Below are 115,343 nucleotides of genomic sequence, written 5' to 3'. Positions count from 1 at the left end.
ACCGCCGACGCCTTCGACTGGCTGCGGCAGCAGGGCGCCCGCGGCCCCGGCCGCCGGGCGGCGCCGTACGACGTCATCGTCTCCGATCTTCCCGACCCCGGGATCACCGCGTGCACCAAGCTCTACTCGCAGGAGTTCTACGGCCTGGCGGCGCAGCTGCTGGCCCGCGACGGGCGGCTGGTGGTGCACGCCGGGCCGCCGATCGAGCGCGCGCGGCTGTACTGGACGGTGGAGTCGACGGTCCGGTCGGTGGGCCTGGCGACGGTGCCGTACCGGCTGTCCGGCCGGCCCGCGGCCTTCTCCGGCGGCCCGGACCGCTCGGCGGGCGCCGTCCCGCCCGAGGGCGCGGAGGCCCCGGCCGCCGCGGCGCCGTCCGGGACCCGGTACTGGGGCTTCGTGCTGGCCGCACGGCACCGGCCGGCATTCGGGCTGGCCCCCGACGCTCCGCCGCTGGCCGGTCTCAGCGCCGAGGAACTGCGGGCCGGGCGGCGGGCGGAGAGCCGCGAGCGGAGGGCCGGGCTGCCGGCGTCGACGCTGATGCATCCGCGGTATCTCGACTGAGCGGGTCCGACGCGGGGCGGCGCGCGCCCGCTGCGGACCGCGGGCGGTGCGGGCGCCGGGCAGCGCCGGGGCGGGTTCCGGCCCGGTGGCAGAAAGTTCCGCGTGGGCGGGCACGGGTTCGCGGGCGCTGGGTAGGCTCCCATGTCATGGAGCATGAGGTGTACGTTCCGTTTCCCGTCGGGACCGTGCGGCAGGCGCTCACCGAGCCGGAGCGGGTGGCGCGCTGTGTCCCAGGAGTCCAGCTCGACGCCGATGCGGCCCCTGGCTGTCCGGAGGGCCGGCTGCGACTGCGTATCGGAAGCTCCACCATCACCTACCGCGGCACGCTGACGGTCAGCGCCGCCGCCGACGACGGAGCCGGTGAAGACGGTGCGGCCGCCGTGACCGTCGAGGCGAAGGGCACCGAGGCGCGGGGCGACGGGGCGGTCGCGCTGACCCTGGGCGTACGCCTCTCCCCGGCCACCGAGCCCGGTCCCGGTACGACGTTGCGCTGCACCGGCACGGTCCACCGCGACGGCCGGCTCGCCGAGGCCACCGACCGGTCCGCCGCCTCCGTGGGCCGCCGGCTGCTGGACCGTTTCGCGGAGAACCTGGCGGCGGACCTGCGGCGGCGGCCGGTGACCGATGACGCCGGAGCGGCCGATGCCGCTGGACCGGGCGACGACGCCGCACCGGACGACGACGCCCAGGACGCGGCCGGATCCCGGGTGTTCGACACCGAGGTGCCGCCGCCTTCCCTGGATCCGGGCAGCGACGAGGGCGACGGCGAGACGGCGGATCTGGAGGCCGCGGACGAGGCCGGTGAGGACCTCGACGCGGGCGAGGCGGCGGACGCGTTCTCCGCGGCGCACCCCGAGCACGCCTACGGGGACGAGGCGGACCGGCTCGCCCCCGCTGAGGCCGCGCACGCCCGCCGCACGATGATCGGCCGCAGCGCGGAAGAGGTCGATCACGCCCCGCCGCGCGGCCGGTACGCGCCGGTGCCCGCGCCCGAGTCGAACGGCACCTCGCTGACCCTGCGCTGGGCGGCGCCCGCCGCCGCGGTGGTACTGGCGTCCGCGGTGGTCGTCGGCCGGGTGCTGCGCCGGCGCCGCTGACCCGGCGCGGCGGCGCACGGTGGCCGTGGCCCGTACGGCGTCCCACGATGCGCGCGGTGCGTCGCTAGGGGGTGTCTTCTCCCTGATCCGGCCTGATCGGAAAGACACCCCCTAGGCTCGGCCCCGTGAGCACCGACAACACCACGCAGGGCGCAGCCCGGACGCAGGCGCCGGAGGGCGTGCGACTGGCCGCCGGAGATACCGAACTGACTGTCCGGCCGGACCTCGGCTGCCGGATCGCGAGCCTGCGCATCGGCGGTACGGAACTGCTGCGGCAGGGCCCGAAATACGGCTGTTTCCCGATGGTGCCGTGGTGCGGCCGGCTCGCCCACGGGGAGTTCCGCAACGGCGGCGAGCTGCACCACATGCCGCTCAACGCCGCGCCGCACGCCATCCACGGCACCGGCCGCGATCTGCGCTGGCGCACCGTGCGGACGAGCGCCACGGAGGGCGTCTTCACCTGCGACCTCAAGGACCCGGCGGCGCCCTGGCCGTACCCGGGGCAGGTCACCCAGCTCGTCGAGCTCGCCGAGGACGGCGGTTCGCTCACCCTCACCATGGGCGTCGAGGCGACCGCCGACTCCTTCCCCGCGCAGGCCGGCTGGCACCCCTGGTTCCTGCGGAACCTCGGGGAGGGCGGCAAGGACGTACACCTCGACTTCGGGCCCGAGTGGCAGGAGGAGCGGGGCGCGGACCATCTCCCGACCGGCCGCCGGATCCCGCCGAAGCCGGGCCCCTGGGACGACTGCTTCGGGATGCCGCAGGGCGTGGCGGCCACGCTCACCTGGCCGGGCCGCCTGGAGCTGAAGATCGCCAGCCGCGCCGAATGGGCCGTGGTCTACGACGAGCAGGAGGCCGCGGTCTGTGTCGAGCCGCAGACCGGCCCGCCGAACGGCCTCAACACCCTGCCGCGCCTGGTCACGCCGATCGACCCGCTGGAGATCTCCATGACCTGGAGCTGGCGGAACCTGTCCCGGGGCACCGCCTAAGCTCGTGCGCATGAGTGACGACGTGCGCGGCGAGCTGCTGCGCCAGATCAAGGACAAGGCCGTGGTGCACGGCAAGGTGACGCTTTCTTCCGGCAAGGAGGCCGACTACTACATCGACCTGCGCCGGATCACCCTGGACGGCGAGGCCGCGCCGCTGGTCGGGCAGCTGATGCTGGAGATCACCGCCGACCTGGACTACGAGGCGGTCGGCGGGCTGACGCTCGGCGCCGACCCGGTCGCGACCTCGATGCTGCACGCCTCCGCGGCGCGCGGCGGCCGGCTGGACTCCTTCGTCGTCCGCAAGGCGCAGAAGGCGCACGGCATGCAGCGCCGTATCGAGGGTCCGGACATCAAGGGCCGCCGGGTCCTGATCGTCGAGGACACCTCCACCACCGGTGGCTCGCCGCTGACCGCCGTCGAGGCCGCGCGTGAAGCCGGCGCCGAGGTCGTCGCGGTGGCCACGATCGTCGACCGCGGTGCCGCCCCGGCCATCGCCGAGGCCGGTCTGCCCTATATCACGGGCTACCAGCTGGGCGACCTCGACCTGGGCTGAGACCGGCGCGACAGCCGCACCGAATGCGGGTCCTCCGCGCTGACCTGCGGATTTGCCCCTGGGCAGTCGGTTTCACGTGAAACCGACTGCCCAGGGAGTGGGACGGCCGGACAGGCAATGTGGAGCGAAGGGCCTTGTCTGGGAAGATGTGCTCGGCGAAGTCCTCGCCCCCTGGTCAGGGCCAAGAACGCACACCCGCATACACAAGGAGCGGACAGATGCCCATCGCAACCCCCGACGTCTACAACGAGATGCTCGACCGGGCGAAGGCAGGCAAGTTCGCCTACCCGGCCATCAACGTCACGTCGACGCAGACGCTGCACGCCGCGCTGCGGGGCTTCGCCGAGGCCGAGAGCGACGGCATCATCCAGATCTCCACCGGTGGTGCGGAGTTCCTGGGCGGCCAGTACAACAAGGACATGGTCACCGGTGCGGTGGCGCTCGCCGAGTTCGCGCACGTCGTCGCCGCCAAGTACGACATCACCGTCGCGCTGCACACCGACCACTGCCCCAAGGACAAGCTGGACGGCTACGTACGCCCGCTGCTGGACATCTCCGCGGAGCGCGTCGCCAAGGGCCAGAACCCGCTGTTCCAGTCCCACATGTGGGACGGTTCGGCCGAGAACCTGGCCGACAACCTGGCCATCGGCCAGGAGCTGCTGGCCAAGGCCGCCGCCGCCAAGATCATCCTTGAGGTCGAGATCACCCCGACCGGTGGCGAGGAGGACGGCGTCACCCACGAGATCAACGACGAGCTCTACACCACGGTCGACGACGCGCTGCGCACCGCCGAGGCGCTGGGCCTGGGCGAGAAGGGCCGCTACCTGCTCGCCGCCTCCTTCGGCAACGTCCACGGCGTCTACAAGCCGGGCAATGTCGTGCTCCGTCCCGAGCTGCTGAAGGACCTCCAGGAGGGCGTGGGCGCCAAGTACGGCAAGACCGCCCCGTTCGACTTCGTCTTCCACGGCGGCTCCGGCTCCACCGAGCAGGAGATCGCCACCGCGCTGGAGAACGGCGTGGTCAAGATGAACCTGGACACCGACACCCAGTACGCCTTCACCCGCCCGGTCGCGGACCACATGTTCCGTAACTACGACGGTGTGCTGAAGGTCGACGGCGAGGTCGGCAACAAGAAGACCTACGACCCCCGCAGCTGGGGCAAGCTGGCCGAGGCCGGGATGGCCAAGCGGGTCACCGAGGCCTGCGCCAACCTGCGCTCCACCGGCACCAAGATCAAGTAACCGGCGGGCCGCACCGCCGGCCGCCGCGCACCAGGGCTCCGCATCCGTCCGGGATGCGGAGCCTTTGTGCGCCCGGCCGGCCGCAGGGCGGGCGAGCGGGCGCGGCGACGGGCATGCTCGCGGTATGAGCGAACCGAGTGCGCCCGGCGCGGTCCGGCTGGCCTCGGCACAGGGCCGGTGGGTGCTGCTGACGGCCGTGCTGGGGTCCGGCATGGCGCTGCTCGACGGCACGGTCGTCAATGTCGCCCTGCCCCGGATCGGCGAGGACCTCAACGCGGATCTGGCGGTCCTCCAGTGGACCGTCACCGCCTATCTGCTCACCCTCTCCTCGCTGATCCTGCTGGGCGGCGCGCTCGGCGACCGCTTCGGCCGGCGCCGGGTGTTCGTGATCGGCGTGGTCTGGTTCGCCACCGCCTCGCTGCTGTGCGGACTCGCCCCGCACGCCGGGGTGCTGATCGCGGCCCGTGCGCTCCAGGGCGTCGGCGGGGCGCTGCTCACGCCCGGTTCACTGGCCCTGATCCAGGCCGTCCTCCGTCCCGAGGACCGGGCCCGCGGGGTCGGCGCCTGGTCGGGGCTCGGCGGGGTGGCCGCGGCGGTGGGCCCGTTCATCGGCGGCTGGCTGGTGGACGGCGCCGGCTGGCGCTGGGTGTTCTTCCTGAATGTGCCGCTGGCCGCGGTGTGCGTCCCGGTGGCGCTGCGGCACGTACCCGAGACCCGGGAGCGCGGTGCCCGCGGGCGCCGCGGCTTCGATGTGCTGGGCGCGGCGCTGGGTGCGCTGGCGCTGGCCGGGGTGACCTACGCACTGATCGCCGCACCGAACGGGGGCGCCGGGCCCGGCGTGCTCGTTCCCGCGGTGGCCGGGGTGCTGCTCGGCGTGCTCTTCGTCCAGGTCGAACGGCGCCGGGCCGATCCGATGCTGCCGCCCGCCATCTTCCGTATCCGCCAGTTCTCCGCCATCAACGCGGTGACGGTCTGCGTCTACGCCGCCTTCAGCGGCTTCTTCTTCCTCTCCGTGCTCCAGCTCCAGGTCGTGGTGGGGTACTCGGCCCTTCAGGCCGGGACCGCGCTGCTGCCCACCACCGTGCTGATGCTGCTGCTCTCCGCCCGCTCCGGAGAACTGGGCCAGCGCACCGGCCCACGGCTCCCGCTCACCGTCGGACCGCTGCTGTGCGCCGCGGGCCTGCTGCTGATGATGCGGGTGGGCCGCGGCGCGTCCTACTTCACCGATGTGCTGCCCGCACTGGTGGTGCTGGGCGCGGGAATGGTGACCCTGGTCGCTCCGCTCACCGCGACCGTCCTGGCCTCGGTGGACGTCGACCGGGCGGGCCTGGCCAGCGGCATCAACAACGCGGCCGCACGGGCCGCGGGCCTGATGGCGGTAGCGGCACTCCCGCTGCTCGCAGGCTTCGGCCCCGAGGCCTACCGCTCCCCCGACGCCTTCGCCGCCGCCTTCCTCCGCGCCATGCCGCTGTGCGCCGGCGTCCTGGTGGCCGGCTCCCTGATCGCCTGGCTCACCGTACGCACCGACGCCCTGCGCCCCGAACCAGGCGCCAAAGAACCCTGCCACGCCCAAACGACCTACCACTGCGGCGTAACAGCACCCCCACTGGACCCAGGCGAGGAACCACGAACACCCGAGAGATAACACCAGCCCCCACCCACCCTCCACCCACAACGGGAGGGGACGGGCCGGAGGGGCAGGGTGTCCGGACGTAAAGCGAAGCAGTCCGGACACCCTGCCCCGGAGGCCCGTCACCGCACCCCAACAGCCCCGCGCAGCGGACAAAGGCCCGCCGCAGGCGCAACGGCGGGACAGCCGAAAACGTCGGCCCAAGCAAAGCGCAGCGACACGGCGAGAAACCCCCACGGCGGGACAGCCAAAACCGTGGGGCGGGCCGCGCGGCGGAGCGCGCTGGCAAACTGGACCCATGCCCATTCACGAAAACCTCCTCGGGGGCCCGCCCCCGACCCATCTGCCCGACGATCCCGAGCCGCGCGAACTGCTCGCCGCCGGCACGGCACCGTCCGATGTCGCCGCGAAGTACCCGACCTCGTCCCTGGCCTGGGCGCAGCTCGCGGACGACGCGTTCGAGGGGGGCCGGGTCGTCGAGTCGTACGCCTACGCCCGCACCGGCTACCACCGCGGCCTGGACTCGCTGCGCCGGGCCGGCTGGAAGGGCCACGGTCCGGTGCCCTTCGAGCACGAGCCCAACCGGGGCTTCCTCCGGGCGCTGCACGCCCTCGCCCGCGCCGCCCAGTCGATCGGCGAGCAGGACGAGTACGAGCGCTGCATGACCTTCCTGCGGGACTCCTCGCCGACGGCGGCCGACACCCTCTCCTGACGGGCCGCCGACGGGCCCCGAGCCGGGTCCGTCCGCGCTCCCGCCGGGGAGCGCCCAGGTCAACGGGCCGGCCGCGATCGCGGCCGGCCCTTGCGCGGTCGCTGCCCAGCACCGATGATTTCCATGGGCCGGGCCATCCCGCGCCCGAGGGGACCGGGGCTCCCGAGCCGACAAGGAAGGGGCGGACCGCTACCCGGTAGTTCGCACCTGAGGAGTCCCTCATGTCGCAGCCGTCTCCCATTGAACCTCCGGACCGCGGAGCGACCGCGCCCGCCGGCTGTCCCCTTTCGGCCGGCACAGCCGATTCGGACCCGCCGTTCGCCCCGGATCTGAGCATCGGCAGCAGCCGCACGACCCCGTACGAGGACTATGTCCAGGCGGGCGTCCTCACCCATCTACAGCACCCGCTCTCCGACGACCCCGGCGAGATGGTCTTCCTGGTGACCACCCAGGTCATGGAGCTGTGGTTCACGGTCATCGTCCATGAGTGGCGCACCGCCGCCGAGGCGCTGCGCCGGGACGATCTGCCGGTGGCGATGGCGGCGCTGCGCCGCTCCGCATACGAGCTGGAGGCGCTGAACGCCGCCTGGAAGCCGCTGGCCCGGCTGACCCCGGCGCAGTTCAACGCCTACCGCAGCGCGCTCGGCGAAGGCTCCGGTTTCCAGTCGGCGATGTACCGGCGGATGGAGTTCCTGCTGGGCGAGAAGTCCGCTTCCATGCTGGTGCCGCACCGGGGCGCGCCGAGGGAGCACGCCGAGCTGGCGAAGGCCCTCCAGGAGCCGAGCCTGTGGGACGAGGTGCTGCGGATGCTGGCCCGGCGCGGCTGGGCGGTCCCCGAGGCCGTGCTGGAGCGGGATCCGGCGCTGCGTTACGCACCGGATCCGGCCGTCGAGGCGGTCTGGGCCGAGATCTACGCCGGTTCGCAGGAGTCCGAGCTGGTGCGGCTCGGCGAGGTGTTGACCGATGTCGGCGAGCTGGTCCTGCGCTGGCGCAACGACCATCTGATCGCGACGTGGCGGGCGATGGGAGCGAAAATGGGTACCGGTGGTTCCGCGGGGGTGGCCTGGCTGGAGAAGCGGGCCCGCAAGAACGTCTTCCCCGAGCTGTGGACGGCGCGAAGCCATGTCTGAGATCCCCGAATTCCCCGAGACGACCGGCCGCACCGAGCTCTCCGGTGACCGTGAACAGGCCGCGCGGGCCGCGGAGTTGGACGCCGCCGATCCGCTCGCCGCGGTCCGTGAGCGCTTCGTCCTGGACCCCGCGCCCGATCATGCGTCCGGCGACACGGACGTCTACCTGGACGGCAACTCCCTCGGCGTGCTGCCCCGCGGGGTCTCCGACCGCATAGCCGATGTCATCACCCGTGAATGGGGTCAGCTGCGCATCCGCTCCTGGAACGAGTCCGGCTGGTGGACCGCGCCCGAACGGATCGGCGACAAGATCGCCCCGCTGATCGGGGCGGGCCCGGGCCGGGTGGTGGTCGGCGATTCGACCAGCGTCAACATCTTCAAGGCCGTGATCGGCGGCGTCCGTATGGCCGGCAAGGGCTGCACGGAGATCCTCGTCGATGCCACCACGTTCCCGACCGACGGCTATATCGCCCGCTCCGCGGCCCGGATGACGGGTCTCGCGGTGCGCCCGGTCGAGCCCGCGCGGATCGCCGACGAGGTCACCGAGCGGACCGCGCTGGCGCTGGTCAACCACGTCGACTACCGCACCGGCCGGCTCAACGACCTGCCGGGCATCACCCGCGCGCTGCACTCCGCGGGCGCGCTCGCCGTCTGGGACCTGTGCCACAGTGCCGGTGCGCTGCCGGTCGGCCTCGACGCGCACCATGTCGATCTCGCCGTCGGCTGTACGTACAAGTACCTCAACGGCGGCCCGGGCGCGCCCGCGTACCTCTACATCCGCGAGAGCCTCCAGGAGCGGTTCGAATCGCCGCTGCCGGGCTGGAACTCGCATGCCGAGCCGTTCGCCATGGATCCCTCCTACGACCCGGCCGCCGGCATTCTGCGCGGCCGGGTCGGCACCCCCGACATCCTGTCGCTGCTCGCCCTGGAGGCGGCGCTGGAGGCCTGGGACGGGGTGGCCATCGAGGAGGTGCGTACCAAGAGCCTCGCGCTGACCGACTTCTTCCTGGAGTGTGTGGCGGCCTATGTGCCGCCGGGCCGGGTGCGCTCCCTCACCCCGTCCGACCATCAGTGGCGCGGCAGCCAGGTGTCGCTGGCGTGCTCTCCCCAGCTCGCCGTGGACAGGCAGGGCGGCACCCCGCTCGCGGGCGAGGTGATGGACGAGCTGATCCGGCGCGGGGTGGTCGGCGACTTCCGCCACCCCGATGTGCTGCGCTTCGGCTTCACCCCGCTCTACACCTCCTTCGCGGACGCGGAGCGGGCGGCCCGGGTGCTCGGTGAGGTGCTGGGCGCGCTGCCGGATGTGGAGTCCGGGGCCGCCGGGTGAGCGTGGCGGACGAGGAACCGGCGCTGCTGGGGCTCGCCCCGGTGGCGCCGGACCGGACGGTGGCCTACGGGCCGCATCCGGACCAGATCGTCGATGTCTACGAGCCGCGGGCGGGCGACGGCGGGCGGGTGGCGGCCCGCGGCCCGCTGGTCGTCCTGCTGCACGGCGGGTTCTGGCGCGCGGCTTACGACCGCCGGCATCTCTCGCCGCTCGCCGCCGAGCTGGCCGGGCAGGGGCTGCCGGTCGCGCTGGCCGAGTACCGCAGGGTCGGTGCGGGCGGCGGGGCGCCGCAGACGTTCGAGGACGTCACGGCGGCCATCGGGGCCGCCCACGCGGCCCTGGCGAAGGACGCGGCGGACCCCGGCGTGGTCGTGGCCGGGCACTCCGCGGGCGGCCATCTCGCGCTGCTCGCCGCCGCCCGGCCCGGCACCCCGGTGACCCGCGTCCTCGTGGTCGCACCGGTCGCCGATCTGGCGCGCGCCCATGAGCTGGGGCTGAGCGACGGCGCGGTCGCCGAGCTGCTGGGCGACGCCCCCGGCCGTGCGGAACGCCTCGCCGCGGCCGACCCGGTGCGCCATCCGCCGCCGGGCATCCCGGTGACGATCCTGCACGGCACCGAGGACCCGGAGGTGCCGGTGGAGCTCTCCCGCCGCTACGCCGCGCGGCATCCCGGCGGCACGGACCTGCGCGAGCTGCCCGGCGTCGGCCACTACGCCCCCGTGACCCCCGGCAGCCCCAGCTGTCACACGCTCGTCGGCTGCCTGAGGCCACCCGCACCGACCACGTAGTACTTGAGGCGGACGCCCGCAGATCCCCACTGGTGAGGACGCCGCGGGGGCCCGGCGTTGCTTACCGTTGTCAGCGTGAACGAGACGACCCAGTCGCAGGACGCCCTGCGCTCGGAGGCACGGATAGCCCATGGCGCGCTGCACCGGCTGCGCCAGGACCTGTTCGTCGACGCCTTTGCCTTCCGCCCGCTGCCGCCGCTGGAGGACGCCAAGATCTCCCGCTGGGTGCCCTGGCTGCCGGAGCGGCTGCGGCGCTGGGCGCGCTGGCTGCCGCACCTGACCGTCGGTTTCTTCTCGCTGCTCGTCTTCCTGGCAGGGATGGCCGACTCCGGAACCGGATCGCTGCAAGGCCTCCTGGCCGCCGGCGTCGCCGTGCTGGTCGCCGCGGCGCCGCTGCTCACCCTCTTCCGCCCGGTGGGCGCCTACTGGCTGTCGCTGTTCGCGGCCGTCGTAGGGGGGTTCACCGCCCTGGTCTTCTCCCCGTTTGCCAGTGTCACGGGCTTCCCCACCCTCCTCGCGGTGATGGTCCTCGTGGTGCTGCGCACCCGGCCGCGGCTGGCCGTGGAGATGTGGCTGGTCACCTTTGGCGTGGTGGGGATCATCACCGCGGTCGTCGGCGCCGACATGGGCGATGTGCCGCCGGTGGCGGTCTTCTGCGGAGCGGTGCTGATAGCCGCCGCCGCGGTCCGGGCCTGGCGCGAGGAGCGCCGGCAGGTCGTCGAGACGCAGTCGGCCACCCAGGAGGAGCGCACCCGGCGCACGCTGCTGGAGGAGCGGGCCCTCATCGCCCGCGAACTGCACGACGTCGTCGCCCACCACATGTCCGTCATCGCCATCCAGGCCGAGGCGGCGCCCTACCGCGTCAAGGACACCCCGCCCGAGCTCGCCACGTCCTTCGCCACCATCCGGGAGAACGCCGTCGCCGCGCTCGCCGAGCTGCGCCGCATCCTCGGCGTGGTGCGCTCCGCCGACCCGGACGCCTTCGCCGAGAGCGACCCGGAGGCCCCGCAGCCGACGCTCAACAGCCTCGACTCGCTGCTGGACAGCGTCCGCAGCGCCGGGCTGGTCGTCGAGGCCGTGGTCACCGGTTCGCCCAGGCCGCTGCCGCAGGGCGTCGAGCTGTCCGCGTACCGGATCGTGCAGGAGGGGCTGAGCAACGCGCTGCGGCACTCGCCGGGCGCCGAGGCCCGGGTGGAGATCTCGTATGTGCTGGGCGGGCTGGGCGTGCGGATCGTCAACGGTGCGCCGAGCCGGCTGGCCAAGCCGTCCCCGGGGGCGGGGCACGGTGTGCTGGGAATGCGCGAGCGGGTACAAATGCTGGGCGGCGAGATGACGGCCGAGCCCACCGAGGACGGCGGCTTCGAGGTCGCGGCGTTCATCCCGGTGGCGAACACGGCGGGGCAGACCAAGACGGGGGGAAACCGGTCATGATCCGGGTATTGATCGTCGACGACCAGGTGATGGTCCGGGAGGGCTTCTCGGTCCTGCTCAACGCCATGCCGGACATGGAGGTCGTCGGGGAAGCGGTCGACGGCCGGGAGGCGGTGCGCAAGGTCGCGGTCCTCAAGCCCGATGTCGTCCTGATGGACATCCGGATGCCGGAGATGAACGGCCTGGAGGCGACCCGCGAGATCGTGGCCGCCGACGAGAGCGCCAAGGTCCTTGTGCTGACCACCTTCGACCTGGACGAATACGTCTACCAGGCGCTGCGTTCCGGGGCCAGCGGCTTCCTGCTCAAGGACGCCTCGGCCGGCCAGCTCGCCGAGGGCGTCCGGATCGTCGCCTCCGGCGAGGCGCTGCTCGCCCCGACCGTCACCAAGCGCCTGATCTCCGAGTTCTCCCGCCTCGGCACCCCCCGCGCCCCGGCCCAGGAGCGGATCGCCGACCTCACGGAGCGCGAGACCGAGGTCCTGGTGCTGGTCGCCCAGGGCCTGTCGAACGGGGAGATCGCCGAGCATCTGGTGGTCGCCGAGTCCACGGTGAAGACGCATGTCAGCCGCATCCTGGTGAAGCTGGGGCTGCGCGACCGCACCCAGGCCGCGGTGTTCGCGTACGAGGCGCGGCTGGTGACGCCGGGCGGCTGAACCGCCCCCGGGCGGGACGCGTGCGGGCCGCCCGGCGGGGGAGACCCCGGCCGGCGGCCCGGCACACCGCCTTACGGCTGGGGGATCTCCCGCACCAGCTTCGAGCTCCAGGGGCACCAGACCAGCCCGGGCAGGAACGGGCCGCCGGCCTCGTCCAGATGGTCCTCGACATAGGGCGTGGTGGCGTCACAGACCTCGATGGCGAAGTCGAAGAAGTCGATGGTCTCCGGGCGGAGATGGAAGCTCCAGCGCCAGTTGTACGGGGCGGTGCGCTTGTCGATCCGGCCGATGACATGGGGCTCGGAGCTGGTCGCGCCGCTCAGCAGATCCCGGGCGTGCTGGATCTTGCGCGGGTCGGTGATCTTGATGACGAATTCCGCGCGGGTGGCATCGGTCATCACGAAGTAGGCCGCCCCGTCGGCGCCGGTGCGCCCGGCGTCGCCGGTCTGCTTCCCCTGGGCCGGTCCGGCCGCCGTGACGGCGAGCAGTGCCGCCGCCGCGAGAATGCCGAGCTTGGTGGTGATGCGTCGCATGAACCCCTCCGGTGCCGCGGGTCGTGGTCACGACCGTGCGCACGGAAAGTAACGGCTGGATCACCAACAGCTCCAGAGTTACTGCGAGTTAACACACCGCCAGGTGAAATGGCGAACAGTGACTGGCGGTTGGTCACGGCATGTGCTGTATCCACAAGCTGTGGACAGCGAGAAGCCGGCGCGCCACCGCACCCGGCAGTGCGCCGCCGGAGTCCGCTACGGCTCCGACGGCGCACGTCTTCCGGGGCGGCCGGGCGACCGGCCGCCGGGGAGCGAGGGGCCGAGCCGGCCGAGGGCCGGACAGCCGCCGACGAGCGCCCAGATGGAGACCGTCGACCCGGATCGCGGGGGCGGATGTCATCGCCGTGGTCATAATTTGGAAGCTACGCTGGATTCACAAATTTGTGAAGTTAAGAAAGCGTATAAACTTGCGGGTGGGTGGCTCTGAGCAGGGGAGATGATGCGGATATGAGTGAGCAGCCAGCGCAGAGTGCGCACCGGACCGACGACGCCCGCCAGGACAGCGGCGAGAGCACCCGCGACGACGGAGCGGTCTCGCAGTTCGTCGAGCGGTTCGCCTCCCAGCTCGTCGACGCCGGGATGCAGCGGATGTCCGCGCGGGTCTTCGCCTGTCTGCTGGCCTCCGACTCCGGGGTGCTGACCTCGGCCGAACTCGGCGAGCGCCTCCAGGTCAGCCCGGCCGCCGTCTCCGGCGCGATCCGCTACCTCTCCCAGGTCGACATGGTCAGCCGGGAACGCGAGCCCGGCTCCCGCCGCGACCGCTACCGCGTGCACAGCGACCAGTGGTACGAGGCGCTGGCCCGCCGGGACAACGTCCTCACCCGCTGGGAGGGCACCCTGCGCGAGGGCGTCGACAGCCTCGGTGAGGACTCCCCGGCCGGCCGCCGGATCGCCGAGACGCTGATCTTCTTCGAGTTCCTCCAGACGGAGCTGACCGGGCTGCTCCAGCGCTGGCGCGAGCACCGCGACCAGCTGCGGGCCGACCTCGAAAGCGCGGGCCGCTGAGCCGCCGGCCGGGTCTCAGGCCCGCGGCAGCTGTAGCCGCCAGGCGGCCGGCTGCACGGTCCACGTACGGGTCCTGACCGGCCCGCCGACCAGGGCGTCCGCCCGGTAGTGGAAGTCCGCGCCGGACACCGTCACCGCCCGCGCACGGGCCCGCACCGGCCGCCCGCCGCCCGGCCAGTGCACCACGACCTCGGCCAGCTCCCGGCCGTCCGCGGTCCCCGGCCGCGGCCCCTCCGCCCCGGTCCGTCCGCCGGGCACCACCGACACCCCGCGCACCGGCCGGTCCAGATCCGCCAGCAGCACCCCGTCCGCCTCGATCCGCAGCCGCTGCCCCGGCACCCGGCCCCGCCGGGCGCCCAGTCCCGCCGCCGGTGCGGCCAGCATCGCCAGCGCCGTACGGGCCGTCTTGGCGGCGGGCTTCCACCACGGCCGCGGTCCGTCCAGGCCGTCCGCCAGACCGCCCCGGCCGCCCAGGGCCTCGGCCGGGTCCACGGGAGCCGGCGGCGGCGCCGGGGCCGGCACATACGCCCCGTGCCCCAGCCGGGTCGCCGCGCTCCCGCAGGGGATGCGCAGGCCGCCCAGCACGATGCCGTCGCTGTCGTCCGTGAGCAGATCCATCGGCCGCTCCCCGCCGTCCAGGACGGCCCGCGCGGCGGCCACCGTGTCCGTGGGGACGCCCAGCGCGCGGCTCAGCGCGACCGCGGCCGGCGCACCCACCGGGACCATCGACAGCGGTACCGCGGCCAGCTCGCGTTCCTTGTGCAGCAGGCCCACCACCCGCAGCAGCGTCCGGTCGTCACCGATCACCACCGGCCGCCGGTGGCCCCGCCGGGCGAGCATCCGCCCGAATTCCTCCGGCCCCTCCGGCAGGCAGATTTTCGCGCCCGCGCCCGCACACAGGACATCCTTCGCGATCCGCACGGACTCGCCGTCCGTACTGCGGGCGACCGGGTCGATGACCACGAGCAGGGGGTACCCCCGAACGGAGTCCACAGGAGAGTGCCCAGAAGGCTGCGCCGACACCTCGGTCCTTCCTCAGGTAGCATCTCGGTGCAAGAGCCCCTTGCGCTATTGCGCCAGGGGCTTCGTCTATTCCGGGGCACCGGTCCGACGGCTCTAGTGATGACGTACGCGTGAACAGGCACGCCGACGCCATCCACGCACGTTGGACATGCCCCGCCCGGAAGGGGTGTACGCCTGTGCCCGCACTTGTGCTGCTCGGTGCTCAGTGGGGTGATGAGGGCAAGGGAAAGGCCACCGACCTGCTCGGTGGATCCGTGGACTATGTGGTGCGCTACCAGGGCGGCAACAACGCCGGCCACACGGTCGTCGTCGGCGACCAGAAGTACGCACTGCACCTTCTCCCTTCCGGAATCCTCTCGCCGGGGTGCACCCCGGTCATCGGCAACGGCGTCGTCGTGGACCCGGCGGTCCTGCTCTCCGAGCTGAGCGGACTCAACGAGCGCGGCGTCGACACGTCCAAGCTGCTGCTCAGCGGTAACGCGCATCTGATCACGCCGTACAACATCACCGTCGACAAGGTGACGGAACGGTTCCTCGGCAAGCGGAAGATCGGCACCACCGGCCGCGGCATCGGCCCGACCTACGCCGACAAGATCAACCGCGTCGGCATCCGCGTCCAGGACCTCTACGACGAGTCGATCCTCATCCAGAAGGTCGAGGCGGCCCTCGAGGTCAAGAACCAGCTGCTGACCAAGCTCTACAACCGTCGCGCCATCGAGGCCGGCCAGGTCGTCGAGGAGCTGCTGGGCTACGCCGACCAGATCAAGGGCTATGTCGCCGACACCACCCTGATCCTCAACAAGGCGCTCGACGACGACAAGGTCGTGCTCTTCGAGGGCGGCCAGGGCACGCTGCTGGACATCGACCACGGCACGTACCCCTTCGTCACGTCCTCGAACCCGACCGCGGGCGGCGCCTGCACGGGTGCGGGCGTCGGTCCCACGAAGATCAGCCGCGTCATCGGCATCCTCAAGGCCTACACGACGCGCGTCGGCGCCGGTCCGTTCCCGACCGAGCTCTTCGACGAGGACGGCGAGGCACTGCGCCGCATCGGCGGCGAGCGCGGCGTCACCACCGGCCGGGACCGCCGCTGCGGCTGGTTCGACGCGGTCATCGCCCGCTACGCCACCCGCGTCAACGGTCTGACGGACTTCTTCCTCACCAAGCTCGACGTGCTCACCGGCTGGGAGCAGATCCCGGTCTGTGTCGCGTACGAGATCGACGGCAAGCGCGTCGAGGAGCTGCCGTACTCGCAGAGCGACTTCCACCACGCCAAGCCGGTCTACGAGATGCTGCCGGGCTGGTCCGAGGACATCACCAAGGCCAAGACCTTCGCGGACCTCCCCAAGAACGCCCAGGCGTACGTCAAGGCGCTGGAGGAGATGTCCGGCGCCCCGATCTCCGCGATCGGCGTCGGCCCCGGCCGCGACGAGACGATCGAGATCAACTCGTTCCTGTCGTAGGGACACCTCCGGGGGACCTCCGCGGTCCCCCGGAACACCGCAGCAGCCGCGCGGTTACTTCACCCTGGAGTAGCCGCGCGGCTGTCTGTCGTCGCCCAGGAACTCGCGGTGCAGCGTGCCGTCGGGGCCCAGGCTGAGCACGGACGTGCTGCTCGGTGCGCAGCCGGGCGCGGCCCGGTCGACGACCGACGGGCCGACGGTCAGCTTGCCGCCCTCGGCCGCGTAGAGGGCGGCGTGCGCCGTGCAGCGGCCGCCACGGCCCATGACGACGGCGGTGAGGACCGTGCTGCCCGCCGGGGCCTGTTTGACGGTCAGCTGCTGGGTGCCGTAGCCGTCGTCGTTCGGCCGCCGCCAGGTGCCGAGGAAGCCCTCCGGGACGGTGCCGGCGGCCGGCGCGACGCGGTGCAGGGTCGCGGTGCGCCCGGCCGCGGCCCAGGTCAGGGTGCCGGCGGCGCCCTCCTCCAGGGTGTGTTCGCCCAGCGCGGCGCAGCGGCCGGCCGGCACGGACCGGACGACCGTGGTGTCCAGCCGCAGCGCGGGGTGCCCGTCCTGCCGGGTGACGGACACCAGCTTGGCGTCGCTGCGGCATTCGTAGGTCGCGCCGAGGCTGGTGCTGTTCGCGACCACCTCGCCGACCTTGCCGTGGGTGATCACGAACCGCCGCTGCTGCCCGGTGGGTTCCCCGTCCCGCAGCACCGGCCCCGACCAGGTGCCGATGTAGCCGGCCGGGATGTCGGACGCGCTGTCCTCGGCGCCCGCGCCCTCGCTCAGCAGCGGCACCGCGGCGGCGGCCGTGGCGGCCGCGAACACGGCGGTGGCGATGACCGGAAGCCATCGACGGCGGCGGCGCCGCTCGGTCGCGGTGGGCGGCGGGGGCACCGCCGGGGTGGGCGTGACCTTGGTGGTCACCATCGTCGGCGGGTGGCCTCCGGGCGGGGTGTCGGTGTCCAGGAGGAGGACGGCGTGCTGCCCCAGGCGCGCGATCAGCTCGGCCGGCAGCCAGGGAGCCGCCGACCGGCCGCCGGGCGCCGGCCCGAGGCGCTCGGCGAGCTGCTCCGGGGTGGGCCGCGCCGCCGGGTCCTTGGCCAGGCAGTCCAGGATCAGCCCGCGGATCCCGTCGGGTGCCGCGGCCAGGTCGGGCTCCTCCCGCGCGATCTTGAACATCACCGCATGCACGCCCGAAGCGGGATTGCCGAACGGCTGCCGCCCGGTGGCCGCGTACGCCAGCACCGACCCCACACAGAACACATCGCTGGCCGGGCCGACGCGGTGCCCCTGGACCTGCTCGGGCGACATGAAGCTGGGCGAGCCGACCACCGTGCCGGCCCGCGTCTGGGTCTGCTCCCCGACCGCGTCCAGGGCCCGCGCGATCCCGAAGTCGATGACCCGCGGCCCGTCGATGGTGAGCAGCACGTTGGACGGCTTGAGGTCGCGGTGCACCAGCCCGACGCCATGGATGTCGCGCAGTGCGCAGGCCAGCCCATAGGCCAGCCGCCGCAGCGAATCCTCCGGCAGCGGGCCGTAGTCGCCCTGGCGGACGTACGACCCGACGACCTGGCTCAGGGTGGGGCCCGCGATGTAACCGGTGGCGACCCAGGGGACATCGGCCTCGGTGTCGGCGTCCAGCACCGGCGCGGTCCAGCGCCCGCCGACCCGCCGCGCGGCCGCGACCTCGGCGCGGAAGCGGTCCCGGAACTCCTCCTCCGCGGCGAGTTCGGCCTTCACCAGCTTCACGGCGACGGTCCTGCCGCCCTCGGAACGGGCGAGGTAGACCCGCCCCATCCCGCCACTGCCGAGACGGCTGAGCAGCCGGTAGTCCCCGATCCACGGCGGATCGTCGGCGGTCAGCCCGCGCAGGCCGTCCATCCGGGCACCCTCCCCTTTTCGTTCCGTGCCGGAGACGCGCTCCGGCAGCGGCTTTCCTCTGAGCCTAGGCGGACCGGGATCGCGCCACGGCCCACAGCGCGTTACGACGGGAGAACGATCGAGGGGTGACGGGGGAACGACGGGCGGGTGACCAGGGAGGACGGCTGAACTGCCGGTTTCGGCGGGCGGCCGGACGCCGCGTCAGCTCGTCCCCGGCGGTCGTCGCTCTGCCCAACACCCCCTGACGTCACGGCCGTTGTCCGCCCGGACGGCCGTCGCCTCGCCAGGGCGCCCCACCCCGTTTCGCCGGTCGGCCTCACCCCGTCTTCGTGGGCGTCATTCCGGTCCTGTGGTACGTCAGCGCCTTCCCGTCGTCGGAGACGCGGCGCAGCTTTCCACCCACCATCTCCAGGGTGCTCGGCTCGCCGGGGCTGCAGCCGTCCGCTCCGGAGACCACCGTGGACGGGCCGAGGCGGACCGGGGGACCGGCGCTGGTCAGGGTGGCCGCGAAGGTGCAGCGGAAGGAGGGCCCGGTCGCCGTCATGGTCAGCACGGTGTCGCCGGTCGTGCCCTGGGTGAGCGTGAGGCGCCTGCCATTGAGGGCGGAGCCGCCGACCGTCGTCTCCCAGGTGCCCAGGTAGTCCGCGGGGAGGCCCCCGTGCACGGCGGACTGCGACGCGGCCCCGCGGTCCCCGTCCTCCGTCCGTACGCCGTCACCGCCGTTGTTGAGCACGGCGTACGCGGTGACCGCGCCGGCCCCGGCCAGCGCCAGCGCGACCGCGGTGACCAGGGCGGCCCGGGCACCCCGGCGGCGGCGCGGCGCCGCGGCGGGGGCGGCCGCCGGGGCCGCCACCGCGTGGCCGTGCTGCTCGTGGGAGCCCTGCGGCGCGTACGAAGCCGGCCCCGGCGTGACGGGACCGGGCGGCGGCGGGGTGCGGTCCGCCGCGCCGGTACGCGAGACGGCGGTGGGCAGCGCATGCACCCCGAGGGCCTCGGAGGCGGGCGACGGCGCCGCGGCCGTGGCGCCGGCCCGGTCACCGCCCGCCGCCGGGAAGTCCTGCGGGTCCTCCGCCTCCAGCAGCTCGACGGCATGCCGTCCCAGCCGGGCGATCAGCGCCCCCGGCAGCCATGGTTCGCCGTCCGCGCCCGGCCCGTCCCCGGCGCCGCTCTCCGCCCTCTCCACCAACTGCGCGGGCGTGGGCCGCTGTTCCGGATCCTTGGCCAGGCATGCGGAGATCAGCGCGCGCAGCCCCTCGGGGACCGCGGAGAGGTCCGGCTCCTCCTGGGCGATGCGGTACATCATGGCGGCCGCGATGCTGTCGGCCGTGCCGAACGGCTGCCGCCCGGTGGCCGCGTAGGCCAGCACGGACCCGAGGCAGAAGACATCGCAGGCCGGGGTCAGCGGCGCACCGCGCACCTGCTCCGGCGACATGAAGCCCGGCGAGCCGACCGACGCGCCGGTACGCGTCACCCCGCTGCCGGTGACCGCCTCCAGGGCCCGCGCGATCCCGAAGTCGATGACCCGCGGCCCGTCGATGGTGAGCAGCACATTGGACGGTTTGAGGTCGCGGTGGATGATCCCGGCCTCATGGATCGCGCCCAGCGCACGGGCCAGCCCGGCGGCCAGGATCCGCACACTCCGCTCGGGCAGCGGAATGCCGCGGGCGCCGATGACCTGCTGGAGCGAGGGGCCCGCGATGTACCCCGTGGCGACCCAGGGGGTCTCGGCCTCGGTGTCCGCGTCCAGGACGGGCGCCGTCCACTCCCCGCCGACCTGCTGCGCGGCCCGTACCTCCTGCCGGAAGCGGGTCCGGAACTCCTCCTGGCCGGCCAGTTCCGCACGCACCAGCTTGACCGCGACCGTACGGCCACGGTCCGAACGGGCCAGGAACACCCGGCCCATACCGCCCTCACCGAGCCGCCCCAGCAGCCGGTAGTCCCCGATCCGCCCCGGATCCTGCGCCCTCAGCGGCCGCAGCCCTCCGGGCCGCCCGGCCCCTCCCTGCTTCCCCGTCCGTATCAGCCGTTCCATCGTCCCGTCGCCCTTTCCCCCGCAGCCGCCCCACGGGCGCGTGGACGCCGGCGCCTTGGCACCCGGTGCTGTCCACAGCCCGCTCCCCCGCGGTGGAGGATACCGAGCAGCCGCCGCGCCCCCATAGGCCGTCGGCCCTTACGCCCCGGCGTCCGGCGGGGAATCGGGCGGACCGGGCAACGCGTCCAGCGCCCCCGACAGCTCCTCCAGCGCCGCCGTGACCCGCCGGAACCCGTCCGTCCCGCCGAGCTGTTCACGCAGCCGGGCGGCGAACTCCCCGTGGCCGGGGGCGATCCGGGCGACCGCGGCCCGGCCCTCCTCGGTCGGGGCGAGGAGCTTCGCGCGGCGGTGCGCCGGATTCGGCCGGTAGACGGCCAGCCCGCGGTCCACCAGGAGGTCGGCGATGCGCTGCACGCTCTGACGGGTGATGCCCATGACGCGGGCGATCCCGGCGACGGACAGCGGTTCGGGCAGTACGGCGCCCAGGACCTGCCACCAGGCCGCGGTCAGCCCGGCCGGGCGGGCCAGGCCGTCCGCGACGGAAAGGAACTGGCCGTTGAGCCGGAAGACGGCAAGGGCGGTACGGCTGAGGAGTTCCGGAGCCTCGGGGCCCTCGGGCGCCGGGGACGCGTCGGTCCGGGGCCCGCTCATACGGCCCCGTCCTCGGAGCCGTCCGTTCCCGCCGTCATCAAAACGGGGAAGGCCTCGGCGTCGGAGTGGGCGAACAGGCGGTACCAGGCGTCGAGGATCCGCGGCTCCATGACGCCGAGTTCGGCGAAGATCTCCCGGGCGAAGGCCACCGGCTCGGTCGGCCCCGCGGTGATCAGACCGCCGGCGCGCACCGCATCGGCCTCGCGGTAGTGGTCGCCGCCCCGGTAGCCCGGCTGCGCGGCGAGGTACGGGGCGGCGCCGCTGGTGTGCGGACGGTCGTCCAGCATGCCTTCCCGGGCCAGCCCCGCGGTCGCCCCGCAGATCGCCGCGACCGGCACCCCGGCGGCCAGGAACTCCCTGGCCTTGGCGGCGAACGGCAGCAACTCCTCGCCGGAGTCCCACAGGTGGGCGCCCGGCAGGATCAGCAGCGCACTGTCCTCGGGGCGCAGCGCGTCGAGCGCGAGACCGGGCACGATCCGCTGCCCGCCCATGGTCGTCACCGGCCGGCCGGTGGTGGCCGCGACGGTGACCACGTCGTACGGGCCCTGCGCCGCACGGAAGTAACTGCCGCTGCGGAGGTGGCCGATGGCGTGGCCGTACTCCCAGTCCGCGAGCGTGTCGTAGGCGGCGAGATGCACGGTGCGCGGATTCATGAGAGCTCCCTCGGCCGACGGCGGACTCCCGGCCCACCGTTCCCTGTTGCCTCTACGACAGCATCCTGTCCTTACGACAGCATGCTGTCAACAATGCCCACGCACACCAGGCCGACTTTGGCCGGGATACGTCGCCGACGGATGTCTCTTTCCACGTCCCGGAACTTCCCAGGGGGTGCAGCACGTAGAACGCCTACCGAGCCAACCGGCACACACCACCAGCTCCCACCACCCCGCACGCAGACGACAGCACAGCGCCACCCCGGCCCCCCCGCACGCTCCCCCTCCTTCCCTCCGCCGTCCCCAAGGAGCCCGTGTGATCCCCGCCGTACGCGCCCTCGCCCGTGCCGCCATGGCCGCGCGCCCCGTGCCGCTCGCCGAGGTCCAGGCCCGCGCCGAACTCCCCACTCGCTTCGACCGCAGCTATCTCGTCCCGGTCGAGGTCTTCGCCGCCTTCGCGGCCGAACTCACCGGCCGCCGCCGGCCGGGCGGCCCGTTCGCGGCGCTGTGCATCAACGGGCGCCGCTGGTTCCGCTACCACTCCGTCCACTACGACACCCCCGATCTCCGGTCCTTCCACGACGCCCGGCAGGGCCGCGGCCGGCGCTACCGGATCCGCGAGCGGCGCTACGCGGACACCGGGGAGCGGCAGTTCGAGATCAAGCTGACGGGGCGGCGCGGCGAGACGGTCACCCACCGCCGGCCGCTGCTGCCGGACGCCGCGGCCCTCGACGCGGCCCCGCGCGGTTTCCTCGCCGCCGTACTGGACCGCTCCTACGGCCTCGCGGCCCCCGCCCACCTGCTCCGCACCGTCGAGACCGAATACCTCCGGGCCACCTTCGTCGCGGACGGCCAGCGCATCACCTGCGATGCGGCGCTGCTGTGCCGGGACCCGGCGACCGGCCGGACGTTACGGGCCGACGGCGGGCTGCTCCTCGTCGGGACCCGGACCGCCGGCCGGCCGACGGAGGCGGACCGGCTGCTGGCGGGCTTCGGCATACCGGCCGCCGGATTCACCAAGTACTGCGGGGGGTTGTCGGCGCTGCGCCCGGATCTGGTCGGCGGGCACTGGCCGGGCGCGGTACGGACGGCGTTCCCCGCCGCGGCCCGGCGGCTGCCGCCCGGACCACCCCCTGGAGTTTCCTCCAGCCCGTAGACACTCTGTCCGCGCGCGTGGTGAGCGCCATACACACTGTCGGTACCGGGCGCCGGGCCGCGCTCCCTAGGCTGAGCGCGTTCGCCGCGACCGTTCCCACGGCGGACCCGAGCGACCCGATCCGAGGTACTGACCGTGACCACGACGCCCTCCGCTTCCGCCGCCGACCCCGCTGCCGGGGCCGCCGTGAAGGCCGCCGACCGCGCGCACGTCTTCCACTCCTGGTCCGCGCAGGGCCTGATCGACCCGCTGCCGATCGCCGGCGCCGAGGGGTCGTACTTCTGGGACTACGACGGCAACCGCTACCTGGACTTCTCCTCGCAGCTGGTCAACACCAACATCGGCCACCAGCACCCCAAGGTCGTCGCGGCGATCCAGGAGCAGGCCGCGAAGCTGTGCACCATCGCGCCCGGATTCGCGGTGGACGTCCGGTCCGAGGCCGCCCGGCTGGTCGCCGAGCGCACCCCCGGCGACCTCGACAAGATCTTCTTCACCAACGGCGGCGCGGAGGCCGTGGAGAACGCGGTCCGGATGGCCCGGCTGCACACCGGCCGCGCCAAGGTGCTGTCCGCCTACCGCTCGTACCACGGCGCCACCGCCACCGCGATCAACCTGACCGGCGACCCCCGCCGCTGGCCCTCCGACACCGCCTCGGCGGGCGTGATCCACTTCTGGGGCCCGTTCCTCTACCGCTCCGCCTTCCACGCCGAGAACGAACAGCAGGAGTGCGAGCGCGCCCTCGCGCACCTGGAGCAGACCATCGCCTTCGAGGGCTCGCAGTCGATCGCGGCGATCATCCTGGAGACCGTCCCCGGCACCGCCGGGATCATGGTCCCGCCGGCCGGCTACCTCGCCGGGGTCCGCGAGATCTGCGACCGCCACGGCATCGTCTTCATCCTCGACGAGGTCATGGCGGGCTTCGGCCGCACCGGCCACTGGTTCGCCGCCGACCACTTCGGCGTCACCCCCGACCTGCTGACCTTCGCCAAGGGCGTCAACTCCGGCTATGTCCCGCTGGGCGGCGTCGCGATCAGCGCCGAGATCGCCGCCACCTTCGACCAGCGCCCCTACCCGGGTGGCCTGACCTACTCCGGCCACCCGCTGGCCTGCGCCTCCGCCGTCGCCACCATGAACGCGATGGCCGAGGAGCGGATCGTGGAGAACGCCGCCGACATCGGCGAGCGGGTCATCGGCCCCGCGCTCCGCGAGATCGCCGAACGCCACCCGTCCGTCGGCGAGATCCGCGGCCTGGGCGTCTTCTGGGCCCTGGACCTGGTCAAGAACAAGGAGACCCGCGAACCGCTGGTCCCCTACAACGCCGCCGGCGCCGCCAACGCTCCGATGGCCGAATTCGCGGCGGCCTGCAAGCGCGGCGGTCTGTGGCCGTTCGTGAACATGAACCGGACGCATGTCGTCCCGGCCTGCACGGTCACCGAGGCCGAGGCCAAGGAGGGCCTGGCCGCCCTCGACGAGGCCCTGACGGCGGCCGACGCCCACACCGTCTGAGGCCGGCGCCGCTCCCGCCCGGCGACCGGAACCGCAGGTCACGGGCGTGCCGCACGGCATGCTCACGGCAACCTCGGGCAGCGAACCGGAGCGGCCCTCGCCTATCGTGGGCGGGGGCCGCACCCATCTGCGCGGTCAGGCACGTCGAAGGAGACGCACACGATGGCCGCCGGCGGAGACAGCTCAGTCATACGACGCAGCACCCTGCGCCAGCAGATCGCCGACGCCCTGCGCGACGAGGTCCTGGCCGGCCGGCTGCCGTCCGGCCACCCCTTCACCGTCAAGGAGATCGCCGAGCAGTACGGCGTCTCCGCCACACCGGTGCGCGAGGCGCTGCTCGACCTGTGCGCCCAGGGCCTGCTCGACGTCGAACAGCACCGCGGCTTCAGGGTGCACGCCTTCACCGCCGATGACTTCCGCGCCATGGTCGAGGCCCGCACCCTGGTCATCGAGGGCATCTTCCGCAGCGGAGCCGACCAGGCCCTGCGCGCCACCGCCGCCGGGGTGCTGATCTCCATCCGGCGCCGCGCCGACGAGGCCGAACGGGCCGCGCGGGCCGGCGACCTGGACGTGCTGATCGGCTACGACCTGCGCTTCTGGCGCGAGCTGAGCGGCATCGTGAACAACGCCTACATCAGCGACTTCCTCGACCGGATCCGCGTACAGACCTGGATGTTCGCGGTCCCGCTGCTGCGCCGCGAAGCCGACCTCAAGGGGCTGCTGTGGCACGGCCACAGCGCGCTGGCCGACGCCCTGATCCAGCACGACCTGGGCACCGCCCAGCGGCTGATCGCCGAGTACAACGAGCACTCCCTCGCTCTCGTCGGAACGCGCGGCTAGCACTACGCTGTCCCGACCATCGGCCGTAATGGGCCGTACCCGTAGCTGTACGTGCGCCGGTGTCCCCGTCCCCGACCGGAAGCGAGCCCACACTCGTGGCATGTGACCTGTGGCTGGTACCCCTCGTCGATGTGCTGTGCCACAGCCCCGACAACCCGTTCTCCGAAGAGATCGCCGCCTACGACAAGGCCCTGACGGAAGCGGGCCTGCCACCGGTCCCGGTCTTCAGCTATATGCCCGGCCTCTCCGGTGACGTCGCCCCGGTCGCCGGCTTCGACTACGACGCCCTGCACTTCCTGCGCCGCGCCTACCTGCTGCGGCTGTGCGGCCTGGAGGTGACCCCGGTCGACGAACTGGGCGGCGACTACGAGCAGTTGCTGGAGATGTTCGAGGCCACCGCCCAGCAGTCCCACCTGGTGTGGCACTACGACCACGCGGGCGCGTACGTCCCGGTCGACTTCCCGCACCCCCTGGCCAACGACGAGCTCCTGGAGGGCGGCGGCCCGCTCGGCTCCTCCCACGGTCTGCTGCGCGACCTCGAACTGGTCGCGCCATCCCTGGGCATCGATCCGGCCAATCCCCCCGCCGCCCCCGCCCCACCGGCCGGCCCCACCTCCCTGGAGGAACGGGCCACCGCCACCCCCCTGGACCACAGCCCCTACGCCCGAGAACGCCACGTCTGGCTCGGCCTCCACGCCGCCGCCACCCGAAGCCTCAGCCAAGGCTCCATGATCGTCTTCAGCTGACCCACCCGCAGCCACCCACCCACGAACACCCCCACCGGCCCTCACCCACCCCCAACGGGAGGGGACGGGCCGGAGGGGCAGGGGTGTGGGACGTAAAGCGAAGCAGTCCCACACCCCTGCCCCGGAGGCCCGTCACCGCACCCACAGCCCCGCGCAGCGGACAAGGCCCGCCGCAGGCGAAACGGCGGGGAAGCCACCCCGCAACCAAGCCACAGCCCCGCGCAGCGGACCCCGGCCCGCCGCAGGCGAAACGGCGGGGGCACCGCGCAGCGGGCCACAAACGGCGAGTAACCCCCACGGCGGGAAAGCCGAAATCGTGGGAAGCCTCACCCCGGCGGCCGCTGCCGAGGCATATTCGGCCGCGGCCGATACCCCGTGAACCGCCCCGGCGCAGCCGGCTCGGGGCGCGGCACCACGGCGGGAGAGCCGACAACGTGGTCCGAAGCAAACCGCAGCGAACCGGCCCGGAATTCCGCCATCCAGTCGGCCGTTTCGGCCCGCACCAGCTCGCCGAGGTCCTCGTTGAAGCGCCGCAGTACGCCCAGGCAGCGCTCCGCCGCCTCGCCCGCCGTGCCCTCGGCCGGCCCGAGCACTTCCCGTACGCTCTCGGTCGCCCAGTCGAACTGGAGCGCCTCCAGCCGCCGGTGAATCGCCTGCGCGGTCGCCAGGTCCCGCATCCATCCGGCGGTCACCCCGAAATACCGGTCGCCGCCCACACACACCGCGGCCAGCAGCAGCGACAGACAGCCCCAGGACGCGCCGCCCTCCCAGACCCCGGCGAGATCCAGCAGCGGCAGCGCCCCGCCGACCGTCATCGCGGCTGCGGCGCCCAGCCGCAGTAACCGTGCGCCGCGGCGCTTGGCCACCCGGTCGTGCAGGTACCAGTCGGCGGCGCGCAGTGCGCCTTGCTCGGTCCAGAGGTAGAGCGCGTCCAGACGGTCGGCCGGTTCGCCCCAGTCGCCGAGCGGGAAGACCCGTCCGGTGAGATCCCGGCGGCCGGGCCCGCCGCTCTCCCGCTGGGGGCGGTGGCTCTCCCGAGGGGGTCCCTCGGGCTGCATCTCCGGCTGACTCACCCGTGCACTCCCTCTCTACGCTCTCTACAGATACGTGCGGTGCACGCGTGACATCGGGGACGGCCGTTGCGCGCAGTCCCCTTTCCTACCGCCGAACGGCTGGCGTCGGCCCCACGATCGCGCTCTTTCCGCCCGGAAGTGGTGCGGGATCGGGTATAAGGCCGCCGGGCATCTCACCCGAAAGAGTGGCCAACGCGGTGACGCACAGTTTCCAGCCGCCGCGGCGCCGGCCGCCTGCCGGGCCCGGCCGACGTCGGGACGGCCGGGGCTCTCGTCTAGGCTGCCCCCGTGAAGGTCCTCGTCATCGGCGGCGGCGCCCGCGAACACGCCCTGTGCCGCTCTCTGTCCCTCGACCCCGACGTCACCGCGCTGCACTGCGCTCCCGGCAACGCCGGCATCGCCGAGGTGGCCGAATTGCACGGGGTCAACGCCCTCGACGGCCAGGCCGTCGCCGAACTCGCCGCCGGCCTGAAGGCCGACCTGGTCGTGGTCGGTCCCGAGGCCCCCCTGGTGGCGGGCGTCGCGGACGCCGTACGCGACCGCGGCATCCCGGTCTTCGGCCCCTCGGCCGAGGCCGCCCAGCTGGAGGGCTCCAAGGCCTTCGCCAAGGACGTGATGGCCGCCGCGGCCGTCCCCACGGCCCGCAGCTATGTCTGCACCACCCCGGAAGAGATCGACGAGGCCCTGGACGCCTTCGGTGCGCCGTACGTCGTCAAGGACGACGGACTGGCGGCTGGCAAGGGTGTCGTCGTCACCGAGGACGTCGAGGCCGCCCGCGCCCACGCGCTGGCCTGCGACCGGGTCGTCATCGAGGAGTTCCTCGACGGCCCCGAGGTCTCCCTCTTCGCGGTCACCGACGGCGAGACCGTCGTCCCGCTCCAGCCCGCCCAGGACTTCAAGCGGGCCTACGACGGCGACGAGGGCCCCAACACCGGCGGCATGGGCGCGTACAGCCCGCTGCCCTGGGCCGACCCCAAGCTGGTCGACGAGGTCATGGCCACCGTGCTCCAGCCCACCGTCGACGAGCTGCGCCGCCGTGGCACCCCGTTCTCCGGGCTGCTCTACGCGGGCCTGGCGATCACCTCGCGCGGGGTCCGCGTGATCGAGTTCAACGCGCGCTTCGGCGACCCGGAGACCCAGGTCGTCCTCGCCCGCCTCAAGACCCCGCTCGCCGGCCTGCTGCACGCCGCGGCCACCGGCACCCTCGCCACCTTCCCGCCGCTGCGCTGGAGCGACGGCGCGGCGGTCACCGTCGTCATCGCGTCCCACAACTACCCGGACACCCCGCGCACCGGCGACCCGATCGACGGTCTCGCCGACGTCGTGGCGCAGGACGCCCCCAAGGCGTACGTCCTGCACGCCGGCACCAAGCGCGACGACTCCGGCGCGGTGCTCAGCGCGGGCGGCCGGGTGCTGTCCGTCACCGCCACCGGCTCGGACCTCACCACCGCCCGGCAGCGCGCCTACCGTGCCGTGGACCGGATCTCCCTGGACGGTTCCCAGCACCGCACGGACATCGCCGCCAAGGTCGCGGACGAGGCCGCGGGCGCCTAGCGCGCAGGGCCGCGACGAGGCGCGGGGTGCCTGGACGGGCCCCGCGCGTCCGTCGCGGCGGGTGACATCTCCCCTGGGACACATGGCACATACCGTGGCATATGCCTCAGGCCTGTGGGTGCAGACCGGGCCGAATCGCCCGCGGCCCGTACCCTTCCGACACCGGTTCCCGGCTTTGCCCAAAGCCATTCCATCGAGTGACCGCACCCAGTAACCGGCTGACGAGACGAAAACCCCCAACTAGGGTGCCGCGCAAGCGTCCTGTGGTGGCCGGGCCGGATTCCGGCACGGCGATCACGGCGGCGTCCGGCAAGTGGCTCACCGGCATTGCGATGTCAGTGGCCGGTGCCACAGTGGGTGGGGAATGAGCTCGCTCCGCACAACGCGCAATTCTCGTACGTCCGTCCCGTGTTCTCTCCGTCCGGCTCTTCAGGACAGCAGGGGGTGTACAGGCTCGTGGCAAGTCCGGAAACAGGCGTCCTGGCGGCGCGTGCCCGCGCCCTCGCCGTGCTGCGGATCCGCAGCACCGCGCTGGCCGTGGCACTGCTGCCCGCGGCCGTGGCCGTGGTGCTGCTCGCCGGCCGGGCGACCGGCCATCTCGGCGCGGGCCCGGGCTGGGACCTCGCCCGCTGGATCGCCGGCGGCCTCGCGGTGCTCAGCCTGCTGCTGGCCGCGCTGGTCGCCGTGGTCGTCGCGCGCGCCCGGCCCGCCCTCAGCCCGTCCGTCCCGATCTCCGAGAAGTCGGCCCCCGATCTCTACCGCCTGGTGCGCGATCTCGCCGACCGCCTGGAGGTCCCCGCGCCCTCCGCCATAGCGCTCACCCCGGACTGCGACAGCTGGCTCGAGGACCGTACGCACCGCGCCCACGGCCCGCCCCGCCGCATCAAGAGACGGGCCGATGGGGAACGCCGGGTGCCCGAGGCGCCGGTCCTGGTCATCGGCTCGCCGTTCCTGTGGTGGATGCGGGTCGCCGAGCTGCGCGCCCTGCTGGCCCCGGTTGTCGCCGGCACCGGCCCGTCCGCGCACCCCGACATAGCTGCCGCCCGCCGCTTCATCCGTGGTCTGGACGCCGCGGTCGCGGTCTCCGCCCGCGCCCGGCGCCCGGTGCGGGGCCTCCCGCTCCGCTTCGTCGGCCGGGTGGCGCGGCTGCTGCTCCGAGCCGGCCGCGAACACGCCACGATCATGGAACGGGCCGTCGCGGCCGCCGCCTCCGAGCGCGCCCAGACAGTGGACTACGGCCTGCGGATCGTCGCCCAGGAGCAGGTCGGCCTCGCGTACGCGGGCTGGGACCGGCTGCTGACCCGGGTCGCGCTGCCCGCCTGGCGGATGGGCCGCTGGCCGTCCCGGCTGGACGCCGGAGTGGTCTCCGCGCTCACCGAGCTCTCCCGCCGGGACCGCCTCGCCGACGGCTTCGCCTCCCGTCTCGGCGAGCGCCCCGCCTGCGACCTCCTGGAGGAGCCGGGCGCCATCGACCGCGCCGCCTCGCTGCTGGCCGCCCGCCTCTTCCACGGCGGCCCGGCCGAGCCGGGGCCCGACTGGTCGCCGGTCGGCTGGAACCAGTACCCGGAAGAGGTCGTGGACCGGAAATGGCGCCTGGAGGCCGCCCGCCTCCACCGCGTACTCGACAACCTCCCGGCGACCGCGCTCCCGGCGGCCCCACCCGCACCGGCGGCGGCCCCGGCCCAGGACCCGGCCCCCGCCGCCCCGCCCCTCTCGTACGCCCGCACCGCCGCCCGTACGCCCGGCCACCACCCGCCGGATCGCCGACCGGCCGACGAGCCCGCCACCGGCCCGCTCGCCGGCGAGCCCGCCATGGGCCCGCCCGCCACCGGCCGCCGCGAGGAACAGCCGCTTGCCCCGGCCCCCGGCCCGACCCTGGCCCGCGTCATCGACCGGCTCACCCACGACGCGTGCGCGGGCGATCTCGTCGCCGCCCGGCTGGGGGCGGAGGTCGAGCGCGAGGAGCGGGAGGAGGCGGCCCGCCAGGCCGCCCGCGGCACCTCGCCGCAGGACGTCGCCATCGGCGTGGCCTGGGGCGACGGCATGGCCGAGGGCGGCCTTCCGTTGTTCCCGCTGCAACCGCCCCGTACGGGCCGCGAGCTGCTCGCCGACCACGTCACCGCCATGGTCTGCTGCGCCGCCGTCGACACCGCCGGTGCCACCCCGGGCCTGGACTGGCTCGACGGCCCGGCGCTGCTGGTCGACGGCGCCCGCCGGTCCGACCTCGGCCGCCCGGTGCTCAGCCTGGTCGACGACGGCGATGCGGAGCCGCTGCGCGGCTGGCTGACGACGATCGGCGTACGCCCGGAAAAGCCGGTCCGGTTGGTATGACACCGGTCCGCGGCGGCGGGCCGAGCGCCGGACGTCCCGGGCCGCTCGCTCCATCGGCTGAATGTTCCCTTCCAGTTCGCATTTCGGGGGCGGTTGCATCTAAATTCACGACGAAGGGTGACGGAGTGGGTGCGTAATGTGATGTGCTGGGGGACGGCCGGCCGGGTTGGTCCCGCCGGCGCATCACCGGCCCGAGGGGCCGCGGCCGATGGGGGACGCGGGAGGGGAGTGGAAGGTGGCGACGGATCAGATCAGGCGCTGGGAGTCGGGCGCCCTCGCCCACGCGGTCACGGACCCGTTCGGGCAGGGCCCGCTGCCCTGGCTGCGCGGCAGCGAGAACTACTTCGACTCCGGCCGCATCATCCCCTGGTACGTCGACCCCGCCGTCGCCCAGGGCGATCTGAGCGAGCCCGCGCCCCACAAGCACAACGGGCCGCGCACCGCCGATGACGTCCACCGCCAGATCAAGGGCTTCGCCGGCCCCGGCGCGGTGGCCCCCGGCGAGGCCATCGACTTCCGGGTCTCGGTCGACCCGCCCCAGCCGTTCAGCATCGACATCTACCGCATCGGCCACTACGGCGGCACCGGCGCCGCCAAGATCACCACCAGCCCGCGGCTGGCCGGCATCGTCCAGCCGCCCCCGCTGACCGCCGAGCGCACGGTCTCCTGCCATCACTGGTGGCTCTCCTGGCGCCTCCAGGTCCCCACGTTCTGGAACCTCGGCGCCTATGTCGCCGTGCTCACCACCGCCGACGGCCGCTACCGCTCCCACATCCCCTTCACCGTCCGCGACCACGAGCCCGCCGATCTCCTCCTGCTGCTGCCCGACATCACCTGGCAGGCCTACAACCTCTACCCGGAGGACGGCCGCACCGGCGCCAGCCTCTACCACGCCTGGGACGAGACGGGCGCCCTGCTCGGCGAGCGGGACGCCGCCACCACCGTCTCCTTCGAACGCCCCTACGCCGGTGCCGGCCTGCCCCTCCATGTCGGCCACGCCTACGACTTCATCCGCTGGGCCGAGCGCTACGGCTACGACCTCGCCTACGCCGACGCCCGCGATCTGCACGCCGGCCGGGTCGACCCGTCCCGCTACCGCGGCCTGGTCTTCCCCGGCCACGACGAATACTGGTCGGTGCCCATGCGCCGCACGGTCGAGGCCGCCCGGGACACCGGCACCTCCCTGGTCTTCCTCTCCGCCAACACCATGTACTGGCAGGTCGACCTCTCCCCGTCGCCCTCGGGCCCGGACTCCCTGCTCCACTGCCGCAAACGCCAGGGCCCCGGCCGCCCCGTGCTCTGGCGGGAGAACGGCGACCCCGAACAGCGGCTGATGGGCATCCAGTACGCCGGGCGGGTCCCCGAACCGGCCCCGTTGGTCGTCCGCAACGGCAGCCACTGGCTGTGGGAGGCCACCGGCGCCCACGAAGGCGATGAGCTCCCCGGCCTGGTCGCCGGTGAGGCCGACCGCTACTTCCCGCGCACCAGCCTCCCCAAGCACACCGAACGCATCCTGCTCGCCCACTCCCCGTACCGCGACAGCGAGGGCACCCGCCGCCATCAGGAGACCTCCCTCTACCGCGCCCCCAGCGGCGCCTGGGTCTTCGCCTCCGGCACCTTCGCCTGGTCACCCGCCCTCGACCGCCCCGGCCATGTCGACCAGCGCGTCCAGCGCGCCACCGCCAACCTCCTCGACCGCATCTGCAAACGCGACTGAGCCGGCCGCCGTACGCCTGGCCCGCGGCGGCCGGGGCGGCCGGGGCCGGGGGCGCCAACTCCGGCCACGGTCCTGCTCACCGCGGTCGTCCCGGCCGCGGCCACCCTCGCGCTGATCGCCCGCCGGGGCACCCGCCGCACCGGCCGAACACCGGCCTCCGGGGGCGCACCCGGCCCCCGTCCGTCACCTCCGGCGTGCGTGAGGGAGAATCGGTAGGACTCCTGGATCAACCTACGCGGAGGAAGCGTGCCCGGTTTTGTAGAAAAGCCTGAGCCGGTGGAGGTCCCCGGGCTCACCCACCTCCACACCGGCAAGGTGCGCGACCTCTACCGGAATGCCGCCGGTGACCTGGTCATGGTCGCCAGCGACCGGACCTCGGTCTACGACTGGGTGCTGCCCACCGAGATCCCGGACAAGGGCCGCGTCCTCACCCAGCTGTCCCTGTGGTGGTTCGACCAGCTCTCCGACCTGGTCCCGCACCACGTCCTCGGCACCGACGTCCCGCCCGGCGCCCCCGCCGACTGGGCGGGCCGCACCCTGGTCTGCAAGTCGCTGGACATGGTCCCCGTGGAGTGCGTGGCCCGCGGCTACCTCACCGGCTCCGGCCTCGCCGAGTACCGGCAGACCCGTACGGTCTGCGGACTGGCCCTCCCCGAGGGTCTCGTCGACGGCTCCGAGCTCCCCGCGCCGATCTTCACCCCGGCCACCAAGGCCGCCGTCGGCGACCACGACGAGAATGTCTCCTACGAGGAGGTCGCCCACCAGGTCGGCGCCGAGGTCGCCGCCGAACTGCGGCAGACCACCCTCGCCGTCTACGGCCGGGCCCGCGACATCGCCCGCGAGCGCGGCATCATCCTGGCGGACACCAAGTTCGAGTTCGGCTTCGCCGGTGGGCAGCTGACCCTGGCCGACGAGGTTCTGACGCCCGACTCCTCGCGCTTCTGGCCGGCCGACCTGTGGCAGCCGGGCCGTGCCCAGCCGTCCTTCGACAAGCAGTTCGTGCGCGACTGGCTGACCTCTTCCGCCGCGGACTGGGACCGTACGGGCGAGGAGCCGCCGCCCGCCCTCCCGCACGAGATCGTGGAGAGCACCCGCGCCAAGTACATCGAGGCCTACCAGCGCCTCACCGGCCTCAGCTGGGCATAACGAAAGCTGGGCATGACGAAAAGGACCCCGGTCACCGACCGGGGTCCCTTTTCCTTGAGCGGACGACGAGGCTCGAACTCGCGACCTCAACCTTGGCAAGGTTGCGCTCTACCAACTGAGCTACGTCCGCACGCTCCGCGCAAAGCTCCTGGAATCAGGCGCCGCCGCGCGGTGCGGGGTCCACTATAGCCAACCCCGCTCGCGGGCGAGACGCGCCGCGGCATGGCGGTTCTCCGCGCCCAGCTTCGCGGTCGCCGACGAGAGATAGTTCCGCACCGTCCCCGGCGACAGCGAAGCCCGCGCCGCGATCTCCATGACCGGCGCCCCGGCCTCGGCGCATTCCAGCACCTCCGCCTCCCGGACCGTCAGCGGGGACTCCCCGGCGCTTATCGCGTCCGCTGCCAACTCCGGGTCCACATAACGGTTTCCGGCGTGCACCGTGCGGATGATCTCCGCCAGCCGCTGCGCCGACACGGTCTTCGGCACGAACCCCCGCACCCCGGCCGCCAGCGCCCGCTTCAGATGCCCCGGCCGCCCGTGACTCGTCACGATCATCGACCGGCACCCCGGCACCTCACCCCGCAACGATGTGGCCACCGCCACACCGTCAGCCCCCGGCATCTGGAGATCCAGCACCGCCACATCCGGCTCATGCGCCCGCGCCATCGCCCGCGCCTCCGGCCCGGTCGCCGCCTCGGCCACCACCAGCAGATCGTCCTCCAGCGACAGCAACGCCGCCAGCGCCCCACGGATCAGGTGCTCGTCATCCGCCAGCAGCACCCGGATCGCCCGCTCACTCACTCCGCCACCCCGCCTCTCCTCCACCACGGACCCCTTCCGGTACGCTCCCCGCCCCGCCTGCGCTACCCACTCGCCGCCTCCACCGGGAGTTCGACCGTCAGCCGGAAGCTGCCGTTCGGGACCCGGCCCGACGTCAGGCTCCCGCCCAGGGGGCGGAGGCGTTCCCGCAGTCCCTTGAGGCCGCTGCCGGGGACCGACCCGGCGACCGCCCCGCCGGGCGGGTAGGTGACGCCGTCGTTCTCCATGGTCATCACGAGCACCGAGCGGAGCGGATCGATCCGGGTCCGCACCGCGCAGCGCCGCACCTCCGCCGCATGCCGCAGGACGTTCGTGGTGCCTTCGCGGACGACCCAGCCGAGCGCCGACTCCACCTCCGGCGACAGCTGCGCCCCCTCCTCGCCCTCGATACGGCAGTCCACCCCGGCCGCCCGCAGTATGGAACGGGCCCCCGCCAACTCCGCCTGGAGATCGGCCTTCCGGTAGCCGCGCACCACCTCCCGGACCTCCCGCTGGGCCTCCTGGGCGATCCGCTGCACCTCCACCATCTGCTCCACGGCCTCCGGCCGCTCCCGCCGCGCCAGCTGGACCGCCAGCTCGCCCTTGAGGGCGATCACCGCCAGATTCCGGCCCATCACATCGTGCAGATCCCGGCTGAACCTCAGCCGCTCCTCGGCGACCGCGAGCCGCGTCTCGGTGCTGCGGGCCGCATCCAGCTTCCAGATCACGCCGAGCAGCCAGCCCGTGGGCCGCGCCAGCCCGAAGCTCCAGATACCGGCGAAGAGCAACAGGAACGCCATGGCCCCCGAACTCAGCCAGGAATGCGTGAACAGGAAGAGCAGCGCCATGGACGCCACGGCGCTGCCGGCCAGCGCGGCCAGAAACTTCCGCTTGGACACCACCAGGCTGTAAGCCATGAAGAACGGTGTGAGGGTCGCGCCGATCGCCAGCCCCGTCGCGCCCGCACTGTCTTTGGCGGTGTGCCCGCTGACGGTGATCAGCGCGAACAGCGCGACCTCGGCGACGAGGGTCAGCACCCCCGAGACCAGCAACAGGGTGCGCGGTGTCGCCCCTCGCTCCAGATAGCGGTTCACCGCGCGGTTCAACAGCGGTACGGCCAGCGCGGCCTGAGCCACGTTCAGCCCCATGGCGACACCGGCCAAGGTGACCGGCAACGGGCTGCTGCCCACCCGGCCCATGACGGGAGCCACCCCGCTGAGCACGGGAAGCCAGGGGAGGAGGTACAGGCTGCCCCGGAAGTAGGCGTCGATCATGGCCATCTGGCCCCGCCGCCGCCACATGGCCCGTAGCTTGCCGATCATCGCTGCCGCCCCCGTCGTCCCGATCAGTCCTGCGCCGCTAACGCCTAGGCTCCCAGCGGAACCACCGCTGGACAGCAAACAATGCGAGCCCCGCCCAGACCAAGCCGGTGATGAGCTGCCCCAGCGTCTCCTTGAGGCCCTCGCCCCCGGTCCAGCCGGCCCGTATCAGCTCCATCGCCGGTGACAGCGGAAGCAGTTCGAGCACGGAGGCCACCCGCTCCGGAAGGATGTCCAGCGGGACGACCATCCCGGACCCCGCCAGCGACACCATCATGAAGGGGAGGACGGCGAGCTGAGCGCCCTCGGCCGACTTGGCGAGAACGGAGGACAACGCGGCGAACCCCACGGTCGCGGCCATGCCGAGCACCACACCGGCGACCAGCAGATGCGGCGCGGTGGGCAGACCGGCATCCAGGAGCACACCGCCGAGGACCACCAGCAGGACACACTGCACCAGCCCCAGCAGTACCGCCGGAAGCGCGGTGCCCGCCAGTATTTCCAGATCCCGCAGCTCACCGGTACGCAGCCGCTTCAGGACCAGCTCTTCACGCCGTGCGGTGTACGAGCCGGTGAGGCTGGAGTAGACGGCGAAGACCAGGACGTACCCGAGGGTCGCGGGCAGCAGCGCCGAGCCGACCGACAGCCCGGTGCCGGCCACCATGTTCTCGACCGCCCCCTTCATGGCGAACGCCAGGGCGACCGGGATGATCAGAGAGGTCGTCAGCGCGGTCTTGTTGCGGCCGAGAAGGGTCAACTCGGCCCGTCCCAGGGCGAGGAGGCGCGCCGCGGCGCCGGTCTCCGCGGGTGTTCCGGCGCGCTCGATACCGCCGGCTTCCCGCACGCTTGCACTCATGAGTTCTCCAGCCCCTTTGCGATGTGCAGAAATGCCTCTTCCAGGGATGCGGACCTGACATCCAGATTGCCCAGCGCTATCCCCTTGTGCTGCGCCCAGACCAGGACGCCGGTCGCGGCCCGCTGGAGGTCGTCCGTCCGCAGCCGCACCGTGCGCCCGTCCGTCTCATGTCCGAGGACACCCAGTTCTCCCAGCGGCGGGAGATCACCGAGATGGAACCCGGTGGGCAGCTCGAAGGAGATGTGCGAGGGGTGTGCGGCGACCACGTCAGCCACATGCCCCGCCGCCGCGATCCGCCCCTCGTGCAAGATCGCCAGCCGGTCCGCCAGCTCCTCGGCCTCTTCGAGATAGTGCGTGGTCAGCACGATCGTGGTCCCGGAGTCCCGCAGCTCGCGGACCAATTCCCACGTGGCATGGCGTGCTTCGGTGTCCAGACCGGTCGTCGGCTCGTCCAGGAACAGCACCTCGGGCCTCCCCAGCAGCGCCAGGGCGAGATCCAGCCGCCGGCGCTCGCCACCGGACAGCTGCTTGACCCGCACATCCCTGCGCCGCTCCAGCCCCACGGAGCCCAGGGCTTCGTCGACCGGGCGCGCCCCGCTGGTGCACCCCGCCCACATCCGTACGGTCTCCGCGGGCGTCAGCTCCGCCGGGAAGCCGCCCTCCTGGAGCATGACACCCACCCGGGGCCGCACCTTGCGCCGCTCCCGGAACGGGTCATGGCCGAGGATCCGGACCTGCCCGGCCGTGGGCGGGGCCAGGCCCTCCAGCAGTTCGAGAGTGGAGGTCTTGCCCGCACCGTTGGTCCCCAGAAGCGCGAACAGCTCCCCGCGTTCGACGGAGAAGTCGATACCGCGCACGGCCTCGAAGCTCCGCTGCCCGCTCCGCCCCTTGTCCTCGCCCCGGTCCCGCGGACCGCTCGTGCGCCGCCCGCCGGGGCCGTAGCTCCTGCGCAGCCCGGTGACTTCGATCACATCGATCCCGGAAGCGGCGCTTCGTGCGGCGCCGTGGCCGGCACCCCCGTTGGTTTTCTCCCCGGTGTTCATGAGACCAGCGTTCCGCCGGATCAGGGTTCCCGGCAGTGCGGGCTGTCATCGCAGCTGATGACAAATGTCAGTTGCCCCAGCACGGAAGGAGGGAGGGGGAGAGGCGATGCCATAGAAAGAAGGCCCCGGTCGCAATGACCGGGGCCTTCTTTATCTGAGCGGACGACGAGGCTCGAACTCGCGACCTCAACCTTGGCAAGGTTGCGCTCTACCAACTGAGCTACGTCCGCAGGCATCCACTCGGCTTTCACCGAGCGGCGCGACAGCTACTCTACCTGATCCTTTAGGAAGGTCGAGCAGTCAGAGCGGGTGACAGGGATTGCACACTGCGCCTCCCTCTTGGAAAGAGGGCGCTCTACTACTGAGCTACACCCGCGTGACTCCGTGAGGTCCGGCCTTTCGGCCTCGCCCCTCGGCGTGCTCCAGACTCTAGCTGATCAGTAGGGGTGCTGTGCAAGTCGGCTGCGCGCGGGCCGAGGGATGCCGGCAACTCCGTCAGTGATTGGCGGCGTTGAAGGCCTCGTAGACCTTCTTGGGGATCCGGCCGCGCGGCGGGACGTCCATCTGGTTGGAGCGGGCCCAGGCGCGGACGGCCGCGGGGTCGGGGTTCACCGCGGTCCGGTGGTAGGCCTTGCCGGACTTGGCCCGCTTGCGGCCGGCCTCGACGAACGGAGCGAGGGCACCGCGCAGTTTCTTCGCATTGGCGGGATTGAGGTCGATCTCGTACGACTTCCCGTCCAGTCCGAAGGTGACCGTCTCTGCGGCTTCTCCTCCGTCGATGTCATCGGAGAGCGTTACTACTACGCGCTGCGCCACGGATATCGGTCCTTTCGGGGAGCAACCCCTTGTTGACATGGGGTGATGCTCCGGATCCGGCTGATTGGGATCAATGCTTTTTCATTTGTACAGCGATGGGCATTGCATTGTGAAGCCCAGTTAATTTTGTCAGCGTGTCTTCCCGCAATCCGGACCCCGGATCTTTTCGAGGATTTTTCCTGCGGTGCACTCCCGCCGATACCGGACCGTGATCCGCTGCACTGTATATCTATGCGCGTAGATTTTCGAACACGGTACTGTGAGGACACCGCCTTACGCACCACACCACCGGGAGTGCCAGTGGCACGCGTCGTAGTCGACGTCATGCTCAAGCCGGAGATCCTCGACCCGCAGGGGCAGGCGGTGCAGCGCGCACTGCCACGCCTGGGATTCGAGGGGATCGCCGACGTCCGTCAGGGCAAGCGTTTCGAACTTGAGGTGGAGGGTCCGGTCGACGAAGCCGCCCTCGCTCGCATCCATGAGATGGCCGAGACCTTCCTCGCCAACACCGTCATCGAAGACTTCACCGTGCGGGTCGACTCATGACCTCGCGGATCGGAGTCATTACCTTCCCCGGCACGCTCGACGACCGCGACACCCAGCGCGCGGTCCGGGTGGCCGGCGCCGAAGCGGTGCCGCTGTGGCACCGCGACAAGGACCTCAAGCAGGTCGACGCCGTGGTGCTGCCCGGCGGCTTCTCGTACGGCGACTATCTGCGGGCCGGGGCCATCTCCCGTTTCTCGCCGGTGATGGAGTCCGTTATCGAGCAGGCCAAGGGCGGTATGCCCGTCCTGGGTATCTGCAATGGCTTCCAGGTGCTCACCGAGAGCCACCTGCTGCCCGGCGCCATGCTGCGCAACAACCATCTGCACTTCATCTGCCGCGACCAGAAGCTGCGGGTGGAGAACGCGGAGACTTCCTGGACCGTGGACTACACCTCCGGCCAGGAGATCAGCGTTCCGCTGAAGAACATCGACGGCCGGTACGTCGCCGACGAGCGCACGCTCGACATGCTCGAGGCCGAGGGACGGGTCGCCTTCCGCTACCTGGACGGCAACCCCAACGGTTCGCTCCGCGATATCGCCGGCATCACCAATGAGGCGGGCAATGTCGTCGGCCTCATGCCGCATCCCGAGCACGCCGTGGAGCCGCTGATCGGTACGGGCCGTACCGACGGCCTCGGATTCTTCACCTCGATCCTGAAGAAGCTGGTCAACGCATGACTCTCGACACCGTCAAGCACGCAGCCGAGACGCCGGACACCGACCAGCCGTGGGCCGAACTCGGCCTGAAGCAGGACGAGTACCAGCGCATCCGGGAGATTCTCGGCCGCCGTCCCACCGGCGCCGAACTCGCCATGTATTCGGTCATGTGGTCCGAGCACTGCTCCTACAAGAGCAGCAAGGTCCATCTGAAGCAGTTCGGTGAGAAGGCCCCCGAGAACGACGCGATGCTCGTCGGCATCGGCGAGAACGCCGGTGTCGTCGACGTCGGCCAGGGCTACGCCGTCACCTTCAAGGTGGAGTCCCACAACCACCCCTCGTACATCGAGCCCTACCAGGGCGCGGCCACCGGCGTCGGCGGCATCGTCCGCGACATCCTCGCCATGGGTGCCCGCCCGGTCGCCGTCGTCGACCCGCTGCGGTTCGGCGCCGCCGACCACCCCGACACCAAGCGCGTCCTGCCGGGCGTGGTGGCCGGAATCGGCGGCTACGGCAACTGCCTGGGTCTGCCCAACATCGGCGGCGAGGTCGTCTTCGACGCCTGCTACCAGGGCAACCCGCTGGTCAACGCCGGCTGCATCGGCGTCATGAAGCACGAGGACATCCACCTGGCCAAGGCGTCCGGCGCGGGCAACAAGGTCATCCTCTACGGCGCCCGCACCGGCGGCGACGGCATCGGCGGCGTCTCCGTGCTGGCCTCGGAGACCTTCGACGACTCCAAGCCCACCAAGCGCCCCGCCGTCCAGGTCGGTGACCCCTTCCAGGAGAAGCTGCTCATCGAGTGCACCCTGGAGATCTTCAAGGAAGACCTGGTCGACGGCATCCAGGACCTCGGCGGCGCCGGGCTGTCCTGCGCCACCAGCGAGCTGGCCTCGGCCGGTTCCGGCGGCATGCGCGTCGAGCTGGACACCGTGCCGCTGCGCGACTCCTCCCTCTCGCCCGAGGAAATCCTCATGAGCGAGTCCCAGGAGCGCATGTGCGCGATCGTCGAGCCCGGGAAGGTCGACCGCTTCCTGGAGATCTGCGAGAAGTGGGACGTCATCGCGACCGTCATCGGTGAGGTGACGGACGGCTCCCAGCTGGAGATCTTCTGGCACGGCGAGCAGATCGTGGACGTGCCGCCGCGCACCGTCGCCCACGAGGGCCCGGTCTACGAGCGCCCGTATGCCCGGCCCGACTGGCAGGACGCCCTCCAGGCCGACGACGCCGCCAAGCTGGCCCGCCCGGCGAACGCGGAGGAACTGCGGGCGCAGGTCCTGCGGCTGGTGGCCTCGCCCAACCAGGCCTCCAAGGCGTGGATCACCGATCAGTACGACCGGTTCGTGCAGGGCAACACCGTTCTCGCCCAGCCCGAGGACGCCGGGATGGTCCGCATCGACGCGGACAGCAACCTCGGTGTCGCCCTCGCCACCGACGGCAACGGGCGCTACGCCAAGCTCGACCCGTACACGGGCGCGCAGCTGGCGCTGGCCGAGGCGTACCGCAATGTCGCCGCGTCCGGTGCCAAGCCGCTGGCGGTCTCCGACTGCCTGAACTTCGGTTCGCCCGAGGACCCCGCGGTGATGTGGCAGTTCGCCGAGGCCACCCGTGGTCTCGCCGACGCCTGCCAGACCCTGGGCACGCCCGTCACCGGCGGCAATGTCTCGCTGTACAACCAGACCGGCGAGGTGGCGATCCATCCGACCCCGGTCGTCGCGGTGCTCGGTGTCATCGACGATGTGAACCGCCGTACGCCGATCGCCTTCGCCGAAGAGGGCCAGCTGGTCTACCTCCTGGGTGACACCCGCGAGGAGCTCGGCGGCTCGGCGTGGTCGCAGGTCGTGCACGACCACCTCGGCGGTCTGCCGCCGAAGGTGGACCTGGAGCGCGAGCGGCTGCTGGCGGAGGTGCTGATCTCGGCCTCCCGTGACGGCATGATCGACGCCGCGCACGACCTCTCCGACGGCGGTCTGATCCAGGCGCTGGTGGAGTCCTGCCTGCGCGGCGGCAAGGGCGCGCGCCTCGTCGTTCCCGACGGGCTGGACCCCTTCGTCCTGCTGTTCTCCGAGTCGGCGGGCCGTGCGGTCGTCGCCGTCCCGCGCAGCGAGGAGCTCCGCTTCACGGACATGTGCGGTGCCCGGGGGCTGCCGGCCACCCGCATCGGTGTGATCGACGGTGCGGAGATCGACGTCCAGGGGCAGTTCAGCATCCCGCTGAGCGAGCTGAAGGAGTCGCACGAGGCGACCATCCCGGGCCTGATCGCCTGAGGTCGCGCCGGGCGGTGCACACCGCCCCGTATGACGGTCCGACGGCCCGTCCCCACCAGGGGGCGGGCCGTCGCCGCTTTCCGTGGTGGGCCGCGCCATTGCCAATGATTACGTAATTACGTAATCTCTCACCATGGATCTGGAGCAGCGGGTGGCCGAGCTGGAGCGACGGCTGGCCGCCCTGGAGCAGGCCGCCGACCGGCCGGCACCCCCGCCCGAGCGCGAGCCCGATGACGAGCTGTGGGCCCTGCGGGGCCTGAAGTCCCAGCTCGCCGAACTGGGTGCCGACAACGGCGGAGTGCTCTTCACCGGTGCCGTACGGATTCCGGCCGGGCAGCGCTACGAGTGGCAGTACGGCCTGGTCACCGACACCGTGCTGGACCGTGACTGGGGCGCCGCCGCCGAGTCGTTCGCGGCCCTCGGCCAGCCCGTACGGCTGCGGCTGCTGCGCGAGATCCTCGGTGGCCGCTGCACCGCCGCCGAACTCACCGAGCTCGACGGCACCGGCACCACCGGCCAGATCTACCACCACCTGCGGCAACTGACCGCCGCCGGCTGGCTGCACACGGCCGCCCGCGGCCGCTACGAGGTACCCGCCGACCGCGTCGTACCGCTGCTGGTGATGCTGACCGCCGCCGGGCGCTGACAACCGCCCGGCCGTCCCAGGGGGAAACACATGGCATCCACGTCCATACGGAAGCTCTCCGCACTCGCCGCCCGCCTCTGTCTGCTGACCTTCATCGGGATGGTCATCGCGCAGTTCTTCCTCGACTTCTCGTACTGGTGGGCCTGGATTCCGCTCGGCCTGTGGGTGCTGATCGGATTCGGCATCAACCGCTCCACGTCCCGCGCGGAGTCCGAGGGCGCCAACGGGCCCGCTGCCGAGCCGGTGCTGACCGCAGCCCCGGTCACCGGTCGCTGGAAGGCGCAGAACAGCCCCGCCGACAAGGTCCCCAGCCACGGCACCCGGGCCTATGGGCAGGCGTACGCCATCGACATCGTGGCCGAACCGGCGTCCGGCGCCCGGCCCGGCTTCGGCTGGTGGCCCCTCGCCCGCCGCGGTGCGGACTTCCCGGCGTTCGGCGCGCCCCTGCTCGCCGTCGCCGACGCCACCGTCGTTCACGCCGACGACCGTCAGCGCGACCACCTCAGCCGCACGTCCTGGCTCGCGCTGGTCTACTTCCTCGTCGTCGAAGCGGTCGTCCGCTCCCTGGGCGGCGCCCGGCGGGTCATCGGCAACCACGTGATCCTCGACCTGGGCGGCGGCACCTACGCGCTCTACGCCCATGTCCGCCGCGGCTCGCTCACCGTCCGTACGGGGGACCGGGTGCGGGCCGGGCAGTCGATCGGTCAGTGCGGCAACTCGGGCAACAGCACCGAGCCGCATGTCCACTTCCAGCTGATGGACGCCGCCGACCCGGACGCCGCCGACGGGCTGCCCTTCACCTGGCAGGGCGTCGGCGTCCCGGCCAACGGCGAGATCTTCGAGGCGGCCCCGGCGGCGGTGGCGGAAACCGAGGGCACTGTCAGTGGTCCCGCATAGGCTGATCCACATGCCACCCGCCGCCCGGAAGCCGCGTCCCCGCCAGTACGACCCGAAGAAGACCCGCGCCGCCGTCACGGCCCAGCTCGATCATGTCCGGGACGCCGTACGCGGCCTCACGCCCGAGCAGTTCGCGCTGCCGACCCGCCTCGGCGACTGGACGGTGCGGGAGCTGGTGGCACATCTGGCCATGGCGGTGGGCGCGGTGGCGCGCAGCCTCGCGCAGCCGGCCCCGCCGCAGCCGGAGGCCACCCTGTTGGAATGGCCGTCCGCGTCCGCCCCGCTCGCCTCCTCGGTCGACGAGCGCAGCCGCGCACTGGCCACCGCCCATGAGCCCGTGGACCTGCTGGAGCGCACCGCGGCGGAGTACACCGAGGCCGTCGGGCCGGAGCCAGATGACCGGGTGATGGCCGCCGTCCCCGGCGCGATGCGGCTGTCCGACTTCCTGGTCACCCGCTGCCTCGAACTCATCGTGCACACCGACGATCTCGCGGCGGCGACCGGCCGGGAGATCCCGTACGACCGCCAGGCCCTGGCCACCACGACCCGGCTGCTGGCCGATGTGCTGGCCGCTCGCGCGCCCGGCGGCTCGGTCGAGGTCCGGGTGCCGCCGTTCGCCGTGGTGCAGTGCGTCGAGGGCCCGAGGCACACCCGCGGCACCCCGCCGAATGTCGTCGAGACCGACCCGCTGACCTGGATACGGCTGGCCACCGGCCGTACGACCTGGGCAGCGGCGCTGGACGCGGCGCACGTCAGCGCCAGCGGCGAGCGGGCCGACCTCGCCGGCCATCTGCCCGTCATGAGCTGACCCGGGCGATGAGCCGGGCCGGGGCGGTTTCCGGCCGCGAAGGGTACGTCGCGTATCTCACACGGGAGGGAGGGTGCCGGCGGTCGGCAAAGCCGACGAAAGCGACGCCATGACCGCACAACGGGCGGGTGGCGAAGCGACGGGAAGCGGAGCGCCGCAATCCGTTCAGTGCCGAGAAAGTGCAGTTCAGCGGGCGGCCGTAAGGGCGCACGGCCCCAGGAGAGGCGGCATACCGGCCCGTCGCCCGCCGGTCCGGTGACTGCGGCCGCGTCACGCACTCCCGGCGCCACTTTCATGCACTTCTCCAGTTTCGCGGCCATCCCCGGTTCGGATGAATGCGCGACCTGCCCTAGACTCGGTGCCGTGCCACGTGGTGACGGACGACTCAACCACGACCTGCTCCCCGGCGAGAAGGGCCCCCAGGACGCTTGCGGCGTCTTCGGTGTCTGGGCTCCGGGTGAAGAGGTCGCCAAACTCACCTATTTCGGGCTGTATGCGCTGCAGCACCGTGGACAGGAGTCCGCGGGCATCGCGGTGAGCAACGGCTCCCAGATCCTCGTCTTCAAGGACATGGGCCTGGTTTCCCAGGTCTTCGACGAGACTTCGCTCGGCTCCCTCCAGGGCCATATCGCCGTGGGCCATGCCCGCTACTCCACCACCGGTGCCTCGGTGTGGGAGAACGCCCAGCCGACGTTCCGTGCGACCGCGCACGGCTCGATCGCGCTCGGCCACAACGGCAACCTGGTCAACACCGCCGAGCTGGCGGACATGGTCGCCGCGCTGCCCCGCGAGGGCGGCCGCGCGACCCAGGTCGCGGCCACCAACGACACCGACCTGGTGACCGCCCTGCTGGCCGGCCAGGTCGACGAAGAGGGCAAGCCGCTGACCGTCGAGGAGGCCGCCCCGCGCGTCCTGCCGAAGGTCAAGGGCGCCTTCTCGCTCTGCTTCATGGACGAGCACACGCTCTACGCCGCCCGCGACCCGCAGGGCATCCGCCCGCTGGTCCTCGGCCGCCTGGAGCGCGGCTGGGTGGTGGCCTCCGAGTCCGCCGCCCTCGACATCTGCGGCGCCAGCTTCATCCGGGAGATCGAGCCCGGCGAGATGGTCGCCATCGATGAGGACGGCCTGCGCAGCACCCGCTTCGCCGAGGCCCGCCCCAAGGGCTGTGTCTTCGAGTACGTCTACCTGGCCCGCCCGGACACCGACATCGCCGGCCGCAATGTGTACCTCTCCCGTGTGGAGATGGGCCGCAAGCTGGCCGCCGAGGCGCCGGCCGACGCGGACCTGGTGATAGCGACCCCGGAGTCCGGCACCCCCGCCGCAGTCGGCTACGCCGAGGCCAGCGGCATCCCCTACGGCTCCGGCCTGGTCAAGAACTCCTACGTCGGCCGGACCTTCATCCAGCCCTCGCAGACCATCCGCCAGCTCGGTATCCGCCTCAAGCTCAACCCGCTCAAGGAAGTCATCCGCGGCAAGCGCCTGGTGGTCGTCGACGACTCGATCGTCCGCGGCAACACCCAGCGCGCCCTGGTCCGGATGCTGCGCGAGGCCGGCGCCGCCGAGGTCCACATCCGGATCTCGTCCCCGCCGATCAAGTGGCCGTGCTTCTTCGGCATCGACTTCGCCACCCGCGCGGAGCTGATCGCCAACGGGCTGAGCGTGGCGGAGATCGGCAAGTCGCTGGGCGCCGACTCCCTCGCGTACATCTCCATCGACGGCATGATCGAGGCGACCACGATCGCCAAGCCGAACCTGTGCCGCGCCTGCTTCGACGGCGAGTACCCGATGGAGCTGCCCGACCCGGAGCTGCTGGGCAAGCACCTCCTGGAGTCGGAGACCAAGGCGCCGACGAAGTCCGATGTGGACGGCGTCCAGACGCTCACGGCCGGGGTCGGCGGCGCCGACGCACTGCGTCGCCCGTAGAGCTCGTACACACACGACACGAAAGTTCTCAGCATGTCCGCTGAATCATCTGAGCGTGCTCCGCATACGGGCACTGGTGCCAGCTACGCGAGCGCGGGCGTCGACATCGAAGCCGGCGACCGCGCCGTGGACCTGATGAAGGAGTGGGTGAAGAAGGCCACCCGCCCCGAGGTCGTCGGCGGGCTCGGCGGCTTCGCCGGCCTCTTCGACGCCTCGGCGCTGAAGCGGTACGAGCGCCCGCTGCTGGCCTCCGCCACCGACGGCGTCGGCACGAAGGTCGACATCGCCCGCAAGATGGGCGTCTACGACAGCATCGGCCACGACCTCGTCGGCATGGTCGTCGACGACCTGGTCGTCTGCGGCGCCGAACCGCTGTTCATGACCGACTACATCTGCGTGGGCAAGGTCTACCCGGAGCGGGTCGCCGCGATCGTCAAGGGCATCGCCGAGGGCTGTGTGCTGGCCGGCTGCGCGCTGGTCGGCGGCGAGACCGCGGAGCACCCGGGGCTGCTGGGCGCGGACGAGTTCGACGTCGCCGGTGCCGGTACGGGCGTCGTCGAGGCGGACCGGGTCCTGGGCGCGGATCGTATCCGTACGGGGGACGCGGTGATCGCCATGGCGTCCTCCGGCCTTCACTCGAACGGGTACTCGCTGGTCCGGCATGTGCTGTTCGACCGTGCGGGAATGGCCCTGGACCGGGAGATCCCGGAGTTCGGCCGCACCCTGGGCGAGGAGCTCCTGGAGCCCACCAAGATCTACTCGCTGGACTGCCTGGCGCTGACCCGTACGACCGAGGTGCACGCCTTCTCGCACATCACCGGCGGCGGCCTGGCCAACAACCTCGCCCGGGTGATCCCGGACGGTCTGCACGCCACGGTCGACCGCACCACCTGGACCCCGGGCCCGGTCTTCGACCTGGTCGGCTCGGCGGGCTCGGTGGAGCGCGGGGAGCTGGAGAAGACCCTGAACATGGGCGTCGGCATGATCGCCGTCGTCCCGCAGGGTTCGGTGGAGGCCGCCCTGACCACGCTCGCCGACCGCGGTGTGGACGCCTGGGTCAGCGGCGAGATCGTCGAGCGCGGTGACCACGCCGAGGCAGTGACCCTGACCGGTGACTACGCCGGCTGATCAGTTGGGCCGCACCGGCAGTCGTCGGTGCGGCCGCCGCACCAGCGGTTCACGCCGCGCCGGCAGTCACTGCTGTGGCCGCGGACTTCTGGGCAGCACAGAACCCGGTCCGGGCAATGCCCAGGACCGGGTCCGTGATGCTGTTATGGGTGCCGCGAGCGCGCAGAGAGTCAAGCGCGACGACGCTGCTGGGACGAGTCGCCCTCGTCCTCTTCGTCGTCGTCGCTGTTGTACAGATCTGCGTACTGTGCGTACGGGTCGTCGTCCTCGTCCTCTTCGAACGGCTCTGCGTTCGGAGGCTGCTGGTTCGACGGTGATGCACCCAGCTCGTCGGCCAGTCGTGAGAGATCCGTCCCACCGCTGCTGTACTTCAGCTGGCGGGCGACCTTTGTCTGCTTGGCCTTGGCCCGGCCGCGCCCCATGGGTCGACCCCCTCAATGACGGGGCTCGATGGCCCCAGAGTCTTGACAAGCGTTCATGGATCAGAGCGGACTCTCGACAGAGAGACCGGCCCGTAGGGCTTTAACGGTACCTGCTTCCGCGGCCATACGGTACGTCGCCCGCATCACCCACCGCTCGGCACGACCTGCAAGGTGCCCCGTCCCCGCTGGTCAACTGCGATTTTAACCTGTCCTGTACGGCGACCCGCCGACGGGTGGTGAGGGATGTCTCCCTGATCACCCGTGGCGGGCCGCGTAAGGCACGCTTTCCGGCCGACAAGGCCGCAATTCCGGCCGCGTCAGGCGCGCCGGGCCTCCGCCATCCGCTGCTCGGCCAGGCGGTCGGCGGCCGCGGCGGGCGGAATGCCGTCGGCCTTCGCACGAGCGAATATCGCCAGGGTGGTGTCGAAGATCTTCGCCGCCTTGGTCTTGCAGCGGTCGAAGTCGAAGCCGTGCAGCTCGTCGGCCACCTGGATGACACCGCCCGCGTTCACGACGTAATCGGGGGCGTAGAGGATGCCGCGGTCGGACAGATCCTTCTCGACGCCGGGGTGAGCGAGCTGGTTGTTGGCCGCGCCGCACACCACCTTCGCGGTCAGCACCGGCAGCGACTCATCGCTCAGCGCACCGCCCAGCGCACACGGCGCGTAGACGTCCAGGCCCTCGGTGCGGATCAGCGCCTCGGTGTCCGCGACCGCGGTGACCTGCGGGTACTTGGCGCGGACCCGGTCCACCGACTCGGCCCGAACGTCCGTGATCACGACCTCGGCACCGTCCTGGAGGAGGTGCTCGACGAGGAGGTGGCCGACCTTGCCGACGCCCGCGATGCCCACCTTGCGGCCGCGCAGCGTCGGGTCGCCCCAGGCGTGCTGGGCCGAGGCGCGCATGCCCTGGAAGACGCCGTAGGCGGTCAGGACGGAGGAGTCGCCCGCGCCGCCGCTGGCGGGGGAGCGGCCGGTGGTCCACTTGTTCGTACGGGCGACGACGTCCATGTCGGCGACGTACGTACCGACGTCGCACGCGGTGACATAGCGGCCCCCCAGGGAGGCCACGAACCGGCCGTAGGCGAGCAGGAGTTCCTCGGACTTGATCAGGTCGGGGTCACCGATGATCACGGCTTTACCGCCGCCGTGGTCCAGTCCGGCCAGGGCGTTCTTGTAGGACATGCCGCGCGACAGGTTCAGGGCGTCCAGCACGGCCTCCTCTTCGGAGGCGTAGGCATGGAAGCGGGTACCGCCGAGGGCGGGGCCCAGGGCGGTGCTGTGGATGGCGATCACGGCCTTGAGGCCGCTGGCACGGTCCTGGCAGAGAACGACCTGCTCATGGCCCCCCTGCTCCGATCGGAACAGGGTGTGCAGAACGCCGCCGTCGGTGCCGGCGGAGGCCGGACGTACGTCAGTCACTGTGGTGACTCCCATAAGTCGCGAAGGACGCCCTCCGTCGGGTGGGGAGGGCCGGTTGAAAAGAGCGTAAGACCTGTGGGGCCGGTTGATCCGTCGGGTGCCGAGGATCACCCTCTCCCGGGGGACGGGCATGGGACGATCTGGTCGTATCGCAGGCCGGCGGGGCCCTCGGGGTCTCCCGGCGGTGGACTTCCCTTTGAAGGAGCGGGCGTGGCCCTGGCGTCGTCGGTGAAGGTCCCGTACATGGCATATCTACGGGTCTACGAGCCGCTGGCTGCGTTCCCCGAGCCGGAGCGCTCCCACTGGGCCCGCTATGCCAAGCGGGCGAAGACCCCTACCGCCCAGGACGAGCAGCGGCGGGCCCTGGCGGATCTGCTGCCGACCCCGCCGGTGCCGGTGCCGGTCCACGAGAGCGCGGACGCCTTCATCGCCGTGGTGAACGAGGTGACCTGCGTCTGCCCCTGGCGCACCCGGTTGCGCGGCTGGCAGGCCCTGGAGTCGCTGGACGAGCTGCTGCCGGCCTCGGTGCTGGACGTGGCGCTGCCCCCGGTGGTGCGCCGGCAGGCGGCCACGGACTACGAGCAGTGGCGGGAGCGCAACCCGGACGCCCGGCCCTGGATCCGCGGGGCGGCCTGGCATGTCCCGGTCCGCTGGTTCGTGCTGTTCTCCGACGGCGAGCGGGAGTACACGAAGAGTGAGCAGGAGCCGGTGATGCGTTACCGGACGCCGATGGTGCAGGCGCGGCGGCGGGTCGCCCGCGGGCTGCGGACGCTGCGGGACGCCCTGGAAGAGGGGTCCTTGATCGACGGCCTGGTAGATGTGGGGCGCTGGCTCGAGGAATTCCATCCGCGTTCGCTCGTGGAGCTGGACTACGGCGGGCTGGTGCACGCGGTGCCCGAAGCGCAGCTCGCCGAGGACCGTTCCGCCGCCGAGGTGGCGGAGGGGCTGGCGGCACTGCGCGAGGGGGACGGCGAGCGGGCCGGGGTCGCGTACGAGAAGCTTTCCCAGCGGTGGCGTGCGGTGCGGGAACGCCAGTTCTCCAGCTGAGGCGCCGGTGCGGTGCCGAAGGTTGTCGGCGTGGCAGCGCGGTGTTCGCCTTTCGGTGGTCGGGCGGTAAAGGACGTAGGTCCTGATCCGGGCGATTGCCTCAAGCGTGACCTAAAGCACTGACATCGGGTCTTGCTCCCAAGCCATACCCTCGTGCCAAAATAGGACAAGGAGCCCGACCTGGGCTCCTTCCGTCCAACTAAGGGCGGATAGATCGGTATTGCGTTCCTTGAGGGGTCTCGTGGCGGCTGATCACGCTGTGACTGATCGTCACGGACGGGTGACTGTCCGCTATGGCACGGTCCATCGGCATCCGCCGAGGTTGAACACCTGAGAGGGCAATTCCATCGGTTTGGCCGACGTGGCTGGACAGATGGTGTAGTTGTAGTGCCGAGGACAAGCCGTTCGTCCTATAACCGACTCGGCCCGCGTCCGCCATTTCGGGCAACGTGGGTCAAGGTGCAGAATTTAGAGGAAAGAACCGTGATGGTTCGGTTCTCCCGAGGAGGCCGCTCATGACCGCTCGCACCCCTGACGCCGAGCCGCTGCTTACCCCTGCTGAGGTCGCCACGATGTTCCGCGTGGACCCGAAGACGGTGACCCGCTGGGCCAAGGCAGGCAAGCTCACGTCCATCCGCACGCTCGGAGGACACCGGCGTTACCGCGAGGCTGAGGTCCGCGCACTGCTCGCGGGCATTCCGCAGCAGCGCAGCGAGGCCTGAACAACCGCATAACCAGGTCGTTTTCGGGGCCCCCAACCCGAAAGCGCCCGCTTTGCGCCACATAGCTCGACTGCTTCACCACGCTTCACACAGCTTCATATGACGCGGCGCCTGCCCCACAGGCTCCACACCCGCTCCCTTTGGGTACGTCGTCGATCGCGCTGGACTCCGCCGGGTCCAGCGCGATTTTTTTGTGTGCGCCCGCTTCAGGGCCCGTTGGGGCGGTCGGGTCGGCCTGGCGCCGGAGTCGCCCCGGACGGCGGCCAGCGGGTCTTCACGGGCCCTGTGAGGGGCTTTCCGCAGAGACCCCGAGCCCCCTCCCGGAGGCTCCCTCGGGGGAGGTGCAATTGCACATATTAAATTGACTGGTTGTAGGGCGGGTGTAAGTTCCTCATCGCGCCAAACTTGTTCGGTGACACCCGTCACACGACGTGGCGCTTGAAGACGATACGTCCGCTGCGATAGAGAACTCCGCCCGCCACACCCAACAGCCTGTCACCGCACCGCGGCTGACGCAGGCGCCGGTGGTCACCGGCTTGCGGGACCTTCGTCCTCGTCCGCCGGCGGCTCACAGACGGCCCCGGACGACGTGGAGGCGGACGCGGGCGCCGCAGGTCCGGAGCGGGCCGTGTGCGGCTCCATGACGAGCCGTTGCAGCTGATGGCAGATAGGGCAGTGCCGCGTCAGATGGCGATAGCCCGTGGCGGCTGACAGATGCGCCCGCAACAGCGCCCTGGTCTCGTGCCGTACCGCAGTCGTCATGCGCATACCTCCCCGGCCCCCACGCCTTCCTCAGTGAGTACCCGCGGTACGTGCCGCCGTCAATACAGCGGGCGGCAAACCGGCTACGGTCCGCATCCGCCGGGAGCGGAACCGGCCGGTGCCGTGGTCGGCGTGCGGCGGGGGGCGGGCAGGGAGGGAAGGTGATCGGCGCCACGGCCCCCATCAACGCGCGACAGGCGCGGGGGCGCGATCTGACGGGGTGTGGGGAGCGGCGGCGGCTTCGCGCGAGTCGCGGCCCGGGTGCGGACAGCAGAACGGCCCGCATCCGAGGGATGCGGGCCGTTCTCTATGCGGTCCTGACGGGATTTGAACCCGCGGCCTCCACCTTGACAGGGTGGCGAGCACTCCAAACTGCTCCACAGGACCTTGTGTTTCGCTTTCCGCTTGCGGCGGGCTGCGAAGCAAGACTGTACAGCAGGTCAGGGGGTGCGGTCGAACTCGATACCGGCAGGCCGGATTCCTACGGCGCGGCGGCGTCCACCGCCTTCACGATGCGCTTGTCGGAGACCGGGTACGCGGTGCCCAGAGCGTGGGCGAAGTAGCTCACCCGGAGCTCCTCGATCATCCAGCGGATCTCCAGGGCCGCGGCCGGCACCGGGCGGCCCGGCGGGAACTGCTCCAGCAGCCAGGCGTATTCGTCCTGCATCTCCTTCACCTTCGCCATCCGGGTGCGGTCCCGCTCGGCGTTGGTGGGCAGCTGCTGGAGACGGCGGTCGGCGGCCACCAGATAGCGCATCAGGTCCGGCAGCCGCTTGGCGCCGTGCGCCGTCACGAAGCCCGGCTTGATCAGCGCCGCCAGCTGCTCCCTGATGTCCGTGAGGGATGGCAGCAGCGAGGGGAACGCCGTCTCCTTCAGCCGGCGCTCACACGCCTGCCAGGCGGCCAGCACCTCCTGGACCTGCTGGATGGTCTTCAGCGTGACGTCCACCAGATCCGCGCGGACCTGGTCGAACAGCTTCCGGAAGGACTCCTCGTCCCAGGCCGGACCGCCCCGGGCCGCGATCAGGCGGTCCGCGGCGGCGGTGACGCAGTCCTCGAAGAGCGCGGCGATGGAGCCATGCGGATTACGGGACAGCGCGAGCTTCTGCTGATTGCTCAGCTTGCCCTGGGCGAACTTGGCCGGATTGGACGGGATGTTCAGCAGGATGAGCCGGCGGGTGCCCGCCCACATCGCCGTGAGCTGCTCGGCCTCGGTGTCGAAGAGGCGTACGGCGACGCTGCTGCCCTCGTCGACCAGCGCCGGGTAGGCCTTGAGCGGCTGGCCCGCACGCCGGGTCTCGAAGGTGCGCGGCAGCGTGCCGATCGTCCAGGACGTCAGCCCGGTCCGCTGCTCGGGGCCGGCCGGCGCCGGTCCGCCGTCCGCGCCGCCCTTGCGGTCCCTGGCGGGCCGCTCGGCGGCCTCCTCGAAGGCCCTGGAGATGGCCGCCCGGGTCTTCGGCTTGAGCTTCAGCCGCAGCGCCTCCAGGTCCTTGGCCTCGGCGAGCTTGCGGCGCCGCTCGTCGACCACCCGGAAGGTGATCTTGAGGTGGTCCGGGACCTTCTCCGGGTCGAAGTCCGCGGCCTCCACGGGCACGCCCACCATCCGCTGGAGCCCCGCGGCCAGAGACGTCGTCAGGGCGCCCTGAAGGGGGACCGTGGAGTCCAGGAAGCGGGCCGCGAAGTTCGGTGCCGGGACGTAGTTGCGCCGGATCGGCTTGGGCAGCGACCGGATCAGCTCCGTCACCAGCTGCTCGCGCAGGCCCGGGATCTGCCAGTCGAAGCCCTCGGAGGAGACCTGGTTGAGGACCTGGAGGGGGATGTGGACGGTCACACCGTCCGCGTCCGCGCCCGGCTCGAACTGGTAGGTGACCTTGAACTTCAGCTTTCCCTGCCGCCAGGAGTCCGGGTAGTCGTCCTTCGTGACGGCCTCGGCGGACTCGTTGATGAGCATCGAGTGCTCGAAGTTCAGCAGCTCCGGCTCGTCGCGGTGCTGCTTCTTCCACCAGGCGTCGAAATGCGCGCCGGAGACCACGTCCGCCGGAATGCGCTGGTCGTAGAAGTCGAAGAGCGTCTCGTCGTCCACGAGGATGTCGCGGCGCCGGGCGCGGTGCTCCAACTCCTCGACCTCGCCGAGGAGTTTGCGGTTGTCATGGAAGAACTGGTGGTGGGTGCGCCAGTCGCCCTCGACCAGGGCGTTGCGGATGAACAGATCGCGCGAGGTCTCCGGATCGATCCGGCCGTAGGCGATCTTGCGCTGGGCGACGATCGGGACGCCGTAGAGCGTCACCCGCTCGTACGCCATCACCGCGGCCATCTTCTGTTCCCAGTGCGGCTCGCTGTAGGTGCGTTTGACCAGGTGCTGGGCGAGCGGCTCGATCCACTCCGGCTCGATCCTCGCATTCACCCGCGCCCACAGCCGGGACGTCTCGACCAGCTCGGCGGACATCACCCAGCGCGGTGGCTTCTTGAAGAGCGCGGAGCCGGGGAAGACCGCGAACTTGGCGCTGCGGGCGCCCAGATACTCGTTCTTGCTGTCGGTGTCCTTGAGGCCGATATGCGAAAGCAAACCGGAAAGCAGCGAGGTGTGGATGTGATCCGGCGCCGCATCCTCCTCGCTGAGGTGGATGCCCATGGTCTTGGCGACCGAACGCAGCTGCGAGTAGATGTCCTGCCACTCGCGTATCCGGAGGTAGTTCAGGAACTCACCGCGGCACATCCGGCGGAAGGCCGAGGAGGACAGCTCCTTCTGCTGCTCGCGGACATAGCGCCAGAGGTTGAGGAAGGCGAGGAAGTCGGAGGTCTCGTCCTTGAAGCGGGCGTGCTGCTGATCGGCCTGCTGCTGCTTGTCCGCGGGCCGCTCGCGCGGGTCCTGGATGGACAGCGCTGCCGCGATGACCATGACCTCGCGGACACAGCCGTTGCGGTCCGCCTCCAGCACCATCCGCGCCAGCCGCGGGTCGACCGGCAGCTGGGAGAGCTTGCGGCCGAGCGGGGTCAGCCGCTTCTTGGGGTCCTTCTGCCGGGTGTCGAGCGCGCCGAGCTCACTCAGCAGATCGACGCCGTCCTTGATGTTGCGGCGGTCCGGCGGATCGATGAACGGGAACTTCTCGATGTCGCCGAGGCCGGCCGCGGTCATCTGGAGGATGACGGAGGCGAGGTTCGTCCGGAGGATCTCCGCGTCCGTGAACTCGGGGCGGGAGAGGAAGTCGTCCTCGGAGTAGAGGCGGATGCAGATGCCGTCGCTCGTACGGCCGCAGCGGCCCTTGCGCTGATTGGCGCTGGCCTGTGAGACCGGCTCGATGGGCAGCCGCTGGACCTTGGTGCGGTAGCTGTAGCGGGAGATCCGGGCCATGCCCGGGTCGATGACGTACTTGATGCCCGGGACGGTCAGTGAGGTCTCGGCGACGTTCGTGGCCAGCACGATCCGCCGGCCCGTGTGCCGCTGGAAGACGCGGTGCTGCTCGGCGTGCGACAGCCGCGCGTACAGGGGGAGGACCTCGGTGAACGGGAGGGCCTTCTTGTTGAGCGCGTCGGCGGTGTCGCGGATCTCCCGCTCGCCGGAGAGGAAGACCAGGATGTCGCCCGGCCCGGCGGACTGGAGCTCGTCCACGGCGTCGCAGATCGCGGTGATCTGGTCGCGGTCGGCGTCCTGGCCGCCCTCCTCCAGCAGCGGGCGGTAGCGCACCTCCACCGGATACGTCCGGCCGGAGACCTCGACGATCGGTGCGCTCGGCTTCGTCTCCCCGTCGCTCCCGGAGCCGTCCGCGGCGGCCGGGGAGGCGGTGCGGTCCGGCGCCGCCCCTACGGACGCGAAGCTGCCGAAGTGCCGGGCGAACCGCTCCGGGTCGATGGTCGCCGAGGTGATGACGATCTTGAGGTCCGGGCGCCGGGGCAGCAGCTGGGCGAGGTAGCCGAGGATGAAGTCGATGTTGAGGCTGCGCTCGTGCGCCTCGTCGATGATGATCGTGTCGTACTGGCGCAGCTCCCGGTCCGTCTGGATCTCGGCGAGCAGGATGCCGTCCGTCATCAGCTTGACGAGGGTGTCCCCGCCGACCTGGTCCGTGAAGCGGACCTTCCAGCCGACCGCCTCGCCCAGCGGGGTCTTCAGCTCCTCGGCCACCCGCTCGGCGACCGTACGGGCCGCGATCCGGCGCGGCTGGGTGTGCCCGATCAGGCCCCGGATGCCCCGGCCGAGCTCCAGACAGATCTTCGGGATCTGCGTCGTCTTGCCGGAGCCGGTCTCCCCGGCGACGATCACGACCTGGTGGTCGCGGATCGCGGCGAGGATCTCGTCCTTCTTCTGGCTGACCGGCAGCTCTTCCGGATACGTGATCTCGGGCACCGCGGCGCGCCGCTGCTCGACGCGCAGCTCCGCCTCATCGATGCCGCCGGAGATCTCGGAGAGCACGGCCGCCCGGGCTTCCGGCTTACGGATGCGGCGCGCGCCGTCGAGCCGGCGCCCCAGCCGCTGCTGATCGCGCAGCATCAGCTCGGGAAGACGTTCCAGCAGGTCGGAGAGGCCGGGAGCGGCGGTGCCGGGCAGCGCGGTAGCAGAGCCGTCGGGCAGGGCGGAGGCAGGCTGACTGGACATACGTCCCCCAGGATCTCACCTCGGATAAACGACTGGCGAACCATTTGCCCGCGCGGACGTCGCCCCGCGCTCCCCGGCGGCCCGCCGGGAACCTCCTCCGCGCCCCGGCCGGTGGGCGCGGCCGCCCGTTTCCGATGCGGCGGCACCGCCGTCCGGGTGGCCGCGGGGAGAGCGGGCGGACGCCCGAAAACAGAATTACGACATGATCGCCGGTAGGCGAGAATGCCCGTATGGACAAGGGAATACGACGGATTGCGGGCATCGTCATGATGGTCGCCGGTATCGCGCTCGCCGCCTGGCTCGTCTTCGGCGCGCCGCACGACTGGGAAGGCAATGTGCGGCTGGTGAAGATGGCTATGGGCCTGGCGGCGACGGGAATGATCACCGGCGGCGCCCGGCTGATTTTCTGGCAGCCGGAGGACGGGCCCGCCGGGGCCGCCCGGGAAGCCGGCGTCGGATAACGACGAAAAAGGCCCCGATTCAAGGAATCGGGGCCTTCTCCCAAAGGGTGTGGCTGGGGCCGGGGTCGAACCGGCGACCTATCGCTTTTCAGGCGATCGCTCGTACCAACTGAGCTACCCAGCCGCAGCGGTCCTGACGGGATTTGAACCCGCGGCCTCCACCTTGACAGGGTGGCGAGCACTCCAAACTGCTCCACAGGACCTTGCATTGTGTGAAAGCGGCGCAAGCCATTCTCACACACGATGTTGCGTGCCCCCAACGGGATTCGAACCCGTGCTACCGCCTTGAAAGGGCGGCGTCCTGGGCCACTAGACGATGAGGGCTGGTGGCCACCTTGGCGTCGTTACCGGCGCCGTCGGGGACGTGAGAAGCATATGGGATGGGAGGACCGTTCGCCAAAACGGTTTAGCGGGGGTGTTCGGAAGGGCTCCTGGCCGGGCGCTCGGAAGGGTGGGGCGAGGGCCCGGAGGACGGGCCGGACGAGGGCGGTGAACCGGACGGCGCGGGCGTGGCGCCGGGTTGGTTCTCATGGGGGAGGTGGCGGCTGACCTCGGCCCGGGACAGGCCCAGTCCGCCGAGGGTGATCTCGTCCCACGCCTGGAGCCGTTTCGTCCTCCGGTCCAGATAGAGCACCGAGGCCAGGACCGGCTCGGGCTTCTTGTTGTGCACCGCGCGCAGTCCGCCGCCGCCCGTCGAGCCCTCGACCATCAGCCGGGTGCCCTGGGGGAGCAGGGTGTTCTCCCGGTGGTGGATATGGCCGGCCAGCGCCAGCGGGGCCAGGCCGTCCGCCTCGCGTACCGCGGCGGGGTTGTGGGCCAGCGCGAGGTCGACGGGGGTGCCGGCCAGCCGCTGGGTGCGCAGTGCGTCGGCGAGGCGGCCGCCGGCGGTGCGCTCGGCGGGGTCGCCGGCCGCCACCACGGAGCGGTCCGGGGTGAACTGCGGATCGCCGACGCCCGCGATACGTACGCCGGCGACCTGGGTGACCTTGCCGTGGTCGAGGACGGTGACCTGGCGGCGGCCGGTCAGGTACTTCTGCGTGCCCCGGGAGTCGTGGTTGCCGCGCACCCATACGTAGGGGGCGCCGAGGGTGGAGACCGGGTCCAGGAAGTGGTTCTCGGCGGCCGAGCCGTGGTCCATGGTGTCGCCGGTGTCGACGATCACGTTGATCCGGTACTGCTTCACCAGGGAGGCGATGATCCGCCAGGCGCCGGGGTTGAGGTGGATGTCGGAGACGTGCAGGACGCGGATGGTGGTGGGGTCCGGCTGATAGACGGGCAGCGTCGAGGTGGCGTCGTAGAGCTTGGTGACGTTGGTCACCAGGCGCGCCAACTCCTGCTGGTAGACGTTGAATTCGCTGACGATGCTCCGGGCGTTGCCGACCACCGAGGGCGCCGAGGTCAGCAGGCCGGAGAACTTCGGCTCCAGTACGGACTCGGGGTTCCAGGTGGCGTACGCGGTGCCCGCGGAGGCGCCGAGCAGGGTGAGCGCCAGACCGCCGGCGGCCAGTGCGCGGCGCGGGCGGCGGTAGACGGCCAGGCCCAGCGCGGTGGCGCCGGACGCCACGGCGACGCAGGAGTGCAGCGCCAGTCCCAGGGCGCCGCGGATGACGTCGTGGGTGACCTCGGCCTGGAGACCGGCGAACCGTTCGGGGTGGTCGACCAGTGCCTGGGAGCGGACCGGGTCCAGCCGGTCGACGTCGACATCGAGCCGTACGGGCGCGTGGTGGCTGCTCAGTTCCAGATCGCCGAGCGGCGCGACCTCGATCCGGGTGCCGCCGGACAGTGACGGGCGCAGCGCCATGCTGGTGTCCATCGGGCCGACGGGGACACGGAGGCTGCCGATCAGCAGCAGCCCCAGCCAGGCGCCGACGACGGTGACGGCCATCAGGCCGAGGGCGGATGCCAGGGGGCGGTGCGGAGCGTCGTCCACCAGGGTGGCGGTGGGGGCCGTACGGCGGGAGCGGTAGCCGCGGCGGACGGCTGCCGGGAGGGCGCGTACGCCGTCGAGGCCGGTATGGAGCAGCCGGTGCGGGTGGCTTTGCGGGGCGTCGGGGTGCGGTGTCCGGGAGCGCGCTGCGCGGGCCATTGGTCCCGTATGCCCGTCCGCGGCGCCGTTAAGCGAGGAGCGGCCGCCTCCGGTTGGGCTGCGGTGCGGCGGGCGGGCCGCGACGATCGGTGGGGAGGCGCCGTGGCGGAGAATGGTGGTGTGCTGGAAATGACGCGCGAGGAGTTCGAGGAACTGGTCGCCGAGGCGCTGGACCGGATCCCGCCGGAGCTGACCCGGCTGATGGACAACGTGGCGGTCTTCGTCGAGGACGAACCCCCCGCCGACGACCCCGAGCTGCTCGGGCTCTACGAGGGGACGCCGCTGACCGACCGGGGGGAGTGGTATGCCGGTGTGCTGCCGGACCGGATCACCGTCTACCGGGGGCCGACGCTGCGGATGTGCGACACCCGCGAGGACGTGGTCGCGGAGACCGAAGTGACGGTCGTTCATGAGATCGCGCACCACTTCGGGATCGACGACGAGCGGCTGCACGCGCTGGGCTACGGCTAGACGGGCCCCGGCGCCCGAAGGGCCGCGGCCCGGCGGGAGTGCGTCCCGGAAGCCGCGACCGGTGCGATCGGCCGGGCCTGGTGCGTGTCCTCAGGTGGGGGGCGGGAGTTGGGCAGGGCGTCCGTGCCGCCGTCCCTGCGTTCCGGATCCGGAGGTCCCGCCGTGCGCCCGAGCCCACATCGCCCGTCCCTGACGCCGACACCGTCCCCGTCGTCGTCCCCTGCCCCTTCGTCGCGCCCTCCGTCGGCCCGGGTGCGTTCCCGGGCCGCCGCCGCGGCCGTGGCCGTCTCCGCGCTGGCCGCGGCGCTGGCCGGCTGTATGAGCGTGAGCGACCCGGAGGAGCCGAAACCCTCCGGCAGCACCGCGCGGCACGACGGGAAGGACGGCTGGTCCGGCCCCAACGGGGTGACCGTGGACGGGCGCGGCGACGGCCCGCGGCGGTTGGGGCGCGACGGCGCGGCGCACCCGGCCGGCGGCAAGGGCAAGAAGGCGGGCAAGGCGTCGAAGAGCGCGGCACCGGAGCCGTCCGAGCCCGGTACGCCGTCCCGTCCGGTGCGGCCCTCGGGCCCCGAGCCGGGCGCGGGCGGTGCCCAGGGCGGCTCCGGCGGCCATGGCGGGCGGCCTCACCCGGAGCCCTCGCCGACCCGCCCCGACCGCCCGGCCACTCCGCCGGCCTCGCCCGCGCCCAGTACGCCCCCCGCGCAGCCGACCCCGCCGCCGAGCAGCCCCCCGCCACCGCCGAGCTCCCATGCGTCCGGCCCGTCCCCCGTCTCGCCGATGGCGTCGCAGTCGGAGCTCTACGACGAGGAGGCGTGAGGCGTTCCGGGCGGGGCGGGTAGCTTTGTCCGGGGGAGCGGAGGGCCTGGCCGGACGGTCATTTGCCATCCGGGGGGCGGAGTGCGTATGGTGGTAGATCGTTTGATCCCATTTGCCCGGCGCCAGAACAGAAGCGCGCCGCGTGGCGCGTTCTCTCCCTTGCCGTGGCTGACCGCATAGAGGCGGTCTTTGTGAAACACACGGAGTTTGGGCGCGTGCCGAGACTCCGGAAGGTTTCGCATTTCGCATGTCCATTTCCACTGAGCAGTCCGTCATGCCCGCAATCGACGAGCAGACGGCCCCCGAGGTGACGGCGGTCGACGAGTCGCCCGAGACCGACACCGTCACCTTCGCCGACCTCGGACTGCCCGAGGGCGTCGTCCGCAAGCTCGCGCAGAACGGCGTCACCACCCCCTTCCCGATCCAGGCCGCGACCATCCCGGACGCGCTGGCCGGCAAGGACATCCTCGGCCGCGGCCGTACCGGCTCCGGTAAGACGCTCTCCTTCGGTCTGCCGACCCTGGCGCAGCTCGCCGGCGGCAGCACCGAGAAGAAGAAGCCCCGCGCGATCATCCTCACCCCGACCCGTGAGCTCGCGATGCAGGTCGCGGACGCGCTCCAGCCGTACGGCGACGTGCTCGGCCTGAAGATGAAGGTCGTCTGCGGCGGTACGTCCATGGGCAACCAGATCTACGCCCTGGAGCGCGGCGTCGACGTCCTCGTCGCCACCCCGGGCCGGCTGCGCGACATCATCAACCGTGGCGCCTGCTCCCTGGAGAACGTCCAGGTCGCCGTCCTCGACGAGGCCGACCAGATGTCCGACCTGGGCTTCCTGCCCGAGGTCACCGAGCTGCTCGACCAGATCCCCGGCGGCGGCCAGCGGATGCTCTTCTCCGCCACCATGGAGAACGAGATCGGCACCCTGGTCAAGCGTTACCTGACCAACCCGGTCACCCACGAGGTCGACAGCGCCCAGGGCAACGTCACCACCATGACCCACCACGTCCTGGTCGTGAAGCCGAAGGACAAGGCGCCGGTCACCGCCGCCATCGCCGCCCGCAAGGGCCGCACCATCATCTTCGTCCGCACCCAGCTGGGCGCCGACCGCATCGCCGAGCAGCTCGTCGAGTCCGGTGTGAAGGCGGACGCGCTGCACGGCGGTATGACGCAGGGCGCGCGCACCCGGGTGCTCGCGGACTTCAAGGACGGCTACGTCAACGCGCTGGTCGCCACCGACGTCGCCGCCCGCGGTATCCACGTCGACGGCATCGACCTGGTCCTGAACGTCGACCCGGCCGGTGACCACAAGGACTACCTGCACCGCTCGGGCCGTACCGCCCGCGCCGGCCAGTCCGGCACGGTCGTCTCGCTGTCGCTGCCGCACCAGCGCCGGCAGATCTTCCGGCTGATGGAGGACGCGGGCGTGGACGCCTCGCGCCACATCGTCGGCGGCTCCGGCGCCTTCGACGAGGACGTCGCCAAGATCACCGGTGCGCGCTCGCTCACCGAGGTCCAGGCCGACGGTGCCAACAACTCCGCCAAGCAGGCCGAGCGCGAGGTGGCCGAGCTCACCCGTGAGCTGGAGCGCCTTCAGCGCCGCGCCACCGAGCTGCGCGAGGAGGCCGACCGGCTGACCGCCCGCGCCGCCCGCGAGCGCGGTGAGGACCCGGCCGAGGCGCTCGCCGCCGCTGCCGAGACCGCCGCCGCCGAGGTGGCCGAGGCCGCCGTTCCGGCGCAGGCCGACGCGGCCGACGAGCGCCGCGACGACCGGGGCAACTTCGAGCGCCGCGACCGTCGTGACGACCGTTCCGGTGGCCGTTCCTTCGACCGTGACCGTCGTGACGACCGGGGCGGTTTCAGCCGTGACCGTCGTGATGACCGTTCCGGCGGTGGTTTCAACCGTGACCGTCGTGACGACCGTTCCGGTGGCCGTTCCTTCGACCGTGACCGTCGTGACGACCGGGGCGGTTTCAGCCGTGACCGCCGTGATGACCGTTCCGGTGGTGGTTTCAACCGTGACCGTCGTGACGACCGTTCCGGTGGTGGTTTCAACCGTGACCGCCGCGACGACCGTTCCGGTGGCCGTTCCTTCGAGCGCCGTGACGACCGTTCCGGTGGCGGCTTCAACCGCGACCGCGGCGACCGTCCGAGCCGCCCGTTCAACCGCGACGACCGCTCCGGCGGCCGTACCCCGGGCCGTTCCACCGGTGGCTACCGCTCCACCGGCGGCGACCGTCCCTTCAACCGTGACGACCGCTCCGGCGGCCGTCCGGCCACCGGTGGCCACCGCTCCGGCGGCGACCGCCCCTACGGCCGTCGTGACGACCACCGTGGCGCCGCCCCGACCGGCTCCTTCGGCCGGCGCGAGGACAAGCCGCGCTGGAAGCGCAACGGCTGATCACCGACGCTGATCCGCGGGGCCCGTACGCACTCAAGTGCCGTGCGGGCCCCGCGCGTTGTACGGCTCACCGCAGGGCCCGCCGGCCCCACAGACCGGCCTCGGGGCACCCCGCCGAATGGCTTGATCCGTAATGCCTTCGGGCTGCGGCACAACCTCGGGCTATGCTGCTCGGTGCGGGCCATTAGCTCAATTGGCAGAGCAGTGGACTTTTAATCCATTGGTTCAGGGTTCGAGCCCCTGATGGCCCACCAGAAGCGGGACGGGAAGACCGTCCGCCGGATGCAGTGCCCCGAGGGCCCGGACCGATTGCGGTCCGGGCCCTCGGGCGTGAGCGGGGTGCTGGGCGGGGCCCAAGTGCCCTTGGGGGGAACGCGCTTGGGGGCCGTCAGGGCGGGCCCGGCGGCCCTGTTTCCGTCCGGGCTTCCTTTGCCGCCCGCGCGCTGCCTCCCCCCGGCCGGTCCCGTGACCCGTCCGGCCCCTGACGAGTCGCCGTCCCGGCCCGTACCGGCAAGCCTGGGGACGTCGAGGCGACCGGCACGACGGTCCCGTACGGACGGGCGGGAGTGGGGCGAGGCCGGTGCGGATGCTCCGAGGTGAGGCGCCCCCTGAGGGCGGCGGGGAGCGCCGTGCCCGGCTGATGTGGTCCGGCCGTCTGCTGGTGCGCCGGCTCCCGGTCCTCCTGATCGTCGGCGGCGTCGCCTTCGGCGTGGGGACGCCCGCCGGCTACACCGCCGCCCCCTTCTTCTCGGCCGCCCCACTGGTCGCCGCACCGCTCTTCGCGCTGCGCGGCACCGTTCTCACCGCCCTGGCCGCGGTGCTCGGTGAGATCTGGGTCGTCCTCTACCGCAGCGGCGCCGCGCAGGACCACGGCGAGTCGGTGACGGAGACCGCCATGGTCCTGGTCGTCGCCCTGTCGGCCGTCGGCATCAACCGGATCGTCCGGAGCGCCGACATCCGCCCGGCCCCCGTACGGGACGTCTCGGCGGCCGCCCAGCGCGCCCTCCTGCCGACACCGCCCGAACGGCTCGCCGGGCTCGCCATCGCCGCCCGCTATGTGGGCGCGCGGGTGGCGGACCGGAGCGGCGGTGACCTCTATGCGGTGCAGGAGACCCCGCACGGTGTACGGCTGCTCGTCGGCGACGTACGGGGCAAGGGGCTGGACGCGGTGCGGACCGCGGTGATCGTCCTCGGCGCCTTCCGTGAGGCCGCGGAACAGGAGCGCACCCTGGGGGCGGTGGCGGGCCGGCTGGAGCGGGCGCTGCGGCGGGAGGGCGGGCGGTGTGCGGGGGCGGAGCAGGCCGAGGGGTTCACCACTGCCGTTCTGGCCGAGATCCCCGCCGACGGGCCGTCCGTTCTGCGAGTGCTCAACCGGGGCCACCCGTCCCCGCTGCTGCTCACCCCGGACGGTGGGCTGCGCGAACTGCTGCCCGAGGCGCCGGCGCCGCCCCTCGGGCTGGGCGAGATGGCGAGCCGGCCGGACCGGCCGGACGAGTCGTTCTTCCCGGCCGGGGCACTGCTGCTCTTCTTCACCGACGGCGTGACCGGGGCCCGGGACCTGCTCGGCCGCTACTACAACCCGTCGGGCAAACTGCGCGGCTGCCGGTTCCCCGGCCCGGACGTCCTCGTGGACACCCTCGTGGAGGACGTGGCACGGCATACGGGCGGCGCGCCGGCCGACGACATGGCGCTGCTGGCGGTGCAGCGGCCCATGGGGGCGTAGGTGGTGGCCCCCGAGCCCGCTCAGCGCCGCAGGCTGTCCCTCGCGCCGGACAGGCTGTGCAGGCTCTGCCCGTGGGGGCCGGTGACCGCGACCGGGCGTCCGTCGAGTGCGAGGGTCAGGTGCCGGGCGTCGCCCGGGCGGGGCGCGTGGGGTGCGGAGCCGGTGATCCACGGCAGCACGGAGTGGTGCTCGTGGGAGATCCAGTGGCCGCCGCCGGGCCGCCCCTCCAGCAGCGACCGTACGAGACGCACGAACTCCTCGCGGCGGGCGGGCGGGAGAGAGGGCAGCACGGCGCTGTGGAAGATGACCAGCGTCGCCTCGGGCGGTGCCTCGGCGGCGAGCGCGGGCAGCTCGTCGATCAGATCGCCGCGCACCATCCGCGGCCGCGGCGCCGGCCGCACCGCGTCGACGGCCGCGGACAGCCGGGCCGCACGCTCCCCGTCGCCCGGCCATACGAGCGCCTGGAGCCAGCGCAGATCGTCCCGTTCGTCCACCGGGTCGAGCGGGTCCAGGTCGATGCCGGCCCGCCAGACGATCTGCGGCAGCCGTTCGGGCAGCTCGTCGGCCGCCCCTCCCGTACGGCAGGTCAACACCAGCGGGCTCTCCGGGGCCCCCAGCTCGGCCCGGAGGACGTCGCCCGCCCCGTCTCCGCCGTCGGCCTCGTACCGGTAGCGATAGCGGTCGGGGTGCAGACCCAGCCCCGCGGACGCGCCGGCCTCCAGCAGCGCCAGCGGCTGCGGCAGACGGGCGAGCAGCGGCAGCAGGGTGGCGCAGTGGGCCGGTTCGCCGGTATGCGTGGCGCGCTGCATGAACACCGCGCGCACCTCGTCCCAGTGCCGGATCGTCCACTCGCGCCAGCGTCCGTACGCGGCCGCACCGCGCGGGCCCATTTCGGCGTGCGGGCCGTCGAGATGGCGGACGGCGGCGAGCAGGAGGTCCGGCTGCTGTTTGTGGCCGGCGGGCAGCGAGCCGGACAGCAGATCGCAGAACTCCGGGTCCTGGCTGATCCGCGCGCTCAGCTCCTCGTGTGCGTCCGACCGGCCGCGCGCCTCCCACCAGGAGAACTCCCGGTACCGCTCCGCCACTCCCCACGCGTTACCGGCAGCCCGTCCGGCGTTCCCGGTGTTCCCGACGTTGACGACCATGATCCGACGTTACTGCTCTCACCCTCCGTAACTGAGGGGCACCCCTGTGCATAACGACTGGCACACAATCCGCGCGAGATCGTTTAGGGGTGGCGGGCCAACTCGCCCGGATTGCTGCCCTGCTGGCCGAAAAGGCCGCGCGGTGGCTTGCGCACAGCGCATACGGATTCGTGGGAACGCTTGGAATTCGGTCGCCGTCTCTATTACTGTCCGATAACGCAGCGCGGTCGTCCCAGCCGTCGCCCGAGGCGGCACCGCGCGCCGACGCCGAATCCCGCACGCGCTTTTCACGCACCCCCAAGCACTTCGAACTGCACCTAGGGAACCGGGGAACCACTTCCTTGGGGTGAATCGGACGCCCTCCGCCAGTGGGCGTCCGTAGGAGACCTTCCTGCTCCGAACCCGTCAGCTAACCCGGTAGGCGAGAAGGAAGGAAAGGAGTGCGCCCCCGTGGCGTCCAACAGGCCTACCCCCGAGGACCCGTCCGCCTACGAGCTCGATGACCGAGGTGCCTTCCCCGGCCCCGGTGTCGATGACGGCGACGGACCGTGGGAGGAATGGAATCCCACCGAGGAATCCACCCGTTCCGTTCGAGGCAAGCACCGCGTCGCCAAGCAGCGCGGCGGCGGATTCGCCCGCGGCGGCACCGTCCTGGGTGTCGGCGTCATCGCGGCGGTCGGCGCGAGCGGCATGGCCTCGGCCGAGGACCGTCCGCCGGTGCCGATCTCGATGCCCGACATCGGCGGCATGGCCGACGATCTCTCCGAGAAGCTGCCGGACGCCAAGGAGCTTCCCGGCATCGGCGACCTGATATCCGACGACGGCCCCGCGGCCGCCGACGCCGCCTCGGCTCCCGCCGACGGCACGGCCACCGTCGCTTCCATGGGGACGGGCGCGGACACGGGTAACGCCGCGGGCGCCGGTGAGGCGCTGCGCAGCCGCATCCTCCAGCAGGCCGACGCGCAGCAGGGGAACGCCGAGCAGGAGGCCCGTGAGGCCGCCGAAAAGGCCGCTGTCCAGCAGGCCGCAGCGGAAGCCGCCGCCCACCAGAAGTCGGCCGAAAAGGCCGCAGCAGCCAAGAAGGCGGCCGAGATGGAGGCCAAGCGCGAGGCGGAGGAAGCGGCCCGGCGGAAGGCGGAGGCCGAGCGCCTCGCCAAACTGGCGAAGAGCTTCATCGCCCCCGTGTCCTCCTACACACTCACCGCCGGCTTCGGCCAGGCCGGCGACCGCTGGGCCGCCGACCACACCGGACAGGACTTCGCCGCGCCGACCGGCACCCCCGTCAAGGCGGTGCACTCCGGCACCATCACCCAGGCCGGCTGGGCCGGCTCGTACGGCTACCGCATCGTCCTCACCCTCGACGACGGCACCGAACTCTGGTTCTGCCACCTGTCCTCGATGGTGAAGACCTCCGGCAAGGTCAGCACCGGCGACGTCATCGGCCGCGTCGGCGCCACCGGCAATGTCACCGGCCCCCACCTCCACCTGGAGGTACGCCCCGGCGCCGGCGACCCGATCGACCCGATGCCGTGGCTCCGCGATCACGGGCTCAATGTCTGACCCGTGTAACCGACGGGCTCAACGCGTAACCGACGGCCGCAACGCAGGGCCAACGGTGCAGCGCCGGCCGGAAGCGCCCGCCTGAAGCGCGCCCTCAACCGGCAAGTCGCTAGCGGTAGTTGCCCTTTGCGCGCACCTGGGGGAAGAGGAAGGAATATCTCCTCTTCCCCCGACGCTGCACCAACGTATGACCGCCTCACACAGCGCCTCACACAGCGCTTCAGACATCGCAGGCACTCAGGACACCGCAGGGACTCCAGGCCCCCGAAGCCCCCTCGGCCGCACGCCCCTCGGCTCGCTCTCCGTCTCCCCGCTGTCCCTCGGAGGCAATGTCTTCGGCTGGACGGCCGACGAAGCCACGTCCTTCGCCGTGCTCGACGCGTATGTGGCGGGTGGCGGCAATTTCATCGACACCGCCGACGCCTACTCGTACTGGGTCCCCGGCAACAAGGGCGGCGAATCCGAGACCGTCATCGGCAACTGGCTGGCCTCCCGCGGCAATCGCTCCGAGGTCGTCATCGCCACCAAGGTCGGCGCCCTCCCGGACTACAAGGGGCTGTCCCCGGCCACCATCAAGGCCGCGGTCGACGCCTCCCTCACCCGTCTGCGCACCGACTACATCGACCTCTACTACACCCACTACGACGACGAGTCGGTCGAGGTCCCGGAATTCCTCACCGCCCTCGACGACCTCGTCCGGGCCGGCAAGGTCCGCGAGATCGCCGCCTCCAACATCTCGGCGCAGCGCCTGGAGGAGTCCCTGGCCTGCTCAGCCCGCGAGGGCCTGGCCCGCTATGTGGCCCTCCAGCCCCACTACAACCTGGTCTCCCGCGACACCTACGAGGGCGAACTCGCCGAGGTGGCCGCCCGCCACGACCTGGCCGCCGTGCCGTACTACGCCCTCGCCTCCGGCTTCCTGACCGGCAAGTACCGCCCGGGGACCGCTGTCGACAGCGCCCGCTCCGGAGGCGCCGCCAAGTACGCGGACACCGACCGCGGCCGCCGCGTCCTCCAGGCCCTCGACACCGTCGCCGCCGCCCACGAGGCCGAACTCGCCACCGTCGCCCTGGCCTGGCTCGCCGGCCGGCCCACCGTCGCGGCGCCGATCGCAAGCGCCCGCACGGTGTCCCAACTCCCGGCCCTGCTGGCGGTGGGCGATGTGGCGCTTACGGAGGAGGAACTCAAGCTGCTGGGAGAGGCTTCGGCCTGACCCAGCCTGCGAGGGGGAGGAAGCGATCCACGCCCGCCCGCTTCCTCCCCCTCCCGTCCTCCCCGCCCTACTTCCGGCGATCCACCACGGCCCACGACGCAGCGGCCACCCCACCCGCCACCGCGAACACCGAAGGCCACGCCCCGATCTTCTTCGCCAACGGATGCGACCCGGCAAACGCCGCCACGTAGACACCACTCAACGCAGCCGCCGTCACATTCCCCGCCTCGCGCTGCCACTTCCGCGCGGCCACGGCCCCGGCGGCCGCCAGCGCGACCCCGCCCAGCGGGCGCTTCTTGGTCCAGCGGGCTACGGCGTAGCCGCTTAGTAGGCCGGTTGCGGCAACTGCTGCCGAGGGAACCCGAACCATCTCCATGACCTCCCTGAGGGGACAACTTCCGCCGACCTTATGCCCGTAGGGGAAGGCGCCTTCGGATCACTGCTCATTTGGCGGGCTGCTCGTACTCGTGGATCGCGGTGGCGTTCGGCATTTCCCCGTCCCCTTGAATGGCGACGCCCTGCGGCGTGTGCATCACACGGGCCGAATCGATGGCGTCGGCCTCGCGCAAGAGGTGACACGCGATCATCTCGGCCTCAAGGCGCTTTCTTGCCCCGGGCCTCGGCGAGTGTGCAGGCGATACGATCCGCAACCGCCACCGGATCCTCGTGTTCCCAGAAGCGCAGTACCGTCCACCCCTGCTCCATGAGATGTTCGGTTGTTTCGCGGTCGCGGGCGATGTTGCCGGCGAGCTTGTTGCGCCACCAGTCGGCGTTGGCCTTGGGGTGGGTGGCATGTTCGGGGCAGCCGTGCCAGAAGCAGCCGTCGAGGAAGACCGCGACCTTGGGGCCGGGGAAGGCGATGTCGATCGTGCGGCGGGAGAACCCGGGGACGCGGCGCTGCAACCGATAGCGGTGGCCGGCGGCGTACAGGAGCCGTCGTACAGCCATTTCGGGAGTGGTGTCCCGGCGGGCCTGGACGCTCATGCGAGCGGAGACCCCGGGGGACGAGGGAATGGCAGGCACGTGGCCATTGTGCCGGAGCGGCCGTCGAGTGTCAGGGCTGAGGGGTGGGCAACGGTCCGTAGGGCTCCGTTGGCCCGGCCCCTATGCAGGCGGCGGTGCGGGTGGCTCGTACTCCGGCCGCTGTGCCCCCCAAGCCTCCACCAACGCCCCCCGCCCCCACGCCTGGTACTCCCGCAAATGCTCCAGCAGATGCCGTTCCCGGGTGGCGAAGTCCGGGGTCGGGCCCATGAGGTGGGCGCGGCGGCGGTGGAAGGAGAGGGCGGTGGCGATGGTGGTGTATTCGGTGACGGCGCGGGCGGCGGCGGGGCCCTGGGTGCGGCGGGCCAGGTCGCGGGCCAGGGCGCGGGTTCTGAGGGAGGAGAGGGCGGTGGGTTCGGTGGGGGTGAGCCAGCCGGCGGTGATGTAGGGGGCGAGGTAGCCGCGCAGGGAGAGCAGTTCCTGGTTGCGGGCCCAGATCGCCAGCCAGGTCAGGGTGATGAGGACGGGGACCATGAAGAGGCCGTAGACGATGAGGAAGCCGGGGTCGCCCAGGGAGGAGGCGCCGTTCCAGATGGCGTGCAGGAGGACGGCGGTGAGCAGGCCGAGGAGGGCGAGGGCGCGGCGGGCGGCGCGGCGGCGGGGGTAGTGGGTGGCGGTGATGCCGAACGCGAGGCCGGTGAGGATGGTGAAGAGCGGGTGGGCGAAGGGGGAGACGATGATGCGGAGGAAGAAGGTGCCGGCGGTGAGTGAGTCCAGGCCGGAGTGGCCGAGCGACTGATCCTTGCCGAAGGCGTTGCCCAGGTAGAGGACGTTCTCGGTGAAGGCGAAACCGGTGGCGGTGATGCCGGCGATGACGATGCCGTCCGTGATGCCGTCGAAGTCGCGCCGCCGGAAGCGGTAGAGGAAGAGCACGGCGGCGGCCTTGACCACTTCCTCGACGACCGGGGCGATCACCGTCGCGCCCCAGGCCTCGGCCTCGGAGGGCGAGGTGGAGGCGATATTGGCGGCCAGCCAGTCGGTCGCGAAGCCGTTGGCGAGCAGCGCGACCAGGGTGGCGGCACAGGCGCCCCAGGTGAAGGCGAACGCGAGGTTGCGCCAGGGCTCGGGTTCGACGCGGTCGAGCCAGCAGAACGCCGCCACCAGGAGCGGTACCGGGAAGACGGCCAGGCCGAGTCCGACCAGGAAGCCCTCGGTGCCGGTCTCCTGGCGGACCATGCCGATGATGATCACGCCGGAGAGTGCCAGCAGCGACACCAGGGCGACCGCGCGGAGGGTCTTGCTGCGCCAGGGCGCCGTCCGGCGGCGGGCATGCGCGGCGCCGGGCTGGTGCGTGTGCGGTGTGTACGGGGGCGGGGCGGGCGCGTGGGGCGGGTACGGGGGCGGCTGGGACGGGTACACCCGTCGACCCTAACGAGGGGGCTTCGCCCTATGTGTCGCGGCGGCGGAAGAGGAGGTCGTGGACGATATGTCCCTTGTCCAGGCCCTGGCCCTCGAACCGGGTGAGGGGGCGGAAGTCCGGCCGCGGCGCGAAGCCCTGGTGGAGGTTCTCCAGCGTCGGCTCGGCGGAGAGCACCTCCAGCATCTGCTCGGCGTACGGCTCCCAGTCGGTCGCGCAGTGGACCAGGGCACCGGGCGCGAGCCGGGTGGTCGCCAGGGCGAGGAACTCCGGCTGGATGAGGCGGCGCTTGTGGTGGCGCTTCTTCGGCCAGGGGTCGGGGAAGTAGATGCGCAGACCGGCGAGGGAGGCGGGGGCCAGCATCTCGCGCAGCAGGATGATCGCGTCACCGTTGGCCACCCGGATGTTGGACAGGCCGTTCCGCTCCGCGAGACCGAGCAGATTGCCCTGCCCAGGGGTGTGCACATCGCAGGCGAGGATGCCGGTGTCCGGGTCGGCGGCGGCCATCTGTGCCGTGGCCTCCCCCATGCCGAAGCCGATCTCCAGGACGACCGGCCGCCCGTCGAAGAAGGCGTCGAGATCGATACGGGAGAGCCCGTCGATGTCCAGTCCCCACGTCGCCCACCGGCGGCGCAGCGCATCGGCCTGGCTGGGCGAGACCCGGCTGCGGCGCGGCTGGAACGAGCGGATCCGCCGCTCGTGATGGGAACCCGCGGGGTCCGCCGCGGGCCCCGTCCCGTCGGGGAACATCGGCTCCCCGCGCCGGGGGGCGGCGGCCGAGACCGCGGTGGCCCCGAGGTCGGGTGCTTCCTGAGCGACGGGTTCCCGGGGGACGGAGGTCGGGACGGCTTCCGGAGCGTCTGATTCCGCAGCGGCGGGGGCGTGAGTGGTGGGGTTCTCGGACACAGTGCGTCCGATTCTACGGGGCGGAAGGAGGCGGCCGAGGGGCCGGCGGCGAACCCAGACTTCCCAGGCGATGGCGGGGCGGAAGGGGGGAAATCCTCGGTGAAATGGGGGTTGGCGCGGTAAGTAGTGGCGTGCATACGATGCGGGGCCGACGTGGCAAAACCAAACCAGGGGGACTGTTCATCGTGTCGCAGGGTGGCCAGGGAAACGCCGAGTATCCGCAGGGGCCGCCTCCGGCGGGTCAGGGGGCCGCGGGAATGCCGCCCGCCGGCCACCCCGCACCAGGCCAGCCCGCGCCGCCCGTCCCGCCCCAGGGACAGCAGCCCGGCCCGTACACGGGAGGGCCCGGATATCAGCCGCAGGGACAGCCCGGACCGGGTGGCCCGCACTTTCCGCCGCCCGTAGGCCAGCCCCAGGGGCCGCCTCCTCAGGGCTACGCGGGAGGCCAGCAGCCGCCGTACCCGCAGCAGGGCCAGGCACCCGGGCAGTTCCCCGGGCAGCCGCCGTTTCCCGGCGGGCCCATGGCGGCACCGTTCCCGGGCGGTCCGGGGCAGCCCCCCGGTCCGGGGCGCAGCGGGGTTCCGGTGCCGCTCATCCTGGCGATCGTGATGGTCGTGCTGATCGGGGCCGGCGTCGGGGGGTACTTCCTCCTCTCGGGGGATGACTCCGCGGACCCGGCCTCGGACCGGCCCGCGAATGCCATGCCGCGGCTGTGGGAGGCGCCGTCGCCCGCGTCCGACCGCGAGGGGCAGGGCGAGAACAACCTGCGGTCGATGTGGTTCAACAACGACGACGTCGTCCTCGGAGACGCCCAGGGCGTACGGGCCTACAACCGCAAGACCGGTAAGAAGCAGTGGACGGCCAAGACGCCCAAGGGCGCGGGCGAGGTCTGCGCCATGTCCAAGGAACCGAGCGAGGACGGCGTGGGCGCCGTGGTCTTCGACGCGGGCGGCGACGACTGCTCCTTCCTCTCCGTCATCGACACGGACACCGGCCGGACGCTCTGGTCGAAGAACCTCAAGGGCGGGAACACCGAGGACACCCCGCAGATGGTGGTGAACTCGAAGGTCGTCGCCGTCGCGATCGGGGACACCTACGCCGGTTTCACCATCACCGGAGGCGCGAAGGTCTGGGAGCTGACCGCGCGCGGCCACGACTGCACCACCACGGTGGGGCTGAGCCCGCAGTACCGGGCCGTGGGGAGTGACTGCTCCGACGCGAAGCCGAAGAAGCAACTGGCCCTCCAGGACCTGGAGTACAGCGGCATCCACTCGACGGTGACGGGCGATGGCCGGGCAGTCGGGCAGATCCTGTCCGACCGGCCGCTGACGATCCGCATGAGCGAAGAAGCCAACGTGATCGATGCCGAGGGCACCCTCTCCACCTATACGGAGGAAGGGAAGCCGAACAAGACCTTCCAGCTCTCAGGTGAGCTGAAGGACCTGAGCCTCAAGCCCCGCGACACCTTCGTCGACGAGGACGAGCAGGTGCTGGTGTCCGGCTACGGCTCCGGTGGCATCGCTGCCGTGGACCTGAAGACCGGCAAACTGCTGTGGAAGAAGCAGTCCTCGGCGTCCGCCGCCCTGGACGCCGAGGGGCTGATCGCGGTGACCGACGTGCCGGACACCGGCACCCCCGGCCGGGACCCGGTGCTGGTCTCGATCGGTGTGCGTGACGGCAAGGAGAAGGTGCTGGGCACGGTCTACGACCCGAAGCACGCGCTGGGCTCCCCGGAGCTCATGTCGCTGGCCTGGGACGGACACACCAACACGCTCTTCATCCAGGGCGAGGGCCTCAACCACGACAAGTCCAGCATTCAGGCCTTCAAGGCATCGATCGGCTGACGGCCCCGACGCGCGGGCGCTTCCGGCTCCCGGCCTGTCCGTTCTCCTGGTTTCCGGGAGGAGCGGAAGGCCGGGAGCCGTTTGCGTCAGCCGTACGGGCAGTCCGCCGCCGGGTGCTCAGCCCGTAGGGCGCTGCCCTTCACGCCCCCACCACCTCCAGTGCCCTCCGCGCCACCTCCCGCCCAATGGGAAGGGAAGCCGTCGCGGCCGGGGACGGGGCGTTGAGGACGTGGATCATGCCGGGGGAGTCGGCGAAGAGGAAGTCGTCGACGAGGGTGCCGTCGGGGAGGACGGCCTGGGCGCGGACGCCGGCCGGGGAGGGGAGCAGGTCCTCCTCGCGGGCGGCCGGGAGCAGGCGGCGGACCGCGTCGGCGAAGGCGCGCCGGGACAGCGAACGGTGCAGTTCGCCGGCGCCGTAGCGCCAGTGGCGGCGGGCTATCCGCCAGGAGCCGGGGTAGGCCAGGGTGCCGGCCAGCTCGGCGGGGTGGAGGGTGCGCCAGTCGTAGCCCTCACGGGCCAGGGCGGGGACGGCGTTCGGGCCGATGTGCACGGCGCCGTCGATGCCGCGGGTCAGATGCACGCCGAGGAAGGGGAAGGCCGGGTCGGGGACCGGGTAGACCAGCCCGCGGACCAGGGAGGCGCGGTCCGGTGCGAGGGTGAAGTACTCGCCGCGGAACGGGACGATCCGCATGCCCGGGGCGTCGCCGGCCAGCCGGGCGATCCGGTCGCTGTGCAGACCGGCGCAGTTGACCAGGGCGCGGGCGCGGTGGACCGTGCCGTCGGACGTGCGGACCGCCACCCGGCCGGGGCGGCGGCCGATGGCCGTCACCTCGGAGCCGTACCGGATCCGGGCGCCGGCGTCCTCGGCGAGACGGCCGAACCGGCGGGCGACGGCGCCGAAGTCACAGACGCCGGTCGTGCCGACATGGATGGCGGCCAGACCGCGTACCTCGGGTTCGTACTCGGCTATCTGGGCGGGGCCCAGCTCGCGCACCGGCAGGCCGTGCTCGCGGCCGCGCTGGATGAGGCCGTGCAGCCGCGGCAGCTCACTGCGGTCGGTGGCGACGATCAGCTTGCCGGTGACCTCGTGCGGGATGTCCTGCTCGGTGCAGAACTTCACCATCTCCGCCGAGCCCTGGAGGGCGAAGCGGGCCTTGAGCGAACCGGGCGGGTAATAGATGCCGCTGTGGATCACGCCGCTGTTGCGCCCGGTCTGATGGCGGGCCGGACCGGACTCCTTCTCCAGGACGACCACCCGCGTGCCGGGCGCGGCACGCGTGATCGCGTACGCCGTAGAGAGTCCGACGATGCCGGCACCGATCACCAGCACCTCGCAGTCGTACGCCGCCACTGCACCTCCCCAACCGCATGACCGCAGGCCGGCCCGTCGCCACAGACCTGCGCATCATCGCCGACGACGTATCCCATCATGACGGTCGGCACTGACAATGCCGATCGGGCGGCTCCGAGGGGGCATGATCCCGGCCGGGCCGGGAGCGGCCCGCGTGGCCGGGCGAGCCGCTCCGGGCGGTCTCCGAGCCGGTTCCGAGCCGGTTCCGGGCCGCGCCGTCCGGCCCGGCCCGGACGCCGAGCCGCGCCGACCGGCCCCGGCCACGACGCCGAGCCGACCCGGCCAAGACGCTAAGCCGGCGCCGCCAGCAGCGGTCTCGCCCGCTCCCGCAGCTCGACCACCCGGGGCTCGTCGCCGTACGGCTCCAGGCGGTGCAGCAGATCACGGACGTACTCGGTGGTGCGGGCGGAGGAGATCCGGCCGGCCACCTCGACCGCGCGGGTGCCCGCCGCGCAGGCCGCGTCCAGATTGCCGGACTCCAGTTCGGCGACCGCGGACACGACGAGGCGCAGCCCGTGGGAGCGGACGAATTCCTCGGTGGGCCGGGACAGCGCCTGCTCGGTGAAGCGGCGCACCTGACGGGGCAGCCGCAGATCGCGGTAGCACTCGGCGGCGTCGGCGGCGAAGCGCTCGTACGAGTAGAAGTCCAGCCACGAGGGGTCGGGATCGCCCCCGCGGGAGCGCTCCAGCCAGCCCTCGGAGGCCTTCAGCGCCACCTCACAGGCGCGCGCCTCACCGGCCTTGGCCTGTGCCCGTGCCTCGACCAGCCGGAAGAAGCTCATGGTCCGGGCCGTGGCCAGTCCGCGGTTGCGTTCCAGGGCGGCCTGGGCGAGGTCGACGCCCTCGTCGGCGAAGCCGCGGTAGGTCGCCTGGAGGGACATCGAGGCCAGGACATAGCCGCCCAACGGGACGTCGGCGGCCGCGCGGGCGAGCCGCAGCGCCTGGATGTAGTAGCGCTGCGCGGCCTCCTGCTGGCCCGTGTCGAAGGCCATCCACCCCGCGAGCCGGGTGAGTTCGGAGGTCGCACCGAACAGCGCGCGGCCCACTTCATCGCTGTACGAGGCGAGAAGTAACGGCGCCGCGTCCACCCGGAGGCACTCCGGCACCATGGACGAACGCCAGTCGCCGCCCCCGTACTTGGAGTCCCAGCGCCGCGCGTCCTCGGCCGCCTCCCGCAGTTTGCTGACATCGCTGTGGCCCACGTGCTGCGGGATCCCGGCGTCACCGGCCGCCGCGGCGTCCTTGTCCCGAGCCTCGGCCGCCTCCCGCGCCACCGAACTGTCGGCCGGGGATATCAGCCAGCGCGAGGCGGGGGTGGCGTACGCGCTGACGGCGAAGGATCCGGCCAGGCTCTGCCAGATGCCGCCCCCGCCGGCCCGCCGTCCGGCCAGATCGAGACGGTAGAGCTCGGTCGCGGACCGCACCGCGGCGCCCACATCGCGGGGAAATGCCAGGCCTACCTCGGGTGCCGGGTCCGCGTCGGCCAGCCCGATCTCGTGCAGCGGGACCGGCCGGCCGAGTTTGCTGCCGATCGCGGACGCGATCAGATGGGGCGCGGCGCCTTGGGGCACCATCCCCTTGGAGACCCACCGCGCCACCGACGTCTTGTCATAACGAAGCGTCAGTCCGCGCTGCGCACCGAGGTCGTTGACCCGGCGCGCCAGTCCGGCATTGCTGATACCCGCGAGGGCGAGAACGGTGCCAAGCTTTTCGTTCGGCCCGCGTATATCCCTGGACATGCGCACCCCTCGACACAGCGACGGCCGCCCCGGTACCCCGGGGCATGCGTCCACCCAGAGTAGTTCGCCGGATCCCGACCGTTAAGAGTCGGTGTCCCGGATGGCGAGATTCGTGTTCAAACAGGGGTGCGGGGATTGGCATGTGCTCCGGGTACGTGTGCCCGTGCGCCCGTTCGTGCGCGCTGGCCGCCCGCTTTTGGGGGCGCTTCCATGGCTTCTGCGTGGGTCGGCCCGCTGCACTGGATCCAGTGGGCTGGGGGATACCGTCACCTCATTCCCCGCGGGTGACGGTCCGGTCCGGGGGGCGCAGCCCGCCTCCCGGACCGTCGCGAGGACCGGGCGCCGGCCCGTTGGGGCGCCGGTTGACATCGCGCCCGAAGGTGTCAACTGGGCTGTATGGAACGGAGTTTGGCCGAAAGTCGACGGGTGATGATTTCACGCCGCCGCACGCACGGAGCCGCCTCGGGGGCCACACGGGGGGCCTTCCGGGGCCGATGCGGCGGAGTGCCCGCGCCCGGCGTACGGGAGTGCCGCCGGGCCGGTCCGCGTGGCCTTCCGCCGCGTCCGCTCCGCCGCTCACGGTCCGCCTTCACGGTGCGCCCGTGCCCCGCTCCGGGCCGCCGACGGCCCCTCATTACCCCCGAGCCCCGCGAACTGCCCGTATACAGGCCCGCTCCACCGCCTCTCCCGCGCCGCTGTCATGGCAGCATGGTCCGCACAACAGCTCGGTGACGTCCGGGCGATCCGCTGACGGGGCGGCCGTTGGCCCCGGCGCACGGGGAATCGGGTGGAGGCGGCCATGCGCTGGTTGGTGGGGTGGAGCAGTGCCGCCACGGGGCCGGCCGGCGACGAGAGCCCCGCGGTCCTCCCCGTCGGCGCCCAGCTCCTCTGGGACGGCCCGGACCCCCTCTGGGCGGTCGGCGACTGGCGGCCGGACGAGGTCCGCGTCGTCCAGGCCGACCCCGGGACCCGGCTCGCGGTCTTCGGCGTCTGCGGCGCCACCGACGACCAGCTGAAGGTGGGCCTGTTCGCGGCGCGCGGCGGTGCACTGCGGCATCTCACGGCCTGGCCCGGCAGTTACACCGCCGTCGTCCAGGTGGGGCGGCGGATCACCGTCACCGGCGACCTGGCCGGCGCCCGCCCCGTTTTCCACACCCCGTGGGCCGGTGGCACCGCCTACGCCACCGCCGCCCTCCCGCTCGCCGACCTCGTCGAGGCCGGCCTCGACATCGGCCACCTCGCCGCGCTGCTGGCCTGCCCGGACATCCCCGAGGCGCTCGGGGCCGGCACACCGTACGAAGGCGTCCGCCGGATCCCGCCCGGCCACGCCCTGGTGCTGCGCGGCGGCGCGGGTGACATCACCTCCTTCGAACCGACCGCCTCGCTCGCCGTCGCCGCGCCCCAACTCGCCCCGGAACAGGCGGTGGAAGGCGTCCGCGACGCCCTGGTCGAGGCCGTCCGCGCCCGGCTGGCCGGAGCCCGGCACGCCCCCGATCCGGACGGGCGCGACGGCCTCGACCCCGGCCCGGTGCCCGGCATGGGGCCCGCCGAGCGGCGCGCGGCGCGCGGTGCCCCGGCTCCCGGCATCGGCGCCGACCTCTCCGGAGGAAGCGCCTCCGGAACCCTCGCCCTGCTGGCCGCCGGTCTCCCCGGCCGGCCAGGAAGGCTCAACGGCCACGGCGAACGCCTCCTGGCCGTCACCTTCAACGACCGGGCCACCCATGACGGACAGGGCGGCCACGACGCCGAGTTGGAGCGCGCCCGCACCCTCGCCGACAATCCGCGGCTGCACCACGTCGTCGTCGCGGCCGGCGAGGAGGCCCTCCCGTATGCGGACCTCGGCACCGGCCCACTCACGGACGAGCCGGGCCCCTCCCTCACCACCGCGGGCCGCCACCGCCGGCGGCTGCTGGCCGGCAGCGCGGACCACTTCGTCGGGCACGGCGCCCGCCAGGTCCTCGACGCCCACCCGGCCCGGCTCGCCGACCTGCTCATGGACCGGCGCCGGCGCCATCTGCTGCGCCCGGTCACCGCGCTGGCCAAAGCGGACGGCGCCCTGGCGCAGTCCGTCCTCGTGCCCTTCACCGTCTACCGCGCGGCCCGCAAGCTCGCCCGTATGCCGTACTCGGCCGGTATCGCCGATACGGCGCGCCGCCTCCTGGAGCGGCAGTTCGCCGACGAGCCGGTGGCCGGCGGCGCCGTGGACGCCTCACTGGCCGCGCTCGCCTGGTGCCGGCCGGGGCCCGCGGCGCGCTGGCTCACGGGGGAGGCACTGGCTGAAGTATCGGTTCGGCTGAGCGACGCGGCGCACCGCTCGCCCGCCGTGGGCCGTCCCGGCGAGCGCCGCGCCCGTGCCGCGCTGGCCCGCCAGGCCGCCGACCACCGCGTCTTCGAGCAGGCCGCCGAGGTCCGCAACCAGCGGCTGCACGCCCCGTTCCTCGACAACCAGGTGGTGCTCGCCTGCCGCGCCCTGCCGGACACCCTGCGGGTGCAGCCGGGGGCGCGGGCCGCGGTGCTGCGCTCCGTACTGGCCGGGGCCGGCGTCCGGGACCTGCCGCCCGGCTGGGGCGCCCCCTCGCAGCTCACCCACGCGGCGGCGGTACGCGCCGGGCTGCGCGGCGCCGTCGGTGACCTGGTGCGGCTCTTCGACACCCCGCTGCTGGCCGACGCGGGGCTGGTGGAGGCGCGGGTGGTCCGCAAGGCACTGCGGTCGGCGGCCGAGGGCGCGGCGCTGCCGCTGGACGGACTGGCCGAACTCGTCTCCACGGAGCTGTGGTTGCGGCGGCTGGTGGCCCGGCGCGGGACATGCTGGACGGGGGCCGGGGCGCCGCGCCAGAAGGCGGTCGCGGGCGGCGTCGTCCCACGGGCGCGGCTGGGTTGAGCCGGGCCGCCGGGCCTGCCGGGTGACCCGGCAGACGGCCCAGTGCCCGGGGAGCCGTCGGCGGCTCAGCGGCACATGATCGTGGACTGCGCCCAGTCCGCCAGCGCGACCGCACCCACGGGGTTCGCCGGATCGGTCACCAGCCGAAGCGTCGTACGGCCCGTCAGCGGGACATGCACCGGCACGGCCCGGTCCCCGCCGCGTACCGCTCCCGACTGCCACAGCGGCACACCGTCCGCATAGACGGAGAAGCGCACCGCGGCCGGCCCCGCGCTGAGGTCGTCCACGCCCGCCACGGCGTCATAGGAGGTGCACCGGCGGTTGAGGTCGATGGTCACCGAGGACCGCCCGTGCACGCTCACCCCGTGCGCATACGTGGTCCCGGCGATCTGCGGTGACCGCCGCTGCCACAGCCAGCTGCTCCCCAGCGTGCGCACCTCCGGCTTGCTGCCGTCGCCCATGAAATCGAGGGCGAGCCCATTGACCCGGTAGGCGGCCGGGGCGGGCGGCGTCGGCTTGGCGGTGGGCTTCGGCGGGGTCGGTCTCGGCGGGGTGGGCTTCGGAGGGGTGGGCCGGTGGGTCGGCGTCGAGGGCGGGGCCGGCGTCGAGGGCGGGGTCGGCGCGCGCGTCGGCTCCGGTGGGGCCGCCTTCGGGGTCTGCGTCGGCCGCGGGCCCCGTGTGGGGTCCGGGGCCGGCTTCTGCGCCGGGCTCTTCGGGGCGGGGGCGGCGCCGCCCGCCGGTGGCAGCCCGGTGTGCGACGAGCCGGGCGCCGGCTGCTGGGGTGCGGACACGGCCGGCCGGGGCGCCTGGGCCCGCGGTTCCGGCGCCGGCGCCTGCTTCGGGGAAGCGGTCAGCGCCAGCGAGAGCGTCGCGCCCGCCACCACCGCCGCCCCGACCCCGATCCCGGCCTTGACCGCCCCGCTCAGCCCCTTGCCGAGGCTGGCACCGGTGTTTCCCGTCGCCCCGGAACCGCCACTCCCGGCGGTCGCGGCCGCACCGGCCGCCACCCCCGCGGCACCCGCCACCGCCGTCTTGACGGCGTACCCGGCGGCGCACCAGCCGAGGAACGCGACCGGCAGCAGCGCGCCGATCCGCTGATTGACGTCCGCGACCTCCAGCGCGGCCAGCCGGCACCGGGGGCAGGTGTCCAGATGCTTGCGCAGCCCCCGCTCGGCCCGCATCCGCAGCCCGCCGCGCGCATAGGCGCCGAGCCGGTCGGCATACCGGGCACAGTCGCCGCCGTCGGTCAGCGACTGGCTGACATGCGCCTGGAGATACGCCTGCCGGAGGCCCTCGCGGGCGCGGTGCGCCAATACGGCGGTGGCGTTCGCGGTCAGCCCGAGCAGCGGGGCCACCTCGCTCGGCGACTCGTCCTCGACGGTGGTGTGCCACAGCACCGTCTGATAGCGCTCCGGCAGACTGCGGAACGCCCGTACGGCCATCGACCGCTCGGCCTCCTGCATGGCGCGCACATCCGCGCCCAGGTCCAGGGTGGCGTCGTCCTCCGGCGCGGCCGAGGACACCGCGAACACCGCGAAGTCCTCCACCAGTTGCTCCCGCCGCGCGGTCTGCGCCCAGGACGCGGCCACCCGGCGGACGGTCGTCAGCAGATAGGCGCGCACCGCGGATTCCGGGCCCGCCCCGCCGCGCACCGCTTGCAGCGTGCGGGCGAAGACCTCGCCGGTCAGATCCTCCGCGGTGTGCGCGTCCCGGCAGCAGCTGCGGGCGTAGCGCCGGACCGCCGCGGCGTGCCTGCGGTACATCTCCTCGTACGCGCTGTCGTCACCGGCCCGCAGGTCGGAGAGCAACTGGGCGTCGGACGGCGGGAGGCCGCGGTCCTCGGGACCGGTGGCCGCGCCCGCGCCGCGGGGCTCCCGCTGCGGCGGCACGCCAGGCCCCGCGTCCGCCGGGACCTTGGCACCCTCGTGCCGCCCGGCCGGGGGAGTCGTCCCCAACGGACCGCCCTGGCCGGGGACCTGTCCGGTCCGCGGTGCCTCCCGCTCGCCCGCCCCGGCCTCGCCGTCGCGCCGCGCGTCCCGCCCGTCAACACCCATTGCCGAGGCTCCCGAAGCCGCTGTCCCAACGGAATACCGCGTAAGCGTGCCACACCGGGCCCCGGCGGTCGCGGGTCCTGCCCGCCCGCCACCCGTCCGGGGTGCACACGCGGACGACCGCACGGGCGTTCACCCGTACGGGCCATGCCGCGCAGACGGCCGAGACCGTGCGCGGCCCTCGTATGAGTCCTGTCGCGCGCGGTGCCCGGACGGCGTGCGGACCGGAGCCGCCGCGGTCCGCGGACGGCACCGTTCCGCGGCCCGGCCCCGCCCGGTGGACCCCACGAGCGGGCCCACCCGGACGGAGCCGGCCGCCGGGCCTCAGCCGGCCGGGCGCGAGCGCAGCCCCTCCAGCAGAATCTCCAGCAGCCGCGCGGACGCGGCCTGCTGCTGCCCGGGATCGGGCAGCGTCGGCGCTCCTGTGGCGATCACTAAAAGGATGTCCGAGACCGTCACATCGGCGCGCAGCTCACCGGCCGCCCTGGCACGCTCCACGAGCCGCCCGACGACCTCCAGGAGCGCGTCGGCCCCGGCGGTCTCCTCGGCGGCGGCCGGCGCGGCCTCGGCCGGCCGGAGATCCGCGGACGCCCCGTCCTCGCCGGACGCCGTGCGCTGCTGCGGCACCCGCGCCTCGCTCAGGCCGTCCGGCATCCGGGGCCCGTCCGCGGCCGGTGCCGCCGGCTCCCCGGCCCGGCCGGCCGCGCTCACCCGCAGAATGCCCGGCGGCAGCAGCCGTCCGGCACCCGAGGCGACCGATGTCCGCAGGAAGCGGGACAGCGCCGACCACGGGTCGTCCTCCTGGCCCAGTGCCGTACGCGCCTGGTCCGTCAGCCGTGAGGTCTCCTCCTCGGCTATCCGGCGGACCAGCACGTCCTTGCTCGGGAACCGGCGGTAGACCGTGCCGACTCCGACGCGGGCCCGCCGCGCCACGTCCTCCATGGGAGCGCCGTACCCCAGCTCGCCGAACACCTCGCGAGCGGCCCGCAGTACGTGCTCCAGATTGCGCTGGGCGTCCACCCGAAGCGGTGTGCTCCGGCCGCCCGTCCCCGTGCCGGCACCGTTGGTCATCGCGGTGCCGTTGCTCTGGGGTCTGTTGTGCTCGCTACCGCTCCCGGCGCCGTCGGAGGCATGTGCCACAGCGACAGTGGCCGACCATTGAGAGCCCTGAATGTGCATAGTGATCCCCCGGTAATGACGTCTCCCCCCGGAGACTCCCCGCCCTGACAGTCAGGGCGTACCGACTAGAGGGTGCACCCCAACGAGATACGAACATAGTTGAGCTGGGGTCAAGAATGAAGGGGGCGTTCCGCACAATGCGCCCCCCCGATCGGCCCAAGGCGTCTGATCCGCCCCGATTAATCCCCCGCTCCTACTTCGTCACGCACCCCCTGACCAGCGCACCTCGGCCCGCATCTGCGGAATCCGTCGTTCCGTCCCCAGGGCCGCGCCCGGTCATACATTTCGACGGGCCTGTGGACAAAGGCGCTCCGGGGGTGCGTCATGGAACAGTGCTGTGCTTTCCCGGGGGTGCAGCACCCGAAGCCGTCCGCGCGCCCGGCCGGCTTTCGGACCGGTGCCGCCCCGGGGCCTGGTCGACACCGCGAGGAGAACCTCTGTGAAGACTGTGTCTTCGGAAGACGTGACGCGCATTCTCGTGGTCGGCGGTGGCTACGTGGGGATGTATACGGCCCTGCGATTGCAGCGGAAACTGAAGCATGAACTGCGGCAGGGCACCGTCGAGATCATCGTGGTCGACCCCGAGCCCTATATGACGTACCAGCCCTTCCTGCCCGAGGCCGCGGCCGGTTCGATCTCCCCGCGCCATGTCGTCGTACCGCTGCGCCGGGTGCTGCCGCAGTGCAAGGTCGTCATCGGCGAGGTCACCGCCATCGACCACGACGACCGCCGGGCGACCATCACCACCCTGGCCGCGGAGGAGACCGGCGACGGCGCCATCGAGGTGGCGTACGACGAACTGGTCCTCGCGCCGGGCTCGGTCTCCCGCGCCCTGCCCGTCCCGGGCCTGGCCGATGTCGGCATCGGTTTCAAGACAGTCGAGGAAGCCATCGGCCTGCGCAACCACGTCCTCGGCCAGCTCGACATCGCCTCCTCCACCCGTGACCCCGCCGTCCGCGACGCCGCGCTGACCTTCGTCTTCGTCGGCGGCGGCTACGCGGGCGTGGAGGCGCTGGCCGAGCTGGAGGACATGGCCCGCTACGCCGTCCGCTACTACCACAACATCCAGCCCGAGGACATGAAGTGGATCCTGGTGGAGGCGACGAACCGGATCCTGCCCGAAGTGGGCCCGGAGATGGGCCGCTACGCCGTACGGGAGCTGCGGGCCCGCAATATCGACGTACGGCTGGAGACCCGGCTGGGGTCCTGCGAGAAGAATGTCGCCCAGCTCAGCGACGGCTCCCGCTTCCCGACCCGGACCCTGGTGTGGACCGCGGGCGTCAAACCGCACCCCATCCTGGCCGCGGCCAAATTGCCGCTCAACACCCAGGGCCGCCTCGTGTGCACCCCCGCCCTCCAGGTGGACGGCGTCGAACACGCCTGGTCCGCCGGGGACGCGGCCGCGGTCCCCGATCTCACGGCCGAACCGCCCGCCGGGCCCGACGAGCCCCGCGCCCTGTGCGCCCCCAACGCCCAGCACGCCGTCCGCCAGTCCAAGGTCCTCGCCGAGAACCTCGCGGCGGCGGTGCGCGGCGGCCCGATCGTGGACTACGCGCACAAGTACGCCGGCTCGGTGGCCTCGCTCGGCCTCCACAAGGGCGTCGCGCATATCTACGGGCGCAAGCTGAAGGGTTACCCGGCGTGGTTCATGCACCGCGTCTACCACCTCAGCCGGGTGCCGACCTTCAACCGCAAGGCGCGGGTGCTCGCCGAATGGACCCTCGCGGGCCTGTTCAAACGCGAGATCGTCTCGCTCGGCTCGCTGGAGAACCCGCGCGCCGAGTTCGAACTCGCCGCGGGAACCGGACGGCACAACGAAGCGAGCTGACGCGCCGTACCCCCACAAGAGTTGACGTGCTGTCAGCCCTGGAGGGGCCGGATGTTCCGGAGTGCGGAACTCCACAGCGTCACCCCGGCGTCTGACGGATGTCCGTCCGGTCGGCCACACTGGACGTGTGACCATGGGTGGGCTCGTATCTGCAAAGAGTGACAATCACGAGGATTCTGGACGTTTGCTGCATTCCGCAAGAGGGCGCCGAGCGTGTCCCCAGCCGACCGTCCCCCGGCCACCTGCCGGGAGATCCCGCCATGCCGACGGCCCGATCCCGCGCGACGACGCGAAGTAAGAGGTACCCCTCCGTGATCTTCACGCGCTGGAGCGCCAAACTCCCCGGCACACAGCGGCGCGCCGCCGCCCGGTCCGACCGCGCCGCACCCGGCACGCCGGCCGTCCCGCCCACCGCGGCCCCGGCGCCGTCCGCCGTGCCCGCGGCAGCCGACGGCACACCGTCCGCCCCGACGGCCGCCACCACCGGCTCGGTCCCCGCGGCCCGCGCCGAACACGCCGATCCGGCCCCCACCCAGGACCGCACCCCCGCGACTCTGCCGCCCACCGTGGACGCCCTGTCCGTCCACGACATCCTGGGCACCATCCCGGCCCTGGTCGCCGTCGTCTACGGCCCCGAGCACCGCCTCGCCTACGTCAACGGCGCCTACGCCGCAGTCTTCGGCCCGCGCCCGGCCGGCCACACCGCCCGCGAAGCCCTCCCCGAGCTCGCCGCACTCGGCCTGCTCCCCCTGATGGACCAGGTCCTGCGCAGCGGCAAACCGCGCACGGTCAAGTCCCGCAAGGTCCCCGGCGGCGCCGGCGGCGACCGCACCCGCGACGCCTACTACACCTTCACCTGCACCCCGATCGAGGTCGCCGCCAGCGGCCCGGCCCCCGACCCCGAGGTCGCCTGCGTCGCCCCGCACAAGGGCGTCCTGGTCTTCGGCGCCGAGGTCACCGACCAGATCGAGTCCGCCGAGCGGCTGCGCGCCAGCGAGGCCCGCCAGCGCGAGGCCGCGGTCACCCTCCAGCGCTCCCTGCTGCCCCAGGAACTGGAGCAGCCCGACGACCTCTGCGTCGCCGCCACCTACCAGCCCGGCGGCACGGACGCCGCGGTCGGCGGCGACTGGTACGACGTCATCACCCTCGGCGCCGGCCGTACGGCCCTGGTCATCGGCGATGTCATGGGCCGCGGGGTGCGCGCCGCCGCCGTCATGGGCCAGCTGCGCACCGCGGTCCGCGCCTACGCCCGCCTCGACCTCCCGCCCCACGAGGTCCTCCAGCTTCTGGACGGCCTGGCCGCCGAGATCGACGCCAGCCAGATCGCCACCTGCGTCTACGCCGTCCACGACCCGAACGAGGGCCGCCTGGTCTACGCCTCGGCCGGCCATCTGCCCATCCTCGTCCGCGACCCCGACGGCACGGTCCGCCGCGCCGCCGAACCGACCGGTCCGCCCCTGGGGACCGGCGGCTGGCTGCACACCTCCGGGTCGGTCCCGCTCGGCCCCGGCAGCAGCGCCGTCCTCTACACCGACGGCCTCGTCGAGCGCCGCGACAAGGACATCGACCACGGCGTCGAGGCCCTGGAGCGCGCCTTCGCCGGCGCGGCCGGCGCCCCCGACATCGTCTGCGACCGCCTGCTGCGCTCGCTGGGCATCACGGCCACCCATGACGACGACGTCGCCATCCTCGTCCTCCAGCACCCCGCCCGCACCGGCCATGACGCCGAGCTGTTCCACAACGCTGCCCTCGAACTCCACGGCGGCACCGAAGCGGCCCCGCGCGCCCGCGCCTTCGCCTCCGGCGTCCTCGCCTCCTGGCGCTTCTCGCCCGAACTGCACGACCTCGGTGTGCTGGCCGCCAGCGAACTGGTCGCCAACTCCCTCCAGCACGGCACCCCGCCGATGCGCCTGCGCCTGCGCCGTACGGACCGCCGGCTGATCGTCGAGGTCACCGACGGCGACGACCACCTCCCGCGCCGCCGCCGCGCCGAACCGGCCGACGAGGCAGGCCGGGGCATCTCCATCGTCGCCACCATCGCCTCGTCCTGGGGCTCCCGCCGCACCCCCGGCGGCGGCAAGGCCGTCTGGTGCGAATTCGCGCTGCCCCGCGGATAGCCGTACGCCGCCGGCCCCGGTCACATCGGACCGGGGCCGGCGGCGTACAGGACTGGCATACAGGAGCGGCCCGTTTACGGCGCCGGGCGCGGGCTCAGGCGCCGCAGGCCACGGCTTCCGCCTCGGCCGGCACCCGCGCCGCAGGCACCGCCGCCACCGCACGGTGCGGATTGTCCTGCGCCGGCCGCAGCATCCGGCCCAGCCACAGCGACAGCCCGGTGATCCCCAGCGCGCAGAGCACCAGCATCCCGATGTACGCGGCGTACATCCCGTGCCCCACCATCAGCGCACCCACCGCCGGACCAACCGCCAGCGCCAGCTGCTTGACCAGCGCGAACGCCGAGTTGTACTGACCGATCAGCGAGGGCGGCGCCAGATCGGCCACCAGCGGCGCCACCGTCGGCGACAGCATCGACTCGCCTATCCCGAACAGCGCATACGTCGAGATCAGCAGCGCCGTCGCCACCATCTGCGCACCGTGCACCAGCCCGGACACCCCGGCGGCGATCCATGCCACCGTCCAGACCATCCCGACCAGCGCCATCACCCGGCTGCGCCGCCGCCCCTCGACCAGCTTGAGCACCACGAACTGCGCCGCCACGATCGCCGCCGTATTGGCCGCGAGCGCGATGCCCAGGCTCGACGGCGCGATCCGGGTGACCTCGGTGGCATACGCCGCCAGCCCCGACTCGAACTGTCCGTAGCAGGCGAAGAACAGCACAAAGCCCAGTACGCACAGCCACACCATCCGCCGGTCGGCGAACATCGCCCGCCAGGCACCCTTGGCCCGCTCCTCGGTCGGCACCGGGTCCTCGACCTTCGGCCCCCGCGGCAGCCGTACGGTCGCCACCGCCGCGCCGAGCACCAGGAACATCACGGCCTCGATGGCGAACAGCCGCACAAAGCTCGACGCCTGCGTCTCGTCGACCAGCAGCCCGCCGACCAGCCCGCCGACGCCCAGCCCCAGGTTGTTCAGGAAGAACTGGGTGGCGAACGCCCGCGACCTGGTCAGCGTCGTCGAGCACCACACGATCATCGTCGCGAGCGCCGGCTGAATGACCGCGATGCCCGCACCGAGCGCGATGGCCGACGCGATGACCAGCGGCTCCGTGGCGGACAGCCCCAGCCCCAGGGCACCGACGGCGGCGGAGACCGTACCGGCGATCGCCACCGGCAGCGGACCGCGCCGGTCGATCGCCCGACCGGTCAGCGGCAGGACGACCAATGCGGCCACCGCCAGCATCGCCAGCACCACACCGGCCGTGCTCGCACCGAGATCCCGCACCTTCGCCACATAGACGTACAGATACGGAACGGTGAAGCCGTTCCCGAACGCGCTCAGCGCGTTCCCGAGCTGGATCCGGCGCAACGCGGCGCCCATCGCGGTGGTCACACTCACCTACCTAGGTCAGGTCGTCAGACGAACAGGGGGAGAACCAAGGAGCCGGACAGACGCCAGGGCGAGACCGGTCCGAGGCCGGACAGTCTCACCCTGAAGACTTCAACTCTAAAGTTCGAAGTTAAAGAGTACACCTCGAAGAACTTCAACGCCAATGACTTCCATGCCATACTGCGCCGCATGCCTGAGCCCTCCGATGCGGCCGCCGACGCTGCCGAGCCGAGCCTCGAGGAACAGATCGCCGCCTACCAGCGCGAATTCCAGGACCTCGACCCCCAGGTGGAGCAGGTCGTCTCCGCACTACAGCGCCTCAACCGACGGATGAACGTCGCCTACGGACGACAGACCTCCACGCTCGGCCTGAGTAACGCCGAATGGGAGGTCCTCAAGGCCCTCGTCGTCTCCGGGGCGCCTTATCAATTGGGCCCCGGCGAACTCGCCAAACGCCTCGGCCTCACGCCGGCGGCCATGACCCACCGCATCGACCGCATGGCGAGCGAGGGCCTGGTCACCCGGGACCGTGACGAGAACAATCGCGTCCGCGTCATCGTCGAGCTGACCCACGAGGGCCGCGAGAAGTGGCTCGAGGCGATGCGCCTGGCCTCCGTCTTCGAAGAGGACCTCCTCCAGGACCTCTCCGGCGAGGAACGCCAGCTCCTCGGCCAGGTGTTGACCCGCCTCCTGCGCCGCGTCGAGGACGCCCAGCCGGACGCCGACGGGCGTCTGAGTGACCTTGACTGACGCGAGTTGACACGGCCTACCCCCATCCGTAGTGTTCTCCGAGTTGCCACGGAGCCGACAGGCCCGGGGCAGCCATCCCGCCGCTTCGCGGCACACCACTACTGCACGGCCCCTCACTGGGAACAATTTCGGCATGCTGAAATTCGAACCGCGACGTGATTATGCGTCAACGAGGAATTCCGCTAAAGTAGTGATCACGCCGAAAGGCACGGCAATGCAAATTGCCGGACCACGGCGTAACCCCCTCCGACGGGGATTCGGAAACGAATTCGGACCGGCAACGGACCGAAAATCGGATCTGCTAGAGTCGGAAAGGCCGGAAAGCGAAAGCCAAACGGCCGGGCCCGCTCCAACAGGGCGCCGGAGACGGAAACGGATCTGGTAAGGTTGGAAACGCGAAGAAGCCGAAAGGCGGACACGCACCGGCGAAAATCGGGCCCGCAAGGATCTGATAGAGTCGGAAACGCAAGACCGAAGGGAAGCGCCCGGAGAGCCTGGTGAAACAGGAACAAAGGAAGCGTCCGTTCCTTGAGAACTCAACAGCGTGCCAAAAGTCAACGCCAGATATGTTGATACCCCGTCCACCGGAAACACTTCCGGAGGATGAGGTTCCTTTGAAAAGTCCATCGGCACCCATGTGGTGCGGATGGCACACACAGCGAGGACGCTGTGAACGACCGGACCTATTCCGTCTGGTCGTTCCGCTCTCGTGTGTGTTTCACCGGATTACCGGTAAACATTCACGGAGAGTTTGATCCTGGCTCAGGACGAACGCTGGCGGCGTGCTTAACACATGCAAGTCGAACGATGAACCTCCTTCGGGAGGGGATTAGTGGCGAACGGGTGAGTAACACGTGGGCAATCTGCCCTTCACTCTGGGACAAGCCCTGGAAACGGGGTCTAATACCGGATATGACTACCGACCGCATGGTCTGGTGGTGGAAAGCTCCGGCGGTGAAGGATGAGCCCGCGGCCTATCAGCTTGTTGGTGGGGTGATGGCCTACCAAGGCGACGACGGGTAGCCGGCCTGAGAGGGCGACCGGCCACACTGGGACTGAGACACGGCCCAGACTCCTACGGGAGGCAGCAGTGGGGAATATTGCACAATGGGCGAAAGCCTGATGCAGCGACGCCGCGTGAGGGATGACGGCCTTCGGGTTGTAAACCTCTTTCAGCAGGGAAGAAGCGAGAGTGACGGTACCTGCAGAAGAAGCGCCGGCTAACTACGTGCCAGCAGCCGCGGTAATACGTAGGGCGCAAGCGTTGTCCGGAATTATTGGGCGTAAAGAGCTCGTAGGCGGCTTGTCACGTCGGATGTGAAAGCCCGGGGCTTAACCCCGGGTCTGCATTCGATACGGGCAGGCTAGAGTTCGGTAGGGGAGATCGGAATTCCTGGTGTAGCGGTGAAATGCGCAGATATCAGGAGGAACACCGGTGGCGAAGGCGGATCTCTGGGCCGATACTGACGCTGAGGAGCGAAAGCGTGGGGAGCGAACAGGATTAGATACCCTGGTAGTCCACGCCGTAAACGTTGGGAACTAGGTGTGGGCGACATTCCACGTCGTCCGTGCCGCAGCTAACGCATTAAGTTCCCCGCCTGGGGAGTACGGCCGCAAGGCTAAAACTCAAAGGAATTGACGGGGGCCCGCACAAGCAGCGGAGCATGTGGCTTAATTCGACGCAACGCGAAGAACCTTACCAAGGCTTGACATACACCGGAAACGTCTGGAGACAGGCGCCCCCTTGTGGTCGGTGTACAGGTGGTGCATGGCTGTCGTCAGCTCGTGTCGTGAGATGTTGGGTTAAGTCCCGCAACGAGCGCAACCCTTGTTCTGTGTTGCCAGCATGCCCTTCGGGGTGATGGGGACTCACAGGAGACTGCCGGGGTCAACTCGGAGGAAGGTGGGGACGACGTCAAGTCATCATGCCCCTTATGTCTTGGGCTGCACACGTGCTACAATGGCCGGTACAATGAGCTGCGATACCGCGAGGTGGAGCGAATCTCAAAAAGCCGGTCTCAGTTCGGATTGGGGTCTGCAACTCGACCCCATGAAGTCGGAGTTGCTAGTAATCGCAGATCAGCATTGCTGCGGTGAATACGTTCCCGGGCCTTGTACACACCGCCCGTCACGTCACGAAAGTCGGTAACACCCGAAGCCGGTGGCCCAACCCCTTGTGGGAGGGAATCGTCGAAGGTGGGACTGGCGATTGGGACGAAGTCGTAACAAGGTAGCCGTACCGGAAGGTGCGGCTGGATCACCTCCTTTCTAAGGAGCATCTAGATCTCGTAAGAGATCCAGAGCCACTACGTCGGCAAATGTTCGACGGTGGTTAGCTCATGGGTGGAACGTTGACTATTCGGCGCACTTGATTCTCTGGAAGTTAGTACTGCTTCGGCGTGGAACGCTTCCGGGAGATTGAGTGGGTCGGGCACGTTGTTGGGTATCTGAGGGTACGGACTGATGTCTGGACCTTCGCGATGCCGGCCCCAGTGAACTCAGCCTTCGGGTTGGGGTGGTGGGTGGCTGGTCGTTGCTTGAGAACTGCACAGTGGACGCGAGCATCTGTGGCCAAGTTTTTAAGGGCGCACGGTGGATGCCTTGGCACCAGGAACCGATGAAGGACGTGGGAGGCCACGATAGGCCCCGGGGAGCTGTCAACCAAGCTTTGATCCGGGGGTGTCCGAATGGGGAAACCCGGCAGTCGTCATGGGCTGTCACCCGCTGCTGAACACATAGGCAGTGTGGAGGGAACGCGGGGAAGTGAAACATCTCAGTACCCGCAGGAAGAGAAAACAACCGTGATTCCGGGAGTAGTGGCGAGCGAAACCGGATGAGGCCAAACCAGTCACGTGTGATACCCGGCAGGGGTTGCGTGGTTGGGGTTGTGGGATCTCTCTTTCACAGTCTGCCGGCTGTGAGACGAGTCAGAAACCGTTGATGTAGGCGAAGGACATGCGAAAGGTCCGGCGTAGAGGGTAAGACCCCCGTAGCTGAAACATCAGCGGCTCGTTTGAGAGACACCCAAGTAGCACGGGGCCCGAGAAATCCCGTGTGAATCTGGCGGGACCACCCGTTAAGCCTAAATATTCCCTGGTGACCGATAGCGGATAGTACCGTGAGGGAATGGTGAAAAGTACCGCGGGAGCGGAGTGAAATAGTACCTGAAACCGTGTGCCTACAAGCCGTGGGAGCGTCGCGTTGAGTCTTCGGATTCAACGTCGTGACTGCGTGCCTTTTGAAGAATGAGCCTGCGAGTTTGCGGTATGTTGCGAGGTTAACCCGTGTGGGGAAGCCGTAGCGAAAGCGAGTCCGAATAGGGCGTTGAGTAGCGTGCCCAAGACCCGAAGCGGAGTGATCTAGCCATGGGCAGGTTGAAGCGGAGGTAAGACTTCGTGGAGGACCGAACCCACCAGGGTTGAAAACCTGGGGGATGACCTGTGGTTAGGGGTGAAAGGCCAATCAAACTCCGTGATAGCTGGTTCTCCCCGAAATGCATTTAGGTGCAGCGTCGTGTGTTTCTTGCCGGAGGTAGAGCACTGGATAGGCGATGGGCCCTACCGGGTTACTGACCTTAGCCAAACTCCGAATGCCGGTAAGTGAGAGCGCGGCAGTGAGACTGTGGGGGATAAGCTCCATGGTCGAGAGGGAAACAGCCCAGAGCATCGACTAAGGCCCCTAAGCGTGTGCTAAGTGGGAAAGGATGTGGAGTCGCAGAGACAACCAGGAGGTTGGCTTAGAAGCAGCCATCCTTGAAAGAGTGCGTAATAGCTCACTGGTCAAGTGATTCCGCGCCGACAATGTAGCGGGGCTCAAGCACACCGCCGAAGTCATGTCATTCATACAACAGCCCTAACGGGTGTGTGGATGGGTAGGGGAGCGTCGTGTGCCGGGTGAAGCAGCCGTGGAAACGAGTTGTGGACGGTTCACGAGTGAGAATGCAGGCATGAGTAGCGATACACACGTGGGAAACGTGTGCGCCGATTGACTAAGGGTTCCTGGGTCAAGCTGATCTGCCCAGGGTAAGTCGGGACCTAAGGCGAGGCCGACAGGCGTAGTCGATGGACAACCGGTTGATATTCCGGTACCCGCTTTGAAACGCCCAATATCGAATCCATTAATGCTAAGGCCGTGAAGCCGGCCTGGAGTCTTCGGACAAAGGGACGTGGTGGAGCCGCCGATCCAAGGTGGTAGTAGGTAAGCGATGGGGTGACGCAGGAAGGTAGTCCAGCCCGGGCGGTGGTTGTCCCGGGGTAAGGGTGTAGGCCGTGTGGTAGGTAAATCCGTCACACGTTAAGGCTGAGACCTGATGCCGAGCCGATTGTGGTGAAGTGGATGATCCTATGCTGTCGAGAAAAGCCTCTAGCGAGTTTCATGGCGGCCCGTACCCTAAACCGACTCAGGTGGTCAGGTAGAGAATACCGAGGCGTTCGGGTGAACTATGGTTAAGGAACTCGGCAAAATGCCCCCGTAACTTCGGGAGAAGGGGGGCCATTGCTGGTGATGAGTTTTGCACTCTGAGCTGGTGGTGGCCGCAGAGACCAGCGAGAAGCGACTGTTTACTAAAAACACAGGTCCGTGCGAAGCCGTAAGGCGATGTATACGGACTGACGCCTGCCCGGTGCTGGAACGTTAAGGGGACCGGTTAGTCACATTTCGGTGTGGCGAAGCTGAGAACTTAAGCGCCAGTAAACGGCGGTGGTAACTATAACCATCCTAAGGTAGCGAAATTCCTTGTCGGGTAAGTTCCGACCTGCACGAATGGCGTAACGACTTCTCGACTGTCTCAACCATAGGCCCGGTGAAATTGCATTACGAGTAAAGATGCTCGTTTCGCGCAGCAGGACGGAAAGACCCCGGGACCTTTACTATAGCTTGATATTGGTGTTCGGTTCGGCTTGTGTAGGATAGGTGGGAGACTTTGAAGCGGCCACGCCAGTGGTTGTGGAGTCATTGTTGAAATACCACTCTGGTCGTGCTGGATGTCTAACCTGGGTCCGTGATCCGGATCAGGGACAGTGTCTGGTGGGTAGTTTAACTGGGGCGGTTGCCTCCTAAAGAGTAACGGAGGCGCCCAAAGGTTCCCTCAGCCTGGTTGGCAATCAGGTGTTGAGTGTAAGTGCACAAGGGAGCTTGACTGTGAGACTGACGGGTCGAGCAGGTACGAAAGTAGGGACTAGTGATCCGGCGGTGGCTTGTGGAAGCGCCGTCGCTCAACGGATAAAAGGTACCCCGGGGATAACAGGCTGATCTTCCCCAAGAGTCCATATCGACGGGATGGTTTGGCACCTCGATGTCGGCTCGTCGCATCCTGGGGCTGGAGTCGGTCCCAAGGGTTGGGCTGTTCGCCCATTAAAGCGGTACGCGAGCTGGGTTTAGAACGTCGTGAGACAGTTCGGTCCCTATCCGCTGTGCGCGTAGGAGTATTGAGAAGGGCTGTCCCTAGTACGAGAGGACCGGGACGGACGAACCTCTGGTGTGCCAGTTGTCCTGCCAAGGGCATGGCTGGTTGGCTACGTTCGGAAAGGATAACCGCTGAAAGCATCTAAGCGGGAAGCCTGCTTCGAGATGAGTACTCCCACCCCCTTTGAGGGGTTAAGGCTCCCAGTAGACGACTGGGTTGATAGGCCAGATATGGAAGCCCGGTAACGGGTGGAGTTGACTGGTACTAATAGGCCGAGGGCTTGTCCTCAGTTGCTCGCGTCCACTGTGTAGGTTCTGAAGTAACGACCTGTGTCATGTCCGGGTTGTCATCTTCATAGTGTTTCGGTGGTCATTGCGTTAGGGAAACGCCCGGTTACATTCCGAACCCGGAAGCTAAGCCTTTCAGCGCCGATGGTACTGCAGGGGGGACCCTGTGGGAGAGTAGGACGCCGCCGAACAATTTTTCAGCTCCGGTCCCTGAACCTCTGGTTCAGGGACCGGAGCTTTTTTGCGTTTCGGGCCGCTCGGTACGCTCGTGGGCATGCGCTATGACCTGGTCATTTTCGATAACGATGGCGTCCTGGTGGACAGCGAACCGATCTCCAATCGGATTCTTGCCGGCTACCTCACCGAATTGGGTCATCCGACCAGTTACGAAGACTCGCTGCGGGATTACATGGGCGGTGCGATGCACCGTATTCACGAGGCGGTGCTACAGCGGTCCGGGAAGCGGTTGCCGGACGGGTTCGACGAGGGTTTTCATGCGCGGGTCTTCGATGAGTTCCGTCGGACGCTGGAGCCGGTGGCGGGCGTGCGCGAGGTGCTGGAGAAGCTGGCCGTAGACGGGGTGCCGTACTGCGTCGGGTCGTCGGGCAGCCATGAGCGCATTCGGGTGGCGTTGACGAAGACCGGGCTGTGGGAGCGGTTCGCAGGGGCCGATGGTGGCGTCGGGGAGCGGATCTTCTCGTCGCAGGATGTGGGGCGGGGGAAGCCGGCGCCGGATCTCTTTCTGTATGCGGCACAGGAGATGGGGGTGGCGCCGGAGCGGTGTGCGGTGGTCGAGGACAGTCCGCTGGGCGTGCGGGCCGCGGTCGCCGCGGGGATGGACGTCTACGGGTTCACGGCGATGACGTCGGCGGAGAAGCTGACGGAGGCCGGGGCCACCGCGCTGTTCGCCCATATGGCGGAGCTGCCGGCGCTGTTGCAGTAGGGGACACCGTCGCCGGTGCTCGTCAGACGCCGGGCGAAATCGGCGTGGTGATCCATCTACCCAGTGGTAGTGGGGAGTTCTAGGCTGAGCGGCCATGACGGCCCCTCGGGTACCAGGAGCGCAGCTGCGGCACGGCCGGGTCTCGCTCGCCCTGAGCTTCTTCATCCAGGGCGCGGTCTTCGCCCTCCTCGTGACCCGAATACCCGCGATCCAGGACCGCTACGGGATCTCGGACGGGCTGCTGCCGGTGTTCCTGGCGGCGGTGCCCGTACTCGCGGGGGTCGGCAGCGTCGTCACCGAGCAGCTGGTGAAGCGGGTGCGGCCCGGTCGGGTGCTGCGAGTGGTGCAGCCGGTGGTGTGCCTGGCGCTGGCGGCCGCCGGGTCGGTCGGTTCGATGGCGCAGGCGGCGGTGGCGCTGGCGGCGTTCGGGCTGTCGGTGGGTGCGCTGGACGCCTCGATGAACATGCTCGGGGTGAGCCTTCAGCGGGCGTACGGGCGGAGCATCTTGCTCGGGTTCCACGCCGCGTACAGCCTGGGCGGCATCGTGGGCGCCTCGCTGGCCTGGGCGGGGGCGCACTGGCAGCTGTCGCTGGCGCTGCTGTACGGGCCGGTGGTGGCGGTCCTGGTGCCGCTGGCGCTGCTCGTGGGCCGGTGGTTCGTGGACCGGGGCGGGGCGGCGCAGGGTGGCAGCGAGGAGGGGCCGGCGGGGGCCGTCGTGCCCCTTGCGATGCGGCTGTTGTTGCCGCTGTGTCTGGTGATGGCGTTCGCCTACATCGGGGATTCGACCGTCTCCAACTGGAGCGCCAAGTATCTCCAGGACGTCCTGGGGAGCTCCGAGCAGCTCGCCACCGTCCCGTACAACGTCTACATGGTCACCACGCTGCTCGGGCGGGCGGTCGGGGACCTGGGTGTGCGGCGCTTCGGGGCGGTCGCGGTGGTGCGGACCGGGGCGGTGGTCGCGGCGGGCGGTTTCGCGGTGGTGGCGGCGGCGCCGGGGGCGTGGGCCGGGATGGCGGGGTTCACGCTGCTGGGGTTCGGGCTCAGTGTGCTCGTGCCCCAGACGTTCGCGGCGGCGGGGCGCTACGCCTTCGAACGGCACGGTCCGGCGGCCGCGGACATGGCCGTCGCGCGGCTGAACATCTTCAATTACGTGGGCTTCTTGATCGGCTCTCCGCTGGTCGGTGCCCTGGGTGATGCCTGGAGCTATCGGGGGGCGATGCTCGTACCGATGGCCCTGGTGCTGGTGACGCTGGTGTATGCCCGCTCGTTCGGGGCGTCGGCGGCCCGATACGGTGACGGGCATGAGCGGCCGCGCACAGCTGATGTGGGATGAGGCAGTAACGGGCTACGACTTCGGGTCCGGGCATCCGATGGACCCGGTCCGGCTCGCGCTGACCATGCGTTTGGTGGAGGCGTTCGAGCTGGACCGCGGGCCGCTGGAGGTGGTCGCGGCCAAGCCTGCCGGGGACTCGACGCTGCGGCTGGTGCATCGCGAGGACTACATCGCCGCGGTCCGCAGAGCCTCGGCGGACCCGGCGGCCGCGGACTCGTCGTACGGGCTGGGGACGGCGGACGATCCGGCGTTCCCGCGGATGCATGAGGCGTCCGCGCTGATCGCCGGGCAGTCGGTGGGCGCGGCGGAGGCCGTCTGGCGCGGCGACGCGGCGCATGCGGTGAACTTCACCGGCGGGCTGCACCACGCGATGCCGGGCGGCGCGGCCGGGTTCTGCATCTACAACGACGCGTCGCTGGCGATCGCCCGGCTGCTGGAGCTGGGGGCCGAACGGGTCGCGTATGTGGATGTGGACGTCCACCACGGAGACGGGGTGCAGGCGGCGTTCTGGGAGGACCCGCGAGTACTGACGGTCTCGCTGCACGAGCATCCCCGGACGCTCTTCCCGCAGACCGGCTGGCCGGAGGAGACCGGCGGGGCGGGCGCGGAGGGCACCGCGGTGAATGTGGCGCTGCCGGCCGGGACCGGGGACGAGGGCTGGCTGCGGGCGTTCCACGCGGTGGTCCCGGAGCTGCTGGGGGCCTTCCGGCCGCAGGTGATCGTGACGCAGCACGGCGCGGACACCCACTTCGAGGATCCGCTGGCGCATCTCGCGGTGAGCCTGGACGCCCAGCGTGCGGTGGCGGAGGCCTGCCACGACCTGGCGCATGAGCATGCCGACGGCCGATGGGTCGCGCTCGGCGGGGGCGGCTATGCGGTGGTGGACGTGGTGCCGCGCAGCTGGACGCATCTGGTCGCGATCGCGGCGGGCCGGCCGATCGAGCCGACCTCGATGGTGCCGGAGGCCTGGCGGCACGAAGTGTTCCGCCGGACCCGGCAGTTGGCGCCGCACCGGATGACGGACGGCCGTACGCCGCAGTGGCGGGACTTCATCGACGAGGGCTATGACCCGGCCGACCGGCTGGACCAGGCGGTGCTGGCGACCCGTCGGGCGGTCTTCCCGGCGCACGGGTTGCTGCCGTAGGGCCGGGCCCCCTGCCGGTCTCTGTAACGCTGTTACGGCGCCCGGGGGCCGGTATTCGAGGGCGCGGCGGTCCGCAGGCGATCGTCGCCCTGCACCGCCGTCCGCCGCTCCCGTACGGCCGTATCCGGCACCGCGCCCCACGGATGTGTGACGTCCCGTCGGTCCGGGCACCCGAAGGCCGACCAACCGGACAGTATGGGAAGCGTGTTGGGAACCGGGGCGCTGCGGGCGCACCTGATCGAGGCGCGGCTCGCGGGGACGATCGCGACCACGCGGGAGAAGAGTCTGGCGCGCTACCGGCTCTTCGCGGCACGCGACCCCAGGGCTCTGCTGGGGCTGGACCCCGAACGGGACTGGCCGCTGAGTGAAGTACTGCGACTGATGGGGCGGAAGTGCGGGGTTTCGGCCGATCCCGCGCACACTTCCGGCCCGGATGTGATCGACCCCGACCGCACGGTTGCCGCGCTGGACGGGTTCGCGGAACGGGTCGCCACCGCGGCCGGCCGCCGGGCGCCGGTACTGATTGGCACCGGCCATCCGCACCGGCTGCTGGAGTTCTACGCCGCCCTCGCAGACGCTCTCTCGTCGGCGGGTTGCACCGTTCTCACCCCGGCGTATGGCGCCCGTGTCGACATAGCGACCCGGTTCGGGGTACGTCCCTGCACCCTTGAGTACGTACGGGGAGTCGCGCTGATGCGAGAAACCGGCGTGCGGGGTGCGCCCGGGGCCGGGGGCGTACACACCCATTCTCCGCTGCCGGTACGGACCGCTCTGGCGGCCGCGGCGGACGCTGCGGGGCCGCTGCCGGGGCTGGTCATCGGGGACCACGGTTGGGTCTGCGGGGCAGGTCAGCTGGGCTTTGAGGCGATCGGGCTGGCGGATACGGACGACCCGGCTCCGTTCGTCGGCCAGGCCGAGGGACGGGTGTCCGTGGTGGTGCCGCTCGATGACGCCGTGCGGGCGGCGGACTATCGGCCGCTGGCCCGCTATGTATTGAATCGGTCAGGTCTGTCCCGATAGGCGGCTGTTCGCTGCTCCTCTTCCCCACTCGCATCACCCGCCCCTAATCTGGGGAGTGAGCGCATAGCGACGAAGAGTCACCGGAGGGGAAGCCGGTGACCGTCTTATGCGGAAGGTGCAGGTGTGACATGGCGGCAGACCAGAGGCCTCTGAACGAGGTCGTGTTCCTGACAGTGGCGGAGGTCGCCACGGTGATGCGAGTGTCGAAGATGACCGTGTACCGCCTGGTGCACAGCGGTCATCTGCCCGCGATTCGCGTGGGGAGGTCATTCCGGGTTCCGGAGCAGGCGGTGCACGACTACCTCCGGGAGTCCTTTGTGGGGGTGGAATCAGCCTGACAGGTCCGTCGCCGACCCTCGGATTACGCCGTTCGCCCGGCGGCGGGTAGGCTGGCCCGATGTAGGTAGTGTGGGCTCGGACGCCCCGCACCGAGTGATTCGAAGTGAGCGAGGGTAGTCGTGGGCTCTGTTATCAAGAAGCGGCGCAAGCGGATGGCGAAGAAGAAGCACCGCAAGCTGCTCAAGCGCACCCGTGTTCAGCGTCGTAACAAGAAGTAAGCGACGCTGATCGCGAATTCGCAGCCCCTCATCGCCTTGGCGCGATGGGGGGCTGCGGTGCGTTGTGGGCCGTATGGACGGTGGTCGGACGGAAATATGGCCACGGGCATCCTGCGGTCATCACTGCGCAACACCGACCCGATAGCGTGGCCTGCACAGCTTGGCCAGTCGTGGTCGCGGCGGGAAGGAAGGGCTGATCTTGGGCAAGGTCGTGCTCGTCACGGGAGTCGCACGGCAATTGGGCGGCCGGTTCGTCCGCCGTATCCAGCGCGATCCCGACGTCGACCGGGTGATCGGGGTCGACGCCGTGCCACCGGAGCACCATCTGGGCGGCGCCGAATTCCTCAAAGCCGATATCCGGCATCCGGCCATTGCCCGGGTCCTGGCCGAGACGGGCGTCGACACCGTCGTCCATATGGACATCAACGGCACGCCGTTGGGTAAGCGCGGCGGCCGCGCCTCGGTGAAGGAAACCAACGTCATCGGGACGATGCAGCTGCTCGGCGCATGCCAGAAGGCCCCGAATGTGCAGCGGCTGGTCATCAAGTCCAGCACCAGCGTCTACGGCTCCGCGCCCCGCGACCCGGCCGTCTTCACCGAGACCACCACCCCGAAGTCACTGCCCAGTGGTGGCTTCGCGAAGGACATCGTCGAGGTCGAGGGGTACGTCCGCGGCTTCGCCCGCCGCCGGCCGGATGTGGCGGTGTGTGTGCTGCGCTTCGCCAACATCCTCGGGCCGTGCGCGGATTCCCCGCTCGCCGAGTACTTCTCGCTGCCCGTATGGCCCACCGTGCTCGGCTACGACCCGCGGCTTCAGTTCGTCCACGAGGACGACGCCATCGAGGTGCTGCGGATCGCCGCCGCCGCGCCGCGCCGCGGCACGCTCAACAGCGGCACGTTCAATATCGCCGGAGACGGCGTGCTGCTGCTCTCGCAGACCTCCCGGCGGCTGGGGCGGCCGACCGTCCCGCTGCTGCTGCCGACCGTCACCTGGGCCGGTACGGCGCTGCGGTCCATCGGCATCACGGACTTCTCGCCGGAACAGATCCGGCTGCTCACGCACGGCAGGGTCGTCGAAACGACACAGATGCGCGAGACACTGGGATTCCACCCGAAGTACACGACGGCGGAGACCTTCGCGGAATTCGCCCGCAGCCGCGGACCCGGGCTGCTGCCGCCCGCGTCCCTCGCCCGCACCGTCGACCGGCTCGCCGGCGTGCTGTCCGCACGCGGCGGCCCGACCCAGTGAGGAGTTCATCCACGATGGCGGACGCCAAGGTCATTCCCTTCGGCGAGGAGCCCCGGGCACGCAGGAAGGCCAGGCGGGCCGGGCGCGCGGGACGCGGTGCGGCGCTGGCGCCCGTACCGGAGGCACGGACCGAGCATCCGCCGGCGGTGCCCCCGCGGCCGAGTCCCGGGCGGTCCCTGGACGAGCGGATCGCGGGCGGGCTGGCCTTTCTGCGGCGGCGGATCACCGGCGACTACGAGGTCGACGACTTCGGGTACGACGAGGAGCTGACCGACCAGGTCCTGATGTCGCTGCTGCGGCCCTTCTACGAGAAGTACTTCCGGGTCGAGGTGAAGGGGGTGGAGAACATCCCCTCCGACGGCGGTGCGCTGATCGTCGCCAACCACTCCGGGACGCTCCCGCTGGACGGCCTGATGCTCCAGGTCGGGGTGCACGACAATCACCCGGCGCAGCGTCATCTCCGGCTGCTGGCGGCCGATTTGGTGTTCGTCCTGCCGGTGATAAACGAACTGGCACGCAAGGCCGGGCACACCCTCGCCTGCGCGGAGGACGCCCAGCGGCTGCTGGAGCGCGGTGAGATCGTCGGGGTGATGCCGGAGGGCTTCAAGGGCATCGGCAAGCCCTTCGCGGACCGCTACAAGCTCCAGCGCTTCGGGCGGGGCGGCTTCGTCTCGACGGCGCTGAAGGCCGGGGTGCCGATCGTGCCGTGCTCGATCGTGGGCGCGGAGGAGATCTACCCGATGATCGGGAACTCCAAGACGCTGGCACGGGTGCTGGGGCTGCCGTATTTCCCGATCACGCCGACCTTCCCGTGGCTGGGGGCGCTGGGTGCGGTGCCGCTGCCGACGAAGTGGACGATCCAGTTCGGCGAGCCGATCCAGACGGCCGGCTATCCGGCGGAGGCGGCGGACGATCCGATGCTGATGTTCAACCTGACCGACCAGGTACGGGAAACGATTCAGCACACCCTCTACAAGCTCCTGGTACAGCGACGCTCGGTGTTCTTCTGAGGGAAGGACCAGAAGAACACCGAGCGGGCCGGCACCGGAGAGCCGGGCTACTTCGGGAGATCCTCGCCGTCGATCCCCAGGCCGGGAAGCAGCCCCGGAATCAGCGGCGGGAGGGTGACATCGGGGCGGCCGCCGGTGTCCTTGCGTCCGCCGTGGCCCCCGTCGTGCGGCGACGGGCTGTCGCCCTTGGACGGCGGGTCGAGCAGCCCGCCCGTGCTGCCGCCGAGCAGGCCGTCCTCCTGCGAGGGTGAGGCCGACGGGCGCGGGGCGTGCGAACCGCCGCGGTGCTTGCCGTGGGCGGACTTGCTGCCGGACGGCGCCGGGCGGTCGTCGGAGCCGGAGCCGGTGCCCGCGGAGGCGGGCGTGTCGCGGTGGTGGCGCCTGCTGTCCGGGGTGGGCGGCAGCAGCGAGCGGAGCGGACCGACCTCTTTGTCTATGGCGTCGAAGACCGAGCTGACCTCGTCGCGGACGTCGGTGAGCTGCACCGGGAGCTTGTCGCGCAGATGCGACCAGGTGCCGCGGTGGGACCGGGTGAAGGAGTTCAGCGCCTGGATGGGGTCGAGCGAGCCATCGCGCTCATACGCCGCGTGCAGCAGGCGGTGGCCCTCGCCCGCGTCGTGCCGGATGCCGGCGAGCGCCTTGCGGATCTCGCCGAGCGCCTCGTGGTCGAGGTCGGCGAGCCGGGCGCGCTCCATCATCCGGCGGACCTCCATCATGCGGGTGGAGGCCTGGTCGAGAAGGAGCTGACCACGATCGGAGTCATCGTCGGCCATGCCGAGCCGGAGGTCCTCCATGCCGCGCTTGAGGCCGTAGAGGGAGTCGCCGGGGAGGGCGTCGGAGCTGGCCGCGGCGACGCCGCTGAACGCGCCGGCGGCGACGCCGACCGTCAGCCCGCCGGCCGCCAGCCCCTTGGAGAGGCGGGAGCGCGGGCGCAGTCGGCCGATCGATTTCGTGGCGCGATGCGCGCCCTTGTGTGCGCGCTGCTCGGGCACCCTGGCACCGTCGGACGGAGCGCCTTCGGCGAAGGCGGCCTCCATCGCGGCGATGAGCTGAGCGCGCTGGACAGTCTTGACCTCGGTGGCCATCTCGGGCCCCGGGAGTCTCCCGAGGCCGTCGGCGACCGCCAACAGCCGTGCTTCGCCCGGCGCTTGCGCCGGATTGTCGACCTGGTCCTCGGCCGCCGCGCCCTCGAGGACCTGCTCCTCCAGCGCCTGGGCGAAGGCGTTGGCCCGCCGGTGCACCGAGACATTTGCGATCACGGGCGGCACCTCCTCTCGTCATCCCGCTCGACTCCCCGGACTGGCTTTGACTGTCCAGATGGACCGGATGGTTGCACGTCGTGCTCCGCGGCCACTCGATCGAGTGAGTGGCCGCGGGCATGGCGTGACCGCATGGAGCCTGCATCCCGCACAACGAGCGGCGCGGCACTCGGGTTACGCACTCACGATGATCTGACCGACCGGGTGCAGGTGATCACCAAGAGTGAGCGCATGACGGCGTGGGACGGGGCGTCGGTTCATGTGGACAGGGGGGTCAGCGGGCGTCTTCGGGGAGCAGCCGCGCGAGGGTGCGGACCGCGCGGTACTGGAGGGTCTTGATCGCGCCCTCGTTCTTGCCCATGACGCGGGCGGTCTCGGCGACCGAGAGGCCCTGGAGGAAGCGCAGCGTGACGCACTCCTGCTGTTGGGGGTTGAGCTTGCGTACCGCCTCCAGGAGGGCGGCGTTGGAGAGCGATTCGAGGACCGAGTCCTCGGGGCTGCGCTCGACCTCGTTGGCGTCGAGCATCTCTCCGGTGGTGACTTCCAGGCGGAAGCGGGAGGACTTGAAGTGGTCGGCGACGAGGTTGCGGGCGATGGTCACCAGCCAGGCGCCGAAGTCACGGCCCTGCCAGGTGAACGTGCCGATCCGGCGCAGGGCGCGCAGAAAGGTCTCGCTGGTCAGGTCCTCGGCCGTGGCGCGGCCGCCCACGCGGTAGTAGATGTACCGGTAGACGGTGTCGGCATACTGGTCGTAGAGGCGGCCGAAGGCTTCGGCCTCACCGGCCTGGGCTCGTTCGACGAGGTCCATCATGCGACGGCTGTCGCTGTCGGCGGGGCGACGGGCGGTGGTCGTGCCGGTGCCGGAGCGGCGGGTTCTGCCGGCGGCCTTTCCGACCGCAGCACTCCCGTCGGCCAGGGCGTAGCAGGGTCCGGCGGCGGGGACGGCTGAGGCGAATGCGGGGACGGCGTACGCGGTGGGGACAAAACTGCGCAGGTGGTCGACGAGTGTCGTACGCAGCGTAGCCAGGCCCGAGGCGTCAACCCCGACGTGTGGGTACACGGGACTCCCAGAGGCAGAGCTTCCATCACGTGCAGTGCGGGACCGTTCACTCGTCGTAGGGACGTGTGGGTTCCGGATTGCGTCTGAGGAGAATAACGCTTCGTACAGGCAGCGCTACACCCAGTTGCTCAAATCATCGATTAGTTACGGTCCGTGCCGGGTTGGTGGCAGATCAAGTATCGATTACTGAGCAACTATTGATCGGAAGGGAACGCAATCTGCCTGGTTGGAAGGCGTGTTGTGGCTGACCGAGAGCAGCGGGACTGAGGGGACGGCACGGGGGGTAGGGAGAGGGGATGGCCGTCCCGTCGGTTCGGTGATCAGGCCTGGTCAGCGGCGTCGGCGCTGGAGCGCGACCGCGGCCGCGGCGCCGCCGGCGAGGGCGCCGACCCCGGCCGCCGCCGGGATGCCGATCTTGGCCGCTTTCCGGCCGGTGCGGTAGTCGCGCAGCCGCCAGCCCTGCTCCCGGGCGTGCTTGCGCAGCCTGCTGTCGGGATTGATCGCATACGGGTGCCCGACGAGCGAGAGCATCGGGATGTCGTTGGCGGAGTCGCTGTAGGCGGCGCAGTGCGAGAGGTCCAGGCCCTCGGCCGCCGCCAGTGCGCGGACCGCCTCGGCCTTGGCCGGGCCGTGCAGCGGCTCGCCGACCAGTTTGCCCGTATAGACACCGCCGACGGACTCGGCGACGGTGCCCAGCGCGCCGGTCAGGCCGAGGCGGCGGGCGATGATCGTGGCGGTCTCCACGGGGGCCGCGGTCACCAGCCAGACCTTCTGGCCGGCGTCGAGGTGGGCCTGGGCCAGGGCGCGGGTGCCGGGCCAGACCCGTTCGGCCATGTACTCGTCGTAGATCTCCTCGCCGATGGACATCAGCTCGGCGACGCGATGGCCCTGGACGATGGACAGCGCGCTGTTGCGGACGTCCGCCATGTGCTCGGGGTTCTCCGAGCCGGCCAGCCGGAAGTAGATCTGCTGCCAGGCGAAGCGGGCCAGGTCGCGCTTGTGGAAGAAGTGCCGTTTGTAGAGGCCGCGGCCGAAGTGGAAGAGCGCGGCGCCCTGCATGACGGTGTTGTCCAGGTCGAAGAAGGCGGCGGCTGCCGTGTCCCCGACGACCGGGAATTCGGGCTCCGCCGGGGTCTCCTCGACGGGCGGGGCCTCCTGGGAGGACTTGCGGGCGGCCTCGGCCGCGGCCTCGCCGGCCAGCACGCTGCGGGCCGTGGCGGGGCGTCGGCGGCGAGGGATCCAGCCCAGGTCGAAGAGCGCCCCGGAGGGCATCCAGCCGGATCGGCGAGCGGGCGACATGCCGACAGCGTAGCCAGTTTGTTCGGTGCAGCCGGTTACGGGCGCGTGTCAGGAGGGCCGGGAGAGGGGGAAGGGTGCATTACGGCCACCTCGCGGGCACTGCTGCGGGGCCGTAGGGGGTGGGCGAACACTTCCCGTAAGGGTCGGGCGAGCCCCCTGCGGGCCACAACGAGGCCGGGGGAGGGGGTGTTCCCGGGGTGGCCGCCACGTGGCCGGGGAGGGGGCTTGCCGGGGCGGGTTTCGGGGGCCGGGCTCAGGCGCCCAGGGCCGTACGCAGCCGTTTCGGGTCGACGCGCCAGAAGTCGTGCTGGGCGCCGTCGACGAGGATGACCGGAATCTGCTCCCAGTACTTGCGGTGCAGCTCGGGGTCCTCGGTGATGTCTTTCCGCTCCCACGACGCGCCGGTCTCGGCGCAGACCTTCTCGATCACGGCCTGGGCGTCGTCGCAGAGGTGGCAGCCCGGCTTGCCGACGAGGGTGACCATCCGGTCGGCGGGATTCTTGCGGGGGCTGCGGCTGAACAAGGGGGCCATGGAGCCATTGTGCCGGGTCACGGCGGTGCCCGGTGCGGCCGGATTCGATTACCATCGGTGGGCGATTTGTAGGTTTCCGGGGGTATAGCGGTGAGGAGTGAGGGCGCGTGCTCCCGTCGGTGCTACCCGCTGAGACGGGTGGCGCGAGTGAACGGTGTGACGTGGGAGTTGGTTCCGCGGAGGCCTGTAATCGCCGCGTGACCCCGGTCACTTTGGGCGGACAAAACGGACACCATCTTTGTGCACGCGTTCACAAAGACATAGCCTGCACAAGACAGGGCGGTCGGGTTCCATACGGTCGCCCGCAGCCCCGCTCTACCCGCAGGAGCACCGTGGCAACTGGCCGAACTCACCGACCGGCGACCCGAAGCCGAGGCATTCCCGAGGCCACCGTCGCCCGTCTTCCGCTGTATCTGCGTGCACTGACCGCGCTCTCCGAGCGCTCGGTACCCACGGTCTCCTCCGAGGAGCTCGCGGCCGCGGCGGGGGTCAACTCCGCCAAGCTGCGCAAGGACTTCTCCTACCTCGGCTCGTACGGGACCCGCGGCGTCGGCTACGACGTCGAGTACCTCGTCTACCAGATCTCGCGTGAACTGGGGCTGACCCAGGACTGGCCGGTTGTCATCGTCGGTATCGGTAATCTCGGCGCCGCCCTCGCCAACTACGGCGGCTTCGCCTCGCGCGGGTTCCGCGTCGCCGCGCTGATCGACGCCGACCCGGCCATGGCCGGCAAGCCCGTCGCGGGCATCGCGGTCCAGCACACCGATGAGCTGGAGCACATCATCGAGAGCAACGGCGTCTCGATCGGCGTCATCGCCACGCCGGCCGGGGCCGCCCAGCAGGTCTGCGACCGCCTGGTCGCGGCCGGTGTCACCTCGATCCTCAACTTCGCGCCGACCGTGCTGACCGTGCCCGACGGGGTGGACGTGCGCAAGGTCGACCTGTCGATAGAGCTCCAGATCCTCGCCTTCCACGAGCAGCGCAAGGCAGGCGAGGAGGTCGGGCCCGACGGCGGTGGGCCGGCGGCCGCCGCCCGCGCCGCGGCGGCGGACGATCGCAAGGGACCTGACGGGGACATGCCCGCCGTGATGCCGGCATGACACTCCTGGTCGTCGGACTGAGCCATCGCAGCGCGCCGGTGAGCGTGCTGGAGCGGGCCGCGCTCGCCCCGGAGGCGCGCGGCAAGCTGCTCCAGGACGCGGTGTCGGCCGAACCGGTCACCGAGTCCGCGGTGCTCTCCACCTGCAACCGCATCGAGCTCTACGCCGACGTGGACAAGTTCCACGCCGGTGTCGCCGAGCTGTCCACCCTCCTGGCCCGGCACAGCGGCGCCGGCCTGGAGGAGCTCACCCCTTATCTCTACGTCCACTACGAGGACCGGGCGGTCCACCACCTCTTCTCGGTGGCCTGCGGCCTGGACTCGATGGTCGTCGGCGAGGGCCAGATCCTCGGGCAGATCAAGGACGCGCTGGCCGTCGCGCAGGAGCAGCACACCGCGGGCCGGCTGCTGAACGATCTGTTCCAGCAGGCCCTGCGGGTGGGCAAGCGCGCGCACAGCGAGACTGGTATCGACAAGGCCGGCCAGTCGCTGGTCACCTTCGGGCTGGAGCAGCTCGCGGCCGGCCGGGACGTCGAGGACTGGGCGCGCGGCAAGCGGGCGCTGGTCATCGGCGCCGGATCGATGTCGTCGCTGGCCGCCACCACCCTCGTACGGGCCGGTGTCGGCGAGCTGGCCGTCGCCAACCGCACCGTCGATCGCGCCGAGCGGCTGGTGCAGATCCTCACCGAGCCGGGTGGTACCGGTGCCGCCACGGGGCTCGCCGCCCGCGCGGTGGCGATGACCTCCGTCCCGGAAGAGCTGGCGCTCGCCGACATCGTGGTCTCCTGCACCGGCGCGACCGGTCTGGTCCTGGCGGGCGAGATGGTCGCCGCCGCGCGCGACGGCCGTGCGGCCCCGCTGGCGCTGCTCGATCTCGCCATGCCGCGGGACATAGATGCCGCGGTCCACCGGATCGAGGGCGCGCACCTCGTCGACATCGAGTCGCTGGCCGACGCGTCCGCGGACGCACCGATGGCGGCCGACGTGGACAAGGTGCGCGGCATCGTCTCCGACGAGGTCGCCGCTTTCGGCGCAGCCCAGCGGGCCGCGCACATCACCCCCACCGTGGTCGCCCTGCGCACCATGGCCGCGGACGTCGTCGCCGGTGAGATCTCCCGGCTCGACGGCCGCCTTCCCGACCTGGACGACAAGCAGCGCGCCGAGATCACCCAGACCGTGCGCCGCGTCGTCGACAAACTCCTGCACGCGCCCACTGTCCGGGTCAAGCAGCTGGCCAGCGAGCCCGGCGGCGCCGGGTACGCGGACGCCCTGCGGGAACTCTTCGACCTCGACCCCCAGACGGTCGCCGCCGTCAGCCGGGCCGACACGCGCGCCGACAGGCACGATGTACGGGAGCGGGCATGACCGACAGCACCACGAGAGCACTGCGGCTGGGCACGCGGCGCAGCAAGCTCGCCATGGCCCAGTCCGGGCAGGTCGCCGAGGCGGTGCATGCGCTGACCGGCCGCCCCGTCGAGCTGGTGGAGATCACCACCTACGGCGACACCTCCCGCGAGCACCTCGCACAGATCGGCGGCACCGGCGTGTTCGTCTCCGCGCTGCGCGACGCGCTGCTCGCCGGGGAGATCGACTTCGCCGTCCACTCGCTCAAGGACCTGCCCACCACGCAGCCCGAGGACCTGACCCTGGCCGCGATACCCGTACGGGAAGACCCCCGGGACGCACTGATCGCCAGGGACGGGCTCACCTTCGAGCAGCTGACCGCCGACGAGAGCAAGGTCGCCCGTATCGGCACCGGCTCGCCGCGGCGGATGGCGCAGCTGAACGCCTGGGCAAGGTCGCTGGGCCGGCGTGTGGAGACCGTGCCGATACGCGGGAACATCGACACCCGCATCGGCTTCGTCGAAAAGGGCGAACTGGACGCGGTCGTACTGGCCGCCGCCGGACTCACCCGCATCGGCCGGATCGACGAGGCGACGCAACTGCTGTCGCCCGATGTGGTTTTGCCTGCCCCCGGCCAGGGGGCGCTGGCGATCGAGTGTGCCGCGGTCAACGCGGACGTCGCCGCCCGGCTCGCCGAGCTCGACGACCCGGACACCCGGGCCGCCGTGACCGCCGAGCGATCCCTGCTCGCCGCCCTGGAGGCCGGCTGTTCCGCACCCGTCGGAGCACTGGCCGACCTTTCCCCAAGCTCTCGACTCCGCTCGAGCAGGGAAGGCCCCAAGGCTGACGAGCAGGCTGTCACCGAATTGCATCTGCGCGGTGTCGTCGGCACGACCGACGGCAGCACGCTGGTGCAGATGTCCACCACCGGGCACGTACCCGCCTCTCCCGACGATGTTGCGACCCCACTGAACATGGGCCGTGAACTCGCCGCCGAGATGCTCGCAAAGGGTGCGGCCGGTCTTATGGGGGAGCGAGCACTTTGAACCCCACCGCCCCAAACCACTCCGCCTCCGGTCAGGTCACCTTCCTGGGTGCCGGGCCGGGAGACCCGGGTCTGCTGACGCTGCGTGCCGTGGAGGCGCTGGCCTCCGCGGACGTACTGATCGCCGACCCGCAGGTGCTGGACGTCGTGCGCGTGCATGCCCGCGCACAGGTGGACACACCACTACAGGCATCAGCTGACGAGGCGTCAATCCCCGCCGACGTCCCGGCCCTTAGGGACACCGCCAATCTTGTCATGGCGGCCGCCCGTGCGGGCAAGCGGGTCGTACGTGCCGTCAGCGGAGATCCCGGCCTGGACGGGTACGTCGCCGAGGAGATGCTGGCCTGCGCCGCCGAAGGCATCGTCTTCGAGGTCGTGCCCGGTATCGCCGCGGCCGTCGGCGTGCCCGCGTACGCCGGTGTCCCGCTGCGGGACGCCGAGGGCACCGACGTCCGCTTCGTCGACGCCCGCACCGCCGATGCGCGCTGCTGGGCCGAGGTGGGTGCCAGCGACGCCACCGCCGTCGTCTCCACCTCCCTCGACTCGGTGGCCGCGGCCGCCGGTGAGCTGGTGTCCGCGGGCCGCAAGCCCGACACCCCGCTGACCGTCACCGTCGCCGGCACCACCACCCGCCAGCGCACCTGGACCGCCACCCTCGGGTCGGTCGCGCAGGTGCTCAAGGCCGCCAAGGTGCTGCCGTCGCCGGACGGCGGCCAGCCGGTCATAGCCGTGGTCGGTGAGCGCAGTGCCGCCGCGCAGCGCGACCGCCTTTCGTGGTTCGAGTCCAAGCCGCTCTTCGGCTGGCGGGTGCTCGTGCCGCGTACGAAGGAGCAGGCCGCGTCGCTCTCCGACCAGCTCGTCTCGTACGGCGCGGTGTCGCACGAGGTCCCGACCATCGCCGTCGAACCGCCGCGCACCCCGCAGCAGATGGAGCGCGCGGTCAAGGGCCTGGTCACCGGCCGCTATGAGTGGATCGCCTTCACCTCGGTCAACGCCGTCAAGGCCGTCCGGGAGAAGTTCGAGGAGTACGGCCTCGACGCCCGCGCGTTCGCCGGGATCAAGGTCGCCGCGGTCGGCGAGCAGACCGCCAAGGCGCTGGTTGCCTTCGGTGTGAAGCCCGACCTGGTGCCGAGCGGTGAGCAGTCCGCCGCCGGTCTGCTGGAGGACTGGCCGCCCTACGACCCGGTCTTCGACCCGATCGACCGCGTCTTCCTGCCGCGTGCCGACATCGCCACCGAGACCCTGGTCGCCGGGCTGATCGAGCTGGGCTGGGAGGTCGACGACGTCACCGCCTACCGGACGGTGCGCGCCTCGCCGCCGCCGGCCGAGACCCGGGAAGCCATCAAGGGCGGCGGCTTCGACGCGGTGCTCTTCACGTCCTCGTCGACCGTGCGGAACCTCGTCGGGATCGCCGGCAAGCCGCACAACGTGACGGTGATCGCCTGTATCGGCCCGGCCACCGCCAAGACCGCCGAGGAGCACGGACTGCGGGTGGACGTCATGTCGCCCGAGCCGTCGGTGCACAAGCTGGCCGAGGCGCTCGCGGACTTCGGGGCGGCGCGCCGCGATGCCGCGCTGGAGGCCGGGGACCCGGTCACCCGCCCGAGCGAGCGGCGGCCCGGCTCGCGCCGGAGAGCGCGCAGCTAGCAGCGGTTCGTACGGCTCGGAAGGGCGCCTCTCTTGGGGGGCGCCCTTCTGCTTGTCCGGGTGCCCGTCGTCCGGACCGCCGGTGGTCCGGTGAGCCCGCTGTCGCGGCCCTGAACGGGCGCCGGAGGGGGCCGGGCCTGCCGACGACGCGTCGGCAAAGGCAGGTGGAAAGCGGGCGTAGCGTGGGCGGTATGACGAAGTACGGAAGCTTCCCAGGGGCGCGGCCGCGGCGCCTGCGCACCACTCCCGCCATGCGGCGGATGGTCGCGGAGCACCGGCTGCATCCGGCGGACCTGATCCTCCCGGCGTTCGTCCGGGAGGGGATCAGCGAGCCGGTGCCGATCTCCGCCATGCCGGGCGTCGTCCAGCACACCCGCGACACGCTGCGCAAGGCCGCCGTCGAGGCGGTCGAGGCCGGGGTCGGCGGGATCATGCTGTTCGGGGTGCCGGAGGACGCGAAGAAGGACGCGGCGGGCACGGTGGGCACCGACCCGGACGGCATCCTCCAGGTCGCTATCCGGGACGTGCGGGCCGAGGTCGGCGACGACCTCGTGATCATGTCGGATCTGTGCCTGGACGAGTACACCGACCACGGGCACTGCGGTGTCCTGGACGCCGAGGGCCGGGTCGACAACGACGCCACGCTGGAGCGCTACGCCGAGATGGCGCAGGTCCAGGCCGATGCGGGCGTCCATGTGGTGGGCCCCAGCGGGATGATGGACGGCCAGGTCGGCGTCATCCGGGACGCACTGGACCAGACCGGCCACGAGGACGTCTCGATCCTGGCCTACACGGTGAAGTACTCCTCCGCCTTCTTCGGCCCCTTCCGCGAGGCCGTCGGCTCGTCCCTCAAGGGCGACCGCAAGACCTACCAGCAGGACCCGGCCAACCTCCGCGAGTCGCTGCGCGAGCTGGCGCTCGACCTGGAGGAGGGCGCCGACATGGTGATGGTCAAGCCGGCGCTGCCCTACCTGGACGTGCTGGCGAAGATCGCGGACGAGGTGGACGTGCCGGTGGCCGCGTACCAGATCTCCGGTGAGTACGCGATGGTCGAGGCGGCCGCCGAGAAGGGCTGGATCGACCGGGACAAGGCGATCCTGGAGACGCTGACCGGCATCAAGCGGGCCGGCGCGAACATGATCCTGACGTACTGGGCGACGGAGGCCGCGCGGGGGCTGTGAGGCACCCGGCGACCGTCCGCCGCAGCCGCTCCCGTCCCCGGGTTCCGGGGGCGGGAGCTTTGCTGTGTGACGTTTTGTCCGTCTGGTTCCGGGCACGCACCGGTTGTCGGGAAGACCGCGACCGGACCGAGGAGCGGGTCACCATGACTGCCAAGCGCAAGATGCAGGCCAAGGGCGCCCAGGTCATCGGCGCCATGAAGGAAGTCGTCGGCAAGGCGACGCACAACCGCAAGCTGCAGGCCGAGGGCAAGGCGGAGAAGACCGCCGGCCAGGGCCTCGATGTGAGCGAGAAGACCAAGGACGAGGTCCGCAAGCGCTGGCCGTGAGGCCGGCTCTCCGTCCTCGGCCCGGAAACGGCCAACGGCCCCGTACCTCACCTACGAGGTACGGGGCCGTTGGGCCGAGACGGGCCGCGCGCCGGTCAGAGGCGCTCGGGCGTCCGGATGCCGAGCAGGGCCATGCCCTGGTGGAGCGTGCGGGCGGTCAGCTCGCACAGGAACAGCCGGTTGGCGATCTGGTCCGGGCCGCCCTCGGCCTTCAGGACCGGGCACTGGTCGTAGAAGGTGGTGAAGAGCGAGGCCAGGCTGTAGAGGTAGGCGGCGAGCTTGTGCGGCTCGTAGGCCTCGGCGGCCTCGGCGACGGTCTCCCCGAACTGGTCGAGGTGCAGGCCCAGCGCCCGCTCCGCCGGGGCCAGCGGCAGCTCCGGGTGCGCCGCGGGGGCCGCGTCACCGGCCTTGCGGAAGATCGACCGGATCCGGGCGTAGGCGTACTGGAGGTACACCGAGGTGTCGCCGTTCAGCGAGACCATCTGGTCCAGGTCGAACTTGTAGTCCCGGCTCGGCGACGTCGACAGGTCCGCGTACTTCACCGCGCCGATGCCGACCTGCGCACCGTTCTCGGTGATCTCCTGCTCGGTCAGGCCGATCGACGCGCCCTTCTCGCGCACCACCGCGGTCGCCCGCTCGGCCGCCTCGTCGAGCAGGTCCTCCAGGCGTACGGTCTCGCCCGCCCGGGTCTTGAACGGCTTGCCGTCCGCACCGAGGACCGTGCCGTAGCCCATGTTGTGCGCGGTGATGTCGTCGCTCAGCCAGCCCGCCCGGCGGGCCGTCTCGAAGACCATCCGGAAGTGCAGCGACTGGCGGACGTCGACGACGTACAGCAGCGTCGTCGCCTTCAGGTCGAAGACGCGGTTGCGGATCGCGGAGAGATCGGAGGCCGCGTAGCCGAAGCCGCCGTCCGCCTTCTGCACGATCAGCGGCACCGGCTGGTCGTCCTTGCCGCGGATCTCGTCGAAGAAGACCACCAGCGCGCCCTCGGAGCGGACGGCGACGCCCGACTCCTCCAGCAGCCGCGCCGTCTCGGTCATCATGTCGTTGTACGCGGACTCGCCGACGATCTCGTCGTCGCGGATCTCCATGTCCAGCTTCTCGAAGACCGAGTAGAAGTAGACCTTCGACTCGTCCACGAACCGCTGCCACAGGTCGAGGGTCTCCGCGTCGCCGGACTGGAGCGCCACGACCCGCTTGCGGGCCCGCTCCTTGAACTGCTCGTCGGTGTCGAAGACGGCGCGCGAGGCCTTGTAGACGCGGTTGAGGTTGCTCATCGCCTGCTCGCCGTCGACGTCGGCCGCCGGGGCCAGCTCGCCGGGGTTCTCGATCAGGTACTGGATGAGCATGCCGAACTGGGTGCCCCAGTCGCCGATGTGGTGCCGGCCGATCGTCTGCTCACCGGTGAAGTCCAGGAGGTGGCGCAGGGCGTCGCCGATGACCGCGGAGCGCAGGTGCCCGACGTGCATCTCCTTGGCGACGTTCGGCTGGGCGTAGTCGATGACCGTGACGCCGGGATTCTCCTTCAGCGGGACGCCGAGCCGGTCGTCGTCGGCGCGCGCGGCCAGCGTCTGGGTGATCGCCCGGTCGGTGATCGTGATGTTGAGGAAGCCGGGACCGGAGACCTCGACCTCCTTGAAGAGGGCGTTCTCGCCGATCTCCGCGACGACCTTGGTCGCCAGCTCCCGCGGATTGCCCTTGAGCTTCTTCGCCAGCGCCAGCATGCCGTTGGCCTGGAAGTCGGCCCGGTCGCTGCGTCGCAGCAGCGGGTCGGCGGAGCCGGCCTCCGGCAGGGCTGCCGAGAGGGCGTCCGCGACGCGCTGGTGGACCGAAGCTGCGAGCGAGGTGACCGAGGCCATGGAGATGAGCTCTCTTCCAGAGGGAGGTGTCGCTGGAGTGGAAAGGGTTTGCCAATGAGTATCCCACGGCACTACCACTGATTTTCCGTCTGGGAGAATGGGCACCGTCAGGCTTTTGTGCGTCGAACGCGCAAGACGGCGCAACGAGGATCATTCAGGAAGAGGAAGGGCCGATCGTGGCTCAGCAGAGCACCGAGACCGACTGGGTCTCCAGGTTCGCGGACGAGGTCATTGCCGAGGCGGAGCGCCGCGCCCCCGGCAAACCAGTCGTCTGCGCCTCGGGCCTGAGCCCGTCCGGCCCGATCCACCTGGGCAACCTCCGCGAGGTCATGACCCCGCACCTGGTCGCCGACGAGATCCGCCGCCGCGGCTACGAGGTCCGCCACCTCATCTCGTGGGACGACTACGACCGCTACCGCAAGGTCCCGGCCGGCGTCGCGGGCGTCGACGAGTCCTGGGCCGAGCACATCGGCAAGCCGCTGACCTCCGTCCCGGCCCCGGCCGGTTCGGCGTACGCGAACTGGGCCGAGCACTTCAAGGCCGCGATGAGCGAGGCGCTCGCCGAGCTGGGCGTCGAGTACGACGGCATCAGCCAGACCGAGCAGTACACCTCCGGGGTCTACCGCGAGCAGGTCCTGCACGCGATGAAGCACCGCGCGGACATCGACGCGATCCTGGCCCAGTACCGCACGAAGAAGGCCCCGGCGAAGAAGTCGCAGAAGCCGGTGGACGAGGCCGAGCTGGAGGCCGCCGAGGGCTCCGGCGCGGCCGGTGAGGACGACGGCAGCGGCGGCTCGGCGGGCTACTTCCCGTACAAGCCGTACTGCGGGCAGTGCGCCAAGGACCTCACCACGGTCACCTCGTACGACGACGAGACCACCGAGCTCGCCTACACCTGCACCGAGTGCGGCTTCGGCGAGACGGTCCGGCTGAGCGAGTTCAACCGCGGCAAGCTGGTCTGGAAGGTCGACTGGCCGATGCGGTGGGCCTACGAGGGCGTGATCTTCGAGCCGTCCGGTGTCGACCACTCCTCGCCCGGCTCGTCCTTCGTCGTCGGCGGCCAGATCGTCCGCAAGATCTTCGGCGGCGAGCAGCCCATCGGCCCGATGTACGCCTTCGTCGGCATCAGCGGCATGGCCAAGATGTCCTCGTCGCGCGGCGGGGTGCCGACCCCGGGCGATGCGCTGAAGATCATGGAGGCGCCGCTGCTGCGCTGGCTGTACGCGCGCCGCAAGCCCAACCAGTCCTTCAAGATCGCCTTCGACCAGGAGATCCAGCGGCTCTACGACGAGTGGGACAAGCTGGAGGCCAAGGTCGCGGACGGCACGGTGCTGCCGGCCGACGC

The 115,343-nt window shown here is 71.2% G+C and carries 92 protein-coding genes, 8 tRNA genes, 3 rRNA genes and 1 riboswitch (2 of these 104 cut by a window edge); of the genes, 63 read left to right on the top strand and 40 right to left on the bottom strand.

Translation table 11 applies throughout. The features are described from left to right. From CP981_RS18645 to CP981_RS18590, 12 genes are all read left to right on the top strand, one after another. Window positions 1-561, top strand: the end of a protein-coding gene (locus CP981_RS18645; protein ID WP_085925556.1) for a polyamine aminopropyltransferase. The gene continues 1,161 nt to the left of window position 1, outside the view; only the last 561 of its 1,722 coding nucleotides appear in the window; its start codon lies off the left edge, out of view; it ends in the stop codon at window positions 559-561. 146 nt (window positions 562-707) lie between these two features. Beyond that, the gene (locus tag CP981_RS18640; RefSeq protein WP_085925557.1) at window positions 708-1,658 is read left to right on the top strand and encodes an SRPBCC domain-containing protein; all 951 of its coding nucleotides are present in this window, start codon (window positions 708-710) and stop codon (window positions 1,656-1,658) included. 125 nt (window positions 1,659-1,783) lie between these two features. After that, window positions 1,784-2,647, top strand: coding sequence for an aldose epimerase family protein (locus tag CP981_RS18635; RefSeq protein WP_085925558.1), 864 nt, complete (start codon window positions 1,784-1,786; stop codon window positions 2,645-2,647). Between the two features lie 10 nt (window positions 2,648-2,657). Next, window positions 2,658-3,200: an orotate phosphoribosyltransferase gene (gene pyrE / locus CP981_RS18630; RefSeq protein WP_085925559.1), complete on the top strand. Its 543-nt coding sequence runs from the start codon at window positions 2,658-2,660 to the stop codon at window positions 3,198-3,200. Window positions 3,201-3,418: 218 nt separating this feature from the next. Then, entirely contained in the window at window positions 3,419-4,441 is a 1,023-nt protein-coding gene (gene fbaA, locus CP981_RS18625) for a class II fructose-bisphosphate aldolase (RefSeq protein ID WP_085925560.1), read from the top strand. A gap of 124 nt (window positions 4,442-4,565) precedes the next feature. Beyond that, window positions 4,566-6,086: an MFS transporter gene (locus tag CP981_RS18620; protein ID WP_085925561.1), complete on the top strand. Its 1,521-nt coding sequence runs from the start codon at window positions 4,566-4,568 to the stop codon at window positions 6,084-6,086. A gap of 283 nt (window positions 6,087-6,369) precedes the next feature. Beyond that, window positions 6,370-6,783 (top strand): DUF3151 domain-containing protein, encoded by a 414-nt coding sequence (locus CP981_RS18615; protein WP_085925562.1) that lies wholly within the window; start codon window positions 6,370-6,372, stop codon window positions 6,781-6,783. A 221-nt stretch (window positions 6,784-7,004) separates the two neighbouring features. Beyond that, window positions 7,005-7,913: a tryptophan 2,3-dioxygenase family protein gene (locus CP981_RS18610; RefSeq protein ID WP_085925563.1), complete on the top strand. Its 909-nt coding sequence runs from the start codon at window positions 7,005-7,007 to the stop codon at window positions 7,911-7,913. Further along, complete coding sequence (gene kynU / locus CP981_RS18605) at window positions 7,906-9,240, top strand: kynureninase (RefSeq protein WP_208852949.1); 1,335 nt, start codon at window positions 7,906-7,908, stop codon at window positions 9,238-9,240. The genes CP981_RS18610 and kynU overlap by 8 nt, the downstream gene beginning before the upstream one ends. Beyond that, on the top strand, window positions 9,237-10,028 hold the full coding sequence (locus tag CP981_RS18600; RefSeq protein ID WP_085925564.1) for an alpha/beta hydrolase family protein: 792 nt from the start codon (window positions 9,237-9,239) through the stop codon (window positions 10,026-10,028). Before kynU ends, CP981_RS18600 begins: the two co-directional genes overlap by 4 nt. A gap of 75 nt (window positions 10,029-10,103) precedes the next feature. Continuing rightward, window positions 10,104-11,459 (top strand): sensor histidine kinase, encoded by a 1,356-nt coding sequence (locus tag CP981_RS18595; protein WP_167536112.1) that lies wholly within the window; start codon window positions 10,104-10,106, stop codon window positions 11,457-11,459. Continuing rightward, window positions 11,456-12,112, top strand: a complete 657-nt coding sequence (locus CP981_RS18590) for a response regulator (protein ID WP_085925565.1) — start codon at window positions 11,456-11,458, stop codon at window positions 12,110-12,112. The genes CP981_RS18595 and CP981_RS18590 overlap by 4 nt, the downstream gene beginning before the upstream one ends. Before the next feature lie 71 nt (window positions 12,113-12,183). Here the strand turns inward: CP981_RS18590 and CP981_RS18585 are convergent, their stop codons facing one another. Further along, entirely contained in the window at window positions 12,184-12,645 is a 462-nt protein-coding gene (locus CP981_RS18585) for a BP74-related protein (protein WP_085925566.1), read from the bottom strand. Window positions 12,646-13,113: 468 nt separating this feature from the next. On the opposite strand from CP981_RS18585, the gene CP981_RS18580 reads away from it, so the two are divergent. Continuing rightward, window positions 13,114-13,671, top strand: a complete 558-nt coding sequence (locus CP981_RS18580; RefSeq protein WP_085925567.1) for a GbsR/MarR family transcriptional regulator — start codon at window positions 13,114-13,116, stop codon at window positions 13,669-13,671. Between the two features lie 15 nt (window positions 13,672-13,686). On the opposite strand, the gene CP981_RS18575 is transcribed toward CP981_RS18580, so the two are convergent. Next, window positions 13,687-14,634, bottom strand: a complete 948-nt coding sequence (locus CP981_RS18575; protein ID WP_085925591.1) for a diacylglycerol kinase catalytic domain-containing protein — start codon at window positions 14,632-14,634, stop codon at window positions 13,687-13,689. Between the two features lie 236 nt (window positions 14,635-14,870). On the opposite strand from CP981_RS18575, the gene CP981_RS18570 reads away from it, so the two are divergent. Continuing rightward, complete coding sequence (locus CP981_RS18570) at window positions 14,871-16,157, top strand: adenylosuccinate synthase (RefSeq protein WP_085925568.1); 1,287 nt, start codon at window positions 14,871-14,873, stop codon at window positions 16,155-16,157. Window positions 16,158-16,211: 54 nt separating this feature from the next. Here CP981_RS18570 and CP981_RS18565 read toward each other — a convergent pair whose 3' ends face one another. The 4 genes from CP981_RS18565 to CP981_RS18550 form a co-directional block, all read right to left on the bottom strand. Further along, complete coding sequence (locus tag CP981_RS18565; protein ID WP_143658910.1) at window positions 16,212-18,023, bottom strand: serine/threonine-protein kinase; 1,812 nt, start codon at window positions 18,021-18,023, stop codon at window positions 16,212-16,214. 316 nt (window positions 18,024-18,339) lie between these two features. Continuing rightward, window positions 18,340-20,055: a serine/threonine-protein kinase gene (locus CP981_RS18560; protein ID WP_085925570.1), complete on the bottom strand. Its 1,716-nt coding sequence runs from the start codon at window positions 20,053-20,055 to the stop codon at window positions 18,340-18,342. A gap of 138 nt (window positions 20,056-20,193) precedes the next feature. Beyond that, on the bottom strand, window positions 20,194-20,706 hold the full coding sequence (locus CP981_RS18555; protein WP_085925571.1) for a MarR family winged helix-turn-helix transcriptional regulator: 513 nt from the start codon (window positions 20,704-20,706) through the stop codon (window positions 20,194-20,196). Further along, window positions 20,703-21,359: a DJ-1/PfpI family protein gene (locus CP981_RS18550; protein ID WP_085925572.1), complete on the bottom strand. Its 657-nt coding sequence runs from the start codon at window positions 21,357-21,359 to the stop codon at window positions 20,703-20,705. The genes CP981_RS18555 and CP981_RS18550 overlap by 4 nt, the downstream gene beginning before the upstream one ends. A gap of 316 nt (window positions 21,360-21,675) precedes the next feature. Here CP981_RS18550 and CP981_RS18545 point away from each other — a divergent pair, with 316 nt between their 5' ends. The 4 genes from CP981_RS18545 (at window position 21,676) to CP981_RS18530 (ending at window position 25,607) form a co-directional block, all read left to right on the top strand. Further along, on the top strand, window positions 21,676-22,515 hold the full coding sequence (locus CP981_RS18545) for a VTC domain-containing protein (protein ID WP_085925573.1): 840 nt from the start codon (window positions 21,676-21,678) through the stop codon (window positions 22,513-22,515). Between the two features lie 135 nt (window positions 22,516-22,650). Beyond that, window positions 22,651-24,021, top strand: a complete 1,371-nt coding sequence (locus CP981_RS18540; RefSeq protein ID WP_085925574.1) for an aspartate aminotransferase family protein — start codon at window positions 22,651-22,653, stop codon at window positions 24,019-24,021. A gap of 162 nt (window positions 24,022-24,183) precedes the next feature. Continuing rightward, the gene (locus CP981_RS18535; protein ID WP_085925575.1) at window positions 24,184-24,861 is read left to right on the top strand and encodes a GntR family transcriptional regulator; all 678 of its coding nucleotides are present in this window, start codon (window positions 24,184-24,186) and stop codon (window positions 24,859-24,861) included. A 95-nt stretch (window positions 24,862-24,956) separates the two neighbouring features. After that, window positions 24,957-25,607, top strand: a complete 651-nt coding sequence (locus CP981_RS18530; protein ID WP_150522354.1) for a hypothetical protein — start codon at window positions 24,957-24,959, stop codon at window positions 25,605-25,607. A 326-nt stretch (window positions 25,608-25,933) separates the two neighbouring features. On the opposite strand, the gene CP981_RS18525 is transcribed toward CP981_RS18530, so the two are convergent. After that, window positions 25,934-26,680: an SLATT domain-containing protein gene (locus tag CP981_RS18525; protein ID WP_085927492.1), complete on the bottom strand. Its 747-nt coding sequence runs from the start codon at window positions 26,678-26,680 to the stop codon at window positions 25,934-25,936. Between the two features lie 288 nt (window positions 26,681-26,968). Here CP981_RS18525 and purD point away from each other — a divergent pair, with 288 nt between their 5' ends. The 4 genes from purD to CP981_RS18505 all read left to right on the top strand — a co-directional run bounded on the left by purD (window position 26,969) and on the right by CP981_RS18505 (window position 33,428). Further along, the gene (gene purD / locus CP981_RS18520) at window positions 26,969-28,234 is read left to right on the top strand and encodes a phosphoribosylamine--glycine ligase (RefSeq protein WP_085927493.1); all 1,266 of its coding nucleotides are present in this window, start codon (window positions 26,969-26,971) and stop codon (window positions 28,232-28,234) included. 456 nt (window positions 28,235-28,690) lie between these two features. Next, complete coding sequence (locus CP981_RS18515) at window positions 28,691-30,565, top strand: hypothetical protein (RefSeq protein WP_244329693.1); 1,875 nt, start codon at window positions 28,691-28,693, stop codon at window positions 30,563-30,565. A 235-nt stretch (window positions 30,566-30,800) separates the two neighbouring features. Continuing rightward, window positions 30,801-32,282: a N,N-dimethylformamidase beta subunit family domain-containing protein gene (locus CP981_RS18510; RefSeq protein WP_085927494.1), complete on the top strand. Its 1,482-nt coding sequence runs from the start codon at window positions 30,801-30,803 to the stop codon at window positions 32,280-32,282. Between the two features lie 246 nt (window positions 32,283-32,528). Beyond that, complete coding sequence (locus tag CP981_RS18505) at window positions 32,529-33,428, top strand: phosphoribosylaminoimidazolesuccinocarboxamide synthase (protein ID WP_085927495.1); 900 nt, start codon at window positions 32,529-32,531, stop codon at window positions 33,426-33,428. A gap of 57 nt (window positions 33,429-33,485) precedes the next feature. On the opposite strand, the gene CP981_RS18500 is transcribed toward CP981_RS18505, so the two are convergent. The 8 genes from CP981_RS18500 to CP981_RS18465 all read right to left on the bottom strand — a co-directional run bounded on the left by CP981_RS18500 (window position 33,486) and on the right by CP981_RS18465 (window position 38,260). Continuing rightward, window positions 33,486-33,558 (bottom strand) — tRNA-Gly (locus CP981_RS18500). 53 nt (window positions 33,559-33,611) lie between these two features. Next, a complete protein-coding gene (locus tag CP981_RS18495) occupies window positions 33,612-34,253 on the bottom strand; it encodes a response regulator transcription factor (RefSeq protein ID WP_244329692.1) in 642 nt (213 codons plus the stop codon). A 38-nt stretch (window positions 34,254-34,291) separates the two neighbouring features. Next, the gene (locus CP981_RS18490) at window positions 34,292-35,548 is read right to left on the bottom strand and encodes a sensor histidine kinase (protein WP_085927496.1); all 1,257 of its coding nucleotides are present in this window, start codon (window positions 35,546-35,548) and stop codon (window positions 34,292-34,294) included. 37 nt (window positions 35,549-35,585) lie between these two features. After that, the gene (locus tag CP981_RS18485) at window positions 35,586-36,401 is read right to left on the bottom strand and encodes an ABC transporter permease (protein WP_167536111.1); all 816 of its coding nucleotides are present in this window, start codon (window positions 36,399-36,401) and stop codon (window positions 35,586-35,588) included. Further along, complete coding sequence (locus CP981_RS18480; protein WP_085927498.1) at window positions 36,398-37,444, bottom strand: ABC transporter ATP-binding protein; 1,047 nt, start codon at window positions 37,442-37,444, stop codon at window positions 36,398-36,400. The genes CP981_RS18485 and CP981_RS18480 overlap by 4 nt, the downstream gene beginning before the upstream one ends. A gap of 157 nt (window positions 37,445-37,601) precedes the next feature. After that, window positions 37,602-37,674: transfer RNA gene (locus CP981_RS18475), tRNA-Gly, on the bottom strand. Between the two features lie 74 nt (window positions 37,675-37,748). Then, window positions 37,749-37,820 (bottom strand) — tRNA-Gly (locus CP981_RS18470). 119 nt (window positions 37,821-37,939) lie between these two features. Next, a complete protein-coding gene (locus CP981_RS18465) occupies window positions 37,940-38,260 on the bottom strand; it encodes a histone-like nucleoid-structuring protein Lsr2 (protein ID WP_030086195.1) in 321 nt (106 codons plus the stop codon). Window positions 38,261-38,560: 300 nt separating this feature from the next. On the opposite strand from CP981_RS18465, the gene purS reads away from it, so the two are divergent. The 8 genes from purS to purM all read left to right on the top strand — a co-directional run bounded on the left by purS (window position 38,561) and on the right by purM (window position 47,131). Next, the gene (gene purS / locus CP981_RS18460) at window positions 38,561-38,806 is read left to right on the top strand and encodes a phosphoribosylformylglycinamidine synthase subunit PurS (RefSeq protein WP_042151546.1); all 246 of its coding nucleotides are present in this window, start codon (window positions 38,561-38,563) and stop codon (window positions 38,804-38,806) included. Beyond that, on the top strand, window positions 38,803-39,483 hold the full coding sequence (gene purQ / locus CP981_RS18455; protein ID WP_085927499.1) for a phosphoribosylformylglycinamidine synthase subunit PurQ: 681 nt from the start codon (window positions 38,803-38,805) through the stop codon (window positions 39,481-39,483). The genes purS and purQ overlap by 4 nt, the downstream gene beginning before the upstream one ends. Beyond that, window positions 39,480-41,729, top strand: a complete 2,250-nt coding sequence (gene purL, locus CP981_RS18450; RefSeq protein WP_085927500.1) for a phosphoribosylformylglycinamidine synthase subunit PurL — start codon at window positions 39,480-39,482, stop codon at window positions 41,727-41,729. Before purQ ends, purL begins: the two co-directional genes overlap by 4 nt. 133 nt (window positions 41,730-41,862) lie before the next feature. Next, window positions 41,863-42,375 (top strand): ArsR/SmtB family transcription factor, encoded by a 513-nt coding sequence (locus tag CP981_RS18445; protein ID WP_107429581.1) that lies wholly within the window; start codon window positions 41,863-41,865, stop codon window positions 42,373-42,375. 30 nt (window positions 42,376-42,405) lie between these two features. Further along, window positions 42,406-43,272, top strand: coding sequence for a M23 family metallopeptidase (locus CP981_RS18440; protein ID WP_085927501.1), 867 nt, complete (start codon window positions 42,406-42,408; stop codon window positions 43,270-43,272). Window positions 43,273-43,282: 10 nt separating this feature from the next. Continuing rightward, the gene (locus CP981_RS18435; RefSeq protein ID WP_085927502.1) at window positions 43,283-44,080 is read left to right on the top strand and encodes a maleylpyruvate isomerase family mycothiol-dependent enzyme; all 798 of its coding nucleotides are present in this window, start codon (window positions 43,283-43,285) and stop codon (window positions 44,078-44,080) included. Window positions 44,081-44,443: 363 nt separating this feature from the next. Next, window positions 44,444-46,003, top strand: coding sequence for an amidophosphoribosyltransferase (gene purF, locus CP981_RS18430; protein ID WP_085927503.1), 1,560 nt, complete (start codon window positions 44,444-44,446; stop codon window positions 46,001-46,003). A gap of 33 nt (window positions 46,004-46,036) precedes the next feature. Next, window positions 46,037-47,131 (top strand): phosphoribosylformylglycinamidine cyclo-ligase, encoded by a 1,095-nt coding sequence (gene purM / locus CP981_RS18425; protein ID WP_085927504.1) that lies wholly within the window; start codon window positions 46,037-46,039, stop codon window positions 47,129-47,131. 170 nt (window positions 47,132-47,301) lie between these two features. On the opposite strand, the gene CP981_RS18420 is transcribed toward purM, so the two are convergent. After that, on the bottom strand, window positions 47,302-47,553 hold the full coding sequence (locus CP981_RS18420; protein ID WP_085927505.1) for a DUF3073 domain-containing protein: 252 nt from the start codon (window positions 47,551-47,553) through the stop codon (window positions 47,302-47,304). A gap of 317 nt (window positions 47,554-47,870) precedes the next feature. Then, window positions 47,871-48,989, bottom strand: coding sequence for a Leu/Phe/Val dehydrogenase (locus tag CP981_RS18415; RefSeq protein WP_085927506.1), 1,119 nt, complete (start codon window positions 48,987-48,989; stop codon window positions 47,871-47,873). A gap of 195 nt (window positions 48,990-49,184) precedes the next feature. On the opposite strand from CP981_RS18415, the gene CP981_RS18410 reads away from it, so the two are divergent. Further along, on the top strand, window positions 49,185-50,021 hold the full coding sequence (locus tag CP981_RS18410) for a DUF8083 family protein (RefSeq protein WP_085927507.1): 837 nt from the start codon (window positions 49,185-49,187) through the stop codon (window positions 50,019-50,021). Between the two features lie 515 nt (window positions 50,022-50,536). Next, window positions 50,537-50,743: a developmental transcriptional regulator BldC gene (gene bldC / locus CP981_RS18405; protein WP_003949541.1), complete on the top strand. Its 207-nt coding sequence runs from the start codon at window positions 50,537-50,539 to the stop codon at window positions 50,741-50,743. A gap of 528 nt (window positions 50,744-51,271) precedes the next feature. Here the strand turns inward: bldC and CP981_RS18400 are convergent. The 3 genes from CP981_RS18400 to hrpA form a co-directional block, all read right to left on the bottom strand. After that, on the bottom strand, window positions 51,272-51,505 hold the full coding sequence (locus CP981_RS18400) for a DUF6274 family protein (protein ID WP_085927521.1): 234 nt from the start codon (window positions 51,503-51,505) through the stop codon (window positions 51,272-51,274). Between the two features lie 312 nt (window positions 51,506-51,817). Then, window positions 51,818-51,892: transfer RNA gene (locus CP981_RS18395), tRNA-Asp, on the bottom strand. Window positions 51,893-51,986: 94 nt separating this feature from the next. Beyond that, window positions 51,987-56,096 carry an ATP-dependent RNA helicase HrpA gene (hrpA, locus tag CP981_RS18390; protein WP_208852948.1) on the bottom strand — a complete coding sequence of 1,370 codons (4,110 nt, stop codon included), beginning with the start codon at window positions 56,094-56,096 and terminating at the stop codon, window positions 51,987-51,989. A 230-nt stretch (window positions 56,097-56,326) separates the two neighbouring features. Here hrpA and CP981_RS18385 point away from each other — a divergent pair, with 230 nt between their 5' ends. After that, window positions 56,327-56,557, top strand: a complete 231-nt coding sequence (locus tag CP981_RS18385) for a hypothetical protein (RefSeq protein WP_244329690.1) — start codon at window positions 56,327-56,329, stop codon at window positions 56,555-56,557. Window positions 56,558-56,607: 50 nt separating this feature from the next. Here CP981_RS18385 and CP981_RS18380 read toward each other — a convergent pair. The 4 genes from CP981_RS18380 to CP981_RS18365 all read right to left on the bottom strand — a co-directional run bounded on the left by CP981_RS18380 (window position 56,608) and on the right by CP981_RS18365 (window position 58,643). Beyond that, window positions 56,608-56,681, bottom strand: a tRNA-Phe gene (locus CP981_RS18380). 4 nt (window positions 56,682-56,685) lie between these two features. Further along, window positions 56,686-56,760, bottom strand: a tRNA-Asp gene (locus CP981_RS18375). A gap of 48 nt (window positions 56,761-56,808) precedes the next feature. After that, window positions 56,809-56,881 (bottom strand) — tRNA-Glu (locus tag CP981_RS18370). An 82-nt stretch (window positions 56,882-56,963) separates the two neighbouring features. After that, entirely contained in the window at window positions 56,964-58,643 is a 1,680-nt protein-coding gene (locus CP981_RS18365) for a metallophosphoesterase family protein (protein ID WP_107429582.1), read from the bottom strand. 120 nt (window positions 58,644-58,763) lie between these two features. Here CP981_RS18365 and CP981_RS18360 point away from each other — a divergent pair, with 120 nt between their 5' ends. The 5 genes from CP981_RS18360 (at window position 58,764) to CP981_RS18340 (ending at window position 64,051) form a co-directional block, all read left to right on the top strand. Beyond that, on the top strand, window positions 58,764-59,114 hold the full coding sequence (locus tag CP981_RS18360; protein WP_030989320.1) for a metallopeptidase family protein: 351 nt from the start codon (window positions 58,764-58,766) through the stop codon (window positions 59,112-59,114). Between the two features lie 252 nt (window positions 59,115-59,366). After that, entirely contained in the window at window positions 59,367-59,930 is a 564-nt protein-coding gene (locus CP981_RS18355; protein ID WP_167536110.1) for a hypothetical protein, read from the top strand. Window positions 59,931-60,177: 247 nt separating this feature from the next. Beyond that, window positions 60,178-62,328, top strand: a complete 2,151-nt coding sequence (locus CP981_RS18350; protein ID WP_085927509.1) for a DEAD/DEAH box helicase — start codon at window positions 60,178-60,180, stop codon at window positions 62,326-62,328. A 178-nt stretch (window positions 62,329-62,506) separates the two neighbouring features. Then, window positions 62,507-62,582: transfer RNA gene (locus CP981_RS18345), tRNA-Lys, on the top strand. 332 nt (window positions 62,583-62,914) lie between these two features. Beyond that, complete coding sequence (locus CP981_RS18340) at window positions 62,915-64,051, top strand: PP2C family protein-serine/threonine phosphatase (RefSeq protein WP_208853064.1); 1,137 nt, start codon at window positions 62,915-62,917, stop codon at window positions 64,049-64,051. Window positions 64,052-64,071: 20 nt separating this feature from the next. Here CP981_RS18340 and CP981_RS18335 read toward each other — a convergent pair whose 3' ends face one another. Next, entirely contained in the window at window positions 64,072-65,196 is a 1,125-nt protein-coding gene (locus tag CP981_RS18335; protein ID WP_085927511.1) for a DUF2332 domain-containing protein, read from the bottom strand. Between the two features lie 284 nt (window positions 65,197-65,480). Beyond that, window positions 65,481-65,635, top strand: a riboswitch (cyclic di-AMP (ydaO/yuaA leader). A gap of 11 nt (window positions 65,636-65,646) precedes the next feature. Here CP981_RS18335 and CP981_RS18330 point away from each other — a divergent pair. Both CP981_RS18330 and CP981_RS18325 read left to right on the top strand, forming a co-directional pair. After that, entirely contained in the window at window positions 65,647-66,756 is a 1,110-nt protein-coding gene (locus tag CP981_RS18330) for a M23 family metallopeptidase (RefSeq protein WP_085927512.1), read from the top strand. Between the two features lie 187 nt (window positions 66,757-66,943). Then, window positions 66,944-67,966: an aldo/keto reductase gene (locus CP981_RS18325; RefSeq protein ID WP_244329689.1), complete on the top strand. Its 1,023-nt coding sequence runs from the start codon at window positions 66,944-66,946 to the stop codon at window positions 67,964-67,966. A 67-nt stretch (window positions 67,967-68,033) separates the two neighbouring features. Here CP981_RS18325 and CP981_RS18320 read toward each other — a convergent pair whose 3' ends face one another. From CP981_RS18320 to trmB, 5 genes are all read right to left on the bottom strand, one after another. Next, window positions 68,034-68,336 (bottom strand): hypothetical protein, encoded by a 303-nt coding sequence (locus tag CP981_RS18320; protein WP_085927526.1) that lies wholly within the window; start codon window positions 68,334-68,336, stop codon window positions 68,034-68,036. Between the two features lie 73 nt (window positions 68,337-68,409). After that, a complete protein-coding gene (locus CP981_RS39180; RefSeq protein WP_280116711.1) occupies window positions 68,410-68,535 on the bottom strand; it encodes a hypothetical protein in 126 nt (41 codons plus the stop codon). Window positions 68,536-68,560: 25 nt separating this feature from the next. Then, window positions 68,561-68,950 carry a very short patch repair endonuclease gene (locus tag CP981_RS18315; protein ID WP_085927513.1) on the bottom strand — a complete coding sequence of 130 codons (390 nt, stop codon included), beginning with the start codon at window positions 68,948-68,950 and terminating at the stop codon, window positions 68,561-68,563. Window positions 68,951-69,070: 120 nt separating this feature from the next. After that, on the bottom strand, window positions 69,071-70,366 hold the full coding sequence (locus tag CP981_RS18310) for a PrsW family intramembrane metalloprotease (protein WP_085927514.1): 1,296 nt from the start codon (window positions 70,364-70,366) through the stop codon (window positions 69,071-69,073). A 28-nt stretch (window positions 70,367-70,394) separates the two neighbouring features. Beyond that, the gene (gene trmB / locus CP981_RS18305; protein WP_085927515.1) at window positions 70,395-71,270 is read right to left on the bottom strand and encodes a tRNA (guanosine(46)-N7)-methyltransferase TrmB; all 876 of its coding nucleotides are present in this window, start codon (window positions 71,268-71,270) and stop codon (window positions 70,395-70,397) included. Window positions 71,271-71,854: 584 nt separating this feature from the next. Here trmB and CP981_RS18300 point away from each other — a divergent pair. Further along, the gene (locus CP981_RS18300; protein ID WP_158092697.1) at window positions 71,855-73,114 is read left to right on the top strand and encodes an outer membrane protein assembly factor BamB family protein; all 1,260 of its coding nucleotides are present in this window, start codon (window positions 71,855-71,857) and stop codon (window positions 73,112-73,114) included. 139 nt (window positions 73,115-73,253) lie between these two features. On the opposite strand, the gene lhgO is transcribed toward CP981_RS18300, so the two are convergent. Together lhgO and CP981_RS18290 are read right to left on the bottom strand one after the other, a co-directional pair. After that, window positions 73,254-74,465 carry an L-2-hydroxyglutarate oxidase gene (lhgO, locus tag CP981_RS18295; RefSeq protein ID WP_085927517.1) on the bottom strand — a complete coding sequence of 404 codons (1,212 nt, stop codon included), beginning with the start codon at window positions 74,463-74,465 and terminating at the stop codon, window positions 73,254-73,256. 290 nt (window positions 74,466-74,755) lie between these two features. Then, window positions 74,756-76,204 (bottom strand): NsdA family TPR-like regulatory protein, encoded by a 1,449-nt coding sequence (locus tag CP981_RS18290; protein WP_018092687.1) that lies wholly within the window; start codon window positions 76,202-76,204, stop codon window positions 74,756-74,758. 799 nt (window positions 76,205-77,003) lie between these two features. On the opposite strand from CP981_RS18290, the gene CP981_RS18285 reads away from it, so the two are divergent. Next, window positions 77,004-79,085, top strand: coding sequence for an asparagine synthase-related protein (locus tag CP981_RS18285; protein ID WP_085927527.1), 2,082 nt, complete (start codon window positions 77,004-77,006; stop codon window positions 79,083-79,085). 65 nt (window positions 79,086-79,150) lie between these two features. On the opposite strand, the gene CP981_RS18280 is transcribed toward CP981_RS18285, so the two are convergent. After that, window positions 79,151-81,139, bottom strand: a complete 1,989-nt coding sequence (locus CP981_RS18280) for a sigma-70 family RNA polymerase sigma factor (RefSeq protein WP_150522353.1) — start codon at window positions 81,137-81,139, stop codon at window positions 79,151-79,153. A gap of 321 nt (window positions 81,140-81,460) precedes the next feature. Further along, a complete protein-coding gene (locus CP981_RS18275) occupies window positions 81,461-82,315 on the bottom strand; it encodes a TetR/AcrR family transcriptional regulator (RefSeq protein ID WP_085928703.1) in 855 nt (284 codons plus the stop codon). Between the two features lie 448 nt (window positions 82,316-82,763). Here CP981_RS18275 and CP981_RS18270 point away from each other — a divergent pair, with 448 nt between their 5' ends. Next, window positions 82,764-84,143: an NAD(P)/FAD-dependent oxidoreductase gene (locus tag CP981_RS18270; protein ID WP_167536229.1), complete on the top strand. Its 1,380-nt coding sequence runs from the start codon at window positions 82,764-82,766 to the stop codon at window positions 84,141-84,143. A 311-nt stretch (window positions 84,144-84,454) separates the two neighbouring features. Further along, window positions 84,455-86,260 (top strand): ATP-binding SpoIIE family protein phosphatase, encoded by a 1,806-nt coding sequence (locus tag CP981_RS18265; RefSeq protein ID WP_150522352.1) that lies wholly within the window; start codon window positions 84,455-84,457, stop codon window positions 86,258-86,260. 94 nt (window positions 86,261-86,354) lie between these two features. Here the strand turns inward: CP981_RS18265 and CP981_RS18260 are convergent, their stop codons facing one another. Further along, on the bottom strand, window positions 86,355-87,653 hold the full coding sequence (locus CP981_RS18260) for an MFS transporter (RefSeq protein ID WP_085928735.1): 1,299 nt from the start codon (window positions 87,651-87,653) through the stop codon (window positions 86,355-86,357). A gap of 186 nt (window positions 87,654-87,839) precedes the next feature. Between CP981_RS18260 and CP981_RS18255 the strand changes: the two genes are divergently transcribed. From CP981_RS18255 to CP981_RS18195, 12 genes are all read left to right on the top strand, one after another. Then, window positions 87,840-88,400, top strand: coding sequence for a MarR family winged helix-turn-helix transcriptional regulator (locus CP981_RS18255; RefSeq protein WP_085928736.1), 561 nt, complete (start codon window positions 87,840-87,842; stop codon window positions 88,398-88,400). A 739-nt stretch (window positions 88,401-89,139) separates the two neighbouring features. Continuing rightward, window positions 89,140-90,668: ribosomal RNA gene (locus CP981_RS18245) — 16S ribosomal RNA — on the top strand. A 301-nt stretch (window positions 90,669-90,969) separates the two neighbouring features. After that, window positions 90,970-94,092: ribosomal RNA gene (locus CP981_RS18240) — 23S ribosomal RNA — on the top strand. 73 nt (window positions 94,093-94,165) lie between these two features. Then, window positions 94,166-94,282 (top strand): 5S ribosomal RNA (gene rrf, locus CP981_RS18235). The 16S, 23S and 5S rRNA genes sit together here, the layout of an rRNA operon. An 83-nt stretch (window positions 94,283-94,365) precedes the next feature. Next, a complete protein-coding gene (locus CP981_RS18230; protein WP_085924443.1) occupies window positions 94,366-95,034 on the top strand; it encodes an HAD family hydrolase in 669 nt (222 codons plus the stop codon). A gap of 94 nt (window positions 95,035-95,128) precedes the next feature. Continuing rightward, on the top strand, window positions 95,129-96,367 hold the full coding sequence (locus CP981_RS18225) for an MFS transporter (protein WP_085924336.1): 1,239 nt from the start codon (window positions 95,129-95,131) through the stop codon (window positions 96,365-96,367). Then, window positions 96,336-97,511, top strand: a complete 1,176-nt coding sequence (locus tag CP981_RS18220; protein ID WP_085924337.1) for an acetoin utilization protein AcuC — start codon at window positions 96,336-96,338, stop codon at window positions 97,509-97,511. The genes CP981_RS18225 and CP981_RS18220 overlap by 32 nt, the downstream gene beginning before the upstream one ends. Window positions 97,512-97,715: 204 nt before the next feature. Continuing rightward, entirely contained in the window at window positions 97,716-98,531 is an 816-nt protein-coding gene (locus tag CP981_RS18215) for a phosphatase (protein WP_085924444.1), read from the top strand. A gap of 128 nt (window positions 98,532-98,659) precedes the next feature. Then, complete coding sequence (locus CP981_RS18210) at window positions 98,660-98,869, top strand: helix-turn-helix domain-containing protein (RefSeq protein ID WP_006604741.1); 210 nt, start codon at window positions 98,660-98,662, stop codon at window positions 98,867-98,869. 120 nt (window positions 98,870-98,989) lie between these two features. Next, window positions 98,990-99,088 carry a 30S ribosomal protein bS22 gene (locus CP981_RS18205; RefSeq protein WP_003948845.1) on the top strand — a complete coding sequence of 33 codons (99 nt, stop codon included), beginning with the start codon at window positions 98,990-98,992 and terminating at the stop codon, window positions 99,086-99,088. A gap of 199 nt (window positions 99,089-99,287) precedes the next feature. Next, on the top strand, window positions 99,288-100,337 hold the full coding sequence (locus tag CP981_RS18200; protein WP_085924338.1) for an NAD-dependent epimerase/dehydratase family protein: 1,050 nt from the start codon (window positions 99,288-99,290) through the stop codon (window positions 100,335-100,337). A 14-nt stretch (window positions 100,338-100,351) separates the two neighbouring features. After that, on the top strand, window positions 100,352-101,347 hold the full coding sequence (locus CP981_RS18195) for a lysophospholipid acyltransferase family protein (RefSeq protein ID WP_085924339.1): 996 nt from the start codon (window positions 100,352-100,354) through the stop codon (window positions 101,345-101,347). Between the two features lie 47 nt (window positions 101,348-101,394). Here CP981_RS18195 and CP981_RS18190 read toward each other — a convergent pair whose 3' ends face one another. The 4 genes from CP981_RS18190 to CP981_RS18175 all read right to left on the bottom strand — a co-directional run bounded on the left by CP981_RS18190 (window position 101,395) and on the right by CP981_RS18175 (window position 105,497). Continuing rightward, a complete protein-coding gene (locus CP981_RS18190; protein WP_085924340.1) occupies window positions 101,395-102,606 on the bottom strand; it encodes a DUF5667 domain-containing protein in 1,212 nt (403 codons plus the stop codon). Between the two features lie 274 nt (window positions 102,607-102,880). Then, on the bottom strand, window positions 102,881-103,666 hold the full coding sequence (locus CP981_RS18185) for an ECF subfamily RNA polymerase sigma factor, BldN family (RefSeq protein WP_006604745.1): 786 nt from the start codon (window positions 103,664-103,666) through the stop codon (window positions 102,881-102,883). 330 nt (window positions 103,667-103,996) lie between these two features. Further along, the gene (locus CP981_RS18180) at window positions 103,997-104,938 is read right to left on the bottom strand and encodes an HAD family hydrolase (RefSeq protein ID WP_033271004.1); all 942 of its coding nucleotides are present in this window, start codon (window positions 104,936-104,938) and stop codon (window positions 103,997-103,999) included. Between the two features lie 280 nt (window positions 104,939-105,218). Then, window positions 105,219-105,497, bottom strand: a complete 279-nt coding sequence (locus CP981_RS18175; protein ID WP_085924341.1) for a glutaredoxin family protein — start codon at window positions 105,495-105,497, stop codon at window positions 105,219-105,221. A gap of 332 nt (window positions 105,498-105,829) precedes the next feature. Here CP981_RS18175 and CP981_RS18170 point away from each other — a divergent pair, with 332 nt between their 5' ends. From CP981_RS18170 to CP981_RS18145, 6 genes are all read left to right on the top strand, one after another. Next, a complete protein-coding gene (locus CP981_RS18170) occupies window positions 105,830-106,597 on the top strand; it encodes a redox-sensing transcriptional repressor Rex (RefSeq protein ID WP_085924342.1) in 768 nt (255 codons plus the stop codon). Further along, entirely contained in the window at window positions 106,594-107,961 is a 1,368-nt protein-coding gene (locus CP981_RS18165; RefSeq protein ID WP_085924343.1) for a glutamyl-tRNA reductase, read from the top strand. Before CP981_RS18170 ends, CP981_RS18165 begins: the two co-directional genes overlap by 4 nt. Then, window positions 107,958-108,986 (top strand): hydroxymethylbilane synthase, encoded by a 1,029-nt coding sequence (hemC, locus tag CP981_RS18160; RefSeq protein WP_085924344.1) that lies wholly within the window; start codon window positions 107,958-107,960, stop codon window positions 108,984-108,986. Before CP981_RS18165 ends, hemC begins: the two co-directional genes overlap by 4 nt. Further along, on the top strand, window positions 108,983-110,632 hold the full coding sequence (locus CP981_RS18155) for a bifunctional uroporphyrinogen-III C-methyltransferase/uroporphyrinogen-III synthase (protein WP_085924345.1): 1,650 nt from the start codon (window positions 108,983-108,985) through the stop codon (window positions 110,630-110,632). The genes hemC and CP981_RS18155 overlap by 4 nt, the downstream gene beginning before the upstream one ends. Window positions 110,633-110,823: 191 nt before the next feature. Then, window positions 110,824-111,813 (top strand): porphobilinogen synthase, encoded by a 990-nt coding sequence (hemB, locus tag CP981_RS18150; RefSeq protein WP_085924346.1) that lies wholly within the window; start codon window positions 110,824-110,826, stop codon window positions 111,811-111,813. A 143-nt stretch (window positions 111,814-111,956) separates the two neighbouring features. Next, a complete protein-coding gene (locus CP981_RS18145; protein ID WP_085924445.1) occupies window positions 111,957-112,139 on the top strand; it encodes a CsbD family protein in 183 nt (60 codons plus the stop codon). Between the two features lie 95 nt (window positions 112,140-112,234). Here the strand turns inward: CP981_RS18145 and argS are convergent, their stop codons facing one another. Then, the gene (argS, locus tag CP981_RS18140) at window positions 112,235-113,998 is read right to left on the bottom strand and encodes an arginine--tRNA ligase (RefSeq protein ID WP_085924347.1); all 1,764 of its coding nucleotides are present in this window, start codon (window positions 113,996-113,998) and stop codon (window positions 112,235-112,237) included. 176 nt (window positions 113,999-114,174) lie between these two features. Here argS and lysS point away from each other — a divergent pair, with 176 nt between their 5' ends. After that, a protein-coding gene (gene lysS / locus CP981_RS18135; RefSeq protein WP_085924348.1) for a lysine--tRNA ligase crosses the window boundary here: on the top strand, window positions 114,175-115,343 show its 5' portion. It continues 556 nt past the right edge of the window; 1,169 of the gene's 1,725 nt are visible here — the first part of the coding sequence; its start codon is at window positions 114,175-114,177; the stop codon falls past the right edge of the window.

The sequence above is a fragment of the Streptomyces platensis genome, assembly GCF_008704855.1.
GTDB lineage: Bacteria > Actinomycetota > Actinomycetes > Streptomycetales > Streptomycetaceae > Streptomyces > Streptomyces platensis.
The sequence above is the reverse complement of the archived record's forward strand: the minus strand, read 5'-3'. Positions and strand labels throughout refer to the sequence as shown.

Coding starts and splice junctions, on each gene's coding strand:
- CP981_RS18420 (WP_085927505.1), bottom strand. CDS start 47,553: ATGGGGCGCGGCCGGGCCAAGGCCAAGCAGACAAAGGTCGCCCGCCAG.
- CP981_RS18535 (WP_085925575.1), top strand. CDS start 24,184: ATGGCCGCCGGCGGAGACAGCTCAGTCATACGACGCAGCACCCTGCGC.
- CP981_RS18620 (WP_085925561.1), top strand. CDS start 4,566: ATGAGCGAACCGAGTGCGCCCGGCGCGGTCCGGCTGGCCTCGGCACAG.
- CP981_RS18550 (WP_085925572.1), bottom strand. CDS start 21,359: ATGAATCCGCGCACCGTGCATCTCGCCGCCTACGACACGCTCGCGGAC.
- CP981_RS18180 (WP_033271004.1), bottom strand. CDS start 104,938: ATGCCCTCCGGGGCGCTCTTCGACCTGGGCTGGATCCCTCGCCGCCGA.
- CP981_RS18210 (WP_006604741.1), top strand. CDS start 98,660: ATGGCGGCAGACCAGAGGCCTCTGAACGAGGTCGTGTTCCTGACAGTG.
- CP981_RS18580 (WP_085925567.1), top strand. CDS start 13,114: ATGAGTGAGCAGCCAGCGCAGAGTGCGCACCGGACCGACGACGCCCGC.
- CP981_RS18230 (WP_085924443.1), top strand. CDS start 94,366: ATGCGCTATGACCTGGTCATTTTCGATAACGATGGCGTCCTGGTGGAC.
- pyrE (WP_085925559.1), top strand. CDS start 2,658: ATGAGTGACGACGTGCGCGGCGAGCTGCTGCGCCAGATCAAGGACAAG.
- purL (WP_085927500.1), top strand. CDS start 39,480: ATGACTCTCGACACCGTCAAGCACGCAGCCGAGACGCCGGACACCGAC.
- CP981_RS18165 (WP_085924343.1), top strand. CDS start 106,594: ATGACACTCCTGGTCGTCGGACTGAGCCATCGCAGCGCGCCGGTGAGC.
- purQ (WP_085927499.1), top strand. CDS start 38,803: ATGACCTCGCGGATCGGAGTCATTACCTTCCCCGGCACGCTCGACGAC.
- CP981_RS18315 (WP_085927513.1), bottom strand. CDS start 68,950: ATGAGCGTCCAGGCCCGCCGGGACACCACTCCCGAAATGGCTGTACGA.
- CP981_RS18590 (WP_085925565.1), top strand. CDS start 11,456: ATGATCCGGGTATTGATCGTCGACGACCAGGTGATGGTCCGGGAGGGC.
- CP981_RS18280 (WP_150522353.1), bottom strand. CDS start 81,139: ATGGGTGTTGACGGGCGGGACGCGCGGCGCGACGGCGAGGCCGGGGCG.
- CP981_RS18335 (WP_085927511.1), bottom strand. CDS start 65,196: ATGGTCGTCAACGTCGGGAACACCGGGAACGCCGGACGGGCTGCCGGT.
- CP981_RS18220 (WP_085924337.1), top strand. CDS start 96,336: ATGAGCGGCCGCGCACAGCTGATGTGGGATGAGGCAGTAACGGGCTAC.
- CP981_RS18195 (WP_085924339.1), top strand. CDS start 100,352: ATGGCGGACGCCAAGGTCATTCCCTTCGGCGAGGAGCCCCGGGCACGC.
- bldC (WP_003949541.1), top strand. CDS start 50,537: ATGACCGCTCGCACCCCTGACGCCGAGCCGCTGCTTACCCCTGCTGAG.
- CP981_RS18290 (WP_018092687.1), bottom strand. CDS start 76,204: ATGTCCAGGGATATACGCGGGCCGAACGAAAAGCTTGGCACCGTTCTC.
- purM (WP_085927504.1), top strand. CDS start 46,037: ATGTCCGCTGAATCATCTGAGCGTGCTCCGCATACGGGCACTGGTGCC.
- CP981_RS18610 (WP_085925563.1), top strand. CDS start 7,005: ATGTCGCAGCCGTCTCCCATTGAACCTCCGGACCGCGGAGCGACCGCG.
- hemB (WP_085924346.1), top strand. CDS start 110,824: ATGACGAAGTACGGAAGCTTCCCAGGGGCGCGGCCGCGGCGCCTGCGC.
- hemC (WP_085924344.1), top strand. CDS start 107,958: ATGACCGACAGCACCACGAGAGCACTGCGGCTGGGCACGCGGCGCAGC.
- CP981_RS18445 (WP_107429581.1), top strand. CDS start 41,863: ATGGATCTGGAGCAGCGGGTGGCCGAGCTGGAGCGACGGCTGGCCGCC.
- CP981_RS18490 (WP_085927496.1), bottom strand. CDS start 35,548: ATGATCGGCAAGCTACGGGCCATGTGGCGGCGGCGGGGCCAGATGGCC.
- hrpA (WP_208852948.1), bottom strand. CDS start 56,096: ATGTCCAGTCAGCCTGCCTCCGCCCTGCCCGACGGCTCTGCTACCGCG.
- CP981_RS18385 (WP_244329690.1), top strand. CDS start 56,327: ATGGACAAGGGAATACGACGGATTGCGGGCATCGTCATGATGGTCGCC.
- CP981_RS18565 (WP_143658910.1), bottom strand. CDS start 18,023: ATGGACGGCCTGCGCGGGCTGACCGCCGACGATCCGCCGTGGATCGGG.
- CP981_RS18340 (WP_208853064.1), top strand. CDS start 62,915: ATGCTCCGAGGTGAGGCGCCCCCTGAGGGCGGCGGGGAGCGCCGTGCC.
- CP981_RS18320 (WP_085927526.1), bottom strand. CDS start 68,336: ATGGTTCGGGTTCCCTCGGCAGCAGTTGCCGCAACCGGCCTACTAAGC.
- CP981_RS18175 (WP_085924341.1), bottom strand. CDS start 105,497: ATGGCCCCCTTGTTCAGCCGCAGCCCCCGCAAGAATCCCGCCGACCGG.
- CP981_RS18145 (WP_085924445.1), top strand. CDS start 111,957: ATGACTGCCAAGCGCAAGATGCAGGCCAAGGGCGCCCAGGTCATCGGC.
- CP981_RS18225 (WP_085924336.1), top strand. CDS start 95,129: ATGACGGCCCCTCGGGTACCAGGAGCGCAGCTGCGGCACGGCCGGGTC.
- argS (WP_085924347.1), bottom strand. CDS start 113,998: ATGGCCTCGGTCACCTCGCTCGCAGCTTCGGTCCACCAGCGCGTCGCG.
- CP981_RS18485 (WP_167536111.1), bottom strand. CDS start 36,401: ATGAGTGCAAGCGTGCGGGAAGCCGGCGGTATCGAGCGCGCCGGAACA.
- CP981_RS18255 (WP_085928736.1), top strand. CDS start 87,840: ATGCCTGAGCCCTCCGATGCGGCCGCCGACGCTGCCGAGCCGAGCCTC.
- CP981_RS18555 (WP_085925571.1), bottom strand. CDS start 20,706: ATGAGCGGGCCCCGGACCGACGCGTCCCCGGCGCCCGAGGGCCCCGAG.
- CP981_RS18560 (WP_085925570.1), bottom strand. CDS start 20,055: ATGGAACGGCTGATACGGACGGGGAAGCAGGGAGGGGCCGGGCGGCCC.
- kynU (WP_208852949.1), top strand. CDS start 7,906: ATGTCTGAGATCCCCGAATTCCCCGAGACGACCGGCCGCACCGAGCTC.
- CP981_RS18365 (WP_107429582.1), bottom strand. CDS start 58,643: ATGGCCCGCGCAGCGCGCTCCCGGACACCGCACCCCGACGCCCCGCAA.
- CP981_RS18350 (WP_085927509.1), top strand. CDS start 60,178: ATGTCCATTTCCACTGAGCAGTCCGTCATGCCCGCAATCGACGAGCAG.
- CP981_RS18440 (WP_085927501.1), top strand. CDS start 42,406: ATGGCATCCACGTCCATACGGAAGCTCTCCGCACTCGCCGCCCGCCTC.
- CP981_RS18325 (WP_244329689.1), top strand. CDS start 66,944: ATGACCGCCTCACACAGCGCCTCACACAGCGCTTCAGACATCGCAGGC.
- CP981_RS18415 (WP_085927506.1), bottom strand. CDS start 48,989: ATGGGAGTCACCACAGTGACTGACGTACGTCCGGCCTCCGCCGGCACC.
- CP981_RS18480 (WP_085927498.1), bottom strand. CDS start 37,444: ATGAACACCGGGGAGAAAACCAACGGGGGTGCCGGCCACGGCGCCGCA.
- CP981_RS18585 (WP_085925566.1), bottom strand. CDS start 12,645: ATGCGACGCATCACCACCAAGCTCGGCATTCTCGCGGCGGCGGCACTG.
- CP981_RS18435 (WP_085927502.1), top strand. CDS start 43,283: ATGCCACCCGCCGCCCGGAAGCCGCGTCCCCGCCAGTACGACCCGAAG.
- CP981_RS18615 (WP_085925562.1), top strand. CDS start 6,370: ATGCCCATTCACGAAAACCTCCTCGGGGGCCCGCCCCCGACCCATCTG.
- CP981_RS18275 (WP_085928703.1), bottom strand. CDS start 82,315: ATGCACATTCAGGGCTCTCAATGGTCGGCCACTGTCGCTGTGGCACAT.
- CP981_RS18640 (WP_085925557.1), top strand. CDS start 708: ATGGAGCATGAGGTGTACGTTCCGTTTCCCGTCGGGACCGTGCGGCAG.
- CP981_RS18285 (WP_085927527.1), top strand. CDS start 77,004: ATGCGCTGGTTGGTGGGGTGGAGCAGTGCCGCCACGGGGCCGGCCGGC.
- CP981_RS18400 (WP_085927521.1), bottom strand. CDS start 51,505: ATGACGACTGCGGTACGGCACGAGACCAGGGCGCTGTTGCGGGCGCAT.
- fbaA (WP_085925560.1), top strand. CDS start 3,419: ATGCCCATCGCAACCCCCGACGTCTACAACGAGATGCTCGACCGGGCG.